The sequence below is a fragment of the Skermanella rosea genome (genome assembly GCF_016806835.2).
In the GTDB taxonomy this organism is placed as follows: Bacteria; Pseudomonadota; Alphaproteobacteria; order Azospirillales; family Azospirillaceae; genus Skermanella; species Skermanella rosea.
On the sequence record NZ_CP086112.1, the window covers coordinates 80,001 to 195,343 of the forward strand.

General features: G+C 65.4%; 90 protein-coding genes, 6 pseudogenes and 1 other annotated feature (2 of these 97 cut by a window edge). Of the genes and pseudogenes, 52 read left to right on the forward strand and 44 right to left on the reverse strand.

The window, feature by feature from the left end; genetic code table 11:
- Together JL101_RS28945 and JL101_RS28950 are read right to left on the reverse strand one after the other, a co-directional pair.
- Positions 1-629, reverse strand: the 5' portion of a protein-coding gene (locus JL101_RS28945; RefSeq protein ID WP_203102980.1) for a hypothetical protein. Its footprint begins 100 nt before the window's first position; only the first 629 of its 729 coding nucleotides appear in the window; the start codon lies at positions 627-629; the stop codon falls past the left edge of the window.
- Positions 630-728: 99 nt separating this feature from the next.
- A complete protein-coding gene (locus tag JL101_RS28950) occupies positions 729-1,664 on the reverse strand; it encodes a LysR family transcriptional regulator (protein WP_203102982.1) in 936 nt (311 codons plus the stop codon).
- 189 nt (positions 1,665-1,853) lie between these two features.
- On the opposite strand from JL101_RS28950, the gene JL101_RS28955 reads away from it, so the two are divergent.
- The 3 genes from JL101_RS28955 to JL101_RS28965 all read left to right on the forward strand — a co-directional run bounded on the left by JL101_RS28955 (position 1,854) and on the right by JL101_RS28965 (position 4,505).
- On the forward strand, positions 1,854-2,798 hold the full coding sequence (locus tag JL101_RS28955) for a ring-cleaving dioxygenase (RefSeq protein WP_203102984.1): 945 nt from the start codon (positions 1,854-1,856) through the stop codon (positions 2,796-2,798).
- 56 nt (positions 2,799-2,854) lie between these two features.
- Positions 2,855-3,499: an alpha/beta hydrolase gene (locus JL101_RS28960; protein ID WP_203102986.1), complete on the forward strand. Its 645-nt coding sequence runs from the start codon at positions 2,855-2,857 to the stop codon at positions 3,497-3,499.
- Positions 3,500-3,560: 61 nt separating this feature from the next.
- Positions 3,561-4,505: a ring-cleaving dioxygenase gene (locus JL101_RS28965; RefSeq protein ID WP_203102988.1), complete on the forward strand. Its 945-nt coding sequence runs from the start codon at positions 3,561-3,563 to the stop codon at positions 4,503-4,505.
- 21 nt (positions 4,506-4,526) lie between these two features.
- Here the strand turns inward: JL101_RS28965 and JL101_RS28970 are convergent, their stop codons facing one another.
- A complete protein-coding gene (locus JL101_RS28970; protein ID WP_203102990.1) occupies positions 4,527-4,715 on the reverse strand; it encodes a hypothetical protein in 189 nt (62 codons plus the stop codon).
- A 565-nt stretch (positions 4,716-5,280) separates the two neighbouring features.
- On the opposite strand from JL101_RS28970, the gene JL101_RS28975 reads away from it, so the two are divergent.
- The 4 genes from JL101_RS28975 to JL101_RS28990 all read left to right on the forward strand — a co-directional run bounded on the left by JL101_RS28975 (position 5,281) and on the right by JL101_RS28990 (position 10,923).
- Positions 5,281-5,478 (forward strand): hypothetical protein, encoded by a 198-nt coding sequence (locus JL101_RS28975; RefSeq protein ID WP_203102992.1) that lies wholly within the window; start codon positions 5,281-5,283, stop codon positions 5,476-5,478.
- A gap of 813 nt (positions 5,479-6,291) precedes the next feature.
- A complete protein-coding gene (locus tag JL101_RS28980; RefSeq protein ID WP_203102993.1) occupies positions 6,292-8,898 on the forward strand; it encodes a calcium-binding protein in 2,607 nt (868 codons plus the stop codon).
- A gap of 231 nt (positions 8,899-9,129) precedes the next feature.
- The gene (locus tag JL101_RS28985) at positions 9,130-10,026 is read left to right on the forward strand and encodes a ParA family protein (RefSeq protein ID WP_203102994.1); all 897 of its coding nucleotides are present in this window, start codon (positions 9,130-9,132) and stop codon (positions 10,024-10,026) included.
- A gap of 3 nt (positions 10,027-10,029) precedes the next feature.
- Positions 10,030-10,923: a ParB/RepB/Spo0J family partition protein gene (locus tag JL101_RS28990; protein WP_203102995.1), complete on the forward strand. Its 894-nt coding sequence runs from the start codon at positions 10,030-10,032 to the stop codon at positions 10,921-10,923.
- A gap of 126 nt (positions 10,924-11,049) precedes the next feature.
- Here the strand turns inward: JL101_RS28990 and JL101_RS28995 are convergent, their stop codons facing one another.
- The 4 genes from JL101_RS28995 to JL101_RS29010 all read right to left on the reverse strand — a co-directional run bounded on the left by JL101_RS28995 (position 11,050) and on the right by JL101_RS29010 (position 13,590).
- Entirely contained in the window at positions 11,050-12,645 is a 1,596-nt protein-coding gene (locus JL101_RS28995) for an FAD-dependent oxidoreductase (protein WP_203102996.1), read from the reverse strand.
- Between the two features lie 8 nt (positions 12,646-12,653).
- Positions 12,654-13,010: a hypothetical protein gene (locus tag JL101_RS29000; protein ID WP_203102997.1), complete on the reverse strand. Its 357-nt coding sequence runs from the start codon at positions 13,008-13,010 to the stop codon at positions 12,654-12,656.
- Complete coding sequence (locus tag JL101_RS29005) at positions 13,010-13,285, reverse strand: hypothetical protein (RefSeq protein WP_203102998.1); 276 nt, start codon at positions 13,283-13,285, stop codon at positions 13,010-13,012. The genes JL101_RS29000 and JL101_RS29005 overlap by 1 nt, the downstream gene beginning before the upstream one ends.
- Positions 13,286-13,377: 92 nt before the next feature.
- Positions 13,378-13,590, reverse strand: a complete 213-nt coding sequence (locus JL101_RS29010) for a hypothetical protein (protein WP_203102999.1) — start codon at positions 13,588-13,590, stop codon at positions 13,378-13,380.
- A gap of 210 nt (positions 13,591-13,800) precedes the next feature.
- On the opposite strand from JL101_RS29010, the gene JL101_RS29015 reads away from it, so the two are divergent.
- The 9 genes from JL101_RS29015 to JL101_RS29055 all read left to right on the forward strand — a co-directional run bounded on the left by JL101_RS29015 (position 13,801) and on the right by JL101_RS29055 (position 23,001).
- The gene (locus JL101_RS29015; protein WP_203103000.1) at positions 13,801-14,889 is read left to right on the forward strand and encodes an NAD(P)H-dependent flavin oxidoreductase; all 1,089 of its coding nucleotides are present in this window, start codon (positions 13,801-13,803) and stop codon (positions 14,887-14,889) included.
- A gap of 177 nt (positions 14,890-15,066) precedes the next feature.
- Positions 15,067-15,915: an ABC transporter permease gene (locus tag JL101_RS29020; RefSeq protein WP_203103002.1), complete on the forward strand. Its 849-nt coding sequence runs from the start codon at positions 15,067-15,069 to the stop codon at positions 15,913-15,915.
- A gap of 2 nt (positions 15,916-15,917) precedes the next feature.
- Positions 15,918-16,838, forward strand: coding sequence for an ABC transporter permease (locus JL101_RS29025; RefSeq protein WP_203103004.1), 921 nt, complete (start codon positions 15,918-15,920; stop codon positions 16,836-16,838).
- 57 nt (positions 16,839-16,895) lie between these two features.
- The gene (locus JL101_RS29030) at positions 16,896-18,524 is read left to right on the forward strand and encodes an ABC transporter substrate-binding protein (protein WP_203103005.1); all 1,629 of its coding nucleotides are present in this window, start codon (positions 16,896-16,898) and stop codon (positions 18,522-18,524) included.
- Positions 18,514-19,482, forward strand: coding sequence for an acetamidase/formamidase family protein (locus JL101_RS29035; RefSeq protein ID WP_203103006.1), 969 nt, complete (start codon positions 18,514-18,516; stop codon positions 19,480-19,482). The genes JL101_RS29030 and JL101_RS29035 overlap by 11 nt, the downstream gene beginning before the upstream one ends.
- A 2-nt stretch (positions 19,483-19,484) precedes the next feature.
- Complete coding sequence (locus tag JL101_RS29040) at positions 19,485-20,468, forward strand: ABC transporter ATP-binding protein (protein WP_203103007.1); 984 nt, start codon at positions 19,485-19,487, stop codon at positions 20,466-20,468.
- The gene (locus JL101_RS29045) at positions 20,468-21,451 is read left to right on the forward strand and encodes an ABC transporter ATP-binding protein (RefSeq protein ID WP_203103012.1); all 984 of its coding nucleotides are present in this window, start codon (positions 20,468-20,470) and stop codon (positions 21,449-21,451) included. Before JL101_RS29040 ends, JL101_RS29045 begins: the two co-directional genes overlap by 1 nt.
- 52 nt (positions 21,452-21,503) lie before the next feature.
- Positions 21,504-21,776 carry a type II toxin-antitoxin system ParD family antitoxin gene (locus JL101_RS29050; protein ID WP_203103014.1) on the forward strand — a complete coding sequence of 91 codons (273 nt, stop codon included), beginning with the start codon at positions 21,504-21,506 and terminating at the stop codon, positions 21,774-21,776.
- 457 nt (positions 21,777-22,233) lie between these two features.
- On the forward strand, positions 22,234-23,001 hold the full coding sequence (locus tag JL101_RS29055; RefSeq protein WP_203103015.1) for an HAD family hydrolase: 768 nt from the start codon (positions 22,234-22,236) through the stop codon (positions 22,999-23,001).
- Here JL101_RS29055 and JL101_RS29060 read toward each other — a convergent pair.
- Both JL101_RS29060 and JL101_RS29065 read right to left on the reverse strand, forming a co-directional pair.
- Positions 22,968-24,464 (reverse strand): FGGY-family carbohydrate kinase, encoded by a 1,497-nt coding sequence (locus JL101_RS29060; protein ID WP_203103016.1) that lies wholly within the window; start codon positions 24,462-24,464, stop codon positions 22,968-22,970. The two genes, JL101_RS29055 and JL101_RS29060, sit on opposite strands and share 34 nt — an antisense overlap.
- A 43-nt stretch (positions 24,465-24,507) precedes the next feature.
- Complete coding sequence (locus JL101_RS29065; RefSeq protein WP_203103017.1) at positions 24,508-25,620, reverse strand: ABC transporter ATP-binding protein; 1,113 nt, start codon at positions 25,618-25,620, stop codon at positions 24,508-24,510.
- A 167-nt stretch (positions 25,621-25,787) separates the two neighbouring features.
- Here JL101_RS29065 and JL101_RS29070 point away from each other — a divergent pair, with 167 nt between their 5' ends.
- The 6 genes from JL101_RS29070 (at position 25,788) to JL101_RS29095 (ending at position 31,662) form a co-directional block, all read left to right on the forward strand.
- Entirely contained in the window at positions 25,788-26,819 is a 1,032-nt protein-coding gene (locus JL101_RS29070) for a zinc-dependent alcohol dehydrogenase (RefSeq protein WP_203103018.1), read from the forward strand.
- 48 nt (positions 26,820-26,867) lie between these two features.
- Positions 26,868-28,205: an ABC transporter substrate-binding protein gene (locus tag JL101_RS29075; protein ID WP_203103019.1), complete on the forward strand. Its 1,338-nt coding sequence runs from the start codon at positions 26,868-26,870 to the stop codon at positions 28,203-28,205.
- A 69-nt stretch (positions 28,206-28,274) separates the two neighbouring features.
- Positions 28,275-29,183 carry a carbohydrate ABC transporter permease gene (locus JL101_RS29080; protein WP_203103020.1) on the forward strand — a complete coding sequence of 303 codons (909 nt, stop codon included), beginning with the start codon at positions 28,275-28,277 and terminating at the stop codon, positions 29,181-29,183.
- Positions 29,184-29,186: 3 nt separating this feature from the next.
- Positions 29,187-30,056: a carbohydrate ABC transporter permease gene (locus tag JL101_RS29085; protein ID WP_203103021.1), complete on the forward strand. Its 870-nt coding sequence runs from the start codon at positions 29,187-29,189 to the stop codon at positions 30,054-30,056.
- A gap of 36 nt (positions 30,057-30,092) precedes the next feature.
- Positions 30,093-31,070, forward strand: coding sequence for a sugar-binding transcriptional regulator (locus tag JL101_RS29090; RefSeq protein ID WP_203103023.1), 978 nt, complete (start codon positions 30,093-30,095; stop codon positions 31,068-31,070).
- A 25-nt stretch (positions 31,071-31,095) separates the two neighbouring features.
- Positions 31,096-31,662, forward strand: coding sequence for an SIS domain-containing protein (locus JL101_RS29095; RefSeq protein WP_203103025.1), 567 nt, complete (start codon positions 31,096-31,098; stop codon positions 31,660-31,662).
- A gap of 39 nt (positions 31,663-31,701) precedes the next feature.
- Here JL101_RS29095 and JL101_RS29100 read toward each other — a convergent pair whose 3' ends face one another.
- Both JL101_RS29100 and JL101_RS29105 read right to left on the reverse strand, forming a co-directional pair.
- Entirely contained in the window at positions 31,702-32,361 is a 660-nt protein-coding gene (locus JL101_RS29100; RefSeq protein WP_203103027.1) for a terminase small subunit, read from the reverse strand.
- Positions 32,362-32,587: 226 nt separating this feature from the next.
- Positions 32,588-33,490 (reverse strand): DMT family transporter, encoded by a 903-nt coding sequence (locus JL101_RS29105; RefSeq protein ID WP_203103029.1) that lies wholly within the window; start codon positions 33,488-33,490, stop codon positions 32,588-32,590.
- Between the two features lie 156 nt (positions 33,491-33,646).
- Between JL101_RS29105 and JL101_RS29110 the strand changes: the two genes are divergently transcribed.
- The 4 genes from JL101_RS29110 (at position 33,647) to JL101_RS29125 (ending at position 35,968) form a co-directional block, all read left to right on the forward strand.
- Entirely contained in the window at positions 33,647-34,510 is an 864-nt protein-coding gene (locus tag JL101_RS29110; protein WP_203103031.1) for a LysR family transcriptional regulator, read from the forward strand.
- A gap of 261 nt (positions 34,511-34,771) precedes the next feature.
- Positions 34,772-35,005: a type II toxin-antitoxin system Phd/YefM family antitoxin gene (locus JL101_RS29115; protein WP_203103032.1), complete on the forward strand. Its 234-nt coding sequence runs from the start codon at positions 34,772-34,774 to the stop codon at positions 35,003-35,005.
- Complete coding sequence (locus JL101_RS29120; protein WP_203103034.1) at positions 35,002-35,385, forward strand: type II toxin-antitoxin system VapC family toxin; 384 nt, start codon at positions 35,002-35,004, stop codon at positions 35,383-35,385. Before JL101_RS29115 ends, JL101_RS29120 begins: the two co-directional genes overlap by 4 nt.
- Before the next feature lie 139 nt (positions 35,386-35,524).
- A complete protein-coding gene (locus tag JL101_RS29125; protein WP_203103036.1) occupies positions 35,525-35,968 on the forward strand; it encodes a DUF29 domain-containing protein in 444 nt (147 codons plus the stop codon).
- Between the two features lie 164 nt (positions 35,969-36,132).
- Here the strand turns inward: JL101_RS29125 and JL101_RS29130 are convergent, their stop codons facing one another.
- Positions 36,133-36,366 (reverse strand): hypothetical protein, encoded by a 234-nt coding sequence (locus JL101_RS29130; RefSeq protein WP_202683259.1) that lies wholly within the window; start codon positions 36,364-36,366, stop codon positions 36,133-36,135.
- A 681-nt stretch (positions 36,367-37,047) separates the two neighbouring features.
- On the opposite strand from JL101_RS29130, the gene JL101_RS29135 reads away from it, so the two are divergent.
- On the forward strand, positions 37,048-37,602 hold the full coding sequence (locus JL101_RS29135) for a hypothetical protein (protein ID WP_203103038.1): 555 nt from the start codon (positions 37,048-37,050) through the stop codon (positions 37,600-37,602).
- Between the two features lie 125 nt (positions 37,603-37,727).
- Positions 37,728-38,447: an SDR family oxidoreductase gene (locus JL101_RS29140; RefSeq protein WP_203103039.1), complete on the forward strand. Its 720-nt coding sequence runs from the start codon at positions 37,728-37,730 to the stop codon at positions 38,445-38,447.
- Here the strand turns inward: JL101_RS29140 and JL101_RS29145 are convergent.
- The 3 genes from JL101_RS29145 to JL101_RS29155 all read right to left on the reverse strand — a co-directional run bounded on the left by JL101_RS29145 (position 38,434) and on the right by JL101_RS29155 (position 42,832).
- On the reverse strand, positions 38,434-39,954 hold the full coding sequence (locus tag JL101_RS29145) for a xylulokinase (protein ID WP_203103040.1): 1,521 nt from the start codon (positions 39,952-39,954) through the stop codon (positions 38,434-38,436). The genes JL101_RS29140 and JL101_RS29145 overlap by 14 nt on opposite strands.
- Positions 39,955-40,079: 125 nt before the next feature.
- Positions 40,080-41,663 carry an acyl-CoA synthetase gene (locus JL101_RS29150; protein ID WP_228435570.1) on the reverse strand — a complete coding sequence of 528 codons (1,584 nt, stop codon included), beginning with the start codon at positions 41,661-41,663 and terminating at the stop codon, positions 40,080-40,082.
- Positions 41,660-42,832 carry an acetyl-CoA acetyltransferase gene (locus JL101_RS29155; protein WP_201083317.1) on the reverse strand — a complete coding sequence of 391 codons (1,173 nt, stop codon included), beginning with the start codon at positions 42,830-42,832 and terminating at the stop codon, positions 41,660-41,662. Before JL101_RS29155 ends, JL101_RS29150 begins: the two co-directional genes overlap by 4 nt.
- 171 nt (positions 42,833-43,003) lie before the next feature.
- Between JL101_RS29155 and JL101_RS29160 the strand changes: the two genes are divergently transcribed.
- The 6 genes from JL101_RS29160 to JL101_RS29185 all read left to right on the forward strand — a co-directional run bounded on the left by JL101_RS29160 (position 43,004) and on the right by JL101_RS29185 (position 50,941).
- Positions 43,004-43,486 carry a TRAP transporter small permease gene (locus JL101_RS29160; RefSeq protein ID WP_203103041.1) on the forward strand — a complete coding sequence of 161 codons (483 nt, stop codon included), beginning with the start codon at positions 43,004-43,006 and terminating at the stop codon, positions 43,484-43,486.
- Positions 43,479-44,810: a TRAP transporter large permease gene (locus tag JL101_RS29165; RefSeq protein WP_203103042.1), complete on the forward strand. Its 1,332-nt coding sequence runs from the start codon at positions 43,479-43,481 to the stop codon at positions 44,808-44,810. Before JL101_RS29160 ends, JL101_RS29165 begins: the two co-directional genes overlap by 8 nt.
- 29 nt (positions 44,811-44,839) lie before the next feature.
- Positions 44,840-45,844, forward strand: coding sequence for a DctP family TRAP transporter solute-binding subunit (locus tag JL101_RS29170; protein ID WP_203103043.1), 1,005 nt, complete (start codon positions 44,840-44,842; stop codon positions 45,842-45,844).
- Between the two features lie 167 nt (positions 45,845-46,011).
- Entirely contained in the window at positions 46,012-47,601 is a 1,590-nt protein-coding gene (locus JL101_RS29175; RefSeq protein ID WP_203103044.1) for a sensor histidine kinase, read from the forward strand.
- Between the two features lie 159 nt (positions 47,602-47,760).
- Complete coding sequence (locus tag JL101_RS29180) at positions 47,761-49,140, forward strand: tetratricopeptide repeat protein (protein WP_203103045.1); 1,380 nt, start codon at positions 47,761-47,763, stop codon at positions 49,138-49,140.
- Between the two features lie 34 nt (positions 49,141-49,174).
- Complete coding sequence (locus JL101_RS29185; protein ID WP_203103046.1) at positions 49,175-50,941, forward strand: tetratricopeptide repeat protein; 1,767 nt, start codon at positions 49,175-49,177, stop codon at positions 50,939-50,941.
- A gap of 222 nt (positions 50,942-51,163) precedes the next feature.
- On the opposite strand, the gene JL101_RS36640 is transcribed toward JL101_RS29185, so the two are convergent.
- Positions 51,164-55,021 carry a BTAD domain-containing putative transcriptional regulator gene (locus JL101_RS36640; RefSeq protein WP_203103048.1) on the reverse strand — a complete coding sequence of 1,286 codons (3,858 nt, stop codon included), beginning with the start codon at positions 55,019-55,021 and terminating at the stop codon, positions 51,164-51,166.
- A gap of 64 nt (positions 55,022-55,085) precedes the next feature.
- Here JL101_RS36640 and JL101_RS29200 point away from each other — a divergent pair, with 64 nt between their 5' ends.
- The 8 genes and pseudogenes from JL101_RS29200 (at position 55,086) to JL101_RS29235 (ending at position 63,273) form a co-directional block, all read left to right on the forward strand.
- Positions 55,086-55,283, forward strand: a complete 198-nt coding sequence (locus JL101_RS29200) for a hypothetical protein (protein ID WP_203103049.1) — start codon at positions 55,086-55,088, stop codon at positions 55,281-55,283.
- Between the two features lie 1,606 nt (positions 55,284-56,889).
- Entirely contained in the window at positions 56,890-57,636 is a 747-nt protein-coding gene (locus JL101_RS29205) for a hypothetical protein (protein WP_203103050.1), read from the forward strand.
- A 111-nt stretch (positions 57,637-57,747) separates the two neighbouring features.
- The gene (locus JL101_RS29210) at positions 57,748-58,323 is read left to right on the forward strand and encodes a GntR family transcriptional regulator (protein WP_203103051.1); all 576 of its coding nucleotides are present in this window, start codon (positions 57,748-57,750) and stop codon (positions 58,321-58,323) included.
- A gap of 105 nt (positions 58,324-58,428) precedes the next feature.
- On the forward strand, positions 58,429-58,797 hold the full coding sequence (locus tag JL101_RS29215; RefSeq protein WP_228435571.1) for a hypothetical protein: 369 nt from the start codon (positions 58,429-58,431) through the stop codon (positions 58,795-58,797).
- Between the two features lie 212 nt (positions 58,798-59,009).
- Positions 59,010-60,347 (forward strand): IS110 family RNA-guided transposase, encoded by a 1,338-nt coding sequence (locus tag JL101_RS29220; RefSeq protein ID WP_203104617.1) that lies wholly within the window; start codon positions 59,010-59,012, stop codon positions 60,345-60,347.
- A 17-nt stretch (positions 60,348-60,364) separates the two neighbouring features.
- A pseudogene (locus tag JL101_RS29225) lies at positions 60,365-61,393 on the forward strand (IS3 family transposase); the annotation flags it as partial.
- Between the two features lie 272 nt (positions 61,394-61,665).
- Positions 61,666-61,848 carry a hypothetical protein gene (locus JL101_RS29230; RefSeq protein ID WP_203104130.1) on the forward strand — a complete coding sequence of 61 codons (183 nt, stop codon included), beginning with the start codon at positions 61,666-61,668 and terminating at the stop codon, positions 61,846-61,848.
- A gap of 186 nt (positions 61,849-62,034) precedes the next feature.
- On the forward strand, positions 62,035-63,273 hold the full coding sequence (locus JL101_RS29235; protein ID WP_203104132.1) for a tyrosine-type recombinase/integrase: 1,239 nt from the start codon (positions 62,035-62,037) through the stop codon (positions 63,271-63,273).
- A gap of 196 nt (positions 63,274-63,469) precedes the next feature.
- On the opposite strand, the gene JL101_RS29240 is transcribed toward JL101_RS29235, so the two are convergent.
- Positions 63,470-63,931, reverse strand: a complete 462-nt coding sequence (locus JL101_RS29240) for a hypothetical protein (RefSeq protein WP_203104134.1) — start codon at positions 63,929-63,931, stop codon at positions 63,470-63,472.
- A gap of 1,152 nt (positions 63,932-65,083) precedes the next feature.
- Between JL101_RS29240 and JL101_RS29245 the strand changes: the two genes are divergently transcribed.
- From JL101_RS29245 to JL101_RS29260, 4 genes are read left to right on the forward strand one after another with little or no spacing between them, the layout of a single operon-like run.
- Positions 65,084-67,621, forward strand: coding sequence for a DEAD/DEAH box helicase (locus JL101_RS29245; protein WP_203104136.1), 2,538 nt, complete (start codon positions 65,084-65,086; stop codon positions 67,619-67,621).
- The gene (locus tag JL101_RS29250) at positions 67,618-68,511 is read left to right on the forward strand and encodes a hypothetical protein (protein WP_203104138.1); all 894 of its coding nucleotides are present in this window, start codon (positions 67,618-67,620) and stop codon (positions 68,509-68,511) included. Before JL101_RS29245 ends, JL101_RS29250 begins: the two co-directional genes overlap by 4 nt.
- A 1-nt stretch (position 68,512) precedes the next feature.
- Positions 68,513-71,845 (forward strand): hypothetical protein, encoded by a 3,333-nt coding sequence (locus JL101_RS29255; RefSeq protein WP_203104140.1) that lies wholly within the window; start codon positions 68,513-68,515, stop codon positions 71,843-71,845.
- Positions 71,842-72,540 (forward strand): hypothetical protein, encoded by a 699-nt coding sequence (locus tag JL101_RS29260; RefSeq protein WP_203104141.1) that lies wholly within the window; start codon positions 71,842-71,844, stop codon positions 72,538-72,540. The genes JL101_RS29255 and JL101_RS29260 overlap by 4 nt, the downstream gene beginning before the upstream one ends.
- A gap of 16 nt (positions 72,541-72,556) precedes the next feature.
- On the opposite strand, the gene JL101_RS29265 is transcribed toward JL101_RS29260, so the two are convergent.
- The 12 genes and pseudogenes from JL101_RS29265 to JL101_RS29320 form a co-directional block, all read right to left on the reverse strand.
- Positions 72,557-78,898 carry an AAA domain-containing protein gene (locus JL101_RS29265; RefSeq protein ID WP_203104143.1) on the reverse strand — a complete coding sequence of 2,114 codons (6,342 nt, stop codon included), beginning with the start codon at positions 78,896-78,898 and terminating at the stop codon, positions 72,557-72,559.
- The gene (locus JL101_RS29270; RefSeq protein ID WP_203104145.1) at positions 78,895-81,210 is read right to left on the reverse strand and encodes a hypothetical protein; all 2,316 of its coding nucleotides are present in this window, start codon (positions 81,208-81,210) and stop codon (positions 78,895-78,897) included. The genes JL101_RS29265 and JL101_RS29270 overlap by 4 nt, the downstream gene beginning before the upstream one ends.
- A gap of 274 nt (positions 81,211-81,484) precedes the next feature.
- Positions 81,485-82,453 (reverse strand): annotated as a pseudogene (locus JL101_RS29275) (IS5 family transposase).
- Positions 82,454-83,024: 571 nt separating this feature from the next.
- Entirely contained in the window at positions 83,025-84,053 is a 1,029-nt protein-coding gene (locus JL101_RS29280) for an IS110 family RNA-guided transposase (protein WP_203104147.1), read from the reverse strand.
- A 146-nt stretch (positions 84,054-84,199) separates the two neighbouring features.
- Positions 84,200-84,901 (reverse strand): 7-cyano-7-deazaguanine synthase QueC, encoded by a 702-nt coding sequence (queC, locus tag JL101_RS29285; RefSeq protein ID WP_203104149.1) that lies wholly within the window; start codon positions 84,899-84,901, stop codon positions 84,200-84,202.
- Complete coding sequence (locus tag JL101_RS29290; RefSeq protein ID WP_203104152.1) at positions 84,902-85,279, reverse strand: 6-pyruvoyl trahydropterin synthase family protein; 378 nt, start codon at positions 85,277-85,279, stop codon at positions 84,902-84,904.
- Positions 85,279-85,911, reverse strand: a complete 633-nt coding sequence (gene queE / locus JL101_RS29295) for a 7-carboxy-7-deazaguanine synthase (protein ID WP_203104154.1) — start codon at positions 85,909-85,911, stop codon at positions 85,279-85,281. Before queE ends, JL101_RS29290 begins: the two co-directional genes overlap by 1 nt.
- 12 nt (positions 85,912-85,923) lie before the next feature.
- A complete protein-coding gene (gene dbpB / locus JL101_RS29300; protein ID WP_203104156.1) occupies positions 85,924-87,024 on the reverse strand; it encodes a DGQHR domain-containing protein DpdB in 1,101 nt (366 codons plus the stop codon).
- Positions 87,021-88,295 (reverse strand): tRNA-guanine transglycosylase DpdA, encoded by a 1,275-nt coding sequence (dpdA, locus tag JL101_RS29305; RefSeq protein WP_203104158.1) that lies wholly within the window; start codon positions 88,293-88,295, stop codon positions 87,021-87,023. The genes dbpB (JL101_RS29300) and dpdA overlap by 4 nt, the downstream gene beginning before the upstream one ends.
- Entirely contained in the window at positions 88,292-89,419 is a 1,128-nt protein-coding gene (dbpB, locus tag JL101_RS29310; protein ID WP_203104160.1) for a DGQHR domain-containing protein DpdB, read from the reverse strand. Before dbpB (JL101_RS29310) ends, dpdA begins: the two co-directional genes overlap by 4 nt.
- Positions 89,413-89,895, reverse strand: a complete 483-nt coding sequence (locus JL101_RS29315; RefSeq protein WP_203104162.1) for a hypothetical protein — start codon at positions 89,893-89,895, stop codon at positions 89,413-89,415. The genes dbpB (JL101_RS29310) and JL101_RS29315 overlap by 7 nt, the downstream gene beginning before the upstream one ends.
- Before the next feature lie 759 nt (positions 89,896-90,654).
- A protein-coding gene (locus JL101_RS29320) for an IS3 family transposase (RefSeq protein ID WP_228435572.1) occupies positions 90,655-91,886 on the reverse strand; the annotation gives its coding sequence in 2 pieces (ribosomal slippage) (positions 90,655-91,595 and positions 91,595-91,886; 1,233 coding nt in all).
- Positions 91,486-91,602: a sequence feature (AL1L pseudoknot), on the reverse strand. (Overlaps the previous gene by 117 nt.)
- A gap of 85 nt (positions 91,887-91,971) precedes the next feature.
- Between JL101_RS29320 and JL101_RS29325 the strand changes: the two genes are divergently transcribed.
- Positions 91,972-93,132, forward strand: a complete 1,161-nt coding sequence (locus tag JL101_RS29325; RefSeq protein WP_203104588.1) for a transposase — start codon at positions 91,972-91,974, stop codon at positions 93,130-93,132.
- Between the two features lie 29 nt (positions 93,133-93,161).
- A pseudogene (locus tag JL101_RS37005) lies at positions 93,162-93,680 on the forward strand (recombinase family protein); the annotation flags it as partial.
- A gap of 447 nt (positions 93,681-94,127) precedes the next feature.
- On the opposite strand, the gene JL101_RS37010 reads toward JL101_RS37005, so the two are convergent.
- A complete protein-coding gene (locus JL101_RS37010) occupies positions 94,128-94,625 on the reverse strand; it encodes an IS3 family transposase (protein ID WP_203104594.1) in 498 nt (165 codons plus the stop codon).
- 20 nt (positions 94,626-94,645) lie between these two features.
- Positions 94,646-94,930 carry a transposase gene (locus JL101_RS29330; protein ID WP_203104590.1) on the reverse strand — a complete coding sequence of 95 codons (285 nt, stop codon included), beginning with the start codon at positions 94,928-94,930 and terminating at the stop codon, positions 94,646-94,648.
- A 441-nt stretch (positions 94,931-95,371) separates the two neighbouring features.
- On the opposite strand from JL101_RS29330, the gene JL101_RS29335 reads away from it, so the two are divergent.
- From JL101_RS29335 to JL101_RS29345, 3 genes and pseudogenes are all read left to right on the forward strand, one after another.
- A complete protein-coding gene (locus JL101_RS29335; protein ID WP_228435573.1) occupies positions 95,372-95,779 on the forward strand; it encodes a hypothetical protein in 408 nt (135 codons plus the stop codon).
- A 51-nt stretch (positions 95,780-95,830) separates the two neighbouring features.
- Complete coding sequence (locus JL101_RS29340) at positions 95,831-97,051, forward strand: IS256 family transposase (RefSeq protein WP_228435549.1); 1,221 nt, start codon at positions 95,831-95,833, stop codon at positions 97,049-97,051.
- A gap of 56 nt (positions 97,052-97,107) precedes the next feature.
- Positions 97,108-97,371 (forward strand): annotated as a pseudogene (locus JL101_RS29345) (transposase); the annotation flags it as partial.
- Positions 97,372-97,572: 201 nt separating this feature from the next.
- Here the strand turns inward: JL101_RS29345 and JL101_RS29350 are convergent.
- The 12 genes from JL101_RS29350 to JL101_RS29405 all read right to left on the reverse strand — a co-directional run bounded on the left by JL101_RS29350 (position 97,573) and on the right by JL101_RS29405 (position 114,203).
- On the reverse strand, positions 97,573-98,532 hold the full coding sequence (locus JL101_RS29350) for a glycosyltransferase family 2 protein (RefSeq protein WP_203104440.1): 960 nt from the start codon (positions 98,530-98,532) through the stop codon (positions 97,573-97,575).
- 136 nt (positions 98,533-98,668) lie between these two features.
- On the reverse strand, positions 98,669-99,532 hold the full coding sequence (locus JL101_RS29355; RefSeq protein WP_203104442.1) for a glycoside hydrolase family 16 protein: 864 nt from the start codon (positions 99,530-99,532) through the stop codon (positions 98,669-98,671).
- A 92-nt stretch (positions 99,533-99,624) separates the two neighbouring features.
- Positions 99,625-100,932 (reverse strand): hypothetical protein, encoded by a 1,308-nt coding sequence (locus JL101_RS29360; protein WP_203104444.1) that lies wholly within the window; start codon positions 100,930-100,932, stop codon positions 99,625-99,627.
- Between the two features lie 183 nt (positions 100,933-101,115).
- Positions 101,116-103,494, reverse strand: coding sequence for a GumC family protein (locus JL101_RS29365; RefSeq protein WP_203104446.1), 2,379 nt, complete (start codon positions 103,492-103,494; stop codon positions 101,116-101,118).
- Positions 103,495-103,567: 73 nt separating this feature from the next.
- A complete protein-coding gene (locus JL101_RS29370; RefSeq protein ID WP_203104448.1) occupies positions 103,568-105,019 on the reverse strand; it encodes a lipopolysaccharide biosynthesis protein in 1,452 nt (483 codons plus the stop codon).
- A gap of 44 nt (positions 105,020-105,063) precedes the next feature.
- Positions 105,064-106,008 carry an NAD-dependent epimerase/dehydratase family protein gene (locus tag JL101_RS29375; protein ID WP_203104451.1) on the reverse strand — a complete coding sequence of 315 codons (945 nt, stop codon included), beginning with the start codon at positions 106,006-106,008 and terminating at the stop codon, positions 105,064-105,066.
- Positions 106,005-107,111 (reverse strand): glycosyltransferase family 4 protein, encoded by a 1,107-nt coding sequence (locus JL101_RS29380; protein ID WP_203104453.1) that lies wholly within the window; start codon positions 107,109-107,111, stop codon positions 106,005-106,007. Before JL101_RS29380 ends, JL101_RS29375 begins: the two co-directional genes overlap by 4 nt.
- Before the next feature lie 65 nt (positions 107,112-107,176).
- Positions 107,177-107,947, reverse strand: a complete 771-nt coding sequence (locus tag JL101_RS29385; RefSeq protein ID WP_203104455.1) for a sugar transferase — start codon at positions 107,945-107,947, stop codon at positions 107,177-107,179.
- 407 nt (positions 107,948-108,354) lie between these two features.
- Positions 108,355-110,013 (reverse strand): IS1182 family transposase, encoded by a 1,659-nt coding sequence (locus JL101_RS29390; protein WP_203104610.1) that lies wholly within the window; start codon positions 110,011-110,013, stop codon positions 108,355-108,357.
- Positions 110,014-110,167: 154 nt separating this feature from the next.
- Positions 110,168-111,790, reverse strand: coding sequence for an ISL3 family transposase (locus tag JL101_RS29395; protein WP_228435574.1), 1,623 nt, complete (start codon positions 111,788-111,790; stop codon positions 110,168-110,170).
- Between the two features lie 355 nt (positions 111,791-112,145).
- Positions 112,146-113,339, reverse strand: coding sequence for an IS91 family transposase (locus JL101_RS29400; RefSeq protein ID WP_203104530.1), 1,194 nt, complete (start codon positions 113,337-113,339; stop codon positions 112,146-112,148).
- Between the two features lie 3 nt (positions 113,340-113,342).
- The gene (locus tag JL101_RS29405) at positions 113,343-114,203 is read right to left on the reverse strand and encodes a tyrosine-type recombinase/integrase (RefSeq protein ID WP_203104528.1); all 861 of its coding nucleotides are present in this window, start codon (positions 114,201-114,203) and stop codon (positions 113,343-113,345) included.
- A gap of 373 nt (positions 114,204-114,576) precedes the next feature.
- On the opposite strand from JL101_RS29405, the pseudogene JL101_RS37015 reads away from it, so the two are divergent.
- Positions 114,577-114,789: pseudogene (locus tag JL101_RS37015) on the forward strand (IS256 family transposase); the annotation flags it as partial.
- On the opposite strand, the pseudogene JL101_RS29410 reads toward JL101_RS37015, so the two are convergent.
- A pseudogene (locus tag JL101_RS29410) lies at positions 114,744-115,343 on the reverse strand (IS256 family transposase) (its annotated part continues 429 nt past the right edge of the window); the annotation flags it as partial. The pseudogenes JL101_RS37015 and JL101_RS29410 overlap by 46 nt on opposite strands.

Sequence of the window (115,343 nt, forward strand, 5' to 3'; positions counted from 1 at the left end):
AGGGTGACGGTATAGCTCAGGCTCATGTCGAGCGTCGACGTGCCGCCCGGAGCCGGCAGGAACGGATTGGGATCGGAATTGTAGTCGAAGACCTCGAACGGACAACGCCTCTCGCCGCTCTGGACGCATTCGAACCGGTTCGTCATGCGCAGCTCCCGCTCGAAGGGGCCGCCCGGGTCGTACAGGATCGACAGCCGGTAGGCGAGGCTGTACCGGACATCGTCGAGTTCGTGCAGGTCGATGACGGTGTTGGGACCGATATTAATCGCCGAGAAGGGCGAGCCCTGCTGGTCGGCCGGAAGGGTGACGGTCGTCCTCACCTTGCCGTCGAGGGTCACCTGGGCGAACCCCGTTCCCGTGAGGTCAAGTCCGACGGAACCCTGCACGCCCCCGAAGGCGCGGTTCAGGTCTGTGCCCTGGATGGCCGAAACCCGGCCCGACGCGATCCCGCCCCCGGCGGATCTCTCCACGACGGTCGGCTCGGACAGCGACGCGGTGGAGATGACGGTACCCGGTGCCGGTTCGTCTATGGTGACGCTGACCAGCGGAAAGCCGGTGATGGGCACCGCCTGCGCGCAGGTCGACGTCAGCGCCGCCGCGAACAGGCCGAGTGCCAAGCATTTGGCCATGTGCATATCCCGCCCCCCTCCTCCGATCCGACTGGCCGGCGCCCGGGAACGCGGCCCGCCGGATCGTTATCTGCCGGAACCGGAACGGCGGTCTCCTGCTCATCGGTCGATCTGCCCGATTGGCAGGTCGGTCCCCTCGATCACCCGGCGGCGCCTGCCGATCTCGGCGGCCATGAAGTCCAGGAAGACCCGGATGCGCGGCGCGTGGCGAAGGTCCGGATGGGTCAGCAGCCAGAGGTCGGCCGAAAGCTCCGGGTCGGGAGGGGCCAGCCGGACCAGCGCCGGCCGCACGTCGGCGATCAGGCACGGCAGGTACGCGATGCCGATGCCGGCCTCGACCGCCTCCCCCAGCCCGAGCACCGAGTTGGTGCGGTAGGCGATCCGCTCCGGCGGCACGTTCTCGCGCACGCGGCGGACCACCTTCATGCCCGCCATGTCCTCGCCCAGCGAAACCCAGGAGCGGCGGTGGAGGGTGTCGGGATCGGCCGCCCCGGGAACCGGGAAGTCGGCCGCCCTGCCGTAGAGCGCCCAGGCGATGCGGGCGGCGCGGCGGCCGACCAGCGTTTCCGGCGGGTTGTCGGTCGCCCGGATCGCCACGTCGGCATCACGCTTCGACAGGTTGAGCGGCTGGTTGCTGAGCACGACGTCCAGCCGCATGTCGGGGCATTGCACCAGGAACAGCGCGAACAGCGGCGTCAGCAGGTGGACGAGGAGGGAATCGTTGGTCGTGACCCGCAGCTCGCCCGCCGGCGACGGTTCGCGCCCGGAGACCTTCCGGGTGAAGGCGGTGATGTCCTCGTCCAGGCGTGCCGCCAGGGATACCATCTCCTCCCCCGCCGCCGTGGGAACGTAGCCGACCCGGTGCCGCTCGAACAGCGGGGTGCCCAGGGCCGTCTCGATCTGGCGCAGGCGCCGGAACACGGTCGAGTGGTTGATGCCGAGCTGCTGGGCCGCCGACGGCAGGCCCTTGGCGTCCGCGATCGCCTTGACCAGCCGGAAGTCGTCCCATGCCAGGTTCCTGAACGGTTCGGCCATCGGGCCCGTTCCTCGCATCTGTTCGCTGTTGCAATCTCCACGGCAAAACCGCACTCACAGCATTGCACAGGCGCAATCGATAACCCATAGGCTTTTGCCGTCGGACCCGCCATCTTTGCATCAGTCAGGAACAACCCGCCGGCAAGCCGGCAAGGCGACGGACACTCCGCCGCCCTGGAGGACAAGACAATGGGCTCTGTTGCGAACCGGAACGGAATTCATCACGTCACGGCGATCGCGGGATCGACGCACCGCAACTTGGACTTCTACGGCCACACACTCGGGCTGCGGCTGGTCAAGAAGACGGTCAACTTCGACGATCCGGGCACTTATCACTTCTATTATGGCGACGAGGTGGGCCAGCCCGGGGCGATACTGACCTTCTTCCCGTGGGACCACGCGGCGCCGGGCCGCCTGGGGATCGGGGAAACGAAGGGAACCGTCTTCCGGGTTCCCGAGCAGTCCCTGGGCTACTGGACCCACCGGCTGATCGAGCGCGGCGTTCGCCACGAAGCCCCGGAAAAGCGCTTCGGCGAGACGGTCCTGCCGTTCCGCGACCCCGACGGCATGCGCCTGGCGCTCGCCGCGGTTCCCGGGATCGGCACCGAGCCCACCTGGGCCGGCGGGGAAGTCCCGGCGGAACACGCGATCCGCGGCTTCCACGGCGTCAGCCTGCTGCTGAAGGAGGAGGCGCCGACCGGCGCGATCCTGACCGACGTGTTCGGCTTCACCAGGGTCGGGCAGGAAGGAGCGGTCGTCCGCTTCAGAGTCGAGGGAAACCCCGTCGGCGGGATCGTGGACATCCGGGTGGCGGGAGGTTTCCTGCCGGCACGGATGGGGGCCGGGTCGGTCCACCACATCGCGTTCCGGGCGGCCGACGACGCGGCGCAGGCCGGCATGGTCGCGAGGCTGGCGAACCATCACGGCATCCGCACGACGGAACAGAAGGACCGCAACTATTTCCGGTCGGTCTATTTCCGCGAGCCGGGGGGCGTGCTGTTCGAGATCGCGACCGACGAGCCGGGCTTCGCCGTCGACGAGCCGGTGTCGGACCTGGGCCGCACGCTGAAACTGCCGGACTTCCTGGAGCCGCGCCGGGCTTCGATCGAGGCGGTGCTGCCGGAAGTCGCCTGAAATTCTCGACCGTCCGTTCCATCCGAAGCCGGACCGGCTTCCCGAAGAGGTTCGCCATGACCACCGCCCTGTCCTTCATCCACCGGTTCGAACCCGCCGCCGCGCCGGGGAAGCCGCCGATCCTTGTGCTTCACGGCACGGGCGGCGACGAGAACGACCTGATGCCGCTGGGCGGCATGATCGCCCCCGGTTCGGCCCTGCTCTCCCCGCGCGGCAAGGTGCTGGAGGGCGGCATGCCGCGGTTCTTCCGCCGCCTGGCCGAAGGCGTGTTCGACGAGGCGGACGTCAGGCACCGCGCCCATGAGCTCGCCGACTTCGTCGCCGCGGCGCGGGAAGCCTACGGTCTGGCGACCCCGGTGGCGGTCGGGTTCTCCAACGGGGCGAACATCGCCGCCGCCGTGCTGATGCTTCGGCCGGAGGCGCTGGCCGGGGCGGTGTTGCTGCGGGCCATGGTGCCGCTGACCGACGCCCCGGCGGCGGCCGGGGGGAGCCTCGGGCTGGACGGCAAGCCCGTGCTCCTGCTGTCCGGCGCGATGGACCCGATCGTCCCGGCCGACAACGCCGCGCGGCTCGCGGCGCTGCTGGGCGCCTCGGGAGCCGAGGTCGAGCAGAGGGTCCTGCCGGCGGGGCACGGCCTGTCGCAGGCGGACGTCAATCTTGCCAGGGACTGGATCGGCCGGCTCGCCCCGGTCCCCGCCTAGTCCCCCCATTCCTGTAACAAGGGACCGCCGCCCCCGGGGCGGCGGCGAAGGAGATCCGATCATGCAGCTCACCGGCATCCATCACCTGACCGCCGTCTCGGCCGACGCGCCTGGCAACCATGCCTTCTATACGCGGACCCTGGGCATGCGGCTGGTCAAGAAGACGGTCAACCAGGACGATGTCAGCGCGTACCACCTGTTCTACGCGGACGCCCTCGCCTCCCCCGGATCGGACATCACCTTCTTCGACTGGCCGGTTCGGCGCGAGCGGCGCGGCAACCACAGCATCACCCGCACCGGCCTTCGCGTCGCCGGGCAGGATACGCTGGCCTGGTGGAAGCGCCATTTCGCCGAGACCGGCGTACCGCACGAGGAAGTGGTCGAACGGGACGGCCGCGCGACGCTGGACTTCGAGGATTTCGAGGGACAGCGGCTGAGCCTGATCGACGACGGCGGCACGGATGCCGCCCACCCCTGGGACCGCAGCCCGGTCCCCGCCAAGCACCAGATCCGCGGCCTGGGACCGATCACGATGACCGTGCCGGACCTGAAGCCCACCGACCTTGTGCTGACCCGGGTGTTGAACATGGCCCAGGTCCGCGACTATGCGACGCCCGAGGCTCCCTCGTCGCGCACCCTTGTCTACGCCATGGGCGACGGCGGTGCGGCTGCGGAACTCCATGTGGCGGTCCGGCCCGATCTCGCGCCGGCCCAGCCGGGTGCCGGCAGCGTCCACCACGTGGCGTTCCGCATTCCGGATGCGGACTATGAGGCCTGGGCCGACCGCCTGGACCGGGTACGCATGCCGTCGAGCGGCCCGGTCGACCGCTTCTATTTCCGCAGCCTCTATTTCCGGGAGCCCAACGGCGTGCTGTTCGAGATCGCGACCGACGGCCCAGGCTTCGCGACCGACGAGGCGCTGGACACCCTCGGCGAGAAGCTCTCCCTGCCGCCCTTCCTGGAGGGCCGGCGCAGGGAGATCGAAGCCAACCTGAAGCCGCTCTGACGCGGATTTGGCGAAGAAAGGCTAATGGTCGTCCTTCTTGTCCTTCGGGTCCGGCTTGCCGTCGCCACCGGCAACCGCCCCGCCGGGCATTTCGTCGGCGCCCATCCCGGGCGCGCCCATATCCGGGAGACCCGCAGGAGGATCCCGGGTATCGGTGACGGCCGGGTCCTTGTCCTTTGCCCGGTCGCCCGGCTTGTTGTTCTGGGTCACTGGATCGCTCCCGCTGTTTGATTTCCGAAGATACCAACAGCGGACCGCGTTACTTGTCACGCGGCGACGGCCGGAGTCCAAAAAGAAGGGCCGCGCACACGCGGCGGCCCCAGTTACACGGAATGTGAAGCCGATGCAAGCAACTCCACGGCGTCTATTTCTCTGCGGAAAGCCAAGATTCAAGTGCTTGTACCGACGACTTCCGAAAAACTGGGCAGCAGCTTGACTGCTGCCGAACCCTTGGAGCAAAGTCTTCCTCGAAGGCGGGAAAAGTCCTCGCCGTTGCGGGCACGCGTGAGCACCTGCCGGGAGAGCTCTCCGATGGGCAGGGGAACAGGCGCGGATCGGACGGCGGCGGATCGGTCAGTGGAACGTCGTGAGGTCCGGCACCGGGCCGCCGGCGCCTCGTGGAACGATCGGGCGCCCGGCAGGATTATCCGGAGACGAGGCGACCCGCCTTGTGCAATCCAGGTCTACGTATCTGGCATACCAAATACACCGTACTGATCTTGTGTCGCAGGATCCTTCCTTTATCTTGGTTGCAACGCACAAAGGAGACCGAAACATGCTGACCGACGCCCCGATCGAAATCGCCCTTCTGGTCTTCGTGGCAACCATGGCCGCGACCATTCTCGCCTCCGTGATGCACGCCTTTTTCGCGAAAAGTTCCGTTCCGGAGTTCGCACGGCCCGCCAACAGCAACAATCCGTCCGGCAGGGCTCCTTCCGGCACCCGCCGGCCCAACCTGAGGGTCGTCGCCTGACCCGTTGCACCGGCCGGAACTCGGCCGACGCGGCCGGTCACAGTGGTAGGATCAGGCCAGGAACTGCGGGAAGAACACGCAGACGCTGATCGCGGCCAGGGCGGCGACACCGCTTCAGGCCCATGTCATCATGACCTTGTTCGGCAGATCCTCACGCTCCCCACCCGGTGAAGTCATTCTTCAGTGACTGGATGCCCGGGCCCGCGGCACGCCACGTATCGCGCATGCCGGCCCCGGGTACCCGGCCGCATGGTCTTCAGATCGTCGGCCGTTTCCCAGGGCGCCTGCCTGCGACGTTCATCGGCGCTTCCGGCAGGGGACTGGTGATTATCCATCGATTCTCCCTTTATTATGATCCTGTACCGGCTTTCCTCCGAGAGCCCCAGTAGTTGTCGCTTGGCATGTCTGATGCAATGTGCCGGGCCGGCTGAACTGCCGAATCCCGCCGGTTTCCCGCATCATGGAAACTTCGTCCGTTTCCCGGCAGGCGTGTCACTGCGCACGCCCACACCTGCCCAACGACGATCCGGAGCCTATTTTGGCCCCCTCCTCGCCCCGATAGTGTCACTGGAACTTTCCGCACCCTGTGACGATAAATCAACTTCTTCGCAAAATAGGCAGAAAAAACACCAGCCTAAGATGCGTTGAAGGAAGATCTGCACGGTACTTGACCGCGGTCTTGAAACCGGCTGCTGAAGTTGCCGCGGTAGTTTCGGCACGACCGGGTGGTTTCTTTCGACGACTCAAACCGGCCTGCCGGGGACTCGATCCGTAGGCGGACGACTTCATATCCATCGAACCTGGATAAGCCTCATGCCATCCATTTCCGAGACGACCCCCACGGCCGCCGCCGGGAACGATTCCGCCGCGCCGGCGATCGCGCCCGAGCTTTTTCAGGTCCGTGCCACAGCTCCGGTCGTCAAGGCACCTGCCCTGCCCTCCGCATCGAGGCCGGGCGAGATCGTCGCCGTTCAGCTTCAGAACAATTCCGATGGCACCGAAGACGCCGGACTGATCACCTTCGGTCAGGTGTTCGGCAAGGGCGACCTGGGCGGCGGCAGCCATCTGGTCGGGGTTGTCGACGGTCGTGAAATCCCGGTCCAGATGGATGTCAAGGCGACCCACGCCGATGGCTCCGTGCGCCACGCCATCCTGACCATCGCGCAGCCGGCCCTGGCGGCGGGCGAGGTCGCGACCGTGATGTTGGAGGCCGCGGACCATGGACCGGGCGGGACGGCGATCAGGCCGGCGGATGTCCTCCGGAGCGGCTACGACGTCGATATCAACCTGACCGTCAGGGGCGCCAGCGGAACGGCGACCCGGTTCAAGGTGGACGCCGCCGCGGAACTGGAGAAGGCGACAGCCGCTGGCACCCTCAAGACCTGGATGAGCGGGCCGCTCGCATCCGAGTTCCGTGTCGTCAAGCCTCTCGACGATCATCTCGCCGTAACCCTCGATATCCGCGCTTTCGATGACGGCACGGTCCGTACCGACGTGACCGTCGGTGTGGAGTCGTCCTACCGGCCGGGCCTTCCGACCTTCTACAACTACGACGTCGAACTGCTCGATCAGGGCCGTGTCGCCTTCGAGAAGGACGGTATCGCTCACCACCGCAACAGCCGCTGGCACAAGGAAGTCTGGTCAGGGGACGCTCCCGGCGTCCATGTGGCGCAGGATGTCGGATACCTGAAATCGAGCGGGGCCGTCGTCGGCATCGATACGTCCCTCGGCGTGACCGCGGGCAGCCTCGGTCTCCCCTCGACTGCCGACACCGGCCCGATGGGCAACGCCACGATCATGAAGAAGATGACGGAAGTCGGCGGACGCGGCGACCTCGGCATCATGCCGATCTGGAACGCCCGCTACCTGGCGAGCCAGGATGAACGGGCCCTGGAAACCATGCTGGCCAACGCCGATGCCTCCGGCAGCATCCCCTGGCATTATCGCGACGAGAGCACGGGCGAGTACCTGCGCATCGACGATCACCCCGATCTGTGGATGGATGGCCGTACCCAGTGGCCGCAGTTCGGCGACGATGGGCTGACCAACGGCTTCGCCAACGGAGCCGCGGCGGGATGGGAGTTCGACACGGCCCATCAGCCGGCCCTCAACTACCTGCCCTATCTCGTCACCGGCTCGCAATACTACCTGGACGGCCTGATGGCCCAGACCGCTTACAGCATCGCGTCGTTCGCCCCGCACTACCGTGGGCAGGAAGAAGGCTTCCTCGATTTCGACCAGGTGCGCGGACGGGCCTGGACGTGGCGCAACATGAGCGACGCCGCCTATGCCACGCCCGACGAGCACCCCCTGAAGGCCTATTTCGTCAAGCTGCTGGACAGCAACCTCGACTCCCTGGTCGCCCGCCACATCGTCGATGGACAGGGAGACAAGTACGGCGAGTTCGAGGGCTTTCTTCGCCACGACATGTGGCCGGACGGCGACCTGCTGGTCTGGCAATCCGACTTCGTCGTGCTAGCACTCGGCACCATGGCGCAACGGGGTAGCGAACAGGCCGTGAAGATGCTGGAGTGGATGGACAACTTCACCTCGGGCCGCTTCATCAACGAGGAGAACGGCTTCGATCCGCGCTTCGGCTCGGCCTATATGTTCAAGGTCAATGCCCCCGGCAACGGCCCCGCCTATGACACCTGGGAAGAGCTGTTCCAGCGCAGCTTCGGCAACGCGCCGGCCGATCCGCCGGACGGCATCCAGGGGTGGCCCAGCTCTCCCTTCGCCTACGCGGCCAATGCCCGGGCGGCGGTCTCCGCGATCTTCACCGCCACGCAATCGGCCGACGCCATGGAAGCCTTCGGCTACCTGACGAAGGAAATGGTCAAGGCCCGGGGTGCCGATGGGTTCCACGCCGATCCCACCTGGAACGTGGCCCCCCGACTGCCGGATGGCGATACGCTCGAGTTCGACCAGATCCGCATCGCTCGCGGCCCGGAAGACCAGATCCTGCGGGGGGCGGAGGGCAACGAGCTGATCCATGGCTCGGCCGGCGACGATACCGTGACGGGCGAGGGCGGCATCGACATCCTGTTCGGCGGGCAGGGGAACGACGCCCTTTCCGGCGGTGCAGGGGACGATTTCCTGTATGGCGGTGCAGGCGACGATCGCATCGCGGGAGGGGCGGGCGACGACTACCTCAAAGGCAACGGCGGGGCCGACCGGTTCGAGTTCGGCTCCAATGCCGGTGGACGGGACATTGTCGCGGACTTCAAGAGGGGATCGGACCTCATCGAGATCGAGGCCGACCTCGATGGCAACGGCCTGACCACCGCCGCACAGGTGCTCGGTGCGGCCGAGGCCGACGGTTCCGGCAATGCGGTGCTCGATCTGGGCAACGGCCTGGAAGTCACCGTCCTCGGCCTCGCCCCGGACGAGATGACCGCCGGCATGATCCGGATGATCTGATCCCCTGCCCCGCTCCGCCAACGAGCCCGCCTGTGCGGAACCGCACAGGCGGGCTTTTCACATCCGGGCGCTCGGGCCGGGCGCTCGGGAAGGAAAGACTGCCGCGGGGTGGTGTGCGGTTCCGCACACACATCCGCGGAAGATGGCCGAAGACCGGCAAACCGGCGTTGACAATGAGTCCGTGCGGTCCGAAACATCTGCCGCACAGATCCAATGACATAGAGGCTGGAGATGGCGCGAACCGTCAAGACGACAAGCACAGGTTCCGGAACGCTCGTCGAGGATCGAGACGCCGGCGCAAAGGCGCCCCCGGCCACCAAACGCACCTTCCATCTCGCGGTCACCAACCTGAAGGGCGGCGTCGCCAAGACGACTACGGCGGTCAATGTGGCCTGGGGACTGGTCGATGCGGGAATGAGTTGCCTCGTGGTCGATCTGGACATGCAGGCGAACGCCACCTCGGACCTTGGCTTCGACATCAGCGAGGTCCGCGAGAACGGCTTGAACATGGCGTCCGTCCTGCGCGGGCAGTGCGAGATCGAGAGCATCCTCCTCCAGTACGGCGACACGGAGCTCTGGGTTGCCCCAAGCTCCAAGGCCCTGACGGACGCAGAACGGACGCTGAGCAGCGAAATCGGCGGAGAGAAGCGGCTGAGCCAGAAGCTGTCGGCTGTGCAGGGCCGGTTCGACGTCATCATCTTCGACTGCGGTCCCAACCTGAACCTGTTGACGATCAACGCGCTCAGCCTCGCCGATTACCTGATCATCCCGGTGCAGACCGAGTATCTGGCGGCCCACGGGACCCTGAGCCTGCTGGATACGGTCGCCCAGGTTCGGGACAACTATAATCCGGGGCTGACCATCCTCCCGATCCTGCCGACCATGTACACGGCCAAGAACAGCCAGGAGCAGGCGACGCTGGGCGAACTGAACCGGCTGGTGTCGGACCTTGTCCCGATCTTCGAGCCGGTTCCGCGGGCCACGGTCTTCAGCAAGGCCTCGGCGGCCGGCCACCCTGCCCTGCGCGCCAGCGCGCGGTCCAAGGCCGTCGCGACTTACCGCGACTATGTGAAGCTCATCCTCAAGCACATCAGAGCGGCCCAGGCGGCTCAAGCAAAGGCTGGTTGATCCATGGCTAATCTTCTCGCCCGTCGCTCGTCGGACAATATCCAGCGCCAGGTCAAGGAACTGGCCGCCAAGGGAGGCGAAGCCGATCCCAACGGCCGCCAGCAACGTATCCCCGTCTCCAGCGTCAAGCCCAATCCGAACCAGCCGCGCAAGAACGTCGACCCCGGCAAGATCGCGGCATTGGCCGAGAACATCCGCAAGGTCGGGCTGATCAATCCCATCACCGTCGTCTGGCTTTCCGAGGGCGAGTACGAACTGCGCGCCGGGCAGCGGCGCCTGCTGGCTCACGAGCACCTGGGCGAGACGACGATCCTGGCGCGGGTCTTCCTGAAGAGCGATCCCGCGGTTGCCATCGCCGAGAACCTGATGCGCGAAGACCTGGACGTGGTCGAAACAGCGTTGGCGTTTCGCGGGCTGATGGAGCAACTCGGCATCACCGACCAGACTGCGGTCGCCGATCTCGTCGGCATGGAGCGATCGCGCATCAGCCGGTTCCTGGGGGTGCTCCGGATGCCGCAGGATATCCTGGACGAATACCAGGACATGGCGGACCAGGTTTCGGCGGCACGGCTGTTCGAAGTCGCCTCGGCCGGGACCGAGGACCGCCAGCGCCAACTGTGGCATCTGGCCAAGGCCGGCCTGACCGAACGCGAACTCCGCGACGCGAAGCGCGGCGACGCTCCCGTCGAGATCGGCACCAGGCAGCCGTCCCGCCAAGCCGTCGCGAGCGACCGGAACATCAGGCCGATGAAGCCGGGCAAGCAGATACTCGGCATCATCGACCGACTGTCCGCAACCATGGACGATTGGGAGAGCCGGCAGGCGCAGGTCGACGAGGATCACCGGATGCGGCTTGAGAGCCTGCGGGATCAGATCGATCGTCTGCTGAAGGCCTGAAGGCGCTTTGGACGGGCAGGGAGGCGTGTGCGGATCCGCACACGCCTTTTCTGTTCACCGGGCCGGTGCGCGTCCCGCAGGCGGCGGGAAGGCATTCCTTCCCCCGGTCCTTTATTGGCTCGGCGCTCACGTCGTGGTGGCAACCCGCTGTTTCAGGTGGTCGGTCAACCTGAGGGCCAGCGCCACGATGGTCAATGTGGGATTGATGTTGCTGCCGGTCGGAAAGACGGAGCTTCCGGCGATGTAAAGGTTGTCCATCCCGTGCACCCTGCAATGGCGGTCGACGACCCCTCGCCTCTCGTCGTCCGCCATCCGGGTCGTTCCCATGTGGTGATAGCCGATCACCACGTCGGGGCTCCAGTTGTTCGCCCTATCGGCGAGCCAGGGCTCCATCCGGAACAGGCCCAGGCCCATCCGGGCCAGTTCCGCCCCCAGCAGTTTGGTTTGGACATAGAGCGATCTCTTGTCCAGTTCGGATAGCCGCCAATCCAGGACCATCTGCCGGCTGCCCAGGGCGTCGCGCTTGTCGGAGAGCATGATCCGGCTGTCCGGGTTCGGGGCCTGCTCCGCCTGGAACGTGAACAGCACTTCGGTGACGCTGGCGGGCTTCGGCACGATCGGCAGGTCGGCGATCATGCGGCGGTAGAGATTGTAGGCCACGATATCGGCATTCAACAAAAGCTCGCCGACCGTTTCGACCGGCCTGGACGGCACCTGCCCCGCCGCCACCGCCCTGCCCACCCGCTGGAGCATCTGGAGCGTATTCTCGGTGGTCGTGAAGCGGAGCTGGATCCGGCTGTTCAGGACCTGCTCCCTCTCCATCGCCGCCTCCGTCAGGACGACCGACGGGAAGTAGAAATGCTTGCCGCGGCGGCTGGTCCGAAGCGCGTCGATGAGCTTCATGGGATCGCTGGTTACGATGCTGCCCACGCGATCCAGCGGATGGTCCATGAAATAGCGGCCGACCAGGTCATGCCGATTGCCGATGCCGTTGGGCTGGACGCGATCGGAGTCCAGCATCAGCCGGGCATTCTCCATGCCGCCGCACGCCAGGACGACGAAGCGCGCCCGTGCCGTCATCACGCGGCCTTTCAGGGAACGGAGTTCGACCCAGGTGATCACGCCGCCGGCCTCGTCCGTCCTCAGTTCCGTGGCGTTGGCGTTGAAGACGACGCGGATGTTGGGAGCGTCGCGCAGTTCAGCCCCGTAGGCCTCTCCGAAACGGATCGGCGGCGCGGCGATCTCCCAGAAATGATATTTCAGGCGGGATCCGTCGAAGGGGAGGGGAGGCACACCCATACGTTCCTGGATCCACTCGGTCGAGCGGCGCGGCGGCAGCCCGCAGAGCGGGCGTGCGCGGTCGTAATAGGGAAAAAGCTCCTCGATGCCGAAGGGCCATCCGCTGTCGGGCACCCAGGACCGCTGCCGGAGGTCGATCGGTTCGAACTCCCCGCACCAGTTGTCCCAGTGGTTGGACGAGCCCCCGAAATAGCGGAGCCGGCTCTGGTCCAGCGCGAAGTAGGGGATGCCGACGCTCTCGCTGGCATAGAGCTCCTGGGTATCCCCGTCGAACTCCAGTTCCCCGCTTTCGAGCAGGAGAACGCGTACCGGTGTGCCGATCAGATCGCGGGCCATGCTGATGCCGGCGGGTCCGGCGCCGATGATGCAGATGTCGGCCTCGAGCTCGGCATGCTCGTCCAGGCCGTTGATGTCGATGAACATTACAGTCCCTAAGCCAAAGATACGGCCGAACAGGTGAGGGCGATGGAGTGGGGCAGGACCCAGCCGTCCACCACCACGACATTGCCGTCATGCAGATCCTGCCGGATGCGTCGCGCGGTGTGGCCGAGCATGGCGTCCTGTCCGGCCTCCTCCAGGACGGCCAGCCAGGATCGGACCGCGATCGTTTCCTCGGGATGCAGTTCCAGGAAGCGTCGCCCGAGGATGCGCATGGCCTCGACGTCCCCGAATGCCGATGAGAACGGGTCCGGCAGCAGGGCAGTGACGGGCTTCACCGTCGCCAGGGGCAGCCCCGCGGCGCAGAAGGGCAGGGGGAGCAGGTACAGGAGGAAGGACCGGCGGCGCATCACGCGGTCTCCGCGCTGCGTCGGCGGACGGCAGGTTCCGGCCGGGCGGCATGCCTGCCGGCACTTCCTGCGGGATAGGTGCCCGGCCTGGCGGGGCGCGACAGCACGAACCAGTAGACGGCGGCCACGTTGAGCACCGGGACAAGGATCAGAAGGGAAAGCCAGCCGGGTCGTCCCGTCCGCCGGCACAGCTTCCAGCAGGCCGCCAGAGGGACCGCGACAAGCAAGGACAGCGTGACGAGCAGGATCGCCTGAAAGATTTCGAACGACAACATCAAGAACCCCTCCGGGATTGCGCCTCTCCTCCTGGTGTTCCGGCCGAGACATTTGGTTCCTGGCGTTGGGCTACGCCGTCCCGGCCGGAACACTACGCAGATCCCGCGGAGCCGGCCGAGGAGCGCGGCTGCAGCAGGATCATGAGGAACACGACGAGGCCGATATAGGGAACGGCCAGCCACAGGGACAGCGCCGGCGGGTATCCCCAGCGCCGGCACAGCAGCCAGCACGGAGGAATGATCAGCGGAACCATCACAAACCATCCGAGAAGGACGAGCAGCATCAAGGCGATCAGGACAGACATGACGGGCATTCTGGAGCAGGGATGAAACTATTTCCATAACTGTATGGGTCATAACGCTTCCGCATCACGCTGCGCTGCAGCATCGATCTGTCCGGAGGCGGGTGCGCCGGCTGCTGGACCACCGTCGCGGATATGGCGTATCAATGCACTCCGGACCGCGGGTTTCGCTCGCTTGCCGTCCGGACGTGTCGCGCCCAGGGGAGGGTTATCATGAATCAATGGCCAGACCGTCGCATCCTCGACCTTTTCGGCATCGATCTTCCGATCATCCAGGCTCCCATGGCCGGGGCGACCACGCCGGAAATGGTGATCGCGGTCAGCGAGGCCGGCGGGTTGGGCTCGCTGCCCTGTGCAATGTACAGCGCCGCCCAGGCGCGCGAGGCGCTGGACACGATCCGCCGGGCCACGTCCCGCCCGATCAACCTCAATTTCTTCTGCCACAGACAGCCGGCGATCGACGGCGCACGCGCCATGGCATGGCGGGCGCGGCTGGCGCCGTACTATGTCGAGCACGGCCTCGATCCCGAAGCACCGGTCCCGGTTTCCAACCGCGCGCCGTTCGACGGGGAGTTCTGCTCCCTGGTCGAGGAGTACAGGCCCGAAACCGTCAGCTTCCATTTCGGTCTTCCCGACAGGACGTTGCTGGAGAGGGTAAAGGCGACGGGCGCCCGGATCATCTCCTCGGCGACCACCGTCGCCGAGGCCCGTTGGCTGGAGGAACGGGGCTGCGACGCCATCGTTGCCATGGGCATTGAAGCCGGCGGGCACCGGGGGACCTTCCTGGGACAGGATCTCATGGCCGACATGGATCGCCAGGTCGGCACCTTCGCGCTGGTGCCGCAGGTCGCCGATGCCGTCCGGGTCCCGGTGATCGCGGCCGGCGGGATCATGGACGCGCGCGGGATCGTCGCCGCCCTCGCGCTGGGTGCCTCCGCCGTGCAGATCGGTACGGCTTACCTGTTCACGCCGGAAGCGAAGGTTTCCGCCATGCACCGCGAGGCGCTCAGGACGGCGGCAGCCGACGACACCGTCGTCACCAACGTCTTCACCGGGCGCCCGGCGCGCGGGATCGTCAACCGCATCATCGCCGAGGTCGGGCCGCTGTCGCCGCTCGCCCCGGAATTTCCGCTGGCCGGCGGAGCCCTGGTGCCCTTGAGAGGACTGACCGAGCCGGCCGGCTCGCCGGACTTCACCAACATGTGGGCGGGGCAGGGGGCACCGCTGGGCCGCGAAATGCCGTCCGGCGATCTCACGCGTCACCTCGCGGCGGAAGCACTGGAGAAGGGGGGCAGGGGCTGACGTTCTCACGAAGGGATTAACTCTCTGGGAGACTTGCGGTGGAGGCTCAAGCAGTTTCAATTGGTTAGAAACCAATTGCCCGAAGCGAGCGGGTCTCCACCATGCACGGAACATCCCACAGTGATTGCATCGCCATCAGGTTGGGCGGCTGTCCGCCTTCAGCCCCCCGTATCATGAATGTCTGATGCCCTGAGGCGCTTTGCCGGCAACCGCATCGCCATGGCGGGGCTGGTCCTGATCGCCGTCATCGTCGGGGCTGCGCTGTTGGCGCCCCTGCTGGCCCCGTTCGATCCCAACGAGCAGTTCTTCGAAGGCCTGACCCTGGAAGGGGCGCCGCTGCCGCCCAACGGAACCTTCTGGCTGGGGACCGACCAGCTCGGCCGCGACCTGCTGTCCCGCCTGATCTACGGCGCACGCACCTCCCTGGTGGTCGGCGTGCTGGCGAACGGGGTGGCCGTCCTGGTCGGCACGCTGCTGGGCGTCGTCGCCGGCTATGCGCGGGGCGTAGTCGGGGCCGCGATCATGCGCTTCACCGACCTGATGATGGCGTTCCCGGCGCTGCTCCTGGCGATCGCGCTGGCGGCGATCTTCAGCCCGTCGCTGCTGATCGTGGCCCTGGTCATCGCCATGGTAAACTGGGTGCAGATCGCCCGCGTCGTCTATACCGAGACGACGGCGCTGGCCGAGCGGGACTATATCGAGGCGTGCCGGGCGCTGGGTGCCGGCTGGCCGCGCATCCTGTTCCGCCATATCGTGCCGCATCTGGTCCCGACCGTGCTGGTCTATGCCACGCTCGGCATCGCCACGACGGTCCTGCTGGAAGCGACCCTGTCGTTCCTCGGCATCGGCGTCCGCCCGCCGGAGCCCTCCTGGGGCAACATCATCTACGAGAACCAGACCTATTTCGCCAATGCGCCCTGGCTGGTGTTCATCCCCGGCGCCGCGATCCTGCTGCTGGCGCTGGCCTTCAACCTTGTCGGCGATGGGCTGCGCGACGCGCTCGACCCGACCCAGCGGGGCCGGTGACCATGGCGGGATATCTTGCCCGGCGTGTCGTCCAGGCGGTGCTGATCCTCCTGGGCGTCACCTTCGTCACCTTCATCCTGCTCTACTTGCTGCCGGCCGACCCGGCGCGCCAGATCGCCGGGCGGTCGGCGACGGCGGCGACGGTGCAGTCGATCCGCCAGCAGCTCGGGCTCGACCTGCCGCTCTGGCAGCAGTACCTGCGCTACCTGGGCAACCTCGTCCAGGGCGACATGGGGCGTTCCTACATCCAGAGGACGGAGGTCGCCTCCCTGGTCTGGAGCCGGCTGCCCGCGACCCTGCTGCTGATGGCCGGCGCCATCGTCTGCGAACTGGCGATCGGGCTGGCGGCGGGCATCCTGGCGGCGGTCAGGCGGGGACGGCCGACCGACACGGCGATCATGGTGGCCTCCTTCCTGGGAGTATCGGCGCCGCAATTCGTGGTAGGCATCCTGCTGCTCTACGTGTTCGCGGTCCAGCTCGGCTGGTTCCCGATCGGCGGCTACGGCACCTTCGCCCATCTGGTCCTGCCGTCGCTGACCCTGGGGATCCTGGGCGGCGGCTGGTACAGCAGGATGGCCCGAAGCTCCATGGTGGACGTGCTGCGCCAGGACTATATCCGGACCGCACGCGCCAAGGGGGCCGGCGGTCGCCGCATCGTCTTCGTCCACGCGCTCCGCAACGCGGTGCTGCCGCTGATCGCCATGATCGGCCTGGATATTGGCATCTTCATGAGCGGCGCCGTGGTCGTGGAGTCCGTGTTCGGCTGGCCCGGCATCGGCCAGCTGACGTGGCAGGCGATCCAGCAGGTGGACATTCCCGTGATCATGGGCGTCACGCTGACCGCCGCCGTTTTCATCGTGCTCGGCAACCTGCTGGCGGACCTGATCGCGCCGCTCGCCGATCCGCGCATCAAGCTGCGCTGAACCCATGGCTCAAGTGAAGAAACGACAAGACGAATAGCTACAGGAGGCTTTACGGACATGCGTACCCTGATGCTTGCCGGCGCCCTCGCGTCGGCCCTGCTGTGCGGAACCGCACTCACCCAGGCAGCCGGTGCCGCCGATATCAAGAACGGCGGCTCCATGATCGTGACCTACAAGGACGATGTCGCGACGCTGGACCCGGCGATCGGCTACGACTGGCAGAACTGGTCGATGATCAAGGCACTGTTCGACGGCCTGATGGATTACGAGCCCGGCACGACGACCCTGCGGCCGAACTTGGCCGAGAGCTACGAGATGTCGGCCGACGGCATGACCTACACCTTCAAGCTCCGGCCGGGGGTCAAGTTCCACAACGGGCGGGCGCTCACCGCCGAGGACATCAAGTATTCGATCGAGCGCACCGTCAACCCCGCGACCCAGAGCCCCGGCGCCGGCTTCTTCGGATCGATCAAGGGCTTCGAGGAGGCGACGGCCGGCGACGGCAGCCTGTCCGGCATCACGGTGGTCGATCCCCGGACCGTCAGGATCGAGCTGTCGCGCCCCGACGCCACGTTCCTGCACGTGATGGCGATCAACTTCTCCTTCGCCGTCCCGAAGGAGGAGGTCGAGAAGTCCGGCGCCGATTTCGGCAAGCAGCCGGTCGGCACCGGCGCCTTCAAGCTGGCGGAGTGGGTGCTGGGCCAGCGGGTCGTGTTCGAGCGCAATCCCGACTACTTCGAACAGGGGCTGCCGCACCTGGACCAGATCACCTTCGAGATCGGGCAGGAACCGACCGTGGCCCTGCTCCGGCTGGAGCGGGGCGAGGTGGACGTGCTGGGCGACGGCATCCCGCCGGCCCGTTTCCTGGAAGTCCGCGGCAACGCGAAGAACAAGGACCTGATCGCCGAGGGCGGCCAGCTCCATACCGGCTACGTCGCCATGAACGTGTTGATGGAGCCGTTCGACGATGTCCGGGTCCGCCGGGCCGTCAACATGGCGATCAACAAGGACCGCATCGTCCGCATCATCAACGGCCGCGCCGTTCCGGCGACCCAGCCGCTGCCGCCGACCATGCCGGGCTATGCCAAGGGCTACGAGGGATACGCCTTCGACCAGAACAAGGCCAAGGCGCTGCTGGCCGAGGCCGGGTTCCCCGACGGCTTCGATACCGAGATCCTGGCCAACAACACCGATCCCAACCCGCGCATCGTCCAGGCGATCCAGCAGGACCTGGCCGCGGTCGGCATCCGGGCGGCGGTCAAGACGCTGGCCCAGGCCAACGTGATCGCGGCCGGCGGCGAGCCGCAGGGCGCCCCGATGATCTGGTCCGGCGGCATGGCCTGGATCGCGGACTTCCCCGACCCGTCCAACTTCTACGGCCCGATCCTGGGCTGCGCCGGCGCGGTGCCGGGCGGCTGGAACTGGTCCTGGTACTGCAACAAGGACCTGGACGCGAAGGCTGCCGCGGCCGACGCCATGGTCGATCCCGCGAAGAAGGAGGAGCGCACCGCCGCCTGGCGCGACATCTACCTGAAGATCATGGAGGACGCCCCCTGGGCTCCCGTGTTCAACGAGCAGCGCTTCACCATGCACAGCGCCCGCATGGGCGGCCCCGACGCGATCTTCGTCGACCCCGTCCATATCCCGGTCAATTACGAGCAAGTGTACGCAACCGATGTCCAGTAACCACACCCACGCGCCCGGACAGGGGCACGGCCACACCATCCACCGCCACTGCCACCACCATGGCTGGGACAATTCCAATACCCCGATCCTGACCATCGCCCCGGGCGAGACCGTGGAGTTCGAGACGGTGGACAGCTCGGGCGGGCAGCTCGGCCCCGGCAGCGTGCTGGACGACCTGCTCCGGCTCGATTTCGGCAAGGTCAACCCGGTCACCGGCCCGGTCCATATCGACGGGGCGGAGCCGGGCGACGCGCTGAAGGTGACCCTGGTCTCCTTCAGGCCGTCCGGCTGGGGCTGGACCGCCAACATTCCCGGCTTCGGGCTGCTGGCCGACCAGTTCACCGAAGCCGCGCTGCACATCTGGAAATACGATCCCGCCAGCATGGCGCCGGCCCTCTACGGACCCGGCGGCCGGGTTCCCCTCAAGCCCTTCACCGGCACGATCGGGCTGGCACCGGCCGAGCCGGGGCTGCACAGCGTGGTTCCGCCGCGCAGGGTAGGGGGCAACCTGGACGTCCGCGACCTGTGCGCCGGCACCGAGCTGTACCTGCCGGTCGAGGTGGCGGGAGCCCTGTTCTCCGTCGGCGACACCCACGCGGCCCAGGGAGACGGCGAGGTCTGCGGCACCGCCATCGAGAGCCCGATGGACGTCACCCTGAAGTTCGAGCTGGTCAAGGGCGCCAACCTGGCCTTCCCGCGCTTCCGCACCCGAGGTCCGGTGACCCGCCACCTGGACGCGGAAGGATACGAAGTGACCACCGGCGTGGGTCCCGACCTGATGGAAGGGGCGCGGGCCGCGGTGTCGGGCATGATCGACCTGCTGACCGCCCGGCACGGCATGTCGGCGGTCGAGGCCTACATGCTGTGCAGCGTCTGCGGCGATCTGCGCGTCAGCGAGATCGTGGACATGCCGAACTGGGTGGTCAGTTTCTACTTCCCGCGGGTGGTGCTGTCCTGACCATGTCCGAAACCAGGCCGCTGCTGGAGGTGCGGGACCTGACCGTCAGCTTCGGCGGGCGGGACCGGGGCGATGCCCGCGCCACCGTGCTGGACGGGGTCGGCTTCACCCTGAACGCCGGCTCGGTGGTCGGGCTGGTCGGCGAGTCCGGCTGCGGCAAGAGCGTCACCGCCATGTCGATCCTGCGCCTGCTGCCCTCTCCGCCGAGCCGGGTGGAGCGGGGCAGCGTGCGGTTCGACGGCATCGACCTGCTGTCCCTGGACGAAGGCGCCATGCGCGACATGCGGGGCAACCGCATCGGCATGATCTTCCAGGAGCCCATGACCAGCCTCAACCCAACCTTTACGGTCGGCTGGCAGATCGACGAGGCGCTGCGCCTTCACACGGGGCTGGACCGGGCGGAGCGGCACCGGCGCTGCCTGGAACTGCTCCGCCTCGTCGGGATCGGGGCGCCGGAGCGGCGGCTCGCGCAGTACCCGCACGAGCTATCCGGCGGCCTGCGCCAGCGCATCATGATCGCCATGGCGCTGGCCTGCGAGCCGCGCCTGCTGGTGGCGGACGAGCCGACCACCGCGCTCGACGTGACGATCCAGGCGCAGATCCTGGACCTGCTCTCAAGCCTGCGCGAGCGGCTGGGCATGGCGATCCTGCTGATCACCCACGATCTGGGCGTGGTCGCGGAATACTGCGACGAGGTCGTGGTGATGTATGCCGGCCGGGTGGTCGAGACGGCGCCGGTCCGACCCCTGTTCGCCCGTCCGCGCCACCCCTACACCGCGGGGCTGCTTGCCTCCATGCCCAGGCTCGACGGCGGGCGCGGCGTGCTGCCAACCATCCCCGGCATGGTGCCGAGCCCCGGCAAGCGCCCGCCGGGTTGCCCCTTCGCCGACCGCTGCCCCAACGTCCTGGACCGCTGCCGGGCCGAGATGCCCCCGCTGGCCGGCGGCCCGGACCGCCATGCCTTCGCCTGCTGGAACCCCGCGTGATGACTTCGGCCCCCGAAACGACGGCGCCCGACGACCTGCTGACGGTCGAGAACCTGACCAAGCATTTCCCGATCAAGGGCGGCGGCGTGATCCACGCCGTCAACGGCGTCAGCCTGCGCCAGCGGCGGGGCGAGACGATCGGCATCGTCGGCGAGTCCGGCTGCGGCAAGTCCACCCTGGCGCGGCTGTGCCTGCGGCTGGTGGAGCCTACCTCCGGCGCGATCCGGTTCGACGGCGAGGACATCAGGGCCTTGCCGGCGCGTGCGCTCCGCGCCAAGCGCCGCGACATGCAGATCATCTTCCAGGACCCCTACGCCTCGCTCGACCCCCGGATGAGCGTCGGCGACATCATCCGAGAGCCGCTGGACATCCACGGCATCGGCAGCCGGGTCGAGCGGCGGGCCCAAGTCGCCCAACTGCTGGAGAAAGTCGGGCTTCCTCCCGATGCCGCCCGCCGCTATCCGCACGAGTTCTCCGGCGGGCAACGCCAGCGCATCGGCATCGCCCGGGCGATCGCGCTGAAGCCCAAACTGGTCGTCGCGGACGAGCCGGTCTCCGCCCTGGACCTGTCGATCCAGTCCCAGGTGCTGAACCTGCTGGTGGCGCTACGGGCGGAGATGAACCTGTCCTACCTGTTCATCTCCCACGACCTCGCGGTGATCCGCTACATCAGCGACCGGGTCGCGGTGATGTATCTGGGCCGGATCGTCGAGCTGGCCGACGTGGACACGCTCTACGCCGACCCCGCCCACCCCTACACCCGGGCGCTGCTGTCGGCGATCCCGCAGCCCGACCCGGAACGCCGTCGTGCCCGCACCATCCTGGCCGGCGACCTGCCCAACCCTGAATCACCGCCGCCCGGCTGCCCCTTCCATCCCCGCTGCCCCGCCGCCATGGACCATTGCCGCACCCTCGAGCCGGCGGAGCGGAACATCGGCACCCCGGACAGGCCGCATCTGGTGAGCTGCCATCTTTACGGTTGATGCCGGGTGGTACACAGTGAAGGGTAACGGCGTCGGCTTTCAGGATTATGGCATGACGGTCAAGACATCGATTTCCTTGACGGATGAGCAGGAAGCATATGCCCGAAGCCTTGTGACCGCCGGTCGGTATTCCAGTCTCAGCGCGGTGCTTCAGCAGGGGCTCGAACTGCTCAGGCGCGACAACGAGGCGCGCAATGCGAAAATCGCCGGCCTGCGGGCACTGATCGACCGGCGCCATTCGGAAGGCTTCGTCTCTCTCGAGGAAAGCGAGCGGGACATCGACGCGATGCTGGAGAACAGAAGACAGGATCGTGCGAATTTATGACGTCCGTCCGGCCAGGGGCGTCGTCCGCGACTTGGCGCTGATTGAAAGCTTCCTCTTAAAATCATTCCGGAATATGGCCGGGCCTGCGCACCGTGACCAAAGAAAAGTTCATCTTCTACTTCGAGATCGACGAGGTCAGGTCGGAAGTCAGGATTCTTGCCGTCTTCTTTGGAGGAGAAGATCACACGCAGAGGATCATGGACTGGCTCCAATACTGAAGCGATGCGCCTTCGTCTATCGCTGCGCGACGCCGGTCTGGATCGCCATCCGCGTCGGGTCCCGGTAGCGCCCAAGCTTCTCCCGCATCTTCCATCCAGTATAGATCCGTGTTTCGGGCGGATCAACCCGAAAGTCGTGGAATCGTTGCGGGACTGAGGGGGAGAAACGTCTTCAAGGCGGGGCGAGGGCACTGCATACTGAAGGCTCGGACAGCGGCAATAATCGAAGAGGCACGGCGATGACCCTCCAGGCGATCATCTTCGACGTCGACGGCACCCTCGCGGAAACCGAGGAGGAGCATCGCCGGGCCTTCAACGAAACCTTCGGCAGTTTCGGCCTGGACTGGCACTGGGACCGCCGGCTTTATGCCGAACTGCTCAGGGTGACCGGCGGCAAGGAGCGCATCCGCGATTATGTCAGCCGCCACCGCCCGGCCGAGGCGGGCAGGGTGGAGCCGATCGTCGGCGAGATCCACAGGGCCAAGACGGACCGCTACGTCTCGAACCTCGCTGCGGACGGCATAGCACTCCGTCCCGGCGTGGCGCGGCTGATCCGGGAGGCGGCGGACGCCGGCCTGCGGCTCGCCATCGCGACCACCACCAGCCTGCCCAACGTGAAGATCCTGCTGAAGCAGGCGCTGGGGCCGGACGCCCTGGGCCTGTTCGAGGTGATCGCCGCCGGCGACATGGTCGAAGCCAAGAAGCCGGCGCCGGACGTCTACCTGCTGGCGCTCGACCGGCTGGGGCTTCCGGGCCAGGCCTGCGTCGCGATCGAGGATTCCTACAACGGCGTCATGGCGGCGCGGCGCGCCGGCATCCCGACCCTCGCCACCACCAGCGACTATACCCGGTTCGAGGACCTGCGCTACGCCATGGGCGTGCTGTCGGACCTGGGCGAGCCCGACGCGCCGTTCCTGCACCTCGGCGGCATCGGCGCCGGGGAGCGCTGCGTCACCGTCGAGATGCTGAGACGCTACGGCCGAAGCACCACCTTGAGCGCCGGGTAGAGCGCCTTGTAGGAGTCGTAGACCGGCCGGTACGCCTCGTACCGCTTCATGTCCGGCTCGACCGTCCGGACCACCTGGACCATGCGGCCCGCGGCCGTCCCGATGTCGTCGTAATGGCCGGCGCCGACCGCCGCCAGGACGGCGCTGCCCAGCATGGGCGCGTTGGCGATGCGGGTCAGCTTGAGCGGCAGGCCGGAGACGTCGGCGTGGATCTGGATCCACAGGTCCGAGTTGGTCGCCCCGCCGCAGACCACCACGTCCTCCGGCTTGAAGCCGGCGGCGCCCATGGTCTCCAGGATCAGCTCGGTGCCGAAGGCGACGCTCTCCATCATGGCACGGAAGATGTGCGCCGGCCCGTGGCGCAGGGTCAGGCCGGTGATCGCCCCGCGCGAGGCGGAGTCCGTGTAGGGCGTCCGGTTGCCCTGGAAATGGTCGAGCACGACCAGACCCTCCGAGCCGGGCAGCAGCTCGGCCGCCTCGGCGTTCAGACGCTCGTAGGTGATGCCGGAATCGATCAGGCGCTTGAACCAGGCGATCACCGATCCGGTCGAGGTCTGGCCGCCCTCGATCGCGTGCAGGCCGGGGATCACCGCGTCGGGATATGTTCCCCAGAACCCCGCGCCATGGACCTCCTCGCCCACGAAGCCCAGATGGTTGTGGGACGAGCCGGTGATCATGGCGAGCCGGTTCGGCTGGACCACGCCCAGTCCGATCATCCCGATGAAGGCGTCCGATCCGCCCTGGGCGACCGGAAGGCCGGCGGGAAGTCCCAGATGCTCGGCGGCGGCGGGGGTCAGGCCGCCGATCACCTGGCCCAGTGGCAGCACCTCGCGCGGCCAGCGGTCGAGCAGGGCGGTCAGGCCGAGCTTGGACAGCAGGCCGGCGGCGTAGCCGGTCCGGCTGTCGTAATGCCAGCGGGTGGACGCGCTGGTGATGTTGGCGACCATGCGGCCGGTCAGGTGGAAATTGATGTAGTCCTGGCAGTCGCAGACATAGTCGGCCTGCTCGAACAGGTCAGGCTGGTTCTCCGCCATCCAGAGCGACTTGGGGATCATCCACTCGGCCGAGACGGGGCCGCGGCCGGCATTGTTCACCTTCAGCGCCGGGTCGTCCAGCGCCGCGATGCGGGCGGCCTGGGGGGCGGCCCGCATGTCCATCCAGATGATCGCGGGGCGGAGCGACCGGCCCCGGTCGTCCATCGCCACCACGGTGCAGCAGGTCGTGTCGGCGGCCAGCCCGACCACCTGGTCGGGGCGGATGCCGGCCTTGCCGACCGCCTGGCGGACCGAGGCGCCGAGCGCCCGCCACCAGTCCTCCGGGCTCTGCTCGGCCCAGCCGGCCTGGGGAAACCGCGTCTCGATCGGCGTCACGCCCTCGGCGACCAAGCCGCCGTCCAGGTCGAAGACGCCCGCCCGCATGCTCTCGGTGCCTGCGTCGATGCCGATCACGTAGATGTCTGCCATCACGCACCTGATCTCGGGAAAAGGGAAGGGGAGACGGGAAGCCTCAAGCCGCGACCGCGGAGTGCCGCACCAGGTGCGGCAGCGCCATGCCGGCCTCGTCGAACAGGTGGCAGCAGCGGCCGGAGACGCCGATGCTCAGCTGTTCCCCCGCCTTCACCGGGGAATTGCCGTCGCCCTTGACCATCAGCTCGCTGCCCTCCGCGGTCCTGGTATAGGCGAAGGTCTCGCCGCCCAGATGCTCCACCACCAGGGTCTGGCCGACGATCCGGGCCTCCCCCTGGCCCTGGTCGGACAGGTCCTCCGGCCGCAGGCCGAGGGTGAGCCTGGCGCCCGGCGCGACGCCGTCGGGCCTGACCGGCACCGTCAGCCGGTCGCCGCCGGGCAGGGTGACGGTCACGCCGCCGGCCGCGACGCCGGCCGCCTGGACCGGCAGGAAGTTCATCTGCGGCGACCCGATGAAGCCGGCGACGAAGCGGTTGACCGGGTGGCGGTACAGCTCCAGCGGGCTGCCGACCTGCTCGATCCGGCCCTTGTTCAGAACCACGATCTTGTCGGCCAGGGTCATGGCCTCGACCTGGTCGTGGGTCACGTAGATCATGGTCGCCTTGAGGTCGGCGTGCAGCTTGGCGATCTCGATCCGCATCTGCACCCGGAGCGAGGCGTCCAGGTTGGACAGCGGCTCGTCGAACAGGAAGACGTCGGGCTCGTGGACGATGGCGCGGCCGATCGCGACGCGCTGGCGCTGGCCGCCGGACAGGGCCTTGGGCTTGCGATCGAGCAGCGGCTCCAGCTGGAGGATGCGGGCGGCGTTGCGCACCCGGCCCTCGATCTCCGCCTTGGGCGTCTTCTGCATCTTCAGGCCGAAGGCGATGTTGTCGTAGACCGTCATGTGCGGGTAGAGCGCGTAGGACTGGAACACCATCGCGACGCCGCGGTCCGCCGGCTCCAGGTATGTCACGTCCCGGCCGCCGATGGAGATCCGCCCCCGGGTGATGTCCTCCAGCCCCGCGATGGTCCGCAGCAGCGTCGACTTCCCGCAGCCCGACGGCCCGACGAACACCACGAACTCGCGGTTCTCGATGTCCAGATCGATGTCGTGCAGGACCTTCACATCCCCGTACGCCTTCTCGACGCCGCTCAGCTTGACCTCGGTCACTTGCTCTCCCCTCCCCAAGTTTCTCGTTCTCGCACCGGTGCTCGTCCCCAACCCTGGCTAAGCCGAATAAATGTATTGTCGGAATTACAAAAGCTTGACACTCTTAGTTTCCTCACAATACGATATTTGTAAATTCATTCTTACAAAAGTCAAGGAGGAGACCCAGCATGCGCGCCGCGTACATCCACGGGATCCGGGATATCCGGGTGGGCGACAAGCCGACCCCCCAGCCCGCGGCCAACGAGGTTCTCCTGAGCGTCAGCGCCGTCGGCGTATGCGGCAGCGACCTGCATTACTACAAGGAAGGGGCGATCGGCTCCGCCCGGATCAGCCAGCCCTTCGTGCCGGGGCACGAGTTCGCCGCCCACGTGATCGAGGACCGGCCAGACCTGGGCCTGAAGGCCGGCCAGCTGGTCGCGGTCGATCCGGCGAAGCCGTGCGGCCATTGCGAATGGTGCGAGCGCGGCCACGTCAACCTGTGCCCGAACGTCGAGTTCATGGGCGCGCCGCCGACCACCCACGGCGCCATGACCGAGCTGATCTCCGCCGCTCCCAGCCAGATCTTCCCGGTGCCGGACAATTTCACCGACATCCAGGCGGTCATGCTGGAGCCGCTGGGCGTCGCGATCCACGCCATGGACCTGGCCAAGATGAAGCGGGTGTTGGAGACGGTCGCGATCATCGGCAGCGGCCCGATCGGGCTGTGCCTGCTCCAGCTCGCCAAGTTGATGTGCAAGGACAAGGTCTACGCGATCGACCCCGTGGGCTACCGCGCCAGCCTGGCGAAGAAGCTGGGCGCCGACGAGGTCGCCGACAGCCATACCGCCATCGCCGACTGGACCGGCGGCCGGGGCGTCGATTTGGTGCTGGAGGCTACCAATTCGCCCCTGGGCTTCCAGATCGCGGCGGAGTCCGCGCGCATCGGCGGCCGGATCGTGCTGGTCGGCATCCCCGACGGCGACCAGTACGTCCCGCTCAGCGCGTCGCTGCTGCGGCGCAAGGGTCTGGACATCAAGATGTCGCGGCGCATGGGCCATGTCTACGAGCGCGCCATCAAGCTGGTCGCCGACGGCCGGGTGGACGTGGATACCATGGTGACCCATCGCTTCGCCCTCGATAAGGCCGACGACGCCTTCAGCTATCCGGCTGAGTTCCACGACGGCGCGGTGAAGACCATCATCCTGCCGAACCAGGCCTGAACTGCAGACCAAACAACATTCCATCAAAAACATCCTGGAGGGAACGTGATGAGGAAAAAGCTTGCGTGCGCCATCGCCTTCGCGGCGGCGCTCGTATCTTCCACCAGCGCCATGGCCTGGACGCTGGAACAGGCGGCGGAGCCCTACAAGGGCACCAGCATCAAGGCGATCTTCCTTGACCGGCCCGGCTACGCCGCCGCGATCAAGCTGCTGCCGGAGTTCGAGAAGAAGACCGGCATCAAGGTCGATTACGAGATCGTTCCCTACGAGAACAGCCGCGAGCGGCAGGTGCTCGACTTCACCGCGGGCGGCGAGATCGACGTGGTCCTGACCGACGTGGTCTGGATCGGCGAGTTCGCCGGCAACGGCTGGCTGGAACCGATCAAGACCTTCACCGACGACGAGGACCTGGCGGACCCGAACCTGAAGCTGAACGGCTTCTTCCCGATCCTGCTGGAGTCCTTCGGCACCTGGGGCGACGAGGTCTACGGCCTGCCGTTCGACAATTACTCGGGCCTGCTCTACTACAACAGGTGCATGCTCCAGGAGGCCGGCTTCGACAAGCCGCCGGCGACCTGGGACGAGCTGCTGAACGTCTACGGTCCCAAGCTGACCGACCAGGCGAACCGGAAATACGCCTTCGCGCTCCAGTCGCGCCGGGGCGAGACCCAGTCGGCCGACAGCTTCATGCGCGTGCTGTGGCCGTTCGGCGGCTCGCTGCTGGACGACAAGTTCAAGTCGAACCTGAACTCCCCGGAGTCGCAGGCCGGCCTGAAGTTCCGCCAGGACCTGATGAAGATCATGCCGCCGGGCATCGTCGACTATGACCACGCCGAGGCGGTCAACGCCCTGGCCCAGGGCAACGTCGCGATGATCACGGAATGGTCGGCCTTCTACAGCACACTGGCCGACCCGACCAAGTCGCGGATCACCGACTGCCTGGCGGTCGCCACCGAGCCCGCCGGCCCGGCCGGCCTGAAGCCGGCGCTGGGCGGCTTCTCGCTGGGCGTCAACGCGCAGTCGTCGGACGACAAGAAGGCGGCCGCCTGGCTGTTCATCCAGTGGGTCACGTCCGAGGAGATGGCGAAGCCCTACGTGGAGGCCGGCGGCGTCAGCGGACGCACCTCGGTCTACAAGGATGCCGACATCCAGAAGCGCTATCCCTTCGTCCAGCCGATGGTGACGTCCTGGGACGATGGGGTTCCCGACTTCCGCCCCCGCTTCGCCGAGTGGCCGGAAATCTCCGAGGTGGTCGCCGAGTGGGGCACCCGGATGATGCTGGGCAATGTCAGCGTCGAGGAAGGCGCCCGGTCGATCGGTACCCGGGTCGAGGAGATCCTGGGCCAGGCCGGCTACTATGACGGCAGCAAGCCGCTTCGGAAGTAAGGGCGGGGGGCGGCGGGACGCCGCCCCTCCATCATCTAGCCCATTCAGCACCAGGGGAGATCCGCGTCCATGCCCAGCGGAACCAAGCCAGCCGTGTTTCCCACGCTCTGGAACAACGGGCGGGCGGCCTTCGCCTTCCTGGCCCCGGCGGTGGTGGCGCTGGCGCTGATCGGGATCTTCCCGACGGTGTTCGCGCTGGTCAACTCGTTCCGGCGCTACAACCTTGCCCGCCCCCGCGACGCAACACCCTTCGTCGGGTTCGACAACTACCTGACGGTCTTCTACGACCCGTCCTTCTGGGGCGCGCTGGGGCGGACCTTCACCTTCCTCGTCACCGTCGTGCCGATCCAGATCGCGCTGGGCCTGGCGATCGCCCTGCTGCTTCACAAGCCGGGGCTGTCCGGCTTCAAGCTGCTGGCGCGGCTGAGCCTGGTGATCCCGCTGGCGACCGCGCCGGCCGTGGTCGGGCTGATCGGAAGGCTGATCTTCAACCGCGATTTCGGCGTCGCAAACGCCATCCTGACCCTGGTCGGGAGCGGCCCGATCGAGTGGCTGGGCGACACCACCAATGCCTTCATCGCGGTGGCGCTGATGGATATCTGGCAGTGGACGCCGTTCTGCGCCCTTGTGCTGCTGGCCGGCCTGACCATGGTCCCGACCGAGATCGAGGAGGCGGCGAGGCTGGAGACCCGCAGCCGCTGGCAGATCGTCCGGTACGTCCAGCTGCCGTTCCTGCTGCCCAGCATCACGGTGATCCTGATCCTGCGGACCGCCGACATCCTGAAGATGTTCGACACCGTCTTCACCATGACGCGGGGCGGTCCGGGGGCCGCGACCGAGCTGGTCAGCGTCTATATCCAGCGCGTGGGCTTCCGGGTGTTCGACCAGGGGGTGGCCTCGGCCCAGGCGATCCTGCTGCTGATCCTGACCATCATCCTCGCCCGCCTCTACATCAAGTTCGTCTACCGGGAGATCTGACCCATGGCCGTGGCAACCGCCGACAGCGCCGTCCCGGCGACGTCCCAGCGAAGCAAGCCGAAGCGGCTGGTGACCGCGTGGCACCTGGTCGGGCTGCTCGCGATCTTCCTGTTCGCCGTGTTCCCGTTCTACTGGATGGTGGCGACCAGCCTGAAGACCCAGGCGGAGGCCCTGGCGTCGCCGCCGATCTGGGTCTTCACGCCCCGGCTGGACAATTATTTCGAGGTGCTGTTCAACCGCGACGTCCTGTCCAGCCTGATCAACTCGATCATCATAGCGGTCTCCACGACGGTGCTGGCGGTGGGGCTGGGCACGCCGGCGGCCTATGCGCTGGCCCGGTTCGAGTTCAAGGCCAAGGGGGAGCTGTGGTTCTGGTTCATCACCAACCGCATGCTCAGCCCGATCGTCGTGGCGCTGCCGATCTTCCTGATGGCCCGGACCTTCGGCATGATCGACACCCATATCGTGCTGATCCTGGTCTACCTGACCTTCAACCTGCCGATCGTGGTGTGGATCTGCACCGACCAGTTCCGCGGCGTGCCGAAGGACCTGGACGAGGCGGCCCGGCTGGCCGGCGCCTCGCGCTTCACGATCTTCTGGCGGATCGCCCTGCCGCTCGCCATGCCCGGCGTCGCGGTGTCGGCGATCTTCTCCTTCATCTTCTCGTGGAACGAGCTGCTCTACGCGCTGGTCCTGACGCGCAACGCGGCGCGGACGGCCCCGGTGGCGGCGACCAGCTTCATGAGCGGCTACGACCTGCCGTGGGGCGAGATCATGGCGACCGGCACGCTGATCGTCCTGCCGGTCATCGTCTTCGCCCTGATGGTGTCCAAGCACCTCGTCCAGGGATTGACCATGGGAGCGGTGAAATAGGACTGTTGCAGTCCGACGATGCGGGAAGGAAAAGCCGTGCAGACCAGGAGCCTGGACGACGATGTGGCCACCAGCTCGGACGAGCAGCTGAACATCCGCATCGCGTGGTATTACTATATCACCGACATGACCCAGCAGCAGATCGCCGACCGCTTCGGCATCACGCGGGTGCGGGTCAACAAGGCCCTGGCGACCAGCCGGGAGACCGGCGTCGTCCAGATCCGGATCAATTCCAAGCTGGCCTCCTGCATCAAGCTGGAATACGAGCTGGAACAGCTCTACGGCCTGTCGCGGGTGACGGTCGTCCCGACTCCGGAGGACGACCGTTTCATCTTCCGCGTCCTGGGCGTCGGCGTGGCGCCCTATATCCACGACCAGGTGTTCGACGGCTGCACCCTGGCGGTCGGCTGGGGGCGGACGCTGCGGCAGGCGGTGCGCGAGACGCGGGGCCGGTCGCTGCCGAACATGACGGTGCTGTCGCTTCTGGGCGGCCTGCATTACGGCTCGGCCAACAACACGGCGGAGATCGCGTCGAGCTTCGCCAGCCTGTTCGGCGGCTCGTATTATTACTTGGCGGCCCCGGTCTATGCGAGCTCGGACGAGTACCGCGACATGATCCTGGCCGAGGCCTCGGTCCAGGACGTGCTGGGCAAGGCCCGCGACGCCGACATCGCCCTGGTCACCGTCGGCGACCTGACCAAGCGGTCGCTGATGATCGAGCTGGGGCTGGTCAGCCCGGAGGACGCCAAGACCCTGAAGGCCGCGGGTGCTGTCGGCGACCTGCTGGGCCACTACCTGAACAAGGACGGCGAGGAGGTCGACCACCCGCTTAACCGCCGGGTGATCGCGCTGGACCTGGAGGACCTGAAGCGGGTCAGGAAGGTCGTCCTGGTGTCCGGCGGACCGTACAAGGCCGACATCATCCGCGCCGTCCTGCTGCGCAACTTCGTCCACGAGCTCGTGATCGACGAGGCGACCGCCGAACGGCTGGTCAGCCGCCAACCCCGGAAATGACCCCGGAAACGAACCAGGAAATGACATGACCGAGAGCGTTGCAGCACTGGCATCCCAAGCCTGCGCCGAGATCGCCGCGACCTTCCGGACGATCGACGAAACGGCCGTGGCGGCACTGGTCGAGGCGATCGCCGCCGCCCGGCGGGTCGTCCTTCACGGCGTCGGCCGGGAAGGGCTGATGATGCGGGCGCTGACCATGCGCCTGTTCCACATGGGCCTGGACGCCCATCCCGTCGGCGACATGACGACGCCGGCGGTCGGCCCCGGCGACCTGGTGGTGGTCAGCGCCGGACCGGGGGAGTTCGCGACGGTCAACGCCCTGATGGGCGTGGCGAAGGCCGCGGGCGCCCGGGTCGCCGTCGTCACCGCCCAGCCGGGCGGCGGTGCGGCGCGCGCCGCCGACCTGGTGATGTGCCTGCCGGCCCAGACCATGGCGAACGATTCCGGCCCCGCGGCCAGCGCGGTGCTGTCCATGGGAAGCGCCTTCGAGGGCGCGCAATACGTCTTCTTCGAGGTGCTGGTCCTGCTGCTGCGCCAAAGGCTGGGCATCGGCGCGGAGGACATGCGCGCGCGGCACACCAACCTGGAATGACGGGATTGGTAAAGGCGGGGCGGAGATAGCCGGGCCGGGTCAGCGCACCGCGGCCAGCGCGCCCGCCTTGAAGACGGGCAGGGCGTTTGCCGGAAGCGGCTGGGTCAGCGGGGTCGAGGTCAGCGAGGTCGAGGTCATCAAGGCGGGCGCCCGGCGCGGGGTGGTGGATGCAGGCTTCGGCGCCGCCGCCGCCGCCGGCCTGCCGGCTGTCGTCGATTGCGGCGCCGGGTCATTATCCGAGGTCACTATTTCGACGGCGGCGCCGGCGAGGTGGCCGTCGTTCTCCTCGGCCGGGTCGGGGTCGTGCGTCTCCAGGTCGGCATCGGGGTGCGGGGCGGCCGTGAAGTGGTGGGGGATGCGCTTGTCCAGCATGATGCCGCACAGCTTCAGGCGCAGCTCGACGGCGCGCAGCGCCAGGGCGCAATGCTTCTTCTCCATCGCGTCGGCGATGATCGCCTTGACCGTCTCTGCCGCTTCCTTCAACTCGACCTCGATCCCGGCGGAACGGGCCGCCCGGAGCTGATCGACGCGGATGCGGATCTCCGGCCGGGCCATCAGGTACGCCCCGCGCTGCTTGGCGCCCTTGGGCGAATAGCCGGCCCGGCGCGCGGCTTCGGCCCCGCCGACATTGGCGGCCACGGCCTGGCAGAAAGCCTCGTGCCGGGCGGTGAGGCGGATCACGGGAGTTGCATCGGACATGGCGGCGGCCCCTCGAGGTAGGTTGCGCCGGGGATTTTTCAGGAAGGATGAGAACAAATAAAGAACAATGCGTCCTTCTTCCCGTGGCGAACCAGTTGACGGGCCGAGCCCTTGCTGGGCCATATCGATTTCGTGGCCGCTTATCTGATTGCGAAGGGTGAGATGCCGCAATGATTCTCCCGCTCCATGTTTTGCGATGCGTCGGCCCCAGGTCCGGAAGGTCGGTCTACTTCGAGGCGTCACGGCTCACCCCGCGGTTGATGGAGAACAGACCGATCAGCGAGAGGCACATGCCGACGGCCATCATGATCGACAGGGGCTCGTCGAAGACGGCATAAGCCCAGATCATCGTCACGGGCGGGCTGAGATACAGGGCGCCGCTGGCACTTTCGGCCGAACCGAGGCGGAGGCACATCCAGTACAGCCCATATCCCCCCAGCGTCGGGACCAGCACGAGCCACAGGAGGCTCAATCCGAATTCCGGACTCATCACGGGGGCGATGCCGCCTTCGAGCAGAGCCAGGACACCGAAGACAGGCACGCTGACGCAGACCTGGATGAAGAGTGTCGCCATGATCGGCAGTGACAGGTCGGTACCGCCGGTCTTCTCCTGGATCAGCGTCGCGACGGCCAGGGACAGCATGCCGACTATCGGCAAGCCGTAAGCCCAAACCGGGGCGGAGCCCAACCGGAAGCTTTCGCCCGCCACGAGCACGGCGCCGAGAGCGCCGATGCCGACGCCGAACCATCGCAGCCCGCCCATCCGCCGCCCGGGCAGGATCACCGACACTCCCGCGACCGCCAGGGGCAGGAGGTCGGCGGCCAAGGCGGCCAGACCCGCCGGAACTCCGTACTCGATCGACTTCGCGATCGGCGCCAGATAGCCGCAGATGGCGAAGACGCCGATCAGCGCCTGACGCCCCATTGCCGCCAACGGTGCCGCGCGGAGAGCCGGCAAGGCGAAGGGCAGCAGGAGCGGGGCCGCCAGCGCGAAACGCCAGAACGAGATCAGGAACGCCGGCGCATGCTCGGCCGCATAGCGGTAGCCGATGAAACCCGCGCTCCAGGCCACGACCATGGCCGCCTGAAGCGCGAAGAGCATGAGTGCCGAGGGAGCGGCGCGACCCACTCCGCCTCTCCTGCGCTTCGCGGTCCCGCATGCGGCCGCCTTTTCCATCACCGTGTCCATGACCGTACTCCTTCCGTCGATGGGCTTGACAATCGAGCCGGAAGGGCGTGCAATCAAACGAAACTATCGGCACCAGTAATGCGGAAATCGTGAACCATGGCGCCGCCTCTCGATATCGAGCTTCTTCGCACCTTCCACGCCATCGCCCGCTTCGGTCAGTTCCGCGCGGCGTCGCTGCATCTCAACCGCAGCCCTTCGGCGGTCAGCACCCATGTCCGCCGCCTTGAGGAGCTTTCCGGCCGGCGCCTGTTCGACCGCGACAACCAGGGCGTGACGCTGACTCCCGCCGGACGAAGCCTGCTGATCCAGACCAACGATTTCCTTCAGGCGCATGACCGGATCGTCGCGAGCTTCGACACATCCGCAGCGACGGGGCGCGTGCGGTTCGGCGTCTCCGAGGAATATACCCGCAGGCTGCTGCGCGATGCCTTGCCCCTCTTCTCGGCGGAACATCCCGGCGTCGAGCTCGAAGTGGAGACGGGGTCGAGCGGCGAGCTGGCGAACCGGCTGGAGTGCGGCAGCCTCGATCTCGCCCTTGTCGTGCAGCCCGCGGGCCAGCCACGCGAACCCGGCCGCCGGCCCTTCGGCACGACGCAACCCGTGTGGGTCGCGGGTTTCGGATTCGCCCTCCCCGCGGACATGCCGGTGCCCCTCGCCCTGCACGGCTCCGGCTGCCCTTACCGGAGTGCCGCGGTCGATGCCCTGGCGGCGATCGGCCGATCCTGGCAGACGGTCGTGACGAGTTCGGGGTCGGCAGCCATCGAGGCGGCGATCGAGGGGGGTTTCGCGGTCGGCATCCTTGACCGCGCCCGTGTCACCGATGCCATGAGGATCCTCGGCCAGGACGAAGGACTACCAGCCTTGCCCGCCTATGATCTGGTCATCGCCCAGGCTGCAGGGTCCTCCGGCAAGGCGCAGGATCTCCTCGCCCAGACGATCATCCGCCACTTTCGCCTTTAGGGAAACCACCGTTGGACCAAGGCGCTGAAGTATGCGGAGGGGCGGCGTCCCGCCGCCCAAGGTGCGCGGGACGCGCACCCTCCCAGGTAGCAAACGAGTGGCAGGAAACCTTGTCCGCGGCGGTTAAGACGCTGGCCGCCGATAGGCAGTCTCCCGCCGTGGGTGGATAAGCCCGCGCATGATGGAAGTAGAACAAATCTAGCTAACTTGACTAACCTAGAGCCGGCTGGCTAAATTGTCCCTCATGTCAGGAGGGCTGGAATGAAACAGGTTACCATTCACGCGGCCAAGACCAATCTGTCCAAGCTCATCGAGGCGGCACTGAGCGGCGAGGAAATCGTAATCGCAAAGGGCAGCAAGCCGGTTGTCCGGCTCGTTCCGGTCTCGCAAGGAGTGTTCAAGATCGGTCTGCTCAAGGGTAAGCTTGGCACCGGCCCCGACTTCTTTGAGCCGATGGACGAGAGCGATCTCCATGCGTGGGAAGGGGGCCAGTGACGGCGGTCCTGCTCGATACCCATGCCTGGGCCTGGAGCTTGGCCGGGGACAGACGCCTGACGAAGCCGGCCCTTGCCGCCATCGAGGCGGCTGACATGGTGCTGGTCAGCCCGATAACGTTCTTCGAAATCGGTCAGAAGGTTCGGTTGGGCAAATGGCCGGAGATGGAGCCCTTCGTGGGCCAATTGGTGGCACTGCTGGGCGAACAGGGCGGGTCGGTAGCAGGCTTCGATCCGGCTATTTGCATCGCGGCCGGCATGATGCCCTGGCCCCACCGCGACCCGTTCGACCGGCTGCTGGCGGCCACGGCAATGCACTACAACTTGCCGCTTGTGTCGGCCGACACGGTTTTTGACGGTATCGTGACACGCCTGTGGTGATCCGCAGCGTTTGGCGTTCACCCACGCGGACGAAGGCTCTATAGACCTGATCGGAATCGCCCGGCTGCCGGGCTTGCTCCATGGCAGTAATCGAGTGAGCGTGCCGTAACATGCGATCATCGCCTCGGAGACCTGACACATGCCAAGCCGCACGCTTTACGAAACCGACTTCGCGGCCTGGACCGAACAGCAGGCGGCGCTGCTCCGCGCCGGACGGCTCGACGCGGCGGACATACACCACATCGCCGAAGAGATCGAGAGCTTGGGGCGGAGGGAACTGCGGACGATCGAAGGCGCCCTGATGCGGATCCTCGGGCACCTGCTCAAGCTTGCCTATGCGTCCGCATCCGATCCCCGCGACGGCTGGCGGGAGTCGGTGACGATCCAGCGCCTCGAATTCGAGGCTCTTGCCGACGACAATCCCGGCTTGGTCGGGCGAGTGCGCCTGCCGACTGTATATGATCGCGCCCGGCGGCTGGCCGGTGTCAGCTTGGCGCAGCATGATGGCCTGCCCATGTCGATCCTGCCGGCCACCTGTCCCTGGACCCTAACCGAGATTGCCGATACGGGATTCTGGCCTTGAGCCGTGTCGTCACTCCAGCCCTTTGGAGCGGATTCAAGGAGCGTCCGCGAGGAAATCATCCGGCTAGACTTCGTCGAGCAACGGGTTGGCTTGGCCGATTCTCCCATTTACCGCGCCCTGACATGGCCCGCTCCGGTGGGAAATCCATCAAACGGTAATATCTCCTACCGCCTTCCGGCCCAACCGATGGCGTTGATGGACAGCCCGATGCCGACGATGATCAGCCCGGCGACGATCACGGAGTCGTAATCCACCTCCTCGCCGAACATGTAGGCTTGGTAATCGAGCCGGAGGTTCAGGACCGCGACCTTCTGGCTGATCCTGTCGGCGGTGGTGGGCAGGATCAGGAGCGGCAACAGCGCGCCCCAGATAACCAGTAGCTTGCCGAGAGTACGCATTCATCGCCTCCGTTCAGGCCGGGGCAATCGGGCGGGAACGACGTTCGAGCAACGCCGAGCTTTCGAAATGCATGGGTTTTCCAGACATGAGAGATCGCTCCGCGCATCCGGCCGCAGGGGCGGGCAGGGCGCCATGCTGAAAGGAGCGAGTTGCGGGACAACACCGAGCCATCCCGGGCGGGATCAGGTCAGGCCCGAGCGGGTCGGGAGCCGCGACGACGGACGCGGTGGTCAGGCGGTCGGGCGCATCCGACGAAGTGACGCTCCGCCAATCGGGACGCCGCGGAAAACCGCGACGCCCCCCTTCAACCCCGCCGCGGCAGTGGGAACCAGCGCGGCACATGACGGGAAATTTCGGCGCGGCAACGCGCCGGGCGTTGTGCTATGGAGTGCGTTAGCCATTGATACGATTCCTTAAACTGGTCTATCGAAGGTCAGGCCGGATCGAGAGCTTCCACCCTCTCGGTTCGGCCGCCCTGCGGGTGCATGGGTGTGGCGAGACTGAGGGGATTACCTCGAAATGTCAAAGGTGGGCGCTTAGCCGATAGGCTCCAGCAAAGCTTGTGACGCGAGCTTCACCTGTAAGTTAATCGCCTTTGGGCTGCGGGCTTTGCGTCACAACGCCATATATGTTTCTCCACAATATGGTAAGATCCCCAAGGCGCGAAGTTGGAGATAGAAATGGCCGGAGATAATGACAGCCAAAAGTTTCAAAACTGGCTATCGTTATGGGGAACGCCAGCATTGGTTGCTGTGTTCGGCATCATTGGCGCCTCTTTCCTGAGCGGAATCCAGTCGCAACTCAGCAGTGTTCAAGGCGATGTATCCGGGCTTGGGACCAGGATCGATCATGTCAATTCGCGGATCGACGATTCCGTAGGTCGGGTTACTCAACGCGTGGACAAACTGCTTGAAGATAATTCGGGGATTCGGCAGCAGTTGGCGGTAGTCGCAGGCGATACGTCATACCTCCGGGCTCGTGCGGATGCCACTGAGCGAACAATTATTCGCTATGATGACCATATCTCCAAGTTGAGGCTCGCCCCAGCGATTGCATACTTCAGCGGTCATGGCTCGGTGGCACAGACGTCGATCGGATACATCGATGATGATGGTCAAGTTATAGTTATTCCAACGGATGAGAACGCCAGAGCTGCCCTTGAAAACAAAGGTTGGGTAAAAAAGGAACTCCCTTCTGGCGTTGAGGGGTATGCAGCTCCGAGCATGGAGCGGTGATGTGGATCACCTGAGGGCACCGATTTCAGACAGGCTGGATCGGCGGCCGACCCATCCGAAGCCTTGCCATCCCGCCCTTGGCCCCCGACACTCGGCGCCCTGTCAACTGAACGGGAGCCAACACCATGGTCCGCTACGATTTCACCGGCAAGCGCGCGCTGGTGACCGGGGCCGGGAAGGGGATCGGGCGGGAGGTGGCATTGCTGCTCGCCGGGTGCGGGGCGGAAGTCATAGCCCTTGGCCGCACCGCCGCCGACTTGGAGGGGCTGGGCGTGCCGGTCGTGGTCGATCTGGCCGACGCGGAGGCGACGCGGGCGGCCGTGCGGGCGGTGCTGCCGGTGGACCTGCTGGTCAACTGCGCCGGGATCGTCGAGCTGGAGAGCTTCCTCGACACCAGCACCGAGACGTTCGACCGCACCATCGCCGTCAATACCCGCGCGCCGCTGGTCGTGGCGCAGGAGGTCGCGCGCGACCTTGTCAGGCGCGGGGCACCGGGGGCGATCGTCAATGTGTCCAGCCTCGCCGCTGATGTCGGCACGCGGGACCACACGGCCTATTGCGCGTCCAAGGCGGCGCTCGACGCGGTCACGCGGGTGATGGCGCTGGAGCTGGGGCCGCACGGCATCCGGGTGAACAGCCTGAACCCGATCGTGACGCTGACCCCGATGGCGGACAAGGCGTGGAGCGATCCGGCCAAGTCGGGGCCGATGCTGGCCCGCATCCCGCTGGGGCGGTTCGCCCAGCCGGCGGAGGTGGCGGCCTCCGTCGCTTTCCTGCTGAGCGACGCCGCCGCCATGGTCCACGGCACCTGCCTGACCGTGGACGGCGGGTTCAGCGCCGGTTGAGCTGGGCGAGGCGCGGGTAGAGGTCGCGCAGCCTTGGGTACAGGTCGGCGTAGAGGCCGAGCAGGTCGGCGTGGAAAACGGCCTCGGCGGGGTCGGGGTGGAACGCGGCGCCGGTGTGGGTCATGGCGGCGGCGGCTTCCTCGAAGCCGGGGTACCAGCCGGCCCCGACGGCCGCGGCGATGCCGGCGCCCAGGCTCGACGCCTCCGCCGTCTCGGCGCGGACTACGGGACGGCCGGTGATGTCGGCGATGATCCGGCACCAGGGATCGCTGGCGGAGCCGCCGCCGATCGCGACGAAGCTGTCCACCGGCTGGCCGGTCGCGGCCACGACGCGGTCGGTGGCGAAGGCCTGTTCCAGGGCGATGCCCTCCAGCAGCGCGCGGTAGATCTCCGCCCGGCCGTGGTCGGGGGAGAGGCCCAGCAGGCAGCCCCGGGCGTCCTGGTCCCAATAGGGGTTCATCACGCCGTTCCAGTAGGGCAGCAGCAGAAGGCCCCGGCTGCCGGGAGGGACAGCGGCGGCCTCGGCCTCCAGCCGGCGGAAGATGCCTGGATCGGCGTCGGGGTCGAGGCCGAACATCTGCCGGATCAGGGAGTTCACCAGCAGCGTGCCGGACCGGAGCGAGGTTTCCAGGATATAGCCCTGGCGGTCGATCGCGCACAGCGTTCGGAACGCGGGATCGATCCGCGGTTGCCGGTCGTAGACGCCGGACACGATCGCCGTGCCGAGGTTGAGATAGGCCGTGCCCGCCCCGGCCACACCCGTGCCGAGCCCTCCGGCCTGGCCGTCGCCGCCGCCGGCAACGACCGGGGTGCCGGCGCGCAGGCCGGTCAGGGCGGCGGTCTCCGGGGTGATCCGGCCGATGACGGTGCCGGGGGCCGCGGCCTGCGGGAAACGGCCGGGGTCGAGGGCGATCGGCAGGGCGCCGATCACCTCGTCGGCCCAGACGTGGGAGGATATGTCGAAGGCGCCGAGCGGGTCGGCGCTGGCCCAGCTCGTCGCGAACTCGCCGGTCAGACGGCGGACCAGCCAGGCATGGGGGTCGTAGACGTGGCGGACGCGGGCGAACAGGTCGGGCTCGGCCTGTGCCATCCAGGCGAGGCTGTAGACCGCCGGGGCGAAGTCCAGCGGCTTGCCGGTCATGGCGTGCATCCGCTTGACGCCGACGCGGGTGGACAGGGCGGAGACCTCCGCCTTGCGGCGCTCGTCCAGCCACAGGATCGCGGGGCGCAGCGGAACGTCGTCGGCGCCGGTGACCGCGACCGTCTCCCGCTGGTTGACCACGGCGAGGGCGGCGACCGACGCGGCGGGGACGGTGGCGAGGGCTTGGCGGAGGGCGGTTTGGGCGGCCTGCCACCAGGCGTCGGGGTGCTGCTCGTAGGCGTTGGGTTCCGGGCGCTCCAGGCTCAGCGGGGCGCGGCCCTCGGCGACCGCGCGGCCGTCGCGGTCCCAGGCGATCGCCTTGCAGGTGGTGGTGCTGAGGTCTATGCCGATGACGGTGTCTTGCATGGTGCCTGGATGCCGGTTCAAGGGGGGCTTTCACGGAGCCCGTAGAGCCCGTAGGTCGGCTAAAGCGAAGCGGCAGCCGACAAAGCCGGCGCGTGGATGTCGGGTGCCGCTTCGCTCTACCCGACCTACGCTTCCTGACGTCGATTCAACTCCTCGCGGATCAGCTTCTTGGTGATCTTGCCGTAGCCGGATTTCGGCAGTTCCTCCCAGAAGACGACGCGCTTGGGCATCTTGTAGCGGGCGATCCTGCCGTCCAGCCAGCCCAGCAGCTCCGCCTCGCCGAGGGTCGAGCCGGGTCGGGGGACGCAGACGGCGACGCCGACCTCGCCCCATTGCGGGTCGGGGACGCCGAGCACCGCGACCTCCGCCAGGTCGGGATGCATCAGGATCTTTTCCTCGATCTCGCGCGGATAGATGTTCGACCCGCCCGAGATGTACATGTCGGACGCCCGGCCCGTGATGTAGAGGAAGCCCTGCTCGTCCATGTGGCCCAGGTCGCCGGTGCGGAACCAGCCGTCGCGGAACGCCTTGGCGTTGGCCTCGGGGTTGTCGTGGTAGCCGGCGAAGACGGCGGGGCCGCAGACGCAGATCTCTCCCGTCTCGCCGGGGGCGAGCTCGCGGCCCGCGTCGTCCTGGATGGAGACCTGCATGCCCGTCCGCTCGAAGCCGCAGGTGCCGATCCGGGCGCCCTCGCCCTCCTCCAGGCTGTGCAGACGGGGCGGCAGGACGGTGATGTTGCCGGTCACCTCGCCCAGCCCGAAATACTGGACCAGCACCGGGCCGAGCCTGTCCAGCGCGTGCTTCTGGTCGGCGCGGTACATCGGCGCTCCGGCATAGATCACGTAGCGCAGGCTGGAATGGTCGAACCGGTCCACCGACGGGTGCTCGGCCAGCATCTTCAGGATGGTCGGCACCGTGAACATGTTGGTGATCCGCCACCGCTCCACCATCGCCCAGGCCTGCTCGACGTCCAGCCGTTCGGAGGCCGGCAGCACCGTCTTGGCGGCGCGGGCGACCTGGACGAGCTGGTGGATGCCGGCACCGTGGGACAGCGGGGCGACCACCAGGGAGGCGTCCTGCTCGGTCGTGCCGGGCATCAGGTCGCACAGGTGGTTGGTCACCACGAAGGCCATCTGGCCGTGGGTCAGCACGGCGGCCTTGGGCCGGCCGGTGGTGCCGGAGGTGAAGAAGAACCAGCAGGGATCGTCGCGGTCCACGGCGGCCACGGCGGGCTTCTCGCCGTCGTGGCGGGCGACCAGCGCGTCGTAGTCGTCGCCGAAGTCGGACGGGCCGATCGAGACGACGCTGCGCAGGCCCGGCTGGGCGGCCCGGCAGGCCGCCGCGTGCTCCGGGAAAGCGGCGTGGCAGATCATCGCCGCGGCGCCGCCCGCCTTGGCCAGCCAGGCGACCTCGTCCGGGGTCTGGCGGTAGTTGGCCGGGACCCAGACGGCGCCGATGCGGAAGCAGGCGAACATGGACTCGAACATCTGGTTGCAGTTCTTCGACTGCACCAGCACCCGGTCGCCTTTGGCGACGCCCCGGTGGAGCAGGGCGGAGGCCATGGCGTCGACCCGCCGCTCCATCTCGCTCCAGGTCCAGGTGCGGTCGCCCCAGACGAAGCCCACCTCCGCCCCGTGGCGGCGCGCCGCCTGGGTCAGGAAGTGGGCGAGGTTCATCACCCGCGTGGTGACGGGCTTGTTTTCCGTCACTTCACCCGCTCCAGGATCGACACGTAGTTGGCGACGGCGGCGCCGCCCATGTTGAACACGCCGGCCAGGTCGGTGCCGGGGATCTGCATGCCTTCGGCCTCCCCCATGACCTGGAGCGCGGCCATCACGTGCATGGAGACGCCGGTGGCGCCGATCGGGTGGCCCTTGGCCTTCAGCCCGCCAGACGGATTGACCGGCAGCCTGCCGCCCTTGGCGGTGGTGCCGTCGCGCACCACGCGATAGCCCTGGCCCGGCTCGGCGAGGCCCATCGCCTCGTACTCGATCATCTCGGCGATGGTGAAGCAGTCGTGGGTCTCGACCAGGCTGAGGTCGGACAGGGTCAGGCCGGCGTCCTCCAGCGCCCCGCGCCAGGCCCGGCGGGCGCCCTCGAAGGCGGTCGGGTCGCGGCGGCTGAGCGGCAGCATGTCGTTGACGTGGCGGCGCGCCCGGAAGGCGATCGCGCGCTCCAGCGTCTCGGCCGTCTCCGCGTCGGCGATCACCAGGGCGGCGGCGCCGTCGGACACCAGGGAGCAGTCGGTCCGGCGCAGCGGTGCCGCCACATAGGGGTTCTTCTCCGACACGGCGTTGCAGAACTCGAACCCGAAATCCTTCCGCATGTGGGCGTAGGGGTTGGCCATGCCGTTGGAATGGTTCTTGGCCGCGATGCGGGCCAGCTCCTCCGACCGGTCGCCGTAGCGCTGGAAATAGCCCTGGGTGATCCGGCCGAAGATGCCGGCGAAGCCGCCCTCGATGTCGGCTTCCTCCTTGTGGTAGCTGGCGCCCAGCAGGATGTCGCCGATCTTCGTTCCGGGGGTGGCGGTCATCTTCTCCGCGCCGACCACCAATGCTACGCGGCCGCGGCCGGACTCCACGAAGTCCAGGGCGGCGTAGAGGGCGGCGGAGCCGGTGGCGCAGGCGTTCTCCAGCCGGGTCGCCGGCACGTGGGCCAGCCGCTCGTCGGAGAGGGCCACCAGCGAGGCCTGGAAGTCCTGCTTGGAGAAGCCGTTGTTCATCACGCCGACATAGATGCCGTCCACGGACTCGGCCGGGACGCCGGCATGGTCGAGCGCCGCCCCCGCGACCTGGGCCATCAGCGCCTCGGTGTCCGGGGCTTCCGCCTTGCCGAACACGGTATGCGCCCAGCCTACGATCCTGCCGTTTCCTGCCATGGTCCCGTTTCCTCATTCCTGCGGCGCCCGGGTTATCGGGGCGCCGGTACCGAAGCTTATTGAATTCAATACGCACTTCAATATTCTTCGCGCCGGTAATGCAAATGGAAATCAGATCCGGCGCGGGCCCGAGGGCTTCGGGCTAATGGGGGGAGAATCCTAAGGAATGACATGCGCGCGGTGATCGACTATTTCGAGGAAGGGCTGTGCGCCCTGATCTTCCTGGCCATGACCGGCCTGGGATTCGCCAACATCCTGGTCCGTTACCTGAGCAGCCGGTCGCTGGCCTCGACCGAGGAGCTGCTGATCAACGGCTTCCTGCTGCTGACCGTCCTGGGGGCGGCGATCGCCGCCAAGCGGGGCGACCATCTGGCGGTGACGGTCGTCCACGACCTGCTGCCGCGGGGCGGCAAGGTCGCGCTGACGATCCTGGCGACCGCGCTGGGCTGCGTGCTGCTGGGGGCGGCGGCCTGGTTCACGGCGGAACTGGTGGCGAACCAGATGGCCACCGGCGTGCTGTCCTACGCGCTCCAGATCCCCGCCTGGTACTACACCGTCGCCGTCCCCGCCGCCTTCCTGCTGGTGATGGCGCGCTTCGTGCAGCAGGCGGCCAGGGCCGTGCGGGACCTGCGGTCGGAGGGTGCCCGTGGCTGAGTTTCTCGGACTGGGCGTCGGCACGCTGATGGTGATCGTCTTCTTCGTGCTGCTGTTCCTGAGGCTGCCGGTCGCCTTCGCGCTGGGCCTCTCCGCCATGTTCGCCATGTGGGAACTGGGCTTCGGCCTGGACCTGGCGGGCGACCTGATCACGACCGGCATCACGAAATACTCGCTGCTGGCGGTGCCGTTCTTCATCCTGGCCGGCTCGCTGATGGGCGTGGTCGGAATCGCGGAGCGGATGATCCGGTTCTTCCGGGTGCTGATCGGCGGGCTGCCCGGCGGCATGGGGGTGGTCGGGACGGTGGTCTGCCTGTTCTGGGGGGCGGTCAGCGGATCGGGGCCGGCGTCGGTCGCGGCGATCGGCCCGCTGATCATTAAGAGCATGGCGGAGGACGGCTATCCCCGGCCCTTCGCGGCGGCCCTGGTCTGCACCGGCGCCGCCCTGTCGATCGTGATCCCGCCGTCGATCGGACTGGTGATCTACGGAGTCATCGCCGAGACCTCGATCTCCGACCTGTTCCTGGCCGCCATCGTCCCGGGCCTGCTGATGGGCGTGCTGATGCTGGCGGCCCTGCCGTTCGCGTCGCGCGGGCGGCCCCAGGACGGTCCGGGGCGGGAGGGCGGCACCGTGGCGCTGCTGGAGCAGCCCTATGCCGGCCTGCCGTACTTCGCGCGGCTGGGGCGGGCCTTCGTGGACGCCTTCTGGGGGCTGCTGACGCCGGTGGTGATCCTGGGCGGCATCTATGGCGGCGTCTTCACGCCGACCGAGGCGGCGATCGTCGCGACCGTCTACGCCATGTTCGTGGGCGTCGCGATCTATCGCACGCTGACGCCCCGGGTGCTGTTCTCGGCCCTGGCGGAGGCCAGCGCCTCCTCCGCGGTGGTGATGCTGGTGGTGGCCTTCGCCAGCCTGTTCGGCTGGGTGGTCACGGTGGACGACATGGTCGGCCAGTACTCGTCCGTGCTGCTTGGGCTCAGCCATAATGAATGGGTGATCCTGTTCGTCATCGCGGTGATCCTGCTGATCGCCGGGATGTTCATGGACGCGATCACGATCATGTTCATCACCCTGCCGATATTCCTGCCGGTGGTGAGGGAGCTGGGCTGGGACCCGGTCTGGTTCGGCGTGATCCTGATGGTCAACCTGTCGATCGGCCTGTTCACCCCGCCGGTCGGAATCAACCTGTTCGTCGCCGCCAACATCACCCGGCTGTCGCTGGAACGCATCGCGATCGGCGCCATCCCGTTCCTGATCACCAGCCTGATCGGGCTGGCGATCCTGTCGATGTTCCCGTGGATCTCGCTGTTCGTCCTGCGGTGACCAAACTTATTCCAAGGAGGAAACACACCATGAAGATCGCAACCGCCCTGAAGGGCATCGCCGTCGCCGCGGCCCTGGGGCTCGCCGCGATCGGCAGCGCGGAAGCCGACACCTTCCGCCTGTCGCACAACACGTCGGACGCGACCACCTGGCACAAGGGCGGCGAGCGCTTCGCCGAGCTGCTGAAGGACAAGACCGGCGGCAAGCACACGGTCCGGCTGTTCGCCAACGCGACGCTGACCGGCGGCGACCAGATGAAGCAGGCCGAGATGGTCGGGCGCGGCGCCATCGACTTCGTCATGACCTCGGCGATCAACGTGACGCCGCTGGTGCCCGAGATGGCGGCCTTCTCGCTGCCCTACCTGTTCACCTCCTACGAGCAGGTGGACGCGGCCACGGCCGGCGAGCCGGGCAAGCGGATGACCGAGATCCTGGACAAGCACGGCATCGTCGTCCTGGCCTGGGGCGAGAACGGCTTCCGCGAGGTGACCAACAACGTCCGCCCGATCAAGTCGCCCGACGACATGAAGGGGCTGAAGATGCGGGTCGCCGGCCCGATGTACATCGACGTGATGAACGCGCTGGGCGCCAACCCGCAGCAGATGCAGTGGGTCGAGACCTTCTCCGCCCTCCAGCAGGGCGTGGTGGACGGGCAGGAGAACCCGATCGGCGCGGTGATCATCCCGCAGCGGGTGTATGAGGTGCAGAAGTACCTGACCACCTGGCACTATTCCTACGACCCGATCTTCCTGGGCGTGTCGCGCAAGCGCTGGGACTCGTGGGACGCCGACACCAAGGCCAGCGTGAAGGCCGCCGCCGAGGAGGCCATGGCCTTCCAGCGGAACCTGACGCGCGAGCAGACCGCCCAGGGCATCGAGATGCTGCGCCAGAAGGGCATGCAGGTCCATGAGCCGACCGAGGCGGAGCTGGCGGCCTTCAAGGCGGCGACCCGCCCGGCCTTCGAGACCTGGGCGGCCAAGGTCGGCCCCGACCTCGCCAAGCTGTTCGAGACGGCGGCGGCGAGCGCCGACTGAACCTTCGCCCGGTCCGGTACCGGCAGGAACGCCCGGCAGGCTCCGCTTGCCGGGCGTTTTCGTCGGATATCCCGATGCCGCCGCGCCGACGACCGAAAAATCCGCACATTCGTCGGCGCGGGTCACGTAGACTGGGAAGCGGGACAACGGGACACCAAGGGACCCTAATGACCACGGGCGAACCCGCAGCCGATCAGAACGCCGCCTCGCCGGAGAAGCGGGCAAGCCGGTCGGCCGCCGCCGCCCTCGCCCTGACGGCGCTGCTGCTGGTCCTGGTGCTTTCGCTGGCGGGTCAGTTCATCTGGCAGAGCCGGAAGGACGCGCGGGCGACGATGGAAGCGCAGGCCGCCAGCGCCGCCTACGTGGCGTCCGCGCACATCCGCTGGCTGATCGAGGCCAACCTCCAGGCGCTGCGGCGGATCGACGAGGCCCTGGACGCCGGCCCGGAGCTGCACGGCAGCGGAAGCGTGCGCGGCCTGGACACGGCGGTCGGTGCGCTGCCGGGAGCCGTCCATGTCTGGGTGTTCGATGTCGACGGCAACGCGGTGCTGACCGACGAGCCCGAACTGGCACCGGCCAGCATCGGCGACAGGGACTATTTCCAGGCCTTGAAGGCCGGAGCGGAATGGCACATCGGCACCCTGGTGAACGGCCGGCGCACCGCCCGGAAGGTGTTCCCGATCGGCCGCAGGATCGAGCGCGGAGGCCAGTTCCTGGGAGCCGCGGTCATCTACGTCCCGGCCGATCTGCTGGCCCAGTTCTGGCAATCCATGGATCTCGGCCCCGGGTCCACGGTCGGGCTGCTGCGCGACGATGGCTGGCTGGTGGCGCGCTTCCCGGTGCCGGAGCGAACGCTGAACCTGGCCGACTACGCGCTGTTCACCGAGCATCTGCCCAAGGCCGCGGAAGGGTCCTACGAGGCCCCGGCGTCCCCCGCGGACGGGCGGCCGCGGATCGTGGGATACCGGCGGGTGGAGGGCCTGCCGCTGGTCACCGTGATCGGCATTCCGACCAGCGTCCTGACCGAGGACCTCTGGAGCCGGCTGGGCGAGATCGCGCTGATGGCCGCCTTGTTCGGGGGGGCGCTGCTGCTGGTGTCGCTGTGGGTGGTGAAACTGCTGCGGCAGGAGGAACGGGCCCGCGACGCGCTGGCGGTCGCGCTGGAGGAGAACCGGATGCTCCTGCGCGAGGTCCATCACCGGGTGAAGAACAATCTCCAGACGGTCTCGTCCCTGATCCAGCTCCAGCCCGGCGATCCGCAGGGCAAGAGCGAGCTGATGCGCCGGATCGCGGCCATGACGGCGGTCCATGAGCATATCTACGGATCGGACCAGTTCGGCCAGCTCGATCTGGCCGACTATGTCCGAAGGCTCGTCGCGGGCCTGTGCGACGGCTACGGGTCGGAGGTAAAGGTCCAGTGCGACCTGGAGCCCGTGACGGTCGGCGCCGACCAGGCGCTGCCGCTGGGGCTGGTCGTCAACGAGGTGGTTTCCAACGCCTTCAAGCACGCCTTCCCCAACGGCCGGGCCGGCCTGATCACCGTGACGCTCACGCCGGAGGGCGGCGACCACGCCGTCCTGCGCGTCCGGGACGACGGCGTCGGCTACCAGCCCGGTCGACGGGCCGGCATGGGGAGCCGCCTGATCCAGGGCCTGGTTCAGCAGATCGGGGGGGAGTGCGAGTTCCAGGACGACCACGGCACCGTGTTCGTCCTCAGGTTCCCGGCGGCCGACCTGCCGGCGGCGCGGGCGGCCTGACGGTACGCCGCGGAAGCGGGCACCGCCGAAGAAAGGGGCGGGAACGGGCCTCGCCGGCGTTTTTCACGATCCATTCACGCTCCCCATGACGGCGCCGTGACAGGCGGCGGGTAGCGTCGGTCCAGGAATACGGACCGACCACCACATGGAAGCCTCATCATGAGCCTCAAGGACCTGCGCGGCGAGCCCGTGTCCGCTTCGGACCGCCGCTCGCTCGACCGATTCGAACATGCCCTCGGGCTGCTGAACGGCTATTTCGCCGACCCGCTGGCGGCCATCGACGAGGCGCTGGAGGAGAACCCCGGCTTCGTCATGGGCCACTGCCTGCGCGGAGCCCTGATGCTGATGGCGGCGGAGAAGTCGGCCGAACCGGAGCTCCGCCGCAGCGTCGAGGCGGCCGAGGCGCTGGCCGGCTCCGCCAACGGCCGCGAGCGCGGCCATGTCGCGGCGCTCCGGTCCTGGCTGGACGGCGACTTCCACCGGGCGGGCGAGCTGTACGGCGAAGTGCTGCTGGAGCATCCGCGCGACCTGCTGGCGCTCCAGGTCGCCCATCAGGTCGATTTCTTCATCGGTAACACCGCCCTGCTGCGCGACCGGCCGGCCCGCGTGCTGCCGCAGTGGGACGCCGCCACGCCGGGCTACGGCTACGTGCTCGGCATGCACGCCTTCGGGCTGGAGGAGAACAACATGTTCCGCCGGGCGGAGGAGGCGGGCCGCCACGCGGTGGAGCTGACGCCGCGCGATCCCTGGGCGATCCATGCCGTGGCCCACGTGATGGAGATGGAGGGCCGGTTGGGCGACGGCATCCGCTGGATGACCAAGCGGGTGGACGACTGGGCGCCCGACAACATGCTGGCGGTCCACAATTGGTGGCACCTGGCGCTCTACCACCTGGACCACGGGCAGCCGGACAGGACCCTGGCGATCTACGACGAGCATATCCGGCCCCGGCCGGGCGGGCCGGCGATCGAGCTGGTGGACGCCACCTCCATGCTGTGGCGCCTGCACCTGCGCGGGATCGACGTGGGCGACCGCTGGGAGCCGGTGGCAGACGCCTGGGAGCCGATGGCCGAGGACGGCTACTACGCCTTCAACGACATGCACGCCATGATGGCCTTCGTGGGCGCCGGCCGCGACCATGCCGCCCGCCGCCTGCTGGTGGTGCTGAACCGGCGCGCCGCCGGGACCGGCAGCAACGCCGCCATGACCCGCGAGGTCGGGCTGAAGGTATGCTCGGCGATCCGGGCCTTCGCCGACGGCTTCCACGACATCGCGATCGACCTGCTGACCCAGGCGCGCGCGGTGTCCCACCGGTTCGGCGGCAGCAACGCCCAGCGCGACGTGATCACGCTGACCCTGATCGAGGCGGCGCTGCGCGGCGGCCGGGCGAAGCTTGCCCGGGCGCTGGCGGCGGAGCGGATCGACCTGAAGCCGTCCAGCCCGTTCAACTGGGCGCTCGCCGCCCGCGCCCTGGACGGGGCCGGCGATGCCGCGGCGGCCGGGCGCGCCCGCCAGCGCATGGCCCGGATGCAGGCCTGAGAAGAATCGCGAAGTTTGGAAACGGAGAGGAAACATGACCCGTTCGACCCTGCGGACCTCGCTCCATGCCGGCCTGGTGACGGCCGCGATGCTGGCGCTGGTCCACCCCGCCGGAGCCCAGACGGGCACCCAGCACCAGGGCATGCACCACCAGCCGATGAAGGTGGAGACCAAGCCTTTCGTCCCGCCCGCGGGCGGCATGTCGCCGGAGGTCTATGACGACCTTTCCGACGTGCCGCTGTGGCCGAACCTGGGTACGGTCACCTATCCGGTCACGACGGCGTCGCCCCTGGCGCAACGCTATTTCGACCAGGGGCTCCGGCTGGCCTACGGCTTCAACCATGCCGAGGCGCGGCGCGCCTTCCGCAAGGCCCAGCAGATCGACCCGGCCTGCGCCCTGTGCTTCTGGGGCGAGGCGCTGGTGCTGGGGCCGAACATCAACGCGCCGATGGATGCCGGCGCCGTGGCACCCGCCCTGGCCGCGATCGCCCAGGCGGAACGGCTCGCCGCCAACGCCCGGCCCCATGAGCAGGCGCTGATCCAGGCGCTGTCGCGGCGCTACGCCGCCGAGGGCACGGCCGACAGGGCTGCCCTCGATAGGACGACGCTCGATAGGGCCTATGCCGACGCCATGGCGGAGGTCGCCCTGCGCTACCCCGAGGACACCGAGATCGCCGTCCTGGCCGCCGAGGCGCTGATGAACCTGGCGCCGTGGGACTATTGGCAGGCCGGCGGCGCGCAGCCCAAGGGCCGCACGGCCGAGATAATCGGGATGCTGGAATCCGTGATGGCGCGGAACCCCGACCATATCGGGGCGATCCACTACTACATCCACATGGTCGAGGCATCGGACCGGCCGGAGCGGGCGGTGCCGGGGGCGGACCGGCTGGCATCGTTCGACCTGGGGGCGGGGCACCTGGTGCATATGCCGTCGCACATCTATTACCGCATCGGCCGCTACCTGGACTCGCTGGAAGCGAACCGGCGCGCGGTCGCGACCGACGAGGCCTATCTGGAAAGCATCGGCACGGCCGGCATCTACCCCTCGGCCTATTATCCGCACAACATCCACTTCCTGCTGGTCTCCGCCCAGATGGCCGGCGACGGCCCGACGGCGGTGAGCGCCGCCGAGAAGCTTCGGGCGACGGTGACGGACGAGGCGGCGCGCGCCATCCCCTGGGTCCAGCCGATCATGGCCGCGCCTTACTTCGCCCATGCCCAGTTCAGCGCCCCGGAGACGGTGATGGCGGTGCCGGCGCCCACGGACGAGTTCCCGTTCGTCAAGGCGATGTGGCACTACGCCCGGGGCGTGGCCCTGGCGGCGTCCGGCGACGCGGCGGGTGCGGCGGGCGAGGCCGACGCCATAGCCGCGCTGGAGAAGACCTCCGGGATCGGCGGGCTGGTATCCGCCGGGATTCCGGCATCCACCGTCCTGGAAATCTCGCGCCACGTGGTCCGGGCGCGGATCGCCCAGGCCCGCGGCGACCTGGACGGCGCGATCGCCGAGTTCGGAACCGCGGCGGCGCTGGAGGGGCAGCTTCCCTATATGGAACCGCCGTTCTGGTACTATCCGGTCCAGCAGTCCCTGGGGGCCGCCCTGCTCCGTGCCGGGCGCGTCGACGAGGCCGAGCAGGCCTTCGCCGCGAGCCTGACGCGGTCGCGCAACAACGGCTGGGCCCTGTACGGCATGATGAAGGTCCACGAGGCGCGCGGCGACCAGGAGGCCGCGAAGCAGTCCGCCGAAGTCCTTGAGCACGCCTGGGCGGGCGACCGCGCGCTCCTGGACCTGGAGCGGATGTAGGCCGGGGGCCACGGTTCTTTCAAACTGGAGCGGTTTCCGATCGGGTTGAACCGTTCCGGTCCATGCGGCCTGCCGTTCCATTCGCCGCGGTGCGTTGGGCCACGGCCCAACCTACGGTTTGATGCAGGGCGGAGGTGATGCAAGCCGTCGATCGTAGGTTGGGCCGTGGCCCAACGCGTCGGCCCGGTTGCCCAGGCCGGATCGACCCGATCGGGTACCGCTCTAAAATTCTCCCAATGCCCTCTCTATGCGGGGGGTGTGGCGGTCGAGGGCGGCGGCGCGGCAGGTCTTCAGGACACGGGCAAGGTCCTGGCGCAGGTCGCAGCCGCGCTCGCCCCGGCCGAACCGGGCGAGCAGGCGGCCGCGGGTGGTGAACAGGCTGCTCCAGGGCAGCGGCTCGGGGCTGGCATAGTCCTCAAGCCCGTCGGCGTAGCGCTCGGCTGCGTCCCAGTCACCCATGTCGAGCGCCGTCTCGATCGCCTCGCGGTGGAAATAGAGGTGGTTATGGCTGACGCTGCCGCGCGCCAGCATCGCGGCGCCCTCGTCCAGCAGGCGGCGGCGCTCGTCCGGGTCCTCGCCGGCCAATGCCATCAGCGCCAGGATGCTGGGGCCGAGATATCCCTCCCCCGTGCGCAGCGCGATCTCCAGGGCCTGCCGCAGCAGGTCAAGGCCCTCCTCCCGCCGGCCGGCATGGAGCGCCATCCGGCCGAGGCCCAGCAGGTTCTCGGCCTCGAACCGCCAGGCGCCGAGCTGGGCGGCCAGGGCCTGGGCGCGGGCGAAATGGGGCCGGCCGGCCTCCTCGTCGCCCAGCTCGCCCAGCATCTCGTTGGCGACGATGTGGCTGAGCAGTTCGGCCCGCCGGTGGCCGATCCGGACGGCGACATCGATCGACTCCCGCGCCGTGGCGAGGGCGGCGCCCGGGTCGTTCATGAAGAAGCGGGTGACCGCGTCCATGTAGAGGTTTTCCGCCTCGATCCGGGGCAGCGACCGCCCGCGCGCCCGGCGGACGCAGCGGGAGAAATAGCCGTGGGCGGTGATCATCCGGCCGCGCAGGTAATAGGCGTCGCCGAGGCCGCTCATGGCGTGGAGTTCCAGGTCGGGCTCGTTCGACCGCCGCGCCCAGTCCAGGGCGGCCTCGTGCTCGCGCAGGCAGCCGTCCAGGTCGCCGCGCGGGAAGCACAGGTTGCCGCGCAGGTGGTGGATTCGGAACCGCTCCGCCGCGAGGCCGGCGCGCATGGCCGCCGCCTCGGCATGCTCCAGCGCGTCCATCGCGCCGGAGAGGTCGTCCACCACGCGCATGCCCGACGCCAGCCCCAGCCAGGCGCGACAGCGTTCCGCGTCGGTCTCCGCCAGATCGCGAGCCTGCCCGTAGGACCGGATCGACGGGGCGACGGATCCCAGCGCGTCCAGCACCTCGCCGTGCAGGCAGGCCAGCTCGAACCGCTCGGGGCGTCCGCAGTCCAGCGCCAGGCCGCGCTCCACCAGCGACAGCGCGCGCTCGAACCTGAAGCCGGCGGCGTGGAACCGGGCGGCTTCCAGGAAGGCCGCGGCCGCCCCCGGGTCCTCCGCCTGGGCCAGGTGCTCGGCATGAAGGGCCGGGTCGCGCCCGGCGTACCACGCGGCGGCGCGGCGGTGCAGCTCGCACCGGCGGGAGCGGAGCAGGCCGGAATGGACCGCTTCCTGGACCAGGGCATGGGCGAACAGGTAGCCGCCGCCATTTCCGCCATCGGGGGCCGCCGGGCGGACCAGCGCCTGGTCGAGCAGCGCCGCCATACCATAGTCCGGGTCGTCCAGCAGCGTGCGCAGGGCGTCCAGGTCGAAGCGCTGGCCCAGTACCGAGGCTGCCTGGAGCGCCCGGCGGTCGGCCGGGGGCAGCGCGTCGGTGCGCGCCAGCACGATGCAGTGGATGGTGTCCGGCACGCTGCCGCCGGTCCCCCGGCTGCGCAGGAGCTGTTCCAGGAACAGGGGGTTGCCGCCCGACCGGGTGACGCAGCTTTCGGCGAAGGTCCGGTCGTCCGCCGCCATCGCGCGCGCCAGGGTCTGGGCCAGGGCCTGGGCTTCCGCCGGGCGCAGGGGGCCGAGGTCGATGGTCATGATCGGCACCCCGCCGGCGGCGGCCCGCCAGGCGGCGTCGAGCGGATCGCCCTGGACCCGGGTCGTCAGCACCAGGATCAGCGGGCAGTCGGCCACCAGCCCGGCGAGCATCGCGACGTAGGGTTGGACCTGGGCATCGGCCCAGTGGACGTCCTCGATCGTGAGGACCAGCGGCCGGTCGCCGGCCGCCGCCCGGACCAGCGCCGAGATGACGGCGCGGCGGCCCAGGTCGCGGGTGCCGTGGTCCAGCGCGTCGTAGACGGAGCGCTGGTCGGGCGGCAGGGGCCGGTCGAGCAGGGGGGCGAGGTGGATCCCATGCTCCGGGCCGAGCGTGCCGGCGGCCGGCAGGTCCGCAAGCGCCCGGACTACCGCCTTGATCGCGTCCTGGCCCCGGCCGACGCCGAAATCGAGCACGCAGCCGGTGACGCAGCGCAATTCCTGGGCGCCGGCCATGGCCTGGAACTCCTCCACCAGCCGGGTCTTGCCGATGCCCGGTTCGCCCCGGATATGAATCACGGTGCCGCTGCCGGTCTCGCGGCAGGCGGCGAGCAGGCCGTTGAACTGGTGCAGCTCCGCCCGCCGTCCCACGAAGGGGCGGGAGGCCGCCGCCTTGCCGGTGCCGGCCGTGCGGAACCCCCGCACCCGCCAGGGCGGCCCGCCGCCGCCCTCCAGGTCGAGGAACCCGTCCAGCGCCTCCCGCACCCCGCGGGAGACCAGGATGTCGCCGGGGCCGGCCAGGGTGGCGAGCCGGTTCCCCTCCTGCATGGCGGTGCCGGTCAGCACGAAGTCCGGCCCGCCGTCCACGACGACCAGCCCGCAGGAAACGCCGATGCCGGGAGGCTCCGCCGTGCCGTCGACCCCGGCGCGCAGGTCGAGCGCCGCGCGCAGCGCCCGCTCCGGATCGTTGCCGTGGGACCGGCGCGCGCCGAACGCCGCGATCACGGTGTTGCCGACGTGGCGGTAGAGGTCGCCGCCATAGCTCCGGGCGATGCGCTCCACATGGCCGACCGCGTCGGCGGTTTGCCTGTGCATCTCCTCCGGATCGTCGGTGTCGGACCCGGACAGGGCCGCGCAGAGGATGGCGGCGACGCGCAGCTCGGGGGCGGAGGGGAAGGGGCGGGGCGGCGCCTCGCCGGCTTCCGGGAGGGGTGCCGCGGCGGGGTCGGGCGGGTCGGCCCGGCTCGCGCGGCGGCGCTCCCGGATCTCCCGCAGGAGCGCCTCGGTCTCCGGTTCGGGCCGCACGCCCAACTCGCGCTCCAGGACGGTGCGGCAGGTCTGGTACTGCTTCAGGGCGGCGGCGTGGCGACCCTGGCGGGCATAGAGCCTCATCAGGGCGCGGTGGGCCGGTTCGCGCAGGGGATCGAGCGCCAGCAGCCGTAGCGCGTGGCGGACCCCGGCCTCGGCGTCGCCGGATTCCAGGGCGTGGTCGAGCAAGCGGCCCAGCACGCCCTGGACCTGCTCGCGCAGGTGCTGGCGCTCGACCTGGAGCCAGTCCTCGAAGCCCGGCGACCGGGACGGGGCGCCGTCGAACAGGTCTCCGCGATAGAGTTCCGCCGCCCGCGCGAGCTGCGCGGGGGAGCCGTCGGCGACGGCCGCCCGGAATTCCGCGACGTCGGTGGCGAGGGTCCCGGTCGGGACGGCGACGCCGTCGCCCTCCGCGGTCAGGATGGGCAGGCAGCGGCGGAGCAGGGCCAGCGCCTGGCGGAGGCTGCTGCGGGCGAGGGCGTCGGGGCTGTCCTCCCACAGCAGCGTCGCGAGCTTCTCGCGCGGATGGGACTGGCCGGGGCGCAGGGCCAGGTACGCCAGCAAGGCCATCGGCTTGCGGGCGGTCAGGGAAATCGGCGATCCGGCTGGCGAAAGAAGGTCGAACCCGCCGAGGAGATTGAGGCGATGGGTGCCCACGGGCTCCTCCTCGCGCACGATCATGAGGGACGACGACGAACGATCTTGCCACCCCGGCCCGTCCGCCACCAGGAAAAACGCCATCGGGAACCGCCCCGGCGCCCTCCTGTTGAGGTCGGTCCGAGCATCTGAACCAAGGAGAGCCCCCATGGCCGAGCAGCGAGACAAGTTCCACCGGGTCGGCGGCAACACGGACCCCAAGGCCAACCCGCCGAGCCCCGACGGGCCGAACGCCGTCCACAACCCTGACGAAACCAACCGCGGCAACAAGCCGGGCCAAGTCTCCCAGGAAGCCGACAAAACCGAGAAGCCCGAGCCCAGCACCGGATCCGGCGCGCCGGGCTGACGACCGCCGCGCCCCGGAAAGCATCGGCATCCTCTTTTCCGTAAAGCGCGCGCGGGGGCTCGATCGACGGCTATCCGGCACAGTTATTGCCCAGATATTCCCGCTGGCTCTTCCTGGGTTTCGGGGTAGCGGCGCTTCTGTCGTGAGGTACGCGGAGATCGGTTGAGGGAAGATTATGCCATCAGTTCCGGTGCTTCTCATCCCCTGTCATCCCTGGTGAACCCCTCCTCGCTGATTGACGAGGCGAGGGTTGGGAGCTGGTGCACCGGTATCGGTGGCCCAGGCGCGTCCGCTGCCCGCACTGTGAAAACGCTTCAGCGGCTTGCCATGGGCCTGATGACACGTAGTGGCATCGGCAACGCTATCGGTGCCAGCAGGGCCAGTGTCGCCTCGATGATCTGACCGGCACTGTTCTGGCAGGATACTCCAAGCCGCTTCGGGTCTGGGTGCCGTGGCTCTATTTCATGGGCCTCGATCCGTCGAACCGGCAGATTGCCCGGGAGTTCTATCTGAACGAGGACGATGTCCAAGTGATGCCCGAACACGTGCGTTCCGGGCTCGGGGCCGCAAAGCCAGCCGTGATGCTAGAGGGTACGGTCGAGTTCGACGAGGTTTATGGCGTCGCCGGGCACAAGGGCAGTTCGGCCGCCGTTTCGAAAAAGCCGGTCTGGACGGTGACGGCGCCTGAAACGTACGCTTGGTCACGGCACGCTGAAGAGGGAGAAGTATCAGATCTCCGGCCTGAACCAGCTTGGTGGCGAGATGGTCTCCACATGCTGGCCAACGTTCAACTAACGACCATCCGTCCGATCATTGAGGCGGTGGTCGGCCAAGGATCACTATTTAGACCCACGAGCACGCCATCTACGCGCGCCCGACGGCCCTCGGGCTGCGAGCACAGGATGGAGTGCCACGGCCGCGGCGAGTACGCCCGTGACAAGGACGGCTCTGGACTCGAGCGGGGCTTATGTCCAGTACGATAGAGGGCTTCTGGTCGTTGCTGCGTTCCTGGCCGCGCCCGCACCAGGTCTGGTCGAGCATCGGCACCTCGGGATCGGTCGAGGTCACCGGCAGCTCAGGACGGGCGAACTTCTCATTGATCCTGTCAACGTCGGTCTCGCGCAGCGGGGCCGGGTTGCTGTCAGGGAAGTGGGCGGATTGATCTGGGCCAGCGCCGGGGTCGGCGCGGGAGTCGCCGGAGCCGCGACGATCAGCGGCAGCAGGGCGGGGCCGCCAAGCGCTCCGGCCCGATGCCGCGACCGTTGGGAGGACATTCTTTCTTCCTCTTGAGGATAGGTGATGGTGAACAGCAGTCGCTCCACAACCGGGAATGAACACGTTTGAACTAACTGCGATTATCGGAGGGAACAGGTTATTCCCGTCATCATCGACTGTCCGGAGAGATATTCTAGTAATTACCTTCGGAACGGGAAGCCGACCGGCCGGCGGCGGACATGGTGTGGCGCAGAAATCGTTAACCAATATCCGGCAGAATTCCACGAGTGAAACCGCAGGGCCGGCCGCGTGGACGCCGCGACCCGGCCGAACTGGGGGACGCCCGGAGCGGCGGGATGGGGTACCGGTACGCGGCGCCAGGACGGAGTGGATGGACAATACTCGGCAGACCGGACAGAAGCAGGAATCGCTGTGGACCCTTGCGGCCGCCCTGATACTGATGGGCGGCATCTTCGCCGTGGCGACGGCGCTGGACCGGTCGGGCGCCGGGGCCGCGGGGCAGTCCCGTGGCACCGTCGTCCACGACCGGTCCTTCGCGGCGGCGCTGTCACGTTTCCCGGAAGAGATGAGCCGGACCCGGCCGGAGCTGTTCGGCAGCTTCGCCGACGGCGACGTCCGCATCCAGAGCTGCCTGGGCTTCCTGACGGCGACGGTGCGTCCCGACCGGCTGCGCCACTTCAGCGGGCTCGCCGACTCGCACCATTACGACGACTGCCTGCCGCTCCGCGCGGCCTATCTGGGCCGCAGCCCGCGCAACTTCCTCGCGCCGGACCAGCGGCTGGGGCAGGTCCTGGGCGACAGGCTCGACCCGTCCCGGCTCAAGGACATGCTGCCGGCCTGGATCAGGCCGGCGCGCAGGCTCCGCGACGCCGGCGCCGACCGGATCGAGATCCTGCCCCACGGCATCGTCCTCCACCGGGGCGGCCGGGCGGCGACGGTCGAGGTGCTGGCGTCCGCCGACATCACGGGACGCGGTATCGAGGATCTGGTCATCCGGGTGACCGGGTCCGGCCCGTTGCGCCACGCGCTTCTGGAACAGGACCAGAGCGGCGCGCTGGTCCCCATGGACCGTCAAGCTGTCATCGCCCACGCCGGCCTGGGCAACCAGACGGATTGACCGCCCTCGAAGCCGACAGGGCGCGGGAACCTTCCTTTGACATTGCAACCGCGCCAATGACCATATCGAACCCATCGATGGATCCTGTTGGTATGGTGGCCGAGAGACAGCATGACAGAGTGGCTTCCCGTCCTGACGCCCGGGCGGCACGGCGGCGCCCGCGGACAGACCAAGCACGGGGTGCTGACCGAGGCGATCATCGCCGACACCGACGCCGGCCGGCTGACCCGCGGCCAGCGGCTGCCGGCTCACCGGGAGCTGGCGCTGCGGCTCGGGCTGAGCGCCCGGACGGTGAGCGCCAGCTACAAGGAGGTTGAGCGGCGGGACTACCTGCGCAGCGAGGTCGGCCGCGGCACCTTCGCCATGGGCAGGATCGCCGAGGGAGGCGGCTGCAGGCTGGAGATGCGGCCGAGCGGGTCGTTCGACCTGTCGGTGGTCCGGGCCGTCTTCACCGACCGGCACGACGCCGCCCCGCGCACCCTGCTGGCCGCGCTGTCGCAAGCCGACAACGCGCCCTGGATGCAACCCTGCCGCCCGGTCGCCGGGCTGGAGGCCCACCGGGCCGTGGGGTCCGCTTGGCTGGCCAGCACGGTGTCATCGGCCTGTCCAACGTCCTGGGCTTCACCCTGTGCGGGCTGCCGACCGACCGCGAGGGCATCCTGCCCCCTCTGTGCCAACGTCGGATGAGACAGTTGCCTGCTGAACTGATCAGTAGAGGGCGCTGTTGAGGACCTGATGAGCATGACTTCCCTACCCCAAACCGGAACCCCGCTTTCACCACCGGACCCGGAGGTGAGTGACCGGCCCCAGCGCCGGACGTTCAGCGTGGCCGACAAGCTGCGCATCCTGGACGAGATCGACCGCGCCCGTCCCGGTGATGTCGGCGCCATCCTGCGTCGTGAAGGTCTGTACTCGTCCAATGTCGGGCAGTGGCGCCGACAGCGCGACGCCGGCACGCTGCACGGACCGGCGCCGGCCAGATCGGGGCCGAAGAGCGCGCCGGCCACTTCCCACAAGAACGACCTAGTGCGCCTGGAGCGGGAGAACGCCCGTCTGCGCGACCAGCTCACCCGCGCCGAGGCGATCATCGAGCTCCAAAAAAACCCTCGCCGGCCTCCGGCCCGCCTGTGGCCAGAGAAACGGTCCCGAGGTAGAATCTGACGGCGGAGGGGAGCGGCCGACGAATTTTTGGTGGCGGATGATCCCGTAAAAAAACGTGGTCCATGGATTGTTGCGCACTTGAGAGTGGTGACGCCTCGCGGTGATCCCGGTTAGGAAATTGATATCCTGCGCAGTCCAGCCCCTCCCGCTGTTTAGCGACACAGGGAGATGCTGGCATGACTGGAACGAACAAGCCGGTCCAATCACGGGCGATGTCCCCCATCCATCCTCGGGCGGCCGCCATCGACGTGGGGGCGAAGATGCATGTCGCGGCGGTTGGACCGGATCGCGCCTCGGAGCCGGTCCGCACGTTCGGCACCTTCACCGATGATCTCCATCGTCTGGCGGACTGGTTCCAGGAGTGCGGGATCGAGACGATCGCCATGGAGTCGACCGGGGTCTACTGGATTCCCGTGTTCGAGATCCTGGAGCAGCGCGGCTTCGAGGTTCTGCTGGTCAATGCCCGCGACGCCAAGCATGTGCCGGGCCGCAAGACCGACGTCAGCGATGCCCAGTGGTTGCAGCGCCTGCACGAGTTCGGTCTGCTGCGCGCCAGTTTTCTTCCCAAGGGCGAGATCGCCGCATTGCGCGCGTATCTACGCCAGCGCGAGCGGCTTGTGGAGCTGGCGGCGACGCACATCCAGCACATGCAGAAAGCCCTGATGCAGATGAATGTCCAGGTGCATCACGTGGTGTCGGACATCATGGGGGTCACCGGCCTGCGCATCCTGCGCGCCATCGTCGCCGGAGAGCGTGACCCCGGCGTGTTGGCCGCCAACCGCGACCGGCGCTGCCGTGCCGATGTCGAAACCATTCAGCGGGCGCTGACCGGCACCTGGCGTGCCGAGCATCTCTTCGCGTTGGAACAGGCGCTGGCGCTTTACGACGCCTGCCAGGAGAAGGTTGTCGCTTGTGACAGGAAGATCGAAGCGACGCTGAAGCGCATCGAGGCCCAGTCGGCGAAGCCTGTCGGTGAGCTGCCCCCCGCCCGAACGACCACGCGGCAGCCGAACGCCGTCGACTTCGACGTCAGAACGGCGCTGCACGCCGTGCTCGGGGTCGACCTGACGCAGATCCACGGGCTGGGTCCCTATCTGGCGCTGAAGCTGGTCGGCGAATGCGGGACCGATCTCTCGGCGTGGCCGAGCGCCAAGCACTTCACCTCCTGGCTTGGCTTGGCGCCGAGCAACAAGATCTCCGGAGGGAAGGTTCTGTCCTCGCGAACGCGCCGTTCCAGCAACCGGGCGGCGTCGCTGCTGCGGTTGGCGGCGGTGACGGTCGGACGGACGGATACGGCGCTGGGCGCCTTCTTCCGCCGCTTGTCGGGCCGTGTCGGCAAGGCCAAGGCCGTCACCGCCACGGCTCGCAAGATCGCGGTGCTCTTCTACAACACCCTGCGCCATGGGATGGACTATGCTGATCCCGGCGCCTCCTACTACGAGGAGCGCTACCGGCAGAGGGTTCTGACCAACCTCCAGAGGCGGGCGAAGTCGCTGGGCTACGTCCTCCAACAGGCTGATGCTGCCCCGGCTACCAACGGAGTTTCTTAGGAAGTCGCTCAGCTGCTGGAGACCTCACTCGGCTCGACCGATCCCGGCGAGCGCAGGTGATGACCGCCATCGAGCAGGCGGCCCCGGCGGTGAGCGTCGCCACCGCCTGCCAGGCGCTCGGCGTCCCCCGCGCCAGCTTCTATCGCCATCGCGACATGTTGCGCCGGATTGGACCACCCCTCCCGCCCGCGCGCCGGTCCTCTCCCCCACGCGCGCTGAGCAGGACCGAGTGCCGTCAGGTTCTCGACCTGCTGCACGGCGAGCGCTTCGTCGATGCCGCCCCGGCCCAGGTCTACGCCACGCTGCTCGACGAGGGGCGATACCTGGGCTCGGTGCGCACCATGTACCGCCTGCTGGCCGCCAACGACGAGGTCCGCGAGCGCCGGCATCCGGTCTATACCAAGCCCGAACTGCTGGCCACCGGCCCCAACCAGGTGTGGAGCTGGGACATCACCAAGCTGAAGGGACCGGTCAAGGGCACCTGGCTGTGCCTGTACGTCATTCTCGACATCTTCAGCCGCGCCGTGGTGGGGTGGACGGTGGCCTATCGGGAAAGCGCTGCGCTTGCCGAGCGGCTGATCCGGCAGACCGTGCGCAAACAGGGTGTCGCCCGCGACCGGCTGACGCTGCATGCCGACCGCGGCGCCGCCATGAAGGCCAGGGCGGTGGTCGAGTTGCTGGCCGACCTCGGCGTGACGCGCAGCCACAGCCGGCCGCAGCAGTCCAACGACAATCCGTTCTCCGAGGCGCAGTTCAAGACGCTGAAGTACCATCGCGACTTCCCCGAGCGCTTCGGCTCGATCCAGGACGCCCGGGTGTTCTGCCGTACCTTCTTCGCCTGGTACAACACCGTGCACCGGCACTCCGGGCTGGCGCTGATGACACCGCACCAGGTCCACTATGGCGACACCGGCGCGATCCGGTCGGCGCGGCAGGCGGTGCTTGATGACGTCCACCGCCGCCATCCCGAACGCTTCGTGAGCAAGCGGCCCGAAGCTCCCGCACCGCCCGCGGCGGTCTGGATCAACCCGCCGGCCGCACCGGAGGAAGGTGGGGGTGCACATCCCTCATCCCGATGTTCGGCTGAACAGCGGCCATCCCGCCGTCCCGGCCTGCCGACCTCACCGCCGGCGCACGAGGGAACGGGCAAGGTCCTTCTCGAGGGACCCGCCCACGGGGCGGGACGGAAGGGCCTTGCGCGGCCCGAGAGCGCCGGCATCCTGGAAGCGGACGAACGGCCGCGGGAAAACCACCCCGCCGGCAGTCAGCCCCAACCCTGAGCTACGACAAAACGATCAGCTGTCTCATACGTGTTGACATGTACCGGCCCGAGGCGTTCGAGGAAGCCTGCCGGACCGCCAAGGTCAAGGCGCTGGTCTGCACGCCGACCTTCACCAACCCGACTGGCAGCCTGATGGGCGCCGCCCGCCGCTGGCGCATAGCCGAGGTCGCGCGGGCCAACAACGTCTATATCATCCGGGACGAGTTTACCGCCCGCTGATCCGTAGTCAGATGCTCTGCCTTGGACAGGCTTGTCCGGGGTGCGACTATCCCTTACGATCCCTTGTTTTTCAACGCGGTCACGCCGCCCCGGCGACGCCGACGCCCGCCCCGGTTGGGTATCGCGTGGGTACCCGGTGGGTCCCCGGGGACGGCGCCGGGGACGGGGAAAGCGGAAGGGGGGCAGGTGCGGACCAGGATCACGAAGCGGATCGTCGATGCGGCCCGGGCCGAGGGGGGCGGGCGGCTGCACGTCTACGACGACGTGGTGCAGGGATTCGGGCTGCGGGTGACGCCGGCCGGAGCAAAGAGCTACTTCGTGGAATACCGGCCCGGTGCGGGTGGCCGGAACGCCCCGAAGCGCCGCATGACCATCGGCACCCACGGCGCTCCCTGGACTCCGGACACGGCCCGGAGCGAGGCGGTGCGCATCCTCGGACTGGTTCGGGCGGGCCAGGACCCGGCGGCGGACCGCCAGCGGGAGCGCCTGGTCGAGCCGCTCACCGTCGCGACCCTGGCCGAACGCTACATCATCCAGCACTGCAAGGGCCGACAGCGCTCCTGGCGCGAAAGGGAGCGCGTGTTCAACCGCGACGTCCTGCCGCTCATCGGCCGCAAGTCCGTCGATCAGGTGAGCCGCGCGGACATCGAGGCTGTCCTCGACTCGATCGGCCCGCAGGCCCCGACGATGAAGCGCCGCACCTTCGCCTATCTCCGCGCCTTCTGGAATTGGGCGGTGAGGAAGGAGTATATCTCGGCGTCACCCTGCGACAGGATCGACGGCGAACGCGAGGCGCCGCCGCGCGAGCGGGTCCTGACCGAGCCGGAACTGGTCGAGATCTGGACGGCGGCCGGGACGATCGGATATCCATGGGGACCATTCACCAAGCTGCTGATCCTGACGGCCCAGCGCCGGTCGGAGGTCGCCGGCATGGCGTGGGCCGAGATCCACGATACCGACGACGGGCCGGTCTGGCGGATCCCCGGCGCGCGCGCCAAGAATGGCAAGCTCCACGTGGTGCCGCTGTCGCCCCAGGCGCTGGCGCTCCTGGCGGACATCCCGCGGCAGGGGCCGCTGGTGTTCACGACCACCGGAAACACCCCCATCAGCGGCTTCAGCAAGGGGAAAGCCAGACTCGACCGGCTTATCCTGGCGGCCCGTGGGGACGGCGCGCAGCCCTTGGCCGAATGGACCATCCACGACCTTCGGCGAACCGCCACCACCGGGCTGGCGCGTCTCGGCGTGCGCGCCGAAGTGGCCGACAAGATCCTGAATCACCTGACCGGGACCATCAAGGGCGTCGCCGCTATCTATCAGCGCCATGACTATGTCCGCGAGGCGCGTGCCGCGCTCGAACTGTGGGGCCGGCACCTGGAGCAGGTGACAGGATCAAAGTCATCGATCAATACCGTTTGGTCCGGGTGAGCAGGGCAGAAAAGCGGCGGTTCGACTAAGGGAATGGAGCGGGTATCCTCGAAGGAAGCTCTCACCGGCGACTTTCCAGTTTGGACATTTCAGTGACGCCGTCCCGCCGTATGCTTCCGGCAGGGCATTTCGTCGGAACTGGAAATGTCGTCGGAACTGGAAATAGTGACGGCGCTGGCATGTTCATTGAAGCAATCTATGGTGGACTTCTTTGTGTCGGAATGTGCGCCGCTTCGGTGGCCAATGTAGAGGATACTTCATACCTAATGTCGTCCATTACTTCATCTGGCAATAAAGGTCCGAGAACAGCTACACGTTTGCATTGTTCTACGCGGTCGGTCACCTCAAGATGCGCCTTATGAGACATTTCAATGGAGGAGCGGAGATTATAGCCAAGTTCCTCAAGTTCTCCCCTGCTCCACTTGACCTCTGCAAGCAAGTGAGCATAGACTTCTGAGTAAACTAAGCTCAGGTATCGTGCTGCCCCTTCAAGTGAAGCAATGGAAACTGCATCAAGAATTTCCCTGCATTCTGTACAGCTTGGCAGATTGACAATAAGGTCTGCCCCGGCGTCGTCATCATTGACACCTGGCAGATAGCTATAAGGTGTTCTGATAAACGACCCAGCATAATCACTGCAAAAAATGCACTTTATCATGTTAAAGCCAGAGGCTAGTTATTGCGAAGACAGCATGCAGAATAACAATTAAATGACATGTACTGTCAATATGAATCTAGTTGGATACATGTGATGCTGGATGATCAACCAATAGTCATATATTATTCTGAATTAATACGGGAAAGCAAGCTGTACTACGCTGGTTGTCGTAATTGAAATTCGTAGGTTCGAGACCTGATAAAGCAAATATGCTATCATGGTTGTGATGATGAGGGTTGCTTCGTGGTATCTGGCGAGTTTGTCATAGCTGGTGGCAACGTGGCCAAAGTCCTCGAGACGACAGGAGGCGGCTTCCACGGTCCAGCGGAACCTGAGGTGGTTCCCGGAAATGAGACAGGTGGGTATGTGAGAGTCCTCTCTAAGTGAGGGTTCAGGATCAAGGCCTGACAGCGTGCTCGCAGCTTCTCAGTGATTTCATCTGGTGTCGTGTGTGCCTTATTCCTTTGTTCGATCGGTTCAGACCACCCCTTCGCCCCGACCTGAGATCAACCGAGCGCTGCGCGCAGGAGTGGTCAAGTCGGTCAGCGTCAGGGTGTGCACGAAGCTGCCGACCGCGACATCCCCGCAATGCGCTACGAAGTCGGCCTCCATCCAGCCCGGCGCCGGATCTCTCCAGCCCTGGAACGTCCGTACCTTGACCTGCCGGCGTACCGCGTTCACCGCCGTGTGGCGGCGCCGACCCTGCGCCTGCTACCGGACATCGGGGAGCAGCCTGCCCGTCGTCGCCGCGCTCATCGCCAGCAGGCGCTCGCGAACCGCCGGCTCCAGGCACGAATGGTTATGGCGCTCCATCGCTTCAACTATCGTCGGCAGCGCCGACTTCTACCGCCTCCCACAGCACGATCAGCGCCTCCCGATAGATCCGCCGGGGCTCGCCGGGACCGCCGCCACAGCCGTATTGGATGCACCTAGCCAAAGGCAGCTAACTCGGCTAAGGCTCCAGCACTCAAATGTCGTAGAGTTTAACTTCCGTTTCTTAAGACGGCTATGCCATTCTCGGGAGCTGCAGGGGTGGCATGCAATCAATGAGAACTCGATCTGTCGGGTTAGTGGCGATCAGGCAATCAATCCTGAACACATGTGCTATGTATGAGAGCGGCGCTCGGAGCGCCACCTTGTGGGGCGGAAGCAATGGACGGTGGTTTTAACGACGGGGCGTTCGCGCCAGAGGAATCTCTCGCCTCGAACAGTTGGCGCGAAAGTGCCCTTGCCCGGTGTCGGCATCGCTTGGAGCAGGCGCGCACGCCGGCCGATCGGCTGGCCCTAGTTCGCTCCCTTGTCCGCCTTTCGGGCGGGCGGGCGGGCGTGCTGCTGGGCAGCGAGGATGTTCGCCTTCTGAACCGCTTCGGCTTGGCGCCGACGCCGGATGGCGCGGTGCGCCTCGTTGAGGAGGACAATCCAGCTGTTCCTGAGGACTACTTTAAAGCTGAACGCCTGGACACGGCACGGCGCCGTCCGCGGCAGACGCTATCACCCGATGCCGTGCTTCGCCGCCAAACGCACCATCGGACCTATACCAATGCGGCCCAGAAGGCAGCTGTCCGTGCCATGCTCACCCGACCGGACGGTTCCGGTCTCATGGTCAGCATGCCAACGGGGGCAGGCAAGAGCCTGCTTTTCCAGTTGGAGGCGCTTCGCCAACGCGTCGTTGATCCGGGCAGTTGTGTCGTGGTCATCACCCCGACGGTGTCGCTGGCCCTTGATCATGCCCGATCCCTCGCCACGATCCCTGGCCTGGAGGGCAGCCGCGCCATTACCGGTGAGTTGTCGCGGGCCGCGCGCCAGGATGTGCTTTGGGCGTTTCGCCGTGGGGAGGTCCCAGTCCTGCTGCTTTCTCCGGAGTTTGCCTTGGATGAGGCGCACAGCGCCCTTCTGGAAGCCGCGACACCGGCATCGAGTAAGAACCCGGAACTTGCCGGCCGGCTATGCGCTCTGTTCATCGACGAAGCCCACATCGTCGAGAGTTGGGGGCGCAGCTTCCGGCCAGACTTCCAGCGGTTGCCAGGTCTGGTCGCCCAACTGCGGTCAGTTTCGCCGCACCTGGGCGTGATCCTGCTGTCGGCGACATTGCCGCCCTCGGCCCGTCGGGTTCTGAGACAAGCCTATGGCTTCGCCGGTCCTTGGGTTGAGATCAATGCCCGGGCGCCGCGGTACGAGTTCGATATTGTCGTGAAGTCCTTCTCATCAGGTTCGGACCGCCTGGCAGCGTTGGAGGCTGTCATCGACCGGGCTCCTCGCCCAGTGATCGTCTACACCAGCTTGGCGAGTCGGCAGGATGACGACAAGGAACCCGAAGAGCCGCTCCGCTTATCGGCTGAGATGCTCTATGAGCACCTTAAGGGCAGAGGCTACGAGCGCATAGCGCTGTTCACCGGCAGCATTTCCGACAGTTCGGAGCGCCGACGCATCGTTGAGCAATGGGCGGCGGACGCGCTCGACGTAATCGTTGCGACCTCCGCGTTCGGCATGGGGGTGGACAAGGCCGACGTGCGCAGCGTCATCCACGCTTGTCTCCCAGAAAGCCCTGCCCGCTGGTACCAGGAGATCGGGCGGGCTTCGCGCGATGGGCACCAGGGCTTGGCAGCCTGCCTGTTCACGAACACGTCTGGGCACGGGCGCGACGACGTAAAAACCGCAATCTCGCAGGCAACCGGCTCCTGGTTGACGCGGGAGAAGGCGGAACCGCGGTGGCGGGCGCTCATCGAAAGCCGCAGCAATGTTCGCTGGGACAATGGCAACCAATGCATGACACTCGATTTGGACTCGGTTCGTGAGGGATTGATCGTCTGCCAGCCCAATGACCATAACCGAGCCTGGAACATGAGCCTTCTCACTTTGCTGCAGCGGTCAGGGGCGCTCGAGGTTCTAGCCGTTGCCGGCGGAGAGGACGGCAGCGACAAAGCGCTTTGGGACGTGCGCATTCTCGATCCCCTCATTCTGGCTGAAGGATCGTCTGCCTGGGATCGTATCGAGGCGGTGCGCAACCGCGAACTCGCCGTCGCTCGTGACGAGGTTCTGGCGTTCCGGGACATGATGGTCGACCCGGCCGAGGAGTGCTTCGTCCAGCGCGCATTTTCACTGATTGAGGAAGATGCGGGCCTCGATCTACCCGCCTGCGGCCGGTGCCCGGCCTGTCGGGCGCAGGACATCGCGCCGCCGCGCGGGATCAAGTACCATGGATTGGAGTGCGAGATTTGGCCGGACGCCGACGCACGCTTGCCCCATTTGCCGGCGGGCGCGCTGTTGATCGCGCCAGACGACCCGAGCTTCGAGCGCGGCCTTGGCCGACTGTTACAGCGCCTCGCACATGCCGGTGTTGAGCAGTTCCTGCTGCCGCAGTCCCTCATCGAATCGGCGGCCGACGCCCTCGTGAAATCGTCCGTCAGGCTGGGTCTTCTGCTCAGCCATGAGGAATGGCTCGGCGCACAAGCTGCGTTGGCTCCGCTCCCGACGGCGCTGCTGCTGCGGCCATATGAGGTTACGAACGCTCCCGCCCTCGCGGAAGCGCAGAGTTGGCGCAGGAGTGGGGCGAACAGGTCCCTCATCGGGGTCGCCAACCCGGACCTTATCATTGATGGCCGTCGCGCCGATCAGATCGTCTCACCTCTGGCCCCTTACGCTGAGGAGGCCCTAGCGGTCTTTGGCCCGCAGGGAAGGGAAGTCGCATGAGCTTGTTGTCGTCTCCGCAAGGAACGCCCGAGCGCGTCTGGTCCTTGATCTCGCTCCTGGCCGCCAGTGGCGGCAGTCTGGAGCGCACGGCCGCCGCCGAGTGCCTCAACCCCGGCTTCACCGAGAACACGATTCAAATGCTGGAAAAACCTACGGCCTTCAGCCAGACCTTGGGAGCAGCAACGAGTCTTGACGCCGTCGAGACGGATCGCACCGACCTGCGCCTCCATCCCTCCTGCCCGACGGACAGCTATGCGGCCTTCTGCGACTGGGTGCACGCGCGACTGGTCAGCCTGGACAGTACGGAGAAGGACGCCGTCGTCCTGGAGACCTTCGCCTGGGTCGCTGTGGAGACGGATCGGCAGGGCTCATGCAATTGGCTTCATGACGCCACCAACGACGCGTTCGCCGACGCTGCCGATAAGGCACTTCCCCCCGGAAATGACGACGACGGAGACCGCCGAATCAACACGGTGAAGCTGGCCGCTTGGCGACGCTGGCTGCTCAGCCTGGGACTGGCGGTTCCACTGCCTATCGTTGGCGCTGCCGCCCACCCGTTGGTCGACAGCCGCGTCGCGCGTGTCGTCCGGTCGCTTGAAGGGCAGGCGGCTCAGGATCTCTCGGCCGACGCTTTCTTGACGCTGCTGGCCCCAAGGCTTCCCTACCTCGACGGCGGCCGCATGTTCCTGGAGACCGCGCGCCGCGTGGGCCATGCGCTGGCGCCGCGACGCCTTTCTCCCATCCTTAGTGCCACCTTGCGCAATCTTCACGACGACGGGCTTATCGAAATGCGACTGCAGGGCGACGCGGGAAATCTCATGCATCTGCACCAGGACCGGACGCACAAGGTCTCCTCGTTCAACTCCGTGGTTCTGACGGGAGCTGCCTGACATGAGCGCCTTGCCGCATGAAGCGTGCTGGCGTGCCCAGGACGCCTCCGCCATTCTCAGCAACGAGGCCCTCGAAGGGCACGAGGGCATCTTCCTCGCCACCCATTCGCCCATCCAGGGCTTCGACATCGCCGGCAGCCACGCGGGCGAGTTCCTTGGCCAGGACGAGCAGTCTGTTCTCAAAGCGCTCTCCGACCCGGCCCGGGAGCACGCGTTTTGCGTGGTGCAAGGCGAGCCCGGGTCCGGCAAGTCGCATCTGATCCGCTGGCTTCATGTGAACTGGTCCCAGCCGTCGGACATAAAGCTGCTGCTGCAACGTGCCGACGGCAGCCTCGAAGGAGCGCTCCGCCAGTTGCGCGACCGCCTGCCGCCGGAGTTTGCCGAACTCTTCAACAAGCTTGGCCAAACCCACCATGCCACGGTGCAAGGCCGGGCCAACAACTTCCTAAGCAATTTGGCCAATGCGCTCGATCCCGGGCACTTCGATCCACCCCTAGAGGATGTTGACTGGTGTACCAGCCATCGGCCCGGTGAACTCATCGGCTCCATCAACGTCAAGCGCAACTGGAATGGCCCCGCCCGCATTCTGCGCCTGCTGGAAGGGCAGGGGTCAGGCGCCTCGGGCTCCCGGAATTCAGAGTCAGCCAGCTTCAATGTCTCCGATATGCGCGAGCTGGCCAACTGTTGCGCGGACCTGCGAACCTCCGGGCTTTTTCCCGCCACCCTCCGTCTCGCGACCAAGCTGAGGGAAGAAGCGCAGATCGTCGCCGCTCACCAGAACGCGGGTTGGAGCACGGCTGAGATCGAGCGGGATCTGAAAGACCAACTGCCCGTCAGCCTGCGCCTCATAGCCGCCCTCAACCGGCGCCGCAACGACGCGATCCAGAATCTTCTCGGTGTGTCTGCCGAGGGGTTGAAGACGCTGTTCCGTCAGATCCGGACCGAGTTGACGAAGACGCCGGGCGTTCGCCTGGTGCTTCTGCTGGAGGACATCACCAGTTGGGAAGGCATCGATGACAGCCTCATCGACGTGCTGGTGACGAACGCGCGTACCCGCGGTGCCGGCGGCGACGATGCGGGCAGCGACATGTGCCCCCTCATCTCGGTCGTCGGCGTGACGCCGGCCTATTACCAGAAGCTGCATGGCAACTATCGCGGCCGCATCACCCACGAGGTGGTGCTGGGCCAGACCAGCGGGGCGACTGACCTGCAGGACGTTGCGACGCTACGGGACCGGCAGGCCCGCCTCTCCTTTGCTGCCCGCTATCTGGCGGCGACGCGCGCCGGTACGGAGGTGCTGGCGGTGTGGCGTCGGCAACGCTTCTCCGATCCCACGTTGCCCGCCCCCAACAGGTGTGATGGATGCCCGGTTCGCGAGGGATGCCATCGAACCTTCGGCGCCGATGCTAACGGATACGGCTACTTTCCCTTCACCGAGAAGGCTCTCGAGCGTCTGTTCTCCAGCCTGAACGACCGCGACAACGGGCTGACTTGGAAGACGCCCCGCGGCATCTTGCAGGCGATCCTCAGCCCCAATCTCTCCCAGCCCGATGCACTGGCCGCGCGGCAGTTTCCGACGGCACTGCTCGAGACTAGGGCCTTGCCAATCGAGACACGCAAATTGTCGTCCCGCCTGGAGAAACTTGTCGAGGTGGGAGCCAGCGAAGCCGAACGGCCTCGCCTGCGACGGCTTCTGGCGTACTGGGGCAACCGTGAGCGCGCGGACACGATGCGTCTGGACGACGGGGCTCTCGCTTTTGCAGACGTGCCGCGGGGCGTGTTCGAGGCGTTTGGGCTCCCCTGGCTGGGCGAGGACCAAGCAACCGCCGAGAAGGCATCACGCCTACCGGCCGAACCGCAGGGGCCGCTCCTTCCCGACGAGCCACCGGTGTCCACGGATGCCATGGTCCTGCCTCTCGCCCCGACGGTCCGACCGTCCTCGCCGGTCACGCGACCGCTTGAGAGTCGCAACATCAAGGTCCAGGCTCCTCCGTCGAAGCGCAAGGCGCCGACGAAGAGCGAACTGGAGCGGTTGCGCGACCAGTTGCGGGTCTGGGGCGAGACGGGGGAGCTCGCCTCGCCATCGGACTGGAACAAGATCCTTTATGAACTGGTCCGAGCCATCGATCCCCGCCGCGTCGGGCTGGATCCGGGGACCTTCAACCGCTTACTGACGCCGGAACAGGTCAAGTTCGAAGGCACCGGACCCGCTCAGCGCAACTACTTCAGTGTTCGCGCGGCGGATTGGGTGCGCGACGGCCTTGAGGCCTATTTGGCGTTGCGGCTCGATCGTGAGTTGTCCACCCAGGATCTGGACTATCATCGGCGCAAGCTTTCCCTGGCCCTGCGGCGGCTGGAGGAGATGATCGGCGGCTATGCCGACCAGCGCTTGACGCGCCTGGAGAACGGCCAACGCTGGGCGCCGGCGGTCGCGCTCGGTCAGATACTTCTGGCTCGGGCCTGGCTGCGCGGCACGGTCGCTCCATCCGACAGCCTTTCCAAACAAGTGCGGGCCATATTATCCGATGAACCGCAAGCCGAAAGCGATCCCGCTTCCCGCTGTAGTCGGTGGAGCGACTTCCTGAATCGCACCAAAGACCAGCACGCTAACTTTCGAAGCGTGTTGCGGGAGATGATGAGCTTGCCTCAAGGCGAGGCACGCAGCTTCGGGCTGGCCGACCTGTCGGTCATTGCAGGCGCCGTTGAGCGGTTGCGCCGAACGCTTCGTTTCGATGAGGTTCCGGACGTCAAGGTCGATACTGCGGTCCCCGTATTCAACCGCGCGCGCGACATCATCAGGGATACCGAGTTCTCGCTGAAGCCGATCATGCGATACGAGCGGGACCAAATCCGTGGCCGCGCTGAGGCGCTTTACGCTTATCTGCGTGGGCAGTCGATCGCAGCGCATTACGCACGTCTTGACCGGGCCATCGTCAGCGCGGCCGAGCAACTGCCGCATGCCGCTCCCGACCAGGTGCGCGGTTGGAAGCAGGCCTACGAGCGCCTCAAGCCGAAGCTCGAGGCGAAACTAGACGGCGGCGTTGAGGAACTGCTCTACACGCTGTCAGAGGCCGGATCCGGATTGCCGCCCAAGGATGTCGACCTGTTCGACTGGGTGCTGCGGGCGCCGGCTAAGGATCTGGACGACATGCGCGGCCTTGCCGACACCGGTGAGCGCACCGTGGCCACTATGGTCGAGCATGTGCGGGACTGCGTCCGGGAGGCCGGTAAGGCGGTGCCGCTGGAGACCTTGAGAATGACTGGTCGTAGCATCAAGGCAGCCCTTCATCCCACGGTGGTCTCGGGCCAGACAGAGGAGCCCGTCATCGGATGACAGACGCCCTGATTGATCTTGAGGAGATGTTGCCTCAACTGCCCGCCGCAGTCGTCCAGCGCCGTATCGGCGAGGGGCTTGGACAGACTATCGAGGCGCTGCGGGATGCGTCGGCCTTGATCGAGCGGCTGACGGCGCTGTTTGCTGTCGCGGCTCTGACGCGTTTCGATGTGGATCCCGCTCAGAAGGACCTGCTTCACGATCTGGAATTCGCCGCCGAGGAGCTGGGTGGCCAGTTGATTAGCGCGGCGTCGGCGGACGATCTTCGCCTCGTCCGTGATAGCTACCGGCAGATGCAGCTCGATCTTGGCCGTCTGGAAGGGCAGGTCCGCCGGCATGCTCTCTCGGCTCTTCAGGCGGAGTTCAGGCCCCTAGACGTTATTGGGACTTTGCTGAAGAAGATCGATGGCGCCGCCCCACTCGGCCAGCGGCTGGTGACCCTTGCGGCGCAGGGTCTACAGCCAGTGCCCGGAGAGACGATGGCAGCGCTGTACCAGCGGATCCAGCGCATGCGCCGCTGCCGCGTCGCGCTCGACGCGGAACGCCAGTCCTTCACGGAGGACGCGGAGGTCGACCGCTTCATCGACGCGCTCGCGGCGCAAAAAGCCACGTTGCGGCTGGTCACAGAGCGAGTGCGCAAGTGGCTGGACCAGCATGGCGCTCTCGACCGCTTCGAATTGCGGGCCATCGGCTGACAGGCGACGGCAGGTCTCAGCTCTGCAACAAGAACCGCTCCAGCAGCGAGCGGCTCGTCGAGGCCTCAGCCAAAGTCTCTGACATCAGATCGCTTGGCTGATGGACGCACGCCTGACAGCCGTCGACGCAGAGACGTGCGTGAAGGCGGTAGATCTGGTCGGCCAACCGCGCCTCGGGACTCAAAGACTCGTCCTGGGCGGCATCCTCAATATGCCCATAGGCGTGCAGCACGCGGTGGGCGAGGGAGCCCGGGCTGCCTTTGGCGTGGGAAACCGCCGCGCTCACCAGTTCCCAAGCCGACGGCGCGCGGCCCAGGCGAGCGGTCAAGCGTTCATCGGCCTGCTGCACCTCCATGGCGAGGTCGTAAAGGTCGAAGCGCTCGTCGCCCACGGCCTCGGCTCCAAACAGCAGCCGCAGGACCGCAGCGGGCGCTGGAACGCCAGGCGACATGCCCAGTTCGTGCGCAAGCCGTGCGAGGGCTTCATAGTCGTCAGGATCGATGGCCCGCCAAGCCGCGTGCTCGGTCTTGCGCTCCAGAAACCGACGGAGAACCTCGTCTTCGCGTGCGTTGGGACAGTCGGCAAGGAAGCCATTGTGCCAATGCTGCGCGGCTGTTTCCAGCCGATCGACGAATGTCCGGGTGGTCCCGTCGCCAAAGGCGCCAGCCTCACAGATGGTTATGGTCGGGTCGGCATCATCGCCAAACTGCATGGGCAATCTGACGTGCAATATGACTTGCCGCTCGTCGCCGAGCGCCGTCTGGCAGAAGGACTCTTTCATCCGCACCGCGAGCGCATGCAGAACGGCGGTCTTGAGGAAGCGCCTGAACTGGACCGGTTCGGCGACGGCCTGAACTGCGGTGCGCAGCAGGAGCTGGAATGGTTGGCCCGACAAAGCAGCCGCTACCCGCGCCACGCGGTCCGTGCTCAGGAGGGGGTGCTGGGACAGCAGCGACGCGCGGGTATCCTCGAGCAGAGCGGCCAGCCCGGCGGCGTCCCAGAACGCAAGCAGCCGGTTGAGCCTGACCTTCAGGTCCGGATCGTTGGCCGCGCTGACGATCAGTTCGGCGCCGCGGCGGGCCTCATACAGACTGACCCCTGCCGCCTGGGCTTTGCTCTCGACCAGGTAGCGCAGCATCTGGGCGGCGTACCAACTCCTCTGGCCTGCGTCATCTTTCAGCCGTTCGATTTCCGCGGCGACGAAACGGCCCAGTCGCTGGTCATCTAGCGTCAGGCGGATGCCTTCGGTTTGCACATGATACCCGTGCAGCAGGGGTTGGTCCCTGTCGGGGCCGGTGAAAATCTGGGAATAGGTTTCCGGCCCTGCTTTTGGCCCCTCCAGTCGCACCTCGGCATCGGCGCCCCAGTAAACCCGGGCCAGGACCAAGCCGGTCGTCCTGTCCCCTCGTCCGTCGCCCAAGTAGACGTCCAGAGATGTCACCCAGGGTCGCATGGCCGGCACCTCCAGGCCTCGCCCGCGCGCCACATCAACCTTTATGAGGGGAAAGCCTCGAAGGCTGCCACGGGAGTCGTGACGTACCAATCGCGCTTTGGGCGTGGTGGCGTCGGCTGCCTGCGGCGCCACGCTTGGCGTCGGCACCGCCCAATGGGACTGCCAGCTGACGCCGAACAGAAGGCCTAGCCGGTCGAAGCTCAGTTGCTTGGGTCGGAAGTAGCGCGGCGACAGGCCCGACAGCTGGGGGCGCGCTTCCTCTGGCAGGTGATTCAACCAAGCCGCGCCATCGTCGCCGATGGTCGCCCACTGCCCCGCCTCATAGTCCTGATCAGCGAACCAGGGTGCTTTCCCTTGGACCGGCGGACGCCAATGAACCTCCGTGGCGTCATACCGGCGGGTGGCATTGCCGGGAGCCGCCAGCGGCAGGGCCAGCGAAATATCCTCTGGCTTGTCCAGGTCAGGGCCGCTCCTGACCCGCAGCTGCGGCAGGTTGATCACGTCGAAGAGCAGGTCCGGAATGAGATCGATGGCGTTGCGCACATCGCTGAGGAAGCGGATCGGCATTCCTTTTCGGGCTCGACCCATAGCCCATTGCCAAAGCGCCTCCAAGCTGTCGCGACCGAACTCCCGCCAAGGCTCCGGGCCAAAGATGCTTTCCACGAAGGATGCGGCATCCTGCAAGGCGGCCGCTGACGGCTGTCGGGGATCCAACGCGGTTCCGGTCCGCGTCTGGTGGCGGGCAAAGGCGTCCAGGACGGACGCGAGCATCTGGCCCTGCCGCACGAAATGATTGTCGGGATTGAGCGGAATGCCGAAGCCCGCCGGGCTGATCATCTGGCCGGGCTTGCGGAACCACCAGCTATCCCGGCTGGAATAGATGGAGAGGGTGACCGCTGTTATGGGTCGGTCGTTCTCGCCGCGGCCGCCGCGCCCCTTGCGCTGAATGAAGCTCGCCAAGTTGCGCGGCGCATAATGTTGGTAGACCAGCGTGATGTCGGGGTCGTCGTAGCCCACCTCAAGCGACGAGGTGGCGAAGACAATGTCCGCCTCCTTGATCTGCGCCTCGATGCTGCCCACCGCACCGGCGTGGACGGGCTGTTCCGCGACGCGCAGCGGCGCGCCGGCACACCGGCGACCGCGCGCCGACTGCTGGGCTTTGTCTTGAGCAGCGAAGATCCAGCACTCGCCATCGCGAAACGCGTCGCATCCATGGGGCTCGCCGCAGCAGGCGTCGCGGGGCACACCGGTGAGTGGATCGTCGGGATATTTACGCGTTCGATAGGCTGCGAGGCGGCGATGGGTCTCAGCGTCGTCGTATGCCGCGTGCAGGCGCCGAACCTTGTCGATGGAATCCAGGAAGACAAGGCTGCGGAAACCCCCCTCTCGCCCGGTGCGCCGTCGCATGCCATGCGCGAGGCACATCAAAGCCTGGATGGTGGTGGACGCGCCCGCGATGTCCTGACCTCGGGACTCGACTTCCGGTTGGATGAAGTAGAAGTATTCCCGCCCCCGGGGGTTGGGTTCTCGCTCCTCGCACATGGGGGTGAGCAAGGATACGGTGTCGCGGTGCATGAGCCGGCCCCAGGCGCTGGCCGGGTCGCCAAGCGTAGCGCTCATACCGACGGCCAGCATGCGCCCGCCGCAATCGACATTGCGCTCGCATCGGGCGGCGAGGCGCCGAAGCGCCAGGCCGACCTGCGCGCCATGGACGTGCGCGTAGAGGTGGATCTCGTCTGCCAGCAGCGCCCGCGGCGGCGCGAAGCCGAGTTCGTCACCGAACAGCCGGCCATAGCGGGTGTCGTGCATCCATCGGTGCAGCGAATCGGTCGTCGGCAGGAACAGGGCGGGCGGCGCTCGCCTCAATCCGACCTTGGACCCGATCCAACCGCCGAATGACCAGCGGCATGACGTGCAGAAGAGCTTGTCGGCCCCGTCCACGCCAGCGGCCTCACCGAGCAGCAGGGGTTCACCGCAATCGGGACAGGCAAAGAAGGGAAAGCTGAAGGTTCCGGAGCAGACGGCGGTCCAGCCGGCCTTTGTCTCCCACTCCTGCAGCCGATCGAAAGTCTCCGGAACAGCTGCCACTTGAAGGCCGAGTGTGACAGTGGGCATGCCCGGTTCCATCGCCAGGGCGGCTAGGTATTTGGCGAGGCGCTGGGCCTGGTTGGCGGCGAGTCGCACCCGTGGATAGGCCAGAATCGCCCGAACACCGCGAATGCCGCGCAGCCGGTCGGCGGCCGCCGCGGCGATGAGGGGCAGGCCAGCGGCCTCCGTCTTGCCAGAACCGGTATCCGCGGCGATCACGAAGGCGTCCGGTCCGTCGCCGTTCCAGGCGCGCGACAAGGCGTCCAGGCTGCGCGCCTGGAAGCCTGCCAAACAGGCTTCCACTGACCATTGGCGCGCCAGAGCGCTTGAAAGGCCCTGCAGGGCTACGGCGTGAACTGGATCGACCCGTTCTGCGATGTCCGGGAAAGTCTTCAAAAGCTTGTGCCGTTTGCGCTCCGGCTTGTCGCGGTCGCGTACGAGTACCTTCAGGCTACGCACGAGGTAGGGACTTTTCTCCGCGCCGTCGCGGCGGAAGCGCTGCTTCAGGTATCGGGTTTCCCGCGCGAGTTCGGCCATGCGGCTGCGGATGCGGCCCTCGTCGGCCATCAAGAGCCATCCAGCCGCTTCCAGGCGGGCCAGGGACGCTGTCACGGTGGCGCGCGGCAGACCGGCCGCGTTGGCGACGCCCACAGACGATGTCCAGGCCTCCAAGATGCCGAAGTTGATGCGCTCCACCTCCAGGTCCTCAAGCGCGTTCAGCACCTGGAAGTCTGTGTCGGACAGGTCCGGGGCCGATTCCTCGGGTGTTGTCTCGGGCGCGTCGTCCTGGTCAACCCAGTTTATCAGAAGGTGGCCCTTGGCCGTCTTGTAGGCGAGCAGCCCCTCGTCTCGAAGTCGATCGAAGTGCGGGCGCAGCACATCCTCGCCGCTACCATCCATCCAGGCGAAGTGCTTGCGCACGACGCCGTAAAGGGCTCCGGAGGTGCCCGATCTGGATTGTCGGATCGCTTCCTCGGCAAAGCGCCGGACATTCTCCAGTGTTGGGGGATGAACGGAACGTGGCTGATCGAGGGGCCGGGCGACCCAGAAACGACCAGTCCTGCCGGGGCGCGACTCCAAAGCGATCCGCCCCAAGCCATGAAGCTCCGAAAGCGCTGGCAGCAAGTTGGCGTGCGTGGCCATCGCAGCCTGAAGCTTAGGCAGCGTCGCGTTGCCGTGCTCGGACGCCAGAGAGACCGACGCCACAGCCTGAAGCACAGCGTCCTGCCACGGGGTCAAGGTGGCGGCCGGCGCGGGAGCCGCGCTCATCGACGCGTCGACTGCCTGCAGCGGCGGTGCGCCGTCGAAGCCCATGACCCGGATCTGGGCAGGAAACCGCCCTCCCGCACCGTTGGGCAGCATCGCCTCGGCGAGGAGAGCGGCGTCGAAGGTGAACTCGCGCAGCAGTTCAGCCTTGTCCATCTGCTCCTGTTGGGTCGGCACCGCGTCCAGCAACCGGCGGCTCACCAGAACGATGAGCTTGGACCTTGCCCGGGTCACCGCGACATTGAGGCGCTCCGGCGCGAAGATAAAATCCGCTTCCGCGACGGCGAACTCGGCGTCGGCAACGCAGTAGGAGAGAATGATCGCGTCGCGCTCTTTGCCCTGAATGCGGTCCACTGTCTCCACAAAGGCGCCTGACCGCATTGGTGCCGCCAGAGCATCGCGAATGGCGCTATTCTGCGCACGGTGCGGGCTCACGATGGCCATCCGCTCGCGCCACAAGCTAGGCTCGTCCCCCGGCATCAGCCGTGCCAAATGGCCTGCCAGCCGTGCGGCGACGGCAGCCTCGAACGCGTTGCTGGTGGCGGCCGGCGGGCCGTCATGCAGCACAACGACGATGGGATGGTCCGGATCGAGGCAGGCCATCTCCCAGTGTTCTAACCCGTCGCGCCACGTCTCCTTCAGCTCAAGGCGTTGCGTGGCCACCTCAGGCGCGGATCGATAGCGGCCGGGATAGAACTTGCGTTCCGGAAAGGCGGCCAGCGGCGCGTTCAGCCGAAAGGTTTCCTCCAGGGCGAACTCAGGCACCTGCGCCGACTTTAAGAAATTGTATAAGGAGCCGCCGAGCGCCCGGTTTTCCAGGGTCACGGACCGGCCGGCTCGGATGGGCGGCAACTGCTTGTCGTCCCCTGCGACGATGAGACGGCCTCCATCCTTGAGGCCTCCCAGCGCCAAGAGCCCCTGACCCAGCACCAGCTGCGAGGCCTCATCGATGCAGACGAGGTCGAACAGTCCGGCCGTGAACCCGTCGGCGGTTCCCGAGTTCGGCCGGCTCAAGAGCTTGTAGAGAGTCCAGACCGAGGCACCCATTACCACGGACTCCGGGGTGAGATCCTCGAGAGCCTGGTCGAGTTCTGCAGCGGCGGTGGACGGTCGTGGACGAACCAATGGCGAGAGGCCGGCTGCCGGCAGGTTTCCCAGAAAATGAGTGGCGAAGCTGTCGAGATCCGCCTTGCGGCCGCGGGCGGCGACACCGTCCAGAACGTTGCCGATGGCGTTTCGAGTGAAGGCGCTTACGAACACGCGTGCGGGCAATCCAGCGGCGTGGCGCGCATGGATGTAGCCCAAGATGAGCCAGGAGAGCAGGTGGGTCTTGCCAGTCCCAGGAGGTCCCAACACCAAGCCGGCGCGAGCCGTCGCCAGACCTCGCCAGGCGGCAATCTGGGCCGGACGCAATGGATGGTCCGCGCCGGCCGCAATCGCCGGCTCGGCGACGGTCTCAAGCCCGTCCATCCAAGTGTCGGCATCGCTGGTGGCGCCCGAGAACGCCTGAGGGTCGCGCAGGAACGAGAGAATGTGGTTCCGCAAGCTCATTCCCTGTCGCTCCGCGCCAGATTGGACAAAAAGGCTGCGGCCTTGGCCGTGTTGACGTCGTTGAAGCCGCGATCGATGTACCAGCCAGGCTCCTTGCCGACCCGACGCAGCAAAGTCTGGAAAGCTGGACCTTCGAAAACCCTGCCCCAGACCTGGACTTGCAGCAGATCGCGCCGGTCCCTGAATGCCTCGTCGGGCGGCCTTAGCTGGCAGGCAAGGCTTTTCCATTGGGCAGGGTCTAGCCGAAGGTCCGGTGTGTCGTCGGTCAGGATGAGATCGATGTCGCCAGGCCCGAGATCGCTGTCCCGGCTTTCCTCGGGGACATGGAATTGCATGATGCGATACGGCCCATAGGGCCATTCCTTCTTCAGCGTCAGTCCCGCCAGACACCGCCCGGCGTCGCGGCGCCGCTGGGCGGGCTGTGCCAGGTTCACCAGCGCCTCCAGCAGGCCTGCGCGGTTCTCCAGCAGCTCGCAGGCGAGCAGGACATCCAGGTCCACGGCATTAAGAGGATCGAAACTGGCCTGGAAGCGGAATGGCTTCTTGGCCAACCGGAGAAGGGGTGATCCTGCCGCGGCTTGTCTCCTGTGCTCCGTCATGATCCAGTTGATGACACCTTGCAGCGCGTCCAGGCGGGCGGAGACGTCCGCACGGATATCATCGATACTGGCAGCATCCGGACGGGCTTCCCGTAGCTTGCGAATGACCTCGATCGGCAGCAGGGAGGAGAAGCGGCGGGCGAATTTAGGTGCAGGGCGGTAGGGATGACCAGGACCTTCGGCACAAAGCACGTCGCTGACCTGGCGCAGGTCATAGGCAACGCTGAGGGGAAGGGCCCATAGGTGCTCCACCACGCTTCGGACCGCGGTTGCTGGCAGATGATGCACGCCTCGAAATTCGGGCTCTGGTACGACCTCGTCGGGAGGAAACAGGCGCACGAGGTGCAACAGGCCGCTGCGTATCCGGGTATCGTTCAGATGCCGGCCAATGGCGCGCTGCAGATTGACTGCCTCTGCCGGCTCGTAGAAGAAGATGTGGGCGTGAAGGCCATCGTCGCCGGCGGGACGCGCCGCGTTGGCGTGGTCGATGGCGTTCAGGTCCATGATGAGGGCGCTCAGGACGGTGACCAGCGCGTCGGACTCATGGCGCAAGGACCCGGTCTGCGGTACCCGAATTACTTCGTTGCTGACCGCGCCGCCTTCGATCCGCCGGTAGCCGATCGCGGCGATGCGGCCATCGACGGGATCATGGTCGACGGACACCAACAGGCAGACATCGCATTGGGGCGGCATCAAGAACGTCTGCTGCTCTTCTGTCCGCAGCACCCGTGTTTCGGACAGCGATTTTGCTCGCGCCACCAGCAGCGGCGCGCGCCGACTCAGCGACCAGCCGACTCCCGGCGCCTTGGCCAAGCCTGTTGCCTTGGCGAGATCACCGACGGTGCGCACACCCAAATGCAGCAGCGCGCGCTTGCCTTCATGGCTCAGGCCCGGCACCGCGGAGACATCGCGGTCAAGGGGTTGCCGCACGGCTGAAACCGATGCCTCGCAATGCTCCAGGAACTTGCACTGCTCGCACTTGAAGTAGAGGTGGAAGAACGTCTCATCGATGCCGTGGCCAACCCGCTTTCGCGCAATGACCGGCAGCTGGTTTTGGCAGAAGTCGTCGACTAAGCGTAGGTAGGGGGCGAGGGCGAACTGATCGACCTCCCAGGCATCGCCGTCCGCTGATCCATGCTCCGGTATGTGCCAGATCTCGCCATAGGGAGAGATCTCGGTTGTGAGCGGCGCGGTTACTGCCATCTCTTTCAACAGCGCTTCCAGAACCCGCGCGTAGAAGGCGACCTGGGTCTTGTGGAAGGGGGTGGCCCGGCGCGTCGCCTTGATGTCGATGAGGGTGAAGATCCTCTTGCCGCCCGGCCGGCTGGGTGCTTCCCGACGCACAAGGTCGGCCATATTGCGGGCAAGCTCCAACCCCGTGCCCTTGAGGAAATCCACCTCGCCGGAGGGGCGCAGGTTGACCTGGTGGGCGTACACGCGCTCAACTCGACCCCGTAGGAAGGCGGCCGTCTGCTGCTGATCGAGAACATCTTCGCCCGCGGAGGGCTTCAGGACGCCTTGCTCCCGATGCAAACGATCAATCACCCGGCGCTCAAAATCTTTGCCGAGCAGGGCCCAGCTGTCTTCCCGGGTGTCCTTGACGATGGGAACGGCAGCTAGTTCGCCATCGGACAGCAGTTCGTACCGAGCCTTGCGTTCACAGCGATACTGAAACCAAGATTTAATCGTCGATGCGCTGAACCGCTTTGCCATTTACCACCGGTGCCCCTAGCTTCCCGTCAGGCGGGAAAGGTAAAGGGTTCCCGTGGCCATTGCACGTTGAAATTGGAGTTCCCCACGTGTTAGAGCTTCGTGCCTGAAATCCGTATCGCGGTTGTGTTTGAGCTGTCGGCGTGACTCAACGCTGTTGGAGGTGGATCATGGGTAAACTTGGCTAGATGGCAACGGATTAGGTTCATCCAAGTTTTGTGTTGGAGTGTTGCACGGAGGAAGAAGAGGCAAAGGAGCCCCCAGCCCCCGCGATTGATCAGGCGACGCGGACGGAGTTCGGACGTCCAAGGTCGAGCATTCGGTTGAGGACCTGGGCGGCGATGGCGACCTCGGTGGTCCGGGCTTCGCCGGAATACGCACGCCAGCCCCTCACCGATGACCTGCTTCCAGCGGGCGATCTGGCCCTCGACGCGTGCTCTTTCATTGTAACCGCTGTCGCGCTGCCAGGCCATTCGCCCTTTTCCGGCGATCGCCTGAATGTGGCCATCGCGCTGGGTGGGCTCGGCCTCCGCCGTGGCGCTGAGCACGGCATCGGCACGCGGTGGGATAACCACCGTCGCAGCTGGATGGCGCTCGTCCAGAGTGGTGTACACGCCAGTTCTGTCATAGCCGCCGTCGCCCAGGAAGAGCTCGACCGGGTCGGCAATCTGGTCGAGCAGGGGCTCGACCTGGGAGGCGTCATCGACGTCGCGGTCGGTCAGGATGGAAGCGACGATCCGGCCGCTCACCGCATCGAAGCCGATATGGAACTTGCGCCAGGAGCGCCGCTTGCTGGTGCCGTGTTTCTCGACCAGCCACTCACCCGGGCCGCTCAGCTTCAGGCCGGAACTGTCGACCATCAGGTGGATCGGTCCGCCGGTGGTCCGGGGCTGCGCCGGCAGCTGAGGCTCCGGGCCCGTCGGCTGAGAGTAGAGAAATTCGGCACCGGCAGGTCGAGGCCGAGCAACTGGAGGATCGAGCCGATCAGCCCTTCGGTCTGGCGCAGTGCCAGGTGGAACACAGCGCGCAATGTTAGAGCTGTCTTTATCGCGAGGTCCGAGTAGTGGGGTTGACCTCCCGGTGTCGTCCGCGGCGCCGCTTTCCAGGCGGTGATCGCCTCATCCGTAAACCACACAGTCAGACTACCCCGCCGCCGCAGCGCCTCGTTATACGCTGCCCAGTTCGTGACGCGTCGCTTCGGCCGCGGAATATGGTGGCGACGGTCGGCGTTGTATTTATGCGGCATAAAGGCCAGATCCTGAGCATCGAAACGGACTGTCTCCTACGTCACCCCGCCCATTCGTGCAACATCTATGGACGGCCCCCACCTTGCAAGGGTTTCGCGTGGCGTTCCGACATGGAAAGTCGGTTGCTGCCATCTATCCGGCCTCTTTGCGCAGCCCAGGCTGCCGGCCCTGATGAGATCCGCGGATCGGCACCCAATCACGCTGTCGAGCTGTTGCGCTCGCTGTTGCACGCGGGTTTGGCCGATCCCGGTCTGACCTGTCATGCCATCACGCTGTCAGTCGCCCTCGCAAACCGAAGGAGAGCCCGGTGCGCCACACTCAGCCCCCGTCGGAGCGGCGTGCAGCGGTGTTGTCTCACCCCTGTCTTCTTCCTGATCCCAACCTCTTTGTTCGATCGGCAGGACCACCTCTCCGTCCCGACCTGTCTTTTTCAGGAGCGCCGCGCGCAGCGACGGCAAGGCTGGCCCGCCAGGGCCACCGCCGCAGGCGGCTTGGCCTTGCCGGAGCGAGCACGGTGCTATTCTGCCGCTGGTCGGGACACCCGATGCGATTGGCGCGCTCATGGCCGCCTTACGCCGCGGCTGGTTCGGTCGCCGCATCCGGCTTTCGGTAGTCCTCGCCGCGCGCCATCACGGCCCAGGCGATCCGCGCCAGCTTGTTGGCCAGCGCCACTACCGCGACGTTGACCGGCCGGCGCTTCAGCAAGCCGGCCAGCCACGGCGAGGTCTTGCCCTGCCAGCGCATCACCGCCCGGGCGCCATGCACCAGCAGCCGACGCAGATAACCGTCTCCCGCCTTGGAGATGGAACCCAGGCGCTCCCTGCCGCCGCTCGAATTCTGACGAGGCACCAGGCCGAGCCACGCCGCCAGGTGACGGCCGGACGCGAAGATCGTGGCGTCGCCGACCGTCGCCGCCAGCGCCGTCGCGGTGATCGGACCAATGCCGGGAACCGTCATCAGCCGCTGGCACACCTTGCTTTCCCGCGCCTGCTCGGCCAACCGGGCGTCGAGTTCCTCGATCCGGCGTTCGGTGTCGCGCAGTTGGTCGACAAGACTCTGAAGAACGCTTCGTGCCAGAACGGGAACCCGGGTGTCCTCCAGGTCGGCCACCACGGCGGTCAGCTGCACGACCTTGCCGACGCCCTGGGGTGCGATGATGCCGAACTCGGCAAGGTGAGCGCGCAACGCGTTGATCAGTTGCGTCTTCTGGGCGACCAGCGTCTCGCGCACCCGGTGGATCGCCAGGGTGCTCTGCTGCTCCTCGCTCTTGACCGCGACGAACCGCATGCTCGGTCGCTGCACCGCCTCGCAGATCGCTTCGGCGTCGGCCCGGTCATTCTTCTGGCGCTTGACGTAGGGCTTGACGTACTGCGGCGCCATCAGCCGCACCGTATGGCCGAGCCGGGCGAGCTCTCTTGCCCAGAAGTGCGACCCGGCACAGGCCTTCATTCCGACCACGCACACGGGCAAGTTGGCGAAAAAAGCCAGCACCGCGTCCCGCCGCAGACGCTTCGTCACAACCACCTTGCCCTGGGCATCAACACCGTGAACCTGAAACACCGACTTCGCCAGATCGAGACCGATGAACGCTGCCGACATCGCACACTCTCCGGGATGAAGGGAACCTATCCCTCATATGGCACTAAACGTGCTTTGATACGGGGGACCGTCCATCTCATCACGCTGCCCTACCGCCGACCGTCTGACCTGTGAAGGGTATAGGGGGCAGGAGGTAATTCCTACCCTTACCTCAACGCGATGTAGCCATTCCATCCGCGCGCTCGCAACTCGCAGGCCGGGCATTCGCTGCAACCATAGCCCCAGGCATGGTGGTGAGTGCGATCGCCTTTGTAACAGGTGTGAGTCTGTTCGACTATGAGGTCGACCAGGTCAGCGCCGCCGATCTGGTCGGCCATAGCCCATGTACCAGCCTTGTCGATCCACATGAGCGGCGTGTGCAGGACAAAGCGGTGATCCATGCCCAGGTTGAGCGTAACCTGCAGGGCTTTGAGCGTGTCGTCGCGACAGTCCGGATAGCCGGAGTAGTCGGTTTCGCACATGCCGCCTATCAGGTGCCTAATCCCTCGACGATAGGCCAGCGCCGAAGCAAAGGTGAAGAACAGCAGATTCCGGCCGGGTACGAAAGTGCTGGGCAGGCCATTTTCCTGAAACCGGATTTCGGCATCGCGGGTGAGTGCGGTGTCACTGACCTCTCCAAGCACCGAGAGGTTCAGCATGTGATCCTCTCCCAACCGTGATTTCCAATGCGGGAAACGGCTGACCAGTTCCTTCCTGAACTGGGTTCGGCACTCCAATTCCACCAGATGCCGCTGTCCATAGTTGAAGCCGACGGTTTCTACCCGCTTAAAGCGGTTGAGCGCCCAGGTCAGGCACGTAGCGGAATCCTGCCCGCCGGAGAAAAGCACCAACGCCACGTCATCGCTCATTTATTCCTCCTTTCCGTGATGACCGAAATAGGTGCATGCATCGCCGCTGCTGTCGCGGTAGACGGTGACCCGCGCTAGACCCGTCACGGACGGAGCCAGTCGCCGCCAAATCCACGCCGACAGGTTTTCCATTGTGGCGGGGCCCAATTCATCCACCTCATCGAGTAAACGGTGGTCGAGGGCATCCCGTGTATCGTCAAGCGAGCGTTCCAGTAGCCCAAGGTCGATGAGCATACCGGACACCGGATCGGGCACGCCGCGCACCACAACCTCCGCTCGATAGGAGTGGCCGTGAATGCGCCGGCTCGACTCAGTTTCGATTGCCCGGTCTAGTGTATGTGCGGCGTCGAAGCGGAATTGTTTCGAGAGTTCGAACATCACGCGATCCCGATCACCTTGTGGGTTTGGAGGCTGAGGCGCCAGCGTGGGTGGTCTTTGCAGTACGCGACAGCCCGTGCCGTATTGGCTGGCTGTTCAGGGCCGTCCATCGGCTGAAGCCAGAAATGCCGGAATGGCAGGCGCTCGAGATCTCCCGGCGCAAGCCCCGCCTGGGGGTAGACAAGCTTGAGTTCGTGCCCGCGGCGGAGGGTCAAATCGGCGCCGGCCTTCGGACTGACACAGATCCAGTCCACCCCCGCTGGAGGCTCTAGGGTGCCATTGGTTTCGATTGCGATCTCAAAGCCGCAGGCATGGACCGCCGCGACCAGTGCCGCGTCCAGCTGCAGCAGGGGTTCACCGCCGGTGAAGACCACGTACCGGTGATCCTGCCCCTCCCCCCAGGTTCGGGCAATCGCTTCTGCAAGGTCTGATGCGGCCGGGAAGCGCCCGCCTCCATCTCCATTCATGCCCACGAAGTCAGTATCACAAAACTGGCAGATCGCACTTACCCGGTCCTGCTCACGCCCAGACCACAGGTTACACCCGGTGAAGCGGCAGAATACCGCTGCGCGTCCTGTGTGGGCTCCTTCCCCCTGCAGTGTCTTGAAGAGTTCTTTGACGGCGTACGACATGGCGCTTCTCCGTCAGACCGCGGCCGCATCAAGCAGCGGCGCTGGCCGGGGCGTCTTCCGCGACCGCATATCGGCTCGGACGATCGCCTGCAGGTAATGAGCTAGCGTCACGATGTCCTTGTTGAGGTTCTGGATCGCTTTCCAGTGGCGCACGTCGTCGTCGGCAAAGCGCCACTCCCCGGAACTCCAGGCGGTCCTACCCTGCAGACATCCCATCCCGGCAGCGAACTCGTCCCACTTTCGGGCGCCGTCCAGAATGGCCAAATGCTCCATGACATAGCCCATGGCGGAGATCCCGGCACCATGGACGAGGCGGGAGGTTCTTGGTTTATGATCGCGCCAATCGCCTGAGAAGACGATCTGAACGGCCCGATAGAAGTTGTTCACCAGGTCAAAGCAACGGCGCTCTCCGTCCGGCTCCCTGATAAACTCGCGCATGACTCCATCGTTCAGCGAGTTCATGATGACGCGCTGAATGGCCGTGTCACTGATCTCACCTTGAGGGTTGGTGTGCTGTTTGATCTGGCCGCGGAGGGACGAATCCTCACGATAGTTGAGTTGCGCGGTCAATTCCGCTGCCAGTGATCGATTATCAAGTCGGTCAGGGAGTCCGCCCACGGTCGGGAGCAGTTCATAGATGAGGGATTTGGGCAGCGGGCGTGTGTTGTTGATCAGCACGAACTGGCGCCGCAACTCTGCCTCATCGCGGCAGACCAGCGCTGAGACGAAGACGCGAAAATCCTTATCCTTTACCTGGGCAAGTGCTGACAGACGCTGCTGGCCGTCGACGACAAAGCCTGGCGGGCCGTCCGCCGTGTCGATCGTGACCCGACAGACTTGGTCGTCCACGCTCTCGACCTGGACGCCCCTGGTGAAGGCAACAACAATGGGGTTGGGCAGAACAGCGTCCGGCTTTTCCAGGTAATCCTTGATCTCGCGGATGTGGGAGGCGATCTGCGGTCGTTGAAAGCCGGAGAGCGTTCCCTCCGCACTCCGGGCCACGCGGTCGATCGTCGAAAAGCGAAGGATCTCTTCAGCCGTTGCCGCGAAGGAGACCACAATGTGGTCAGTACTCTGCGGCGCCTGGATAGCCAAATAGGACATCTGGCTCATGATGCTTCTCCGGATGGCGGCAGGTTGTCGATGAGGGATTTGTAGACACCCAGGTTATGGATACCGCGCCGGCGATTTCTGTTGGCGGCCCGGAAGATCATCACTTCGATGGACAACGACCGGCAGATGCTACAGTCGCACCGCCTCCAGGGTTGCTCTTCGAGTGTGACGCGATACTGCTTGGCCAGCGTCCGCATGGTGGTGCTGTCACGCACCTCCTCGAAGTGCTGTCCGACCGCAAACGGCGCATTGTAGGCGAGTACCGCCTCCAGCGTTTCATCGAGCGTCACCTGCCCCTTGTCATAGGCGCGCACGCTATCGAGGGCAGCGGCTTCCAATCGACTGAGATCTTCCGACCGAAAGGTGCCGGACTTGATGTGCTTGAGAAGCTTCGTGTTCTCGAGCGCCTGCGGGATGCGGAGCGCGGTGTAGTAGCTCAATCCTTTGTCCCCGTTGGGCAGGTAATAGTTCTGCTTGGCATCCTTGAAGGCCCGGATCAGCGGCGAGCTGGTATCAAAGCTGGTGATTTTGAAGGGTGCGAAAAGCTTGATGTCATTTGCCTTAGCGAAACCGAGGATGTGTATGCGGGTGTCTAGCGGGATGGCTTCCCGGATCGCTTGCAGGCAACTGCGTATCTGATCCGCCTTCAACGGCGCCATGCCACCAATGGCAAGATAGTTGTAGCCCATCGTCGCTAGGCGCCGTGCGGCCTCGGCCATGCTGCCGGGAGACCAGCCCTGCACGACACCCATGGGGGTGAACCGATTGCTCATGTGCCGTGTGGCTTCGAGGAACTTTTGAGCATTGGTGAGAGTGACCTCGAACCGCTCGTGGGCTTTCGCTGAACCGCCCTCCATTCCCTTCAGGGTTAGATCGTAATCGAAGATGATATGATCAACGGAGCAACCGTGGGTAAAGCCGCAATCATCATAGAACTCCGCCATGTCATCCGGCGTGTAGGGAGGCACATCCTCATTCGCGTAGGTGAAGGCGCCGCAATCCCCGAATATGTCGAACCGGGCTCGCTCGGGTTCATCAAGACGCAGAAAAACCCGTGCACCGGAACGCCGGAACCGCATTGCTTGGGACTCGGTGTACTTCGACTCCACGATGCCCCGTGACACCAGCATGCCGTCGTAGGGGGCCGTAGCAAGAAGCTCGTGTGGGTAGACATCGTCCCAGTAGGGCTTGCGGCCGATCCCGTTGCGATCCGCCTTGAAGTCGTATCGGGGATCCACAAGGTCCAGGCTGTCGGCGAAAATGAACTTCATCGCTGCGGCCTCGACAAGGCTCGGTCGAGACGGACCAGATGGTCCGTGAGCTTGGAGATATGCTGAGAAGTGCTTTGCACCTCGTTCCAGCGCCAGCCCAACCCTTCCCACACCCCATCGACCCAGCAGCAGTGTGGTGCCAGGCGAGCGAGCGAGTCGCGCACCTCCCTCTCCCCGTCGGGACTGCTGTCAGCCCGGACCATAATCGGGTCCATCAAGGCTCCCATCGCCCGGATACCGGCGGAGTGCATGAGGCGGCTTTCCGTCGGTGGCTTTCCCCAGGCTTCGGGAAAAGTCTGCCGGACGGCTGACCAGAACAGGACCAGTGCGCGGTACATGGCGTCAGCGTCAGAGTCCTGGGCTCCGCGGTATATGCTGAGCGCTCCCGTCGGGGCTCTAAGGTTTCCCTTGATGGCTTCTAGCAAGGCGGTATCCGTGATGACCGTCTCCACCTCATTGGTCTCCGACTCTCGCCGGATTAGGTGGTAGAACGGTGACTTCGGATCTCGATTGAGCAGGTTGCACAACTCACTAGGCAATTTTCGCGCAGCGAGATCCCGCGGCAACAGCGCATTGACCTCTGGCAGCAACTCGTTGATGAGGCGCGTCGGTAGAGGCTTTGCCTTATTCACCAGGATGAACTGCTCGCGTTGCATTTCCAGGTCGGCGGAAACGAAGGCCACGACGGGAACCGGTATCCTAGAGTTGGTCGCGCGAGCCAGAGCCAGGGAACGCTGCTGACCATCAACGATCCAGGCGGCACGGCGTCCTTCCGGCCGGATCGGAATCGATAGGGTGCCGCTCTGGGCGATCTCAAGCATGCCGGTCGGTACAGGCCCTCTCGACTGCCGGAACACCACCTCCGGGGATAGTGCCAGGATGATTGCGTTGGGGAACAACACGGAACCGGTTTCTAGAAACTCCACGATCGCATTGACGTGGCTCTTGATCTCTTTCCGCTGAAAGCCTTTCAGCGTCTCCGCCTCATCACGAGCAATACGGGAGATATCGGCAATTCTTACAATGTCGGAGCCGTATAGAAAAAATGAATAAATCTCGATGTCTTTACCCTGGTAGGTTTTTAGCGCTCGGACCGTGATCGCGTCATCGTTGGTGCTCAACATGGCATAAGATTCCCCTGCCGCGTCTTGGCAACGGCATGAAACAAATTCTTGAAGCGCCCCTGCTCACAGGCAATGCCGAACTCGTCACGCAGTTTACGCAACATCATGCCCGATCGCCCCTGGACCGCTTCCCAGTGCAGCAGAATGAGGTGCTGGATCTCTTCATCGGTCGCCGGAGCGCGGACTGGCCGTAGCGGGGCCTTGAACAGTGCGAGCCTGGCCCGAATCCGTGCCGCATCCTCATCGGGCGAATGCGGAGCGCGGGGATCGAACAGATTTCTGACAAAGTCAGCAAGGGCTCTTTGGGCGAAATCGCCGTCCGTGCCTGGATAGGCGTCTGGGTCGTTCAAGCGATTGTCATAGGGCATCAGGTACTGCCGCAGATCCGATGGCACAGTTTCGGGATCAATGCGCAGAAACAGTCTCAGTCGACCAGGATTCTGATCGGCCCAACTTATCAGATCGGAGCGCATCATGTGAAAGTAGGGCCCCGATAAAGCGACCAAGAGAGTTGAGGTCTCTAGAGAGTTGAGGGTCGTGCTGAAGTGACTCACTGCGCATAGTTGCCTCCACCATTCACTGACATTGCCGTCGGTTAATAGCGCACCAATAGAGTTGGGCATTCCGGGCGAAACTGTAGCCTCGTAAGCAGGGATCATGATCCCTGAGTCAACCAGACCAAGCCCTGCTGAAGCAACGAAGAGAGGCGCGTTCAGATGCGTGCTAACCCACTTGGCTTCTACGAAAGCGCGTCCACAGTAGAGATCTATGCCCCTCAGAGTGCGAGGTAGATTGCTTAATCGAGAGGCCCAAACTGTTGCAAGCTTGGTTACCGGCCCTGGCAGTGAACTACCGAGTGTCGCCTCGAGAGAAGGCTTGGCACGTTTACGATTGGTGCAGTTCGTAACAACGATAGGGCACCCGCCCGAAGAGAAATGTCTGATTTCATTCATTGACTGCGTCACTTAAGTAGGATCAACCGATGCACAACGATCACCATAACTGCTAATTCGATGAAAGCCAACAGCCGGAAAAACTGCATCAAAAATTTTCGGGCAGTTGGATCTGTTAGTGAAATACAGTTGGCTAAATTTGAGCTATGATGCACCGGATACAGTGAGACCTTTAGGCGCGAAACGCGAGGTGGTTTTCCGCCTGTCGCGCGGTGAGTTGCTCGACGTGGTCTCGCGGAGGACTGAACCGCACCGGGATTCCCGGAGGCCGATTTGGTTGAGTCACGCCGCCCTGGCGCCGTCCTCGGTTTGAGCATAGTAGCGTGCTTCGGCCTCGGCGGGTGGAATGTTGCCGATGGGTTCGAGCAGGCGCCGGTGGTTGAACCAGTTGACCCATTCCAAGGTGGCGAACTCGACGGCTTCCAAGTTGCGCCATGGCCCTCGGCGTCGGATCACCTCGGTCTTGTAGAGGCCGTTGATCGTCTCGGCCAAGGCGTTGTCATAGGAATCGCCGACGCTGCCGACCGACGGCTCGACACCGGCCTCGGCCAAGTGCTCGGTGTAGCGAATGCTGACATATTGCGACCCGCGGTCGGAATGGTGGATGAGGCCGCTGCCTTTGGCCGGACGGCGGTCGTGAAGCGCCTGCTCCAGGGCATCCAGGACAAATCCGGCGTGTGCGGTGCGCGAGACCCGCCAGCCGACAATCCGCCGGGCAAACGTGTCGATGACGAAGGCCACGTAAACGAAGCCTTGCCATGTCGCCACAAACGTGAAATCCGCGACCCACAAGGCGTTCGGGCAGGACGCCTGGAACTGGCGGTTCACCCGGTCGAGCGGACACGGTGCCGCCCGGTCGCTGATCGTCGTCCGCACCGTCTTGCCGCGTGTCACCCCCTTCAGCCCCATACGCCGCATCAGCCGGGCCACTGTGCAACGCGCCACGTCAAGGCCTTCCCGCCGCAACTGCCGCCAGACCTTCCTGACCCCGTAGACCTGGAAGTTCCCGTCCCAGATCCGCCGGATAGCCACGCTGAGTTCCGCATCGCTTCGCCAGCGGGCCGGCGCCTTTGACGGGTCAGTCCGCAGGGCGGCATGGGCGTGATAAGTTGACGGGGCGATCGGCAGCACTTTGCAGATCGGCTCGACCCCGTGGACGGCGCGCTGCTCGTCGATGAAGGCGATCATTTCCTGAACGGGCGGTCGAGCTCCGCCTGGGCAAAATACGCCGATGCCTTGCGAAGGATCTCGTTCGCCTGGCGCAGTTCCCGGACCTCGCGCTCCAGCGCCTTGATCCGCTCCTGCTCGTCCGTCGTCGGGCCGGGCCGTTTCCCCTGGTCGCGCTCGGCCTGCCGGACCCAGCCCCGCAGCGTCTCCGCCGTGCAGCCGATCTTCGCCGCGATCGAGCTGATCGCCGCCCACTGCGACGCGTGCTCGCCTTCGTGATCGAACACCATCCGAACCGCGCGTTCGCGGATTTCAGGGGCGTACTTGGGTGATGCCTGTTTCGTCATGATGACCCCAGTCTCTCAAGAAATGGGGCCTCCGGTAAACCCGGCGCGGTTCACTCTCCATCGTCTGGAATGCGCCGGTGAGACGATGCGCAATGCTCTCAACAGCCTGGCCGTGAGTGCCCCCGATTGGTTGCATCGGCTCAGTCCACCGGAGTGGCTGGAGCGTTATGGCCGACGGTTCGACGACTACCGTCTGCCCAAGGGCAAGGACGGACGCCAAGCCTATGCCGAGCAGATCGGCGCCGATGGGCACGCGCTACTCGACGCCATCTACGCCCAGGAAACCGAGGCTTGGCTCCGGCAAATTCCGGCCCTTGAGATCATGCGGCAGGTCTGGGTCCAACAATTCTATCGGTCGGAAGGGGACATCCACTGGCGCACCGAAGCCGAGGGGGTGCCGCCGTCGGCCCTGTTCATCGCGTCGCCTTATGATCCCGAAGCGCATTTCGCCAAGAAACGCAGCACCTCCTGGGTCGGCTACAAGGTACATCTCACGGAAAGCTGCGAGGACAACCAGCCTCACCTGATCACCCACGTGGAAACCACTGCTGCTCCTGTGGCCGACAGTGATGTGCTGGAGACGATACACGATGCTTTGGCCGCCGACGATCTGTTGCCGGCCGTGCATCTGACCGATACCGGCTATGTCGATGCCAAACGCCTGCTGTCCAGCCGCACCCGGTACGACGTTGACCTGCTGGGACCGACGCGCGGCGATTATCACCGCCGAGGGCGCGAGAACAAAGGCTTCGCCGCGCAGGACTTCACCATCGATTGGGAGCGACGCCAGGCGATCTGCCCGGCCGGGCAGACCAGTGCCAACTGGGTCCCGACGCAGGAACCCAGGGGCAAACCGGTCATCCGGGTCAACTTCGCCAGTTCGACCTGCAAGGCCTGTCCCCACCGCCTCGACTGTATCGACGCCGATGGTGTCAGGCGCACATTGACCCTGCAGGTGCCGGAGCTTCAGATCGCCTTGCAGGCAGCCCGGCATCGGGAGAAAACGGCAGAGTTCCGCGAACAGTACGGCAAACGGGCCGGTATCGAAGGGACAATCTCACAAGGCGTCAGGGCTTTCGATCTGCGGCGCTCGCGTTATATCGGGCAGGCCAAGACGCATTTGCAGCATCTCCTGATCGCCGCCGCCATCGACCTGGGCCGCATCTATTGCTGGCTGGTCGGTGAACCGCGTGCTCAAACCCGCCAATCGGCATTTACCGCCCTCATGATGCCCAAAGCCGCATAGGGAATTCGCCAGCGGTATCGGAAATGCGGATGGACCAAGCTTCATCCGCCCTTTACACAGGCCGACCGCGTTGGGCATCCTCGACCCTCGGAGATATGCTCAAGAACCCGGCCTACATGGGCGCCGCGGCGTTCGGCAAGACCCAGGCGGGACCCGCACCAGCCCGGCTCCGCCCCAGGCGCGGGGAGCCTGAGCACCCCAAGATCGACGGCGGCACCTACAACGCCCCTGCGCAAGACTGGGTGACGGTGCCCGTCCCGGCGATCGTCGACCCCGCGCTGTTCGAGGCGGTCCAGGCCCAGTTGGCCGAGAACCGCCTCCGCCACCGGCGAACGCCCGCTGGGCAGCGCCATCTGCTTCAGGGGTTGGTCGTCTGCAAGCTGTGCGGCTATGCCTACTACGGCAAGACAGTGTATCCGAGATCCCGCAGCGGCGAACGGCGCGAGTACCCGTACTACCGGTGCAGCGGTTCCGATGCGTATCGCTTCGGCGGGCAGCGCGTCTGCACGAACGCGCAGGTTCGCGCCGATCACCTGAATGCCGCCGTCTGGCGGGAGGTCGAGCGGCTGCTGAACGATCCGCACCGCCTGGCCGCCGAATATGAGCGCCGCCTCGACCAGGTACGGGATGGCGGCCCCGAGCAAATCGATCTGGCCGCTCTGGAAGCTCAAATGGCCAAGCTGAAGCGGGGTATCGACCGCCTGATCGACAGCTATGCCGAAGGGGTTATCGACAAGGGAGAGTTCGAGCCGCGCCTTGTCGGGTTCCGCCAACGCCTAGGCGGTTTGGAGGAACGCCGCCGAGCCTTGTTCGATCGAACTTCCCTGGAAACCACCCTGACGCTCCTGGTCGGACGGTTGGAGGACTTTGCTGGCCATGTCCGCAACAAGCTCGAAGCCTTCGACTGGCACCAGCGTCGTGACCTGATCCGCCTGCTGGTCAAGCGCGTGGAGATCGACCACACTGACATCACAGTCGTCTTCCGGGTCACACCCTTACCCGATGGGCATGATCCTGATAACAGCAGCCGGATTTTGCAAGATTGTCCGGGGCGTCAACACGGCCCGCGAGTGCCAGTCCATGATCGCCACCAGGTAGATGAAGCCCTTGGCCATCGGGATGTAGGTCACGTCGCTGCACCACACCTGGTTGGCCCGGTCGATGGTCAGGCCGCCGAGCAGGTAGGGATACTTGGCGTGCTCGGGCGCCGCCTTGCTGGTATTGGGGCGCTGGTAGATGGCGACCAGTCCCATGAACCGCATCAGGCGCTGAACCCGCTTGCGGTTGACGGGGAAGCCCTGGGTGGCCAGCCACGCCGCCATGCGACGCGAGCCGTAGAAGGGCCGCGCCAGGTACTGGCGGTCGATCAGCTCCATCAGCCGGAGATCGTCGGCGCTGACCGGAGCCGGGCGGCGATAAACCGACGCCCGGCTGACGTCCAGCAACTGACATTGGCGGCGCACGGACAAGGTGGGATGCGCGTGGGCGATCATCGCGCGACGCTCGGCCCGGCCTACTTGCCGAGCCTCCTGGCCAAAAAATCGTTCTCGACCTTCAGCTGGCCGATCTGGCGGTAGAGTTCGCCGACCTGGGTTTCGCTGATCTTGTCATCGCGGTCGCTGCCGCTCTCGAACACGCCGGCCGCGCCGTCGAGCAGCGCCTTCTTCCAGGCATGGATCTGGCTGGGATGGACACCATACTCGCCGGCCAGTTCGCCGACCGTCCGGTCGCCCTTGATCGCCGCCAAGGCCACCTTCGCCTTGAACGTCGCGCTATGTTTCTGCCGTGACTGCTTCACTAACTGCTCCTGTTTCTAAGCCGCATATGGGAGCAGGACTCTCACATACCCACCTGTCTCATTTCCGGGATCCACCTCATTGTTCACGCCGCCTACCGGGTTGAACTTCAGGGCGACTCCCTGCGCAAACCCGCTCGCGGTGGCATCGCCCCTTCCGGCAGCGCCATCGATCACCCCGCTTCCAACCTCGAGAAAACAAACGTAAAGTGAACTTACGTCAGACGCCCACGGCTGGCCCCGCCCCATGGGGCGGGGCCAGCCGTCGCCCTCGCGAAGTGCCTGCCATGGTTGAAGCGCAGGTGGCCGGATTGATGAAAATGCCGGTCGGATTCGTGAACATATGCACGCAGCATACCCTGCGCCATGTATTCCTCATGAATCGGTTAACCAGCATCACACTTCCGGAGATACGGGCACGCCAGACGGATTGAGAGGAAATCAATGCCTCAGATCATTCAACACATCGACCGGATCGCACGTCAGAAGCAGCGTGACGTTCTGATGATCGTATTCGGCATTGACGACAATATAAACGAAGAATTTATTGATTATTACGAGACGGATATATGGAGTAGTATTACAGCATGGCTGGATGAGCAAAAATTCTTGTGGGTCCCATGTGCTGGATTTGCCTTAGAGAACAGCATGGATTCATGTAGTGGTCAAATATATGTAGATATTCCATACGATGAACAGAATGCGGATTACAGAAAGTTGAAGGAGTATTTCGAAAAACCCGATGGAACGATGCGGATGCTGGGCGTCTCACTGCGTTATCTGCCACTCAGCGTCGCAATGCGGTCGTGTCCGAAGGTTGGTAGGAAATTGTCTGGCGGCGTAATCTCCTGAAGGTGAAGAACCCACACCGGCGGTCTGGCCACCGCCGCAGGAGATCACGCCATGGAGAAGACTACATCCAACGACGCCGCGGTTCCATTGCTGGGCGACGACTGGTTCGATCCGTTGGAAGCCGGTGTGCGCCAGCGGATCCGCTCGTTCATCGAGGCGATGCTGGAGAGCGAGCTGGACGCGGCGCTGAACCGCGGGCGTTATGAGCGCGCCGGGCCACGCCAGGGGCATCGCCACGGCCATCGTGACCGACAGGTCCTCGGCACATTCGGCCCGACCACCGTGTCGGTTCCGCGCGCCCGGTTGGCCGGGGCCGACGGCACGACCCGGGAATGGCGCAACCGGACGCTGCCGGCCTACAAGCGACTGACCAGGCAGGCCGAGGCGCTGATCGCCGGGACCTACCTGGCGGGCACCAACACCCGCCGGGTCCGCCGCGCCCTGGGAGCGCTGTTCGGCGGGGCGGTCGGCAAGGACACCGTCAGCCGGGCCTGGCGCAAGGTCCAGGGCGACTGGGAAGCCTGGCAGAAGCGGGATCTGTCGCAGGACGACATCGTGCGCATCATACTGGATGGCACCGTGGTCAAGGTCCGGCTGGACAAACGGGCCACCGGCATCTCGGTGCTGGTGGCACTCGGTGTCCGGCGCGACGGCCAGAAGGTGCTTCTCGGCCTGCGCAATATGGGCGGCGAGAGCGAAGCCGCGTGGCGGGCCTTCCTGGATGATCTGGTCGCCCGCAAGCTCGCCACGCCGGACCTGCTGATCATCGACGGCGCCCCGGGCCTGGAGGCGGCCCTGAGCGCCCTCTGGCCGGACGTGCCGCGGCAACGCTGCACAGTCCACAAGCATAGGAATCTCGTGGCCCACGCGCCCAAGAAGCTGCACGAAGAGATCAGCACCGACTACACCGACATGATCTACGCCAGGACGGTGAAGGATGTCGAAGCCCGGCGGAAGGCGTTCGTGCGAAAGTGGCGGCTGAAGTGCCCAGCGGTCGCCGCCAGCCTTGAGGAGGCAGGTGCCAACCTGTTCACCTTCCTGCTCTACCCGCCCGACCAGTGGAAGTCGATCCGGACGACCAACGCCATCGAGCGGTTGCACGAGGAGTTCAAGCGCCGGATCAAGACGCAGTGCCTGCTGCCGTGTGCCGAGACCGCCTGCATGCTGTTCTGGGCCCTGCTCGCCAGCGGCCAGATCACCCTACGCCGCGTTGACGGTTGGGACACCCTGCACGTCGCTCCCGCCGACCAGCCGCTTGACCTCGCCGCCTGATCCGACGACCCTGAAGCTCAGGAGAATGCGCCCTCAGCAATTCCTACCAACCTTCGGACACGACCGGTGCCAACCTGTTCACCTTCCTGCTCTACCCGCCCGACCAGTGGAAGTCGATCCGGACGACCAACGCCATCGAGCGGTTGCACGAGGAGTTCAAGCGCCGGATCAAGACGCAGTGCCTGCTGCCGTGTGCCGAGACCGCCTGCATGCTGTTCTGGGCCCTGCTCGCCAGCGGCCAGATCACCCTACGCCGCGTTGACGGTTGGGACACCCTGCACGTCGCTCCCGCCGACCAGCCGCTTGACCTCGCCGCCTGATCCGACGACCCTGAAGCTCAGGAGAATGCGCCCTCAGCAATTCCTACCAACCTTCGGACACGACCCGCAATGCGGAATGCCCACCACGACGAACCGGGCTTTTGGGAAAGATGGGCGAAAGACTTCTGAGCCGACCAAGCTTCCTGCAGGTATTGGCCCTCTGTCCAGATGCAGCAAGATCCCTTCCATCAACTTCGGTGGTTAGGCACGGGCGAAGGCTTGCAGACCGCGTTTGATGAGGCGCGGTATCGCCCCCAACCAAGCAATAGGGCCGATCGTCCGAACCAGAATACTGTTGTTGTGGACATAATCCTTGAACCACTTCCGTCCCCGGCGATTTCTCGATCCGCCGCTCGGATGGGGGTAGTGGAGGATAATTGCGTCTCCCACATACAACCCGTTACGCCCCATACGCGCGAAACGGTAGCCAAGTTCGAGACCATAGCCCCAAGCATTGCCCTTAAACCGCGCATCGAATCCGTTCATCTGCTGGAAATCGTCCACGCGTATAGCGAAGTTGCCCTCCATTGGCGCGTTGATGACGGCGCGTCCAGGAAGGCAGAAATTGGCGAAGACCATCCCTGCCGAGGTCGTCCAGCCGATGATGCGGCCGCCGATCCGCCGCGAGCGCGGAACGAACAGGCCGAGGGACATTTCGGCTGTGATGCGCAAAATTTCGGAAACCGCGGTGCGCCCCTGCACGACATTTACTTCGCGCCCGCAGGTATAAGCAACGTCAGGAGAAGACAGCAGCCCAGATACGTGCCCCTCAAGCCATCCAGGACAGGGAAGCGCATCATCGTCGAGCAGGAGGATAACCTCAGCATCTGTTTCCTGAATTGCCGCATTCAGAGCATCGACCACGCCTGGCTGGACGCGATGGCTCACCTTTATACGCTCATGCTGGTCGATGAATATCGCGAAGTCGCCAGATGGAGCTTCTCCTTGTATGGCTAGCCTGAGTGCTATGTCGGGATAGAGCCCACACACGAAGCGCACGGTTTGGAAAAGACGGTTGAGACGGTTGTAGCTTGGTATGATGATTTCACAGCGTACGCTAACCAGCTCAATTGCTTCCGATGCCGGTGTTTCTCGCAACATTCTACCCTTGTCTTGCTTCGCACAACGCCGTTCCAATGCATTCAAGCAGATGAAACGCATGGTAACATATGACCCGTAGCGAAGGCGTTCTCTTTAGGATTGATATTGTTGTTAGATGCCAGGGAAATTTAATCGCCGTGACGGCTTTTCTGTGCCACAAGGCTTTTGCCGGCTTGACAAATCTTTGATGTTACCTCTACTGGTTGAGTGAGCGATTGAGAAGTTGATAGGCCCGTACGTAATCAACTTCCATGCGCACGGGAAACGGGGTTGAAGCATCCGGCTCACCCGGCCAGTTTCCACCCACAGCGAGGTTCACCATCATAAACATCGGAACATCGCAAAAGTTGCGGACATCGTAAGTTTGATCGCCGTCAATATGCCATATGATGGATTCCGGAGTCCATTGCAGACCATAGGTGTGGAATCCATCAGTGGTTTCTGTTCCGGAGTGAGTGTGGCTGCTGCGGGTACCATCGGGCCGATGTACTGTCTGGTAGATAACATCTGTTTGGTGCCCGAGTACTTCAACTATATCGATTTCGGAGTTCCCGTGATCGCCCACGCCCACAAGCCAGAATGCCGGCCACAGCCCGCGTCCACGGGGCATGCGGGCTGATATCTCAAAATAGCCGTAGGTCTGCGTGTGGATGCTTGCAAGCAGGCCGGAGGTGTACGGACGTCCTCCGAGGAACTGCTTGAAGGCAGGTGTCGAAGACTTCGCCTCGATGGCAAGGATGCCATTCTGGATCGAAAATGGATCGACTCCGAGAGCTTGATCAGCCGTCCCAGCATACGCTGCATCCACATAGGTCTGAAGTTCGTTGTTTCCGGTCAGAGTGCGCAGGCCTCCCCAACGCTCAACGTTTGTGGTCCAGGCGGCGTTTGGGAACCTCACCGTTGCATCGGAAAATTCATCCGCGAACGTGATCTGATATGCCCCGGCAGAAAGCTGGAGGATACCTGGTGCCGCGGCGGCGATACCGGAAGAGGGCAAAATAGATGCGAGAGTGCCGCCTGCCGCTATGTGGAGAAACCCCCTGCGGTTGATCGGTGTCACCACTGTGTCCTCCGATATCGGATTCAACGTCACGTCCGACGACGGGAGAGGTTTTGGCACGCCCAGGCATCGCGGAGATCGAGACAACCACCTCACTGGATGAGCTCGGCATCGCGGGATGCGGTTAAGAGCGCGCAGGCGGCCCAGAGCAGCCCAAAGAGAAGCCAGATGTTGCCTGTCGCGAAGGAGAAACCGGCGACGGCGTCGACGGCGAGAGCGATCATCACCGCCAATGAAAGCGCCTCGCTGATGCCATTAAGCGCGGGTATTGGCCGATGCCGGCCGAGGGCGGCCATTGCACCCGGCGCCAGAAGAGATGCCGTAAAGGCGAAGAAGGCCAAAGCGCCGAAAACGCCGACATTAGAAAGCAGTTTAAAACCAAGATCCCAAGAGTTGACTGCTCCCCATCCATTGCCGATCCATGGCGCCTCTGCAAACCCGATCATACCGTCCATGACAGAGCTGAAGCGCTCCATGAACGAGCCGCCCGAGGATTTGCCAATAGTCATCACGTAAATTGCTCCCGCCAAATTAGGAATAATCAGAAGTGCCAAAGAGCCAATGATGGCGCCAACCGGAATCGCGGCCAGCGCGGTGCGCGGTAGACGCACGACAACATAAAGAAATAGTAGGGAAAGTCCGAAGTAAGCGGTGCTCGACGTGCATAGTACCAGCACTGCGATGTAAACGGCAGCCAAACTTCGCAATGGTAGGCGTCGCTCCCCAATGTTAGTTTGCATAAGCCCCAAAGCTACGGCCAAAGCGGAGAGGAGCTGACGTGCCAGGAACGAAGGTTCGACGGCCACGGAGCTAACCCGTGGCATCGCATACTCTTCGATTACCTGATCGAAGAAAGTCGCGGACTCGCTGACGCTATTGTTGAACAGCCAATCCGGATAAGGAATGGCGGTATTGAAGCAGATAAACTGGAAAATCGCCCAGCATGACACGAAGAGGTTAGACCATAAGAACCAGGAGATGCCGTCTATAAGGATCCTGCGGTTAGCGGCGACCCGAGAGACAACGAAAGAGGTAGAAAGCCCGAACAGGAGATAAGCAGTTTGGGTGAGATGATAGAGACTCAAACGTCCTTGGAGAATCGGTACATAGAGAGAGGTCAGGACTGCAATGGCGAACAGAGCGAGCCATACGGTGGAAATATCTCCACCGGGACGCGATGGAGCCTCGGTCAAGGACGGCCAGAAGGTCCAGCGAATTAGCAGAAGCGCCCCCAAAACATGGTAGGATTGCAGGCCAAAAGAAATTGACTCTATATTGAGCACGGCCGTTGCTGAGAACGGAACGCTTGCAACTAACGCGGGCACAAGCCAATCTGGTCGAAATAAAAACAGGTAGATGGAAAATGGTATCACGGCAAGGCCGACAAGTGTGGGAGTCATGGGATACCGGAGAGCGTTGACAATAAAGTAGCGAAAATAGCAGGCACGACTGAGGAGTAGAGTGATGCATAAGGATCAGCCACCATAGCATACATGCGCAGATCGCGGCAGTCTGAACCTGGCAGGCGCTCCACTTATCCGCTAACAAAGCTGATCAGACAAACAAAGCCACTTCAGTCGAGCTCATTTGAAATATGCCTTTGCCGAGCCGTAATACTGGCCGGAATCGCCGAAGCGGTACTGAGCATAGCGGCGCACATTAACCATTGACAGCGCGACTACCGGGATTGTGCCCGTCATGGAAACGGTATCCTGGAGCATCTGTGTGACCACCGAACGTCGAGTCTGACCCCATCGAACCAGATAAAGCGTCCGGTCAGCGATGAAAGACAGGCTTGCGGCATCGGCGCTGACGGATGCTGGAGCGGTGTCTACGATCACCAGATCGTAAAGGTCGCAGAGTTGATTGAGGCCAGCTCTCATGGCTGAGGACGATAAAACGTCGCTTGGATTGGGGACAGGCCTGCCAGATGTCAGGATGTCAACACCCGACGCGAGACCGGTTCGCAGAACGCCTTCAAGTTCGTAGGTGCCGGAGAGCCAATCGGAAAGGCCGGGGCCGCATTGAACGCCCATCAGGTTATGTATCTGCGGCCGGCGCAGATCCGCGTCCACCAAACACACTTTGCGACCGAAGCTGGCGAGCAATAAGGCGAGCGAGGTCGCCACTGTCGTTTTCCCTTCGTTCGGCACAGATGAGGTAACTATTAGTGACTTCGGCGCTTGGCCGTCGACGATGGCATCATGAATGGTTCGGCCATAGACGGTGTAGAGCGCTTCTGCATAGGCGGAGCGTGGGCTGTCGAGCACGAACTGGTGAGGGCGAGTGCGCCGAAACAGAGATGTTCGGTTGACGATCGGAACAATTCCAACGGTCCGGACACCAGTGAGCCGCTCGATCTGCTGACGTCCGCGAAAGCCTTGGTCAAGTTGCTCCAGGAGAAAAGCCGCTAATAAACCGCAGGATGCAGACAGGACCAGCGTGAGCGCCATGACGACGGGCACGTTTGGAATAGTGGGCTCGGCCGGAATATCGGCAGGCGAGACAATCTTCGCGTCGGCGTTCGCGAGAGACCCCTCCATGCCGGTTTCCTTGTCACGCGTCAGGAACATCTCATAGATGGTGCGATTCACGTTTGCTTCGCGCTCTAGAGCTTCCAACCCGACGCGGCGCCGATTCATCTCATTGACTTCTTCCCTCATCGACTGAAGGCGCTGCTTCAAAGCCTCCTCACGGTCTTGCGCCGTTGCCACCTCCGCCTGTAGGCTAGCAGCGATTCGTTGGATTTCGGCGCCGATCATGGAGTTGATTTCTGCGGCCTGCGCGCGCAGTTCTATGATTTCAGGATGACGGCTGCCGCGCGTGCGTTCTGCCGCTGCCCTGCGCCTATCAACATCAGTCATTTGCTCACGCAGATGTTGCACGACTGGTGAAGAGAGGACTTCTGGGGCATGCTCCAGGCGCCTGTCAGTGGCTACCCTGCGAACCCGCTCGTAATGCGCCTCCGCCTTGATCCTGTCACCTTGCGCCTTAACCAGCTGCGAGCTGACATCGGAGATCTGTTCAAGGACCAGGGTGACATCGCGTCCACCGGGCACCAATCCGGCCTCTTCACGAAACCGCTCCTTGGCTCGCTCCGCGGCATCGAGACTCTCGCGCAAGGTAGCGAGCTGGCTAGAAATCCATAGGTTCGCTTTGCGGGTTTCCTCAGATTTCTCGTTCATGCGGCCGTCGATGTAGGAGCGCACGATTAGGTTCGGCACGTCAGCCGCAAGTTGGGGATCTTGCGAAAGAAACGATATCTCCAGGACACGCGACTTGCCAATAGGATGCACACTAAGGCGTTTGCGGAACTGTTCAATAACTTTGGAGAGTTCGTTGCCTGGACGTTCACGGGGTTCTTCAGGCGTATTTGACCAGTTCCTGTCGTTAGATATTGCGCCGAGGGCGGTGCGCATGGAGTCGGCTGCCCAGCCAATCACTCCCTGAATACCCGACGGTGTGCCTAGCTCTTTGTTGAATTCCGGAAGTGCCGCGAGGTTCAACTCCTCAACGACGAGGCGGCTCAACGAGCGTGAGAGGAGGACCTGCAACTCGGTCTCGACGACATCCGGCGAACGCCCGAGTGATCCGACAACCTCTTGTATCCCAACGATCTGGCGCTCGGGAGGGGACAGCATGAGCGTCGCCGACGACATGTATTGCGGCGTCATGAGTAAGCAGGCGAGTGCACCTAGTACCACGGGTACGGCAATGAACGTGGCGATCGTCAGCTTGCGCCGCCGAACAACATCTAACAACCCCACAACACTCCCGCCTTCTGATGCATTCTGCGATGCCACGGAATGCAAAGGATCCGTATTGTGGAACACAGTGCTGCCGTCGACATTGTCAACCATGCTTGGTCCTTCCATTCGTCTTTTTCGATGACCCATTGGTGGCTGGCCTTTTGGGGAAAAAATGACAACCAAGCGCAGCCACGAATGCTGGCCGGCAACCATAGTTACATAGAACCCGTTAGCGATGCCCCCTCGGTGCACATAGATGGAGTGGACAGCCTATCCTACTTCAATATCATTTTATCAGGTCCTCCGCTATAGTACCGGCGCGCCAGATCCTTATAAGCTCGACTAAGTTAGATCGCCCAAGAAGAACTACAGCTGCCCCATAAACCAGCACACCCATTACGATAACGATAAGGTTTGCCATTATAAGGTCGAAATGTTTCCTCGCGATTTCCTGCAAGGGCAGTATCACGAGGATCATAACTGCTGTGCAGATGACTGCGGGCATATAGGCCCGGGCGGCGCGTCCGCCGGCACCGCCCGTCACGGCGGCGCATATTGGGAGAACCAGGATGCCACGTCCCGCGAGAGCCCAGGCGACCGTCGAGAGCCCCAGCGGCACTGTCACCGATATCAGCAAGACATCTAGAGTGGCGACGGCAGAAACCATAGCGAGGTTGACGAACGAGTGTCCCGAGGCGCGCAGGAAGATACTATGGATATGGAGCACCATCATGCCAGCCCCTGCGATCGCGAGCGGCGGCAGAATTTCGGACGACGACTTCCAATGCTCCCCGAAAAAAGCGGTGACGAAATCCGGTCCGACGAGAGCCAAGCCGCAAAAGGCGGGGAACGACAGCAGGGTGGAAAAGCAGAGGAAGTGGACGAAGGCAGCTTGGAGCCTTTCCTGTTCGGTTTGCATTCGGCTCATTATGGCCAAGACCGCCTTGCCATTTCCTTCAGCCAGCAAATCAACAAACATACGTACAATCCGTGTGGCCACCGTGTAATAGCCGAGCGCTGCCGGCCCTAGAACGATTCCAAGGATAAGGCGGTCGGCGCCCTCCCGTGCGAAGAAGAACAGGCGCGCCCCAGTCGCTCCCGTCCAGTATCGCAAAAGGTCCCGCCCGGCGCGCCACTCGAACCGGAACCGCGGACGCCAATCGCCAATGAGCCAGAAGAGAATGGCACAGATCGAAGTTTCCACGATTTGATTGGCAACCAGACTCCAGATGCCCCAACCGCCTATGGCCATTGCCACCGCAATGCATCCGGCAACCCCCTGTCCGGTCATCCAGATCTTAGCGGGTGTGCGGAAATTGAGACGACGCTGGAAAAGCGCAACTTGAACGTTGCACAGCGCTCCTATAAACGGAGCCGGAGCAAGCAGCCGAACCAGGTCCGCAATGTCGGGCGCGCCGATCGCCGCCGCGATTAGATCGGCGCTCAGTGCCATAACACAGCCGAGTGCCGCTGCCAACGCCAAGTTGAGCCAGAAGGCGGCATCAAGATGTTCAGCCCGCAGACAATCGCGCTGCACGAGCGTTTCCGTTACCGCGCGGTCAACGAAGACGCCGGCAAAGGTCTGCACCGCGAGGGCAAAGGCGAACAGGCCAATGTCGGCCGGAGTTAGAAGTCGGGTCAACGCAAGAAAGAACACGAGGGACAGCGCGTGCCGCCCCATCGCTTCCGCAGTTGACCAGGTAATGGCACTTCTGCCGGAAAGCGGAGTCGCGATCATCTATCAGTTCATCCGGCATTCTTTAGGTAGGGCAGGCGCCCACCTCACGTAACCGGCGCTTTTATATACCCTTCGATTTCGAGAAGGCGGCGCAGCCCATCTTCAAGCTGGATCTGCGGACGCCAGCCGAGGATCTCTCGTGTCGACGTACAATCTGGTGTCAAAGTGGCGCGGTCAAAGCGCCGAAAACGGGCCTTATCCTCGATAATTGGACGGTCTAGTCCAGCCCCGCGCATCAGAAATTCAACCACGTTCCTTACCGCAATCGGCCGTTCCGTGCCAAGATTAAAGGTGCTATGGGTTCCCGTATCGCGCTTCAGGGCAGCCCGAAACGCGCTCACCACGTCACAGACGTGGATGAAGTCCCGCATCGCGCCGAGATATCCCATATGGAGGGGCGCGGTGTCGGACTCGCGAAAGCGCTTCAGGATGTCGGGAATGACGTGCGGGTTAGTTTCCCGCGGTCCGTAGACGTTGGCGAGCCGGAAGCTGACGGCGGACTCTGCCGCGCCCACTGTTGTTGCATAGCGGATCAGGTCTTCGCTCAGTGACTTCGTCAACCCATAAACATTCGACGGCCGGGGTTGATCTCCAACCCTGTGGGTGTGGTCGGTAGCCTCGTAGACATCCATCGTCGAAGCGAACAGCAGTTTACGGGTCGACCTGCGTGTCAGCGCCTCTACAAGTGTGTGCGTCGCGCCGGTGTTGATGGCGAAGGTACGGCCGGGATTCTCCATACAATAGGGGATGAAATGGATGGCGCAGAGATGGACCACTGCGTCCGGCGCGAAGCCCTCGATGATGGCGTGAACATCCTCCACGTTGGCTCGCCCCAAATCCATCTCAACGCAGGCTGCTTCCTGCGGAATGTGTTCACGGCGGCCAGTAAAGAAATTATCGATGATCAGCAATTCGTGTCCGTCAGCGGTGAGAGTCTCGCACAAATGGCTTCCAATAAATCCGGCGCCGCCGGTAATGAGGATCTTCACGCGAGCACTCCATTGAACTGGATGGGTTGAAAACAAAGCTCAAGTCGGCTGATCAGACATCCCCAATCGAGCGATTCTGCGCCTGAAAGGCCCCGCGTGGAAAGATGTTCCCATTGCGCGAGGGCGTCGTTAATCCCCTGCGCAAGCGCCTGAACGTTGGGCTCAGTCACCAATCCGCAGCCGTAATCGCGTACGACAGAGCAGGTTCCGTTTCCGGGGTGGTCGACAGTGACCAGAGGCAACCCCGAGGCCATTGCCTCGGCAGCCACGCGCGGAAAGCCTTCACGACGGCTGGGCAGCACAAGGATCTCAGCCTTTGACAGCAGATCGATCTTCTCGCTTTCGCTGACACTGCCGAGAACATGGATGACGTCGGCCCAGGACGACTCAGAGGCTCTCGCTTGGACCTCGGTCAGCGATGGTCCATTGCCGGCGATTGTCAGTACCCCGCCGAATCCCTGCGTTTTGAGCCTTTCAAAAGCCTCGATCAGCAGCGGAACGTCCTTGTGTGGCGCGAGTCGACCGAGATACAGAAGCCCATTGCGGCGAACTCGGGCTTCACTCCGATAGGCGCTGAAGCTGATCCCGCTGGGCATAACGAGAGTGTCGCGCCCAGAGGCGGCGCCGATGAACCGTGAAACCGCACCGCTTACCCCCATGTTCTGACCAACTATGCGAGGCAACAGCGCTTGCGCCCACGAGTAAGGCGGCTTTTCGCGAACTTCGCACCAGTCCAGGAATGCCCGACTCCTATGCGTGCCCGGCAGGGTCAAAACATGGAGGAACGGCCACTGATTCATGATGATGGTGTCGAACCGGTTCTCCTTGAGCACTCGTCGTGTCCATAAAGCGTAACGGAGGATGGCGGTCCAGTTGCGCTTCATTGCCGGAATGCGCGGTTTAGTGTATCCATCGATGCAGGGGTGACGATGGATATGGATATTGTCGACTATTTCCGTTGAAGCCAAGTCGCGCTGATGGCCGATACAAAACACCTCGACGACGTGGCCTCGCAGGGTTAGCTCTCGTGCCATTTCCGCGAAACGGATCTCTTGTCCGCCCACACTCGGAGCATAAAGTTCAGTTAGAATGGCGATGCGCATACTTCCTCTCCTAAAATACCACGGGGTGCGCCCCAGGTATTTACTTTAATAAATAATAAAATTCTTTAGTATGCGCCTCGTCCGATGAGTACAGCATTGACAGTTCGCAGTAAGATGAGCAAATCCTTGCGAAGGCTTCGAGTTCGCACATATTCCAGCTCTATTTCCATGCGCTTCGACAAAGTTATCTCGTTTCTTCCTGAGACTTGCCAAAGGCCAGTCAACCCGGGGGATACTGAAAGCAATTCGGCGGCCGCCGCACCATAGAGATCTATCTCTTCCGCAGTGACTGGTCGTGGACCAACCATGCTCATCTCTCCACGGATGACATTGATGAGTTGCGGGAGCTCATCCAAGCTGGAGCGGCGTAGAAAGCGTCCAAAGGTTGTGATTCTGGGATCATCGCGCAGCTTGCGAGTCTCTCTCCATTCCTCCCGGCTCTTTGAACAAACACGTAGACGTTCGGCAAGCGCCTCCTCGGCATTCGGAATCATAGTCCTGAACTTTAAACATGAAAAAGTTCTTCCTCCCTGCCCAACTCGTTCATGCTGATAGATGATCTCCCGTCCACTGCATCTGACTACTAGGGCGGTCAGAACTAAGAGCGGCCCAAGCGCGACGAGAAGCATGGAAGCGCAACCCAGATCGAGCAGGCGCTTTGCTTTCAGTCGGGCAAACCTTGGGAGAAAATCCGGAACGATCCAATCAAATGCAGTGCTATTCTGCCTTAATGTATCGGAAGGCTTAACGCTGCAGCCGTAATAATCTCTGCTCAGATCGAAACTTTTTTCTAGAATTTCTAGACTGCTGTTCCGGGCATTATGGCTTTTGTACATTGAGGCTGCCTATTCTTTACTTGGAAGAATCCTGGCTGAGCAAATTCCACGCGAATTTATTTGCAATGCACTCCGATGCGCAACGTCAATTACGTGGTAATAAACAAATTTCTTGGAACATTTGGAGAAAAATGCTCGTGAGCCACGCTTTGTGGGTCGAAAATCAGGGTAGGAAGAGCGTCAATCAGGGGACAGGAGTTTCTAGAGCGGCGAGCGTGAAACCGGAATCTAGAGGGTTCTCGGATGTCCCGCGGACGCTTCGGGCACGGCAGCGGCTTGGCGTGCGGGACATCCGAGAAGCCGGATTGAACTGAACCGCGGTTCAGGAGGCCTGCATTATGGGGATAGTATGTAAAGGGCGGATGAAGCTTGGCCCTTCCGCATTCTCGATACCGCTGGCGAATTCTCTATGCGGTTTCAGGCATCATAAGGGCGGTGAATGCCGATCGGCGAGTTTGGGCGCGCGGTTCATCGATGAGCCAGCAATAGATGCGGCTCAGGTCAATGGCGGCGGCGATCAGGAGATGCTGCAAATGGGTTTTCGCCAATCCGATATACCGCGAGCGTCGCAGGTCGAAGGCTCTGACGGCCTGTGAGATCGTCCCTTCGATGCCGGCCCGCTTGCCATACTGTTTGCGGAACTCCGCTGTTTTCTCCCGTTGCCGGGCTACCTGCAGGGCGATCTGAAGCTCCGGCATCTGCAGGGTCAATGTGCGCCGGACACCATCGGCGTCGATACAGTCAAGGCGATGAGGACAGATCCTGCAGGTTGAACTGGCAAAATTAACCCGGATCACCGGTTTGCCTCTGGGTTCCTGCATCGGAAACCAATTGGCACTAGTCTGCCCGGCCGGGCAGATCACCTGGCGCCGCTCCCAGTCGATGGTGAAGTCCTGCGCGGCAAAGCCTTTGTTCTCGCGCCCTCGGCGGTGATAATCGCCGCGCGTCGGTCCCAGCAGGTCAATGTCATACCGGGTGCGGCTGGACAGCAGGCGTTTGGCATCGACATAGCCGGTATCGGTCAGATGCACCGCCGGCAACAGGTTATCTGCGGCCAAGGCATCGTGGATCGGCTCAAGAGCATCGCTGTCAGCCACCGGTGCGGCAGTGGTCTCCACGTGGGTGATCAGGTGAGGCTGGTCGTCCTCGCAGCTCTCTGTGAGATGCACCTTGTAACCAATCCAGGAAATGCTGCGTTTTTTGGCGAGATGCGCTTCGGGATCATAAGGCGACGCGATGAACAGCGCCGACGGCGGCACCCCCTCCGCTTCGGTGCGCCAGTGGATGTCCGCCTCTGAGCGGTAGAATTGCTGGACCCAAACCTGCCGCATGATTTCAACGGCCGGAATGTGGCGGAGCCAGGGCTCGGTTTCGTAGGCATAGATGGCGTCGAGCAGCGCGTGCCCATCGGCGCCGATCTGCTCCGCATAGGCCTGGCGTTCATCCCTGCTCTTGGGCAGACGGTAGTCGTCGAACCGTCGGCCATAGCGCTCCAGCCACTCTGGTGGGCTGAGCCGACGCAGCCAATCGGGAGCACTCACGGCCAGGCTGTCGAGAGCATGCCGCATCGTTTCGCCGGCGCAGTCCAGACGATAGAGAGCTCGGATCATGCCAAGCACGTGCGTCGAGTCGGTTCGCTGACGCCCACGCGCCGCCAGCCATTTCCGCGCCCGGCACAAGTCCAGGATGGCATCAAGCAGGCGGCGCTCGGCCGAGCCTTCCACCAAACGGGTGCGGAACTCGCTCAGCACTGTGCTGTCGAAGCCGGGATCGCTCAATTCGAGTCCCAGCAGATACTTCCAGTCGATCCGGCTACGGACAGCCTCCGCCGCCTGGCGGTCCGACAAGCCATCGGCGAACTGCATGACGACTACCAGGGCCAGGCGCCAGGGCGCCTCGGCGGGCTGACCGCGGCTGGGATAAAGACCCACAAACATCTCATCGCTGTAGATCGTCCCCAACTCATCGCGCAGACTGAGCCAGGCATTGCCCTTGGGAAAGGCCGCCCTGGCTATCCGGACAGTCTCCTCAGGAACCGGGGCCATTTCCTTCGGCTGCAGCGACATCGAAGCCTCCACAGGCTATTCTCCAGAGCCAATACTTGGGTTTCCTATACGATCACTCCAACTGCCGGCCAAATGAAGCGCCTACGGAATTCGCCAGCGGTATCATTCTCGGTGCAACGGGTCAGCTGAGCGGACGGATTTGATCGCGCCAGCATCACGCTGCCTCGAGAACGCGATGGCGCAGCAGGTCAAATCCGGCACGCCCGCACATGGTGCGCTTGATTGTCTTCAAGTGGCAGATCTGCCCTTCCACCGGTCCGGTACTCCAGGACAGCGACAAGGCGGCCCGAACCGCGGCCAGGTCACGCCTCAGTCCGCCGACAAATCCGGCAAAGGTCGTCTTCTCAGCTGCGACAAGCCAGTCATCCAGTCGCTCCTCCTGCTGCTGGCGGATCATTGCGCGGAACTCCCTGGCCAGATCGATGAGGTGGGCGAGTTCAGCGGAACCGGCGATCAGGGCATCGACGAATCTCCGCTCCGTTTCGTCGATCTCGTCAGCATCGGCGACAACCAGCCAGGCCGCCCGCCGGCCGCTCGGAGTCTTCCACGCCGGTGCCGATCCGGCAGACTTAGGTGTGGCAGCTCGCAGCCGGCGGAGCCAGTCCCGCACGGTGCTCGCTCCGCCGGTAAAGCCACGCTCGCGGAGTTCTCGCCAGAGCCGAACCCCATTGTGGCAGCCTTCGTCCCAGCGCCGGCGCAGATAGTCGCCATGAACATCGACCGTGCTGTCTCCGGACGGCTGCTGCCAGCTCGGCAGCCGTCCGGCTTTCAACCAGTCGTGTACCGTGCCTCGGTCCAGACCGAGAGTGCGGGCGATCCGGCTCCTGGACCAGCCTTTCGCATCCAGGGCGACCACCTCGTCGAAACGAGCCTGCCGTGCTGCCCGCTTATCCAGGCTGTGCTGCTGACGCGTCGTTGGGGGTTTGGGTAAGACGATGGAAACTGGCGGACTTGCTGGTTTCACGGGTACTGGATCCGGTAACGCCAGAGCTGTGGCAGCCTTTGCGGCAGCGCGGATACCCCGATGGTGACGGTTGAGAGCGTTGCCCACGGCATCGCCCAGATTGCGCAGCAGGTGGAACCGGTCGGCAACCTGGATCGCCTGCGGAGCGCCGGTGCGAACGCCGTCGGCAAAGGCACCGGCCCGGTCGCGGGCGACGATCTCAACGCCGGGATGATCCTTCAGCCAGGCGGCGACGGTCTCAGCCGTGCGGTCGGGCAGCAGCTCGATCGGCCGGTTGGCACGCTCGAGATCAACGATAATGGCGCCGTAGCGCCTGCCACGGCGCCAGGCCCAGTCATCGATACCGATGACGCGCGCCGGCAGCGCCGGTTCGACCGGAACGGCCCGGATCAGACGCAGCAGGGTGTCGCCGCTGACCGGCATGGCGAGCCGGCTCGCCAGGCGGGAGCCCAGTTCGCCGCCCGCACCCAGCGCCAGGGAACGCTGGACGTCGGCGAGCCGGATGGTGCGCCGTTTGCGATCCGGCACCGCCGCGGACAGGCGCTCGGCGAAGATCCGGCGCGGGCAGTCCGATTGGAGGCAGCAGAAGCGGCGGATCTGGAGGGACAGTGAGACGATGCGGCCCATCAGGGGAAGGTCGGCGACACGGCGGATGTAGCGGCCGTGAACCCGTCCCGACGGCATGGCGCACATCGAACAGCAGGCGGTCAGGTCAGCCGATCGGGCATGCACGGTGACGAGCCCGGAATTGACCTCGACACGGTCAACGACGATCCCGTCCGGCAACAGGGACAACAGGGGTTCGGTGATCAAGAGCGATACAGGTTGAGAGGGAGCTGATGCCCTTTATGTGAGCATCCCAGCAGCTCTCCGCATCAAGCTCCACCGAGTTTGCGGAAGGGCCAGTATTCACCCGGCACTTACATAGTACGCTTTGCGGGTGGCTGGCGGCAGGCGGAAGGGCCGGGCATGGCGGCCGATCGGGCGCGTGGGCCGGCGCAATGGACCGACGAACGGACGGGACGGACCGGCGCGTGACGGTGCCGGTGGCGGCTGGAGGGCCTGCCCCGGCGTTCAGGGTGGTCCCCGGCGCACCGGTCCGCTTTCCCGAGGCGGTCGGGCGGCACAGGCTTGGCCGATGATCCGGTGGGGCAGAGGGCGAGGACGGTCATGACGTGTCGGGCCAGGGCGGCGGGCTTGGCCGCGCGGGGCGGGCCAGGACGCCCAGGGGCATCATCGGGCCGGCGCAGCACGGGCAGACGTCGAGCGAGCGTCCGGTCAGCCGGCGGTAGCGCTCGCGGTAGTCGTCCGCCGGATGGGCCGGCTCGGGCGGCGGGGCCGCGAGCAGCCGGCGGCACAGCGCCAGCTTGTCGGCGCGATGGCCGTTGGCCAGGAAGCCGAAGTGGCGGATGCGGTGGAACCCGGCCGGCAGGACGTGGAGCAGGAAACGCCGGATGAACTCGCCGGCCTCCAGGCTCATCACCTTGGCCTTGGCGTGGCGCCGGTAGTCCTTCCAGCGGAAGCGGACCCGGCCGTCCTCGAGGTCGAGCAGGCGGCTGTTGGTCAGGGCGACGCGGTGGGTGTAGCGGCCGAGGTAGGCCAGGACCTGCTCGGGGCCGCCGAACGGCGGCTTGGCGTAGACCACCCATTCGGCCTGGCGCAACGGCGCGAGGTGGCGGGCGAAGGCATCCGGGTCGGCCAACCCGGCCAGATCAGAGAAGAAGCGCAGCGTCCCGGCCGCGAACGCGGCGTCGAGCCGCTCCAGGAAGAGCCGGCGGAACAGCCGGGACATGACCCGCACCGGCAGGAAGAAGCCGGGCCGGCAGGCGACCCACCGGCCGCCGCCGGGGGCCGGGCCACCGCCCGGCACGATGCAGTGGACGTGAGGGTGGTGCTGCAGGGCCTGCCCCCAGGTGTGCAGCACGGCGATGCCGCCGACCTCGGCGCCCAGGTGCCTCGGGTCGGCCGCCAGGGTGCGCAGCGTCTCGGCCGCCGCCCGGAACAGGATGGCGTAGACCACCGCCTTGTTCTGGAAGGCGATCTCGGCGACCGGCGCGGGCACGGTGAAGACGACGTGGAAGTACGGCACCGGCAGCAGGTCGGCCTGGCGGTCCTCCAGCCACTGGGCGCGCGCCAAGCCCTGGCACTTCGGGCAGTGCCGGTTGCGGCACGAGTTGTAGGCGACGCGGACGTGGCCGCACCGCCCGCAGCCCTCGACGTGGCCGCCCAGCGCCGCGGTCCGGCACGCCTCGATGGCGGCCATGACCCGGCCCTGGTCGCCGCTCACGTGGCCGGCGTGGGCGGCGCGCCAGTCGGCGCCGTGGCGGCGGAAGATGTCCGCCACCTCCAGCGGGGCGGCCACCGCTCAGCCCGGCGGCACGACCTCCAGGCGCAGGCGGTCGAGCGGGCTGGCCGTCTTCTGGATCGTGCTGCTGGAGACCTGGGTGTAACGCGCGGTCGTCGAGATGTTGGTGTGCCCGAGCAGCACCTGGATGATGCGGATGTCGGCGCCGCCCTCGAGCAGGTGGGTGGCGAAGCTGTGGCGCAGGGTGTGGACGGTGACGCGCTTGGCCAGCCCGGCGGCCTCGCGCGCCGAGCGGCAGGCGGCGTGGAGCACCGTCTGGTCGATCGGGCGGTCCTGGTCGCGCCCCGGGAACAGCCAGTGGCACGGCTTGGCCAGGCGCCAGTAGGTGCGCAGGATGGCGAGCAGTTGGGCCGACAGCATGACGTAGCGGTCCTTGCGCCCCTTGCCCTGCTCGACGCGGATCAGCATGCGCGCGCTGTCGATGTCGGCGACCTTGAGGGCGACCACCTCGGAGACCCGCAGCCCGGCGGCATAGGCGGTGGTCAGGGCGGTCCGGCTCTTCAGGCTGGGCACCGCCTCCAGGAAGCGGACGACCTCGTCGGTGCTGAGCACGACCGGCAGCCGACGCGGTTCGCGGGCGTAGGCGATGCGCTCCGGGATCTCCGGGCGGCCCAGCGTCACGCCGTAGAAGAAGCGCAGGGCGGCCACCGTCTGGTTCAGCGTCGCCCATGCAACACCCTGGGCCGCCAGATGGATCTGGTAGGTCCGGACATCCTCCAGGTCGAGGCGGTCGGGCGACCGGCCGAAGAAACGGCTGAACTTGGAAACCGCGTGGAGGTAGGATTGCTGGGTCGCCGGCGACAGGTTGCGGAGCGTCATGTCCTCGACCATCCGGCGGCGCAGGGGGCTCATCTCGGCCATCTGGGGATCTCCTGCTGTGAGAGGTGGGCTTCGACAACCGCATCCTCTCAGGCAGGAGGCTCTCCGACACTTACCCCATTCGCCGAATACCGCGGCAGCGGTTTAGTTCAATCGATCTTGCGCTCTGGGCTGAGCTGTGATTCATCGTTATTGGAGGTGGATCATGAGGCAGGGCTATTGGTCGGATCTTCGTACCCGGATTATCGGAGCGATCAAGACCGGGAGTTGATGTCGAGCGGCGGTTCGGCGTCAGCGCGAGCACGAGCATCCGGCTGGCGCAACGGAAGGCCGCGACCGGCTCGCTGGAGCCGGCGGGGGACTATCGGGAATTTCGTGCTTGGCGGGGTTATCCTGAAACAGAAGGAGACCCTGAATGGCCCGACGCGAAGATCCTGTTGTTCCCGACGCGATCCTTGACCAACTGTTGGCTGGAGCCGATGCGAAGACGGCATTCGACTAGAACGGCTTGCTCGACCGGCTGAAGAAGGCGGTGACGGAGCGAGCGCTGATGGCTGCGCGTCCTGAACGAGTTGAAGAACCGATGATGTTGGTGCAGGCCAAGGAGCGACGTAATTCCTTGGGCAGGCCCAGGCGGACGACACACAGGATCTCATCCAGGCCCTCCAGGATGGTGGCGGTGATACCGGGCCACTCCTTGTCCAGCCGCCGCGCCAGGTTCCGGATCAGCTGCTCGGCCCGGACGGCATCCTCCATCTCCCAGGCCTGCCGGAGAGCCTTGCGCACCGTGGCGTGCGCCTCCCTGGGCAGACGCTCGGCGATGTTCCTGGCCTTGTGAACCTGGCAGCGCTGGATCGGCGTGTTCCTGCCAAAGGTGCGGCGGATCGCCTTGGACAGGGCCCTGGCGCCGTCGATGATGAACAGCCGCACCACCGCCGGGTCGAGGCCGCGCTCGACCAGGTTGTCGAGCAGCGCCTGAACCGTGGCGGCATTTTCGGTGGCCCCCTCAACCAGCCCCAGCGGGTGCTTCTCGCCCGTGGCATCGATGCCGACCGCCGCGACCAGGATCAGGTCCTCCTGGACGTGCAGGCCGTCGATCTGGATCGCCAGCAGGTCCAGAGACGACAGGTCGCTTGCCAGCCAGTCCTTCAGCTTCGCGCTCGACAGCGCCACGAACTTGCG

What these genes read in the sequence shown, in the direction of transcription:
- JL101_RS29385 (WP_203104455.1), bottom strand. Translation starts at nt 107,947, where the DNA reads ATGTACAAAAGCCATAATGCCCGGAACAGCAGTCTAGAAATTCTAGAA.
- JL101_RS29000 (WP_203102997.1), bottom strand. Translation starts at nt 13,010, where the DNA reads ATGCGCCGCCGGTCCTTCCTCCTGTACCTGCTCCCCCTGCCCTTCTGC.
- JL101_RS29135 (WP_203103038.1), top strand. Translation starts at nt 37,048, where the DNA reads ATGGCCGGAGATAATGACAGCCAAAAGTTTCAAAACTGGCTATCGTTA.
- JL101_RS29170 (WP_203103043.1), top strand. Translation starts at nt 44,840, where the DNA reads ATGAAGATCGCAACCGCCCTGAAGGGCATCGCCGTCGCCGCGGCCCTG.
- JL101_RS29075 (WP_203103019.1), top strand. Translation starts at nt 26,868, where the DNA reads ATGAGGAAAAAGCTTGCGTGCGCCATCGCCTTCGCGGCGGCGCTCGTA.
- JL101_RS29015 (WP_203103000.1), top strand. Translation starts at nt 13,801, where the DNA reads ATGAATCAATGGCCAGACCGTCGCATCCTCGACCTTTTCGGCATCGAT.
- JL101_RS29175 (WP_203103044.1), top strand. Translation starts at nt 46,012, where the DNA reads ATGACCACGGGCGAACCCGCAGCCGATCAGAACGCCGCCTCGCCGGAG.
- dbpB (WP_203104156.1), bottom strand. Translation starts at nt 87,024, where the DNA reads ATGAGCCAGATGTCCTATTTGGCTATCCAGGCGCCGCAGAGTACTGAC.
- dpdA (WP_203104158.1), bottom strand. Translation starts at nt 88,295, where the DNA reads ATGAAGTTCATTTTCGCCGACAGCCTGGACCTTGTGGATCCCCGATAC.
- JL101_RS29200 (WP_203103049.1), top strand. Translation starts at nt 55,086, where the DNA reads ATGGCCGAGCAGCGAGACAAGTTCCACCGGGTCGGCGGCAACACGGAC.
- JL101_RS29060 (WP_203103016.1), bottom strand. Translation starts at nt 24,464, where the DNA reads ATGGCAGACATCTACGTGATCGGCATCGACGCAGGCACCGAGAGCATG.
- JL101_RS29260 (WP_203104141.1), top strand. Translation starts at nt 71,842, where the DNA reads ATGACAGACGCCCTGATTGATCTTGAGGAGATGTTGCCTCAACTGCCC.
- JL101_RS29290 (WP_203104152.1), bottom strand. Translation starts at nt 85,279, where the DNA reads ATGTTCGAACTCTCGAAACAATTCCGCTTCGACGCCGCACATACACTA.
- JL101_RS29380 (WP_203104453.1), bottom strand. Translation starts at nt 107,111, where the DNA reads ATGCGCATCGCCATTCTAACTGAACTTTATGCTCCGAGTGTGGGCGGA.
- JL101_RS29405 (WP_203104528.1), bottom strand. Translation starts at nt 114,203, where the DNA reads ATGGCCGAGATGAGCCCCCTGCGCCGCCGGATGGTCGAGGACATGACG.
- JL101_RS29240 (WP_203104134.1), bottom strand. Translation starts at nt 63,931, where the DNA reads ATGATAAAGTGCATTTTTTGCAGTGATTATGCTGGGTCGTTTATCAGA.
- JL101_RS29005 (WP_203102998.1), bottom strand. Translation starts at nt 13,285, where the DNA reads ATGTTGTCGTTCGAAATCTTTCAGGCGATCCTGCTCGTCACGCTGTCC.
- JL101_RS29205 (WP_203103050.1), top strand. Translation starts at nt 56,890, where the DNA reads ATGGACAATACTCGGCAGACCGGACAGAAGCAGGAATCGCTGTGGACC.
- JL101_RS28990 (WP_203102995.1), top strand. Translation starts at nt 10,030, where the DNA reads ATGGCTAATCTTCTCGCCCGTCGCTCGTCGGACAATATCCAGCGCCAG.
- JL101_RS29270 (WP_203104145.1), bottom strand. Translation starts at nt 81,210, where the DNA reads ATGGCAAAGCGGTTCAGCGCATCGACGATTAAATCTTGGTTTCAGTAT.
- JL101_RS29370 (WP_203104448.1), bottom strand. Translation starts at nt 105,019, where the DNA reads ATGATCGCGACTCCGCTTTCCGGCAGAAGTGCCATTACCTGGTCAACT.
- JL101_RS28950 (WP_203102982.1), bottom strand. Translation starts at nt 1,664, where the DNA reads ATGGCCGAACCGTTCAGGAACCTGGCATGGGACGACTTCCGGCTGGTC.
- JL101_RS29185 (WP_203103046.1), top strand. Translation starts at nt 49,175, where the DNA reads ATGACCCGTTCGACCCTGCGGACCTCGCTCCATGCCGGCCTGGTGACG.
- JL101_RS28960 (WP_203102986.1), top strand. Translation starts at nt 2,855, where the DNA reads ATGACCACCGCCCTGTCCTTCATCCACCGGTTCGAACCCGCCGCCGCG.
- JL101_RS37010 (WP_203104594.1), bottom strand. Translation starts at nt 94,625, where the DNA reads ATGATCGCCCACGCGCATCCCACCTTGTCCGTGCGCCGCCAATGTCAG.
- JL101_RS29035 (WP_203103006.1), top strand. Translation starts at nt 18,514, where the DNA reads ATGTCCAGTAACCACACCCACGCGCCCGGACAGGGGCACGGCCACACC.
- JL101_RS29255 (WP_203104140.1), top strand. Translation starts at nt 68,513, where the DNA reads ATGAGCGCCTTGCCGCATGAAGCGTGCTGGCGTGCCCAGGACGCCTCC.
- JL101_RS28955 (WP_203102984.1), top strand. Translation starts at nt 1,854, where the DNA reads ATGGGCTCTGTTGCGAACCGGAACGGAATTCATCACGTCACGGCGATC.
- JL101_RS29265 (WP_203104143.1), bottom strand. Translation starts at nt 78,898, where the DNA reads ATGAGCTTGCGGAACCACATTCTCTCGTTCCTGCGCGACCCTCAGGCG.
- JL101_RS29250 (WP_203104138.1), top strand. Translation starts at nt 67,618, where the DNA reads ATGAGCTTGTTGTCGTCTCCGCAAGGAACGCCCGAGCGCGTCTGGTCC.
- JL101_RS29335 (WP_228435573.1), top strand. Translation starts at nt 95,372, where the DNA reads ATGCCTCAGATCATTCAACACATCGACCGGATCGCACGTCAGAAGCAG.
- JL101_RS29160 (WP_203103041.1), top strand. Translation starts at nt 43,004, where the DNA reads ATGCGCGCGGTGATCGACTATTTCGAGGAAGGGCTGTGCGCCCTGATC.
- JL101_RS29080 (WP_203103020.1), top strand. Translation starts at nt 28,275, where the DNA reads ATGCCCAGCGGAACCAAGCCAGCCGTGTTTCCCACGCTCTGGAACAAC.
- JL101_RS29145 (WP_203103040.1), bottom strand. Translation starts at nt 39,954, where the DNA reads ATGCAAGACACCGTCATCGGCATAGACCTCAGCACCACCACCTGCAAG.
- JL101_RS29230 (WP_203104130.1), top strand. Translation starts at nt 61,666, where the DNA reads ATGTACCGGCCCGAGGCGTTCGAGGAAGCCTGCCGGACCGCCAAGGTC.
- JL101_RS29115 (WP_203103032.1), top strand. Translation starts at nt 34,772, where the DNA reads ATGAAACAGGTTACCATTCACGCGGCCAAGACCAATCTGTCCAAGCTC.
- JL101_RS29020 (WP_203103002.1), top strand. Translation starts at nt 15,067, where the DNA reads ATGTCTGATGCCCTGAGGCGCTTTGCCGGCAACCGCATCGCCATGGCG.
- JL101_RS29210 (WP_203103051.1), top strand. Translation starts at nt 57,748, where the DNA reads ATGACAGAGTGGCTTCCCGTCCTGACGCCCGGGCGGCACGGCGGCGCC.
- JL101_RS29350 (WP_203104440.1), bottom strand. Translation starts at nt 98,532, where the DNA reads ATGCGTTTCATCTGCTTGAATGCATTGGAACGGCGTTGTGCGAAGCAA.
- JL101_RS28980 (WP_203102993.1), top strand. Translation starts at nt 6,292, where the DNA reads ATGCCATCCATTTCCGAGACGACCCCCACGGCCGCCGCCGGGAACGAT.
- JL101_RS29070 (WP_203103018.1), top strand. Translation starts at nt 25,788, where the DNA reads ATGCGCGCCGCGTACATCCACGGGATCCGGGATATCCGGGTGGGCGAC.
- JL101_RS28965 (WP_203102988.1), top strand. Translation starts at nt 3,561, where the DNA reads ATGCAGCTCACCGGCATCCATCACCTGACCGCCGTCTCGGCCGACGCG.
- JL101_RS29220 (WP_203104617.1), top strand. Translation starts at nt 59,010, where the DNA reads ATGTCCCCCATCCATCCTCGGGCGGCCGCCATCGACGTGGGGGCGAAG.
- JL101_RS29085 (WP_203103021.1), top strand. Translation starts at nt 29,187, where the DNA reads ATGGCCGTGGCAACCGCCGACAGCGCCGTCCCGGCGACGTCCCAGCGA.
- JL101_RS29155 (WP_201083317.1), bottom strand. Translation starts at nt 42,832, where the DNA reads ATGGCAGGAAACGGCAGGATCGTAGGCTGGGCGCATACCGTGTTCGGC.
- JL101_RS29100 (WP_203103027.1), bottom strand. Translation starts at nt 32,361, where the DNA reads ATGTCCGATGCAACTCCCGTGATCCGCCTCACCGCCCGGCACGAGGCT.
- JL101_RS29030 (WP_203103005.1), top strand. Translation starts at nt 16,896, where the DNA reads ATGCGTACCCTGATGCTTGCCGGCGCCCTCGCGTCGGCCCTGCTGTGC.
- JL101_RS29280 (WP_203104147.1), bottom strand. Translation starts at nt 84,053, where the DNA reads ATGTCGGCAGCGTTCATCGGTCTCGATCTGGCGAAGTCGGTGTTTCAG.
- JL101_RS29315 (WP_203104162.1), bottom strand. Translation starts at nt 89,895, where the DNA reads ATGATGCGCTCCGATCTGATAAGTTGGGCCGATCAGAATCCTGGTCGA.
- JL101_RS36640 (WP_203103048.1), bottom strand. Translation starts at nt 55,021, where the DNA reads ATGGCGTTTTTCCTGGTGGCGGACGGGCCGGGGTGGCAAGATCGTTCG.
- queE (WP_203104154.1), bottom strand. Translation starts at nt 85,911, where the DNA reads ATGTCGTACGCCGTCAAAGAACTCTTCAAGACACTGCAGGGGGAAGGA.
- JL101_RS29325 (WP_203104588.1), top strand. Translation starts at nt 91,972, where the DNA reads ATGCGCAATGCTCTCAACAGCCTGGCCGTGAGTGCCCCCGATTGGTTG.
- JL101_RS29110 (WP_203103031.1), top strand. Translation starts at nt 33,647, where the DNA reads ATGGCGCCGCCTCTCGATATCGAGCTTCTTCGCACCTTCCACGCCATC.
- JL101_RS28985 (WP_203102994.1), top strand. Translation starts at nt 9,130, where the DNA reads ATGGCGCGAACCGTCAAGACGACAAGCACAGGTTCCGGAACGCTCGTC.
- JL101_RS29045 (WP_203103012.1), top strand. Translation starts at nt 20,468, where the DNA reads ATGACTTCGGCCCCCGAAACGACGGCGCCCGACGACCTGCTGACGGTC.
- JL101_RS29095 (WP_203103025.1), top strand. Translation starts at nt 31,096, where the DNA reads ATGACCGAGAGCGTTGCAGCACTGGCATCCCAAGCCTGCGCCGAGATC.
- JL101_RS29360 (WP_203104444.1), bottom strand. Translation starts at nt 100,932, where the DNA reads ATGACTCCCACACTTGTCGGCCTTGCCGTGATACCATTTTCCATCTAC.
- JL101_RS29180 (WP_203103045.1), top strand. Translation starts at nt 47,761, where the DNA reads ATGAGCCTCAAGGACCTGCGCGGCGAGCCCGTGTCCGCTTCGGACCGC.
- JL101_RS29130 (WP_202683259.1), bottom strand. Translation starts at nt 36,366, where the DNA reads ATGCGTACTCTCGGCAAGCTACTGGTTATCTGGGGCGCGCTGTTGCCG.
- queC (WP_203104149.1), bottom strand. Translation starts at nt 84,901, where the DNA reads ATGAGCGATGACGTGGCGTTGGTGCTTTTCTCCGGCGGGCAGGATTCC.
- JL101_RS29340 (WP_228435549.1), top strand. Translation starts at nt 95,831, where the DNA reads ATGGAGAAGACTACATCCAACGACGCCGCGGTTCCATTGCTGGGCGAC.
- JL101_RS29050 (WP_203103014.1), top strand. Translation starts at nt 21,504, where the DNA reads ATGACGGTCAAGACATCGATTTCCTTGACGGATGAGCAGGAAGCATAT.
- dbpB (WP_203104160.1), bottom strand. Translation starts at nt 89,419, where the DNA reads ATGTTGAGCACCAACGATGACGCGATCACGGTCCGAGCGCTAAAAACC.
- JL101_RS28975 (WP_203102992.1), top strand. Translation starts at nt 5,281, where the DNA reads ATGCTGACCGACGCCCCGATCGAAATCGCCCTTCTGGTCTTCGTGGCA.
- JL101_RS29055 (WP_203103015.1), top strand. Translation starts at nt 22,234, where the DNA reads ATGACCCTCCAGGCGATCATCTTCGACGTCGACGGCACCCTCGCGGAA.
- JL101_RS29010 (WP_203102999.1), bottom strand. Translation starts at nt 13,590, where the DNA reads ATGTCTGTCCTGATCGCCTTGATGCTGCTCGTCCTTCTCGGATGGTTT.
- JL101_RS29125 (WP_203103036.1), top strand. Translation starts at nt 35,525, where the DNA reads ATGCCAAGCCGCACGCTTTACGAAACCGACTTCGCGGCCTGGACCGAA.
- JL101_RS29140 (WP_203103039.1), top strand. Translation starts at nt 37,728, where the DNA reads ATGGTCCGCTACGATTTCACCGGCAAGCGCGCGCTGGTGACCGGGGCC.
- JL101_RS29025 (WP_203103004.1), top strand. Translation starts at nt 15,918, where the DNA reads ATGGCGGGATATCTTGCCCGGCGTGTCGTCCAGGCGGTGCTGATCCTC.
- JL101_RS28995 (WP_203102996.1), bottom strand. Translation starts at nt 12,645, where the DNA reads ATGTTCATCGACATCAACGGCCTGGACGAGCATGCCGAGCTCGAGGCC.
- JL101_RS29245 (WP_203104136.1), top strand. Translation starts at nt 65,084, where the DNA reads ATGGACGGTGGTTTTAACGACGGGGCGTTCGCGCCAGAGGAATCTCTC.
- JL101_RS29390 (WP_203104610.1), bottom strand. Translation starts at nt 110,013, where the DNA reads ATGTCGCTGCAGCCGAAGGAAATGGCCCCGGTTCCTGAGGAGACTGTC.
- JL101_RS29040 (WP_203103007.1), top strand. Translation starts at nt 19,485, where the DNA reads ATGTCCGAAACCAGGCCGCTGCTGGAGGTGCGGGACCTGACCGTCAGC.
- JL101_RS29365 (WP_203104446.1), bottom strand. Translation starts at nt 103,494, where the DNA reads ATGGTTGCCGGCCAGCATTCGTGGCTGCGCTTGGTTGTCATTTTTTCC.